The sequence below is a fragment of the Achromobacter sp. ISS7 genome (assembly GCF_056523125.1).
In genome coordinates this window covers 4,722,208-4,835,011 of the sequence record NZ_JAWRZD010000001.1, presented here as the reverse complement: position 1 = coordinate 4,835,011, position 112,804 = coordinate 4,722,208, and the positions used below count along the sequence as shown (strand labels likewise).

Below are 112,804 nucleotides of genomic sequence, written 5' to 3'. Positions count from 1 at the left end.
TAAGCAATCCGTCAGCCTCGCGGGGAGACATTTATTACAAAATGAATCCGGCCGCCACAAAGCTGCTGACCCCGCCCGCAACTTCCCGCTATTGGCAGGGAAACTGCCGGTTCAGGCCCGCTACCGCCGCGTCCATGCGCCGCGCCAGGGCCGCGCTGGCCGCCGGCATGGGCTCGCGCAGCTCGTCGCTGAGCAGGCCCTGGCGCCCCAGTTGCGCCTTCACCGGGCCCGGATTGGGTTCGGCGAAGGCCAGCTGGATCACCGGCGCCAGCGCCTGGAACAGCTTGCGCGCCAGGTCCAGCTGCTGCGCCCGCACCGCCTGGTACATGGCCACGAACAGGTCGGGGCGGATATGCGCGGCCGCCGCGATCAGGCCGCTGCCGCCCAGGCACAGCAGCGACAGCGATTGCAGGTCCTCACCCGCCAGCACGTTCATATTGCCGTCGGCGATCAGCGCCAGGGTCTTGTCGAGCGAGCCGCCGCAATCCTTGATCGCGGCGATGTTCGGATGCGCGGCCAGCGATAACAGGGTCGAGGTTTCCAGCGTCGTTCCTGTGCGGTACGGAATGTCGTACAGCACCAGGGGAAAGCGCGAGGCATCGGCCAGGCTGCGGAAATAGGCGGCGGCGCCGTCCTGGCCGGGCCGCACGTAGTACGGCGCCGGCGCCAGGATGCCGGCCAGCGGGCGGGTGCCGAACGCGGCCAGGCGCTGCAGCACGTGGCCCTGGTGATTGCCCGCCAGGCCCATCACCACCGGCATGGCGCCGGCCTCGTTCAGCACGGCATCCAGCACCGCCAGCTGCTCGGCGTCATCGAGCGCCGCGGCTTCGCCGGTGCTGCCGCACACGACCAGCCCGTCGACGCCCGCCGCCGCGAAATGGCGCACCAGGCGGCGCAGGGCCCCGCCATCGACGGCGCCGCCGGAAAACGGCGTCACCAGGGGAATCCAGACGCCTTGGAACAGGGATTGTTGAGTTTGCATGAACACTCCTTCGGTGTAAGCGGACCGTGGTTGGACCGTACAGAAGTGCTCGGGATACTGGGGGTGCGCGCGAAGGCGCCGTGGCGCCGCCGTGAGGCCGCTGTTCCGTCGCCCATCTGACGGAACAGCATGCTCCGGTCAGATGAGCGGCTGTTTTTTGGATTTCAGGCCGGCGCGAACCGTCGCCACGCCAAGGGCGCGGAACAGGAAAGCGGACGAGATGGCCTGGGGAATCATGAATGGAATAAAGGGTTGAAACCGGCCGCGGGCGACCGATGCGCAAATCTACCGGGCCGCCGCCACGCTGTCAACGCAGGCTGGCCAGGAAGATCGCGCACAGCGCTTCCATGCCCTGGCGGTCGTCTTCGTCGAAGCGGTCCGGCACCGGGCTGTCCACGTCCCACACGCCGATCAACTCGCCCTGGTGCACCAGCGGCACCACGATCTCGGAGCGCGAGGCCGCGTCGCAGGCGATGTGGCCGGGGAACGCATGCACGTCCGGCACCAGTTGCGTCTGGCGCTGGCTGGCGGCCGCGCCGCACACGCCGCGATTGAGCGGAATGCGCACGCAGGCCGGCTTGCCCTGGAACGGCCCCAGCACCAGCTCGATGCCGTCGAACAGGTAGAACCCCACCCAGTTCAGGTCGGGCAGCGCCTGGTAGGCCAGCGCGCTCAGGTTGGCGGCATTGGCGATGCGGTCGTGCTCGCCGTCGAGCAGGGCGCGGGCCTGCTTGGCCAGTTCGGCGTACAGCGCGGCCTTGGAGTCGGCGGCGATCGGGGCGGCTTCAAACATATGTATAAATGTAACTGTACAGGCGATTATCGGTGCAAGTGATTTTAGGGGTTGCCCGCGATAAAGGGGCCGCCTTGCTACGCTGTGGGACAATAGTTTACGCAGTAACGTCTTTACCGCCCCGTTGTCATCACCCCGTCACCCCCCTTCTTGATTAAGAAGCAAGCCATGGACAAGCCTCTCGAACCGACGTTCGCATTTTCCGAACGCGCCCTGCAACTCACCAGCTCCGCCATCCGCGAGATCCTCAAGGTCACCGAGCGCCCCGAAGTCATTTCGTTCGCAGGCGGCCTGCCGGCGCCCGGCGGCTTCCCGGTAGAAGTGGTGCGTGCGGCATTCGACAAGGTACTGTCCACCAACGGCCGCGCCGCCCTGCAATACGGTCCCACCGAAGGCTACGCGCCGCTGCGCCAATGGGTCGCCGAAGACCTGAACCGCGCCGGCGCCAATGTCGCCGCCGATCAGGTCCTGATCGTCTCCGGCTCGCAGCAGGCGCTGGACCTGCTGGGCAAGGTGCTGGTCGACAAGGACAGCAAGGTGCTGGTCGAAGACCCCAGCTACCTGGGTGCGCTGCAATCGTTCAGCCTGTACCAGCCCAAGTACGTGCCGGTGCCCACCGATGACGGCGGCCTGATCCCCGAAGCCATCACCCCCGAACTGGCCGCCGGCGCCCGCTTCCTGTACGCGCTGCCCAACTTCCAGAACCCCACCGGCCGCACCCTCAGCCTGGAACGCCGCATCGCGCTGGTCAAGCGCGCCGCCGAGCTGGGCCTGACCATCATCGAGGACGATCCCTACGGTGAACTGCGCTACGCCGGCGAACCGCAACCGGGCCTGATCGCCCTGGCCGCCGAATACGGCGCCAACGTCGTGCGCCTGGGCACGTTCTCCAAGGTGCTGGCCCCCGGCCTGCGCCTGGGCTACATCGCCGCCGCCCGTCCGCTGATCAACAAGCTGGTGCAGGCCAAGCAAGCCACCGATCTGCACACGCCCACGCTGACCCAGATGGCCGTGTACGAAATCGTCAAGGACGGCTTCCTCGAAGAGCACCTGCCCAACGTGCGCGAAATCTACCGCGCCCAGGGCAGCTGCATGCTGGAAGCCATCGCCCGCGAATTCCCCGCCACCATCAGCTGGACCAAGCCCGAAGGCGGCATGTTCATCTGGGTGACGCTGCCCGAGCACATCGACAGCACCAAGCTGCTGGAAAAGGCCATCGCCCAGAACGTCGCGTTCGTGCCGGGCGCGCCGTTCTACAGCGGCGCCGGCCGCGCCAACACGCTGCGCCTGAGCTTCGCCACCGTGCCGGAAGACAAGATCCGCACCGGCATCGCCATCCTGGGCAAGCTGCTCAAGGAATACACGGCCTGAAAACCGGGTCCTGACCACGCTTGACGGTCCACGGCCGGGCGCGATGCCCGGCCGTTGTTTTATGCTGTCGGCTTTCCTCCCTTTTCTTTCGCCGTGACAGTGAGCGCTCCGCAATCCTCTCCCGTCGACCTCAGCGACATTGTTTTCACCGACTGGGTCGAACGTTGGCTGCCCAAATCGTGGCGCCCCTACGCCCGGCTGTGCCGGCTCGACCGCCCCATCGGCACCTGGCTGACGCTACTGCCCTGTATCGCCGCGCTGATCCAGGCCGCCGGCGGCCTGCCCGACCTGCAACGCCTGGTGGTGTTCTCGCTGGGCGCGCTGCTGATGCGCGGCATCGGCTGCACCGTCAACGACATGTGCGACCGCGACTTCGACAAGCACGTCGAACGCACCCGCTTCCGTCCGCTGACCAGCGGGCAGCTCAGCATGCGTAATGCGGTCTGGTTTTTATTTGGCCAATTGGTGGTCTGCGGCTCGCTTCTTTTCTTCTTGAACGGCATGAGCCGCTGGCTCGCGCTGGCCGTGCTGCCGTTCGTTTTCATCTATCCGCTGTGCAAGCGCGTCACCTACTGGCCGCAGGTCGTCCTGGGCATCTGCTTCAACTGGGGCATGCTGATGGCCTGGTCGGATACGCAGAACCACGTGCCCCTGGCCGCCATCGCGATGTGGTTCGGCGCGGTGCTGTGGCAGGTGGGTTACGACAGCATCTACGCCTACGTCGATGTACGCGATGACCGCAGCCTGGGCCTGCATTCCACGGCCATGCGCTTCGGCGACCAGGGCAAGCTGTGGATCGGCGGCTTCTACCTGGCCACCGTGATTCTGTGGACCTGGGGCGGCTATGCCATCGGCATGTCGTGGGCTTATTACGTCGGCATGGCGGCGATCGCCCTGCACCTGGCGTGGCAGCTGAAAGTGTTCGACATCCAGCGTCCGGACCGCAATTTCAAGCTGTTCCGCGCCAACCTCTGGCTGGGTGCGATCCTGGTCGCGGCGGCGCTCGCGGGCACCCTGATCGGCTGATCCGGCGCATTGCGGACGCGCCATGCTTGGGAGATGATGGCCGTTCCGACACGCTTTACGGAGACTCCGCATGTCCGCACTGACCAAAACCCTGCTGGCGCTGGCCTCGGCCGGCGCCCTGTTGGGCGCCCTGCCCGCCCACGCCCAGGCCACCACCGATTGCTCCGCGCAACGCGGTTGCGCCGCCAAGTTCTGCCAGCTCGAGAACGAAATCGCCTACGCGCGCGCCAACAACAACACGCACCGCGTGGCAGGCCTGCAGAAGGCGCTGGCCGAGGCCAAGGCGAACTGCACCGACAGCCGCCTGCAATCGCAGCGTGAAGCCGACGTGCGCGACAAGCAGAACAAGGTGTCCGAGCGCGAAGACGAGCTCAAGGCCGCCCGCGCCAAGGGCAAGCAGGAAAAGATCGACAAGGCCCAGCGCAAGCTGGACGAAGCCCGCGCCGAATACGACGCCGCACTGGCCGACCTGAACCGCTGATCCCTCCTCCCTTGCCGTACCCGCCCCCGGAGCCACGGCTCCGCGGGGCACGTTCCTCGGCACGACTCCCCGCACCGCCCGCTGTCATCGCCCCGCCGCTCGCCTGCCGAGGCGCGGTTTGCTCGCGAACACCCGCTCTGCCTGCCCCGCCGGCCGGAGCCAACCCGCCCCTTTTCGTCCGCAGCCAACGCCACCGACCACTACCTATTGCGTCATCAAATGGAAATATCGCCACCTATGGTGCCATTCGGTAAGTTCCCAGGCGATTAGTATTCATTTTGGAAAGATGTTTTCAGGTAATAAGGGTTTATCCCAAGGTTATTTGAGCCGAGAATGCATCTCATCGGGACACAGCAAGCGACCCCCGGCAATCAGGCCAGAGGATCGGATCCCAAGCTCAAGACATATGGAGGTCTGCTATGAAAACCCTTGCTACCGCTTTGATGCTGTCCATGTCCGTTCTGGCCGCCGCTGGCGCCCAAGCCGCTGAAGCCGACCAAGGCCCGACGCGCGCCCAGGTTCAAGCCGAACTGCAACAAGCCAAGGTTTCCGGCCAATACACCTTCGGCGAAGAAGGCTACCCCGCCGCCATCGCCTCGAAGTCGAGCCTGACCGCGCAGCAAGTGCAGGAACAACTGGCCCAGGCCAAGAACGCCGGTGAAGTCACCTTCGGCAACATGGACTACCCGCCCGTCGCCCACGCCGCCAGCCCCACCGCGCTGAGCCGCAGCCAGGTCCAGACCGAACTGGCCCAAGCCAAGGCGGAAGGCCTGGTCACCTTCGGCAACATGGACTACCCCCCCATGGGCAGCTGATTGCACGGCCTGGCTACCAGGCCCCGGCAATCGCCCCCAAAGCCCTCCGGCCTCACCCGGGGGGCTTTTCTTTTTGACGTTTCGATCGTCAATTAAGTCATAACGACGTTACCTGTAGCCGTTACGACGCTTTGGTATCTACAAATCGACAGCGCTCGCGCATAGGATGGGGCCAACCCATCCCCCTCTATGCAGGAGCCGCACCATGTCCCCCTCCCCCAAGCCCATCCTCCTCCTGGGCGCCGGCAAAATCGGTTTCGCCATCGCCCTGATGCTCGAGCGCAGCGGCGACTACTCGGTCCTGGTGGCCGACCAGGATCCGGCGCGGCTGCGCGTGGTCGCGGAACTGGGTTGCGAGACGCGCCAGATCAGCGACGACGCGTCGCTGGCCCGCTGCATCGAGGGCCGCTACGCGGTCGTCAACGCCCTGCCGTTCCACCGCGCCATCGCGGTCGCGCAGCTGTGCACGCAGGCGGGGGTGCATTATTTCGACCTGACCGAAGACGTCGCCAGCACCCACGCCATCCAGGCACTGGCCGGCGACGCCCGCGCGGTGCTGATGCCCCAATGCGGCCTGGCGCCGGGCTTCATCGGCATCGTCGGCAACGCGCTGGCGCGACGCTTCGACACCTTGCTGGACCTGCGCATGCGCGTCGGCGCGCTGCCGCGCTACCCGTCCAACAGCCTGCGCTACAACCTGACCTGGAGCACGGAAGGGTTGATCAATGAATACTGCAATCCGTGCGAGGCCATCGTCGACGGCCAACTGACCAGCGTGCCGGCGCTCGAAGGCTACGAGACCTTCGCGCTCGATGGGGTCGAGTACGAGGCCTTCAACACCTCGGGCGGCCTGGGCACGTTGCCCGCGACCCTGCTGGGACGCGCCCGCAACGTGGACTACAAGTCGGTGCGCTACCCCGGACACTGCAACCTGATGAAGCTGCTGCTGAACGATCTGCGCCTGCGCGATCGCCGCGACCTGCTCAAGGACATCTTCGAGACCGCGATTCCCACCACCGAGCAGGACGTCATCGTCATCCAGGCGCAGGCCTCGGGCCACCGCCACGGCCGGCTGGAAGAAGAGTCCTATCCCATCCGCGTGTTCGGCGCCGACGTCGACGGCCACCGGCTCAGCGCCATCCAGCTGTCGACCGCGGCCGGCATCTGCGCGGCGCTGGATCTCGTGGCCCAGGGGGGCCTGCCGCAGCGCGGTTTCGTCGGCCAGGAACAGATCTCGCTGGAAGCCTTGCTGGCCAACCGCTTTGGCCGCGTCTATGCCGGCAAGCCGCTGGCCCTGGCCGGCGCCGTGACCGAAGACCGCTGAGCCTGGCGACGCGCGGCGGCGGCGCGGCCTCATCGCGCAGCGGGCTGGTCGTCGACCCGCCCGCTGCCCTGGTCCGCGCGGTGGCGCTCAGGTCCACCCTTCCAGGCGCAGCGTCGCCCGCACCAGGCGCTGCTCTTCCTGTTCGATCTCGGCCAGGTTTTGCCGCACGCTGTCGACGTGGTCGGCCGCGGCGCGGCGCGCCTGCTCCGGCTGGCGGCCGATCACGGCATTGAAGAGCCGCGCGTGCTGCTTGTCGATCTGGCGCTTTTCGGGCTCGCGGTGGTACAGGTTGTTCACACAGGCGAACACCGAACCGAGCATCAGGTCGTTGAGCGACTGCAGCGTGTGCACCAGCACCGGGTTGTGCGAAGCCTCGCAGATCGCCAGGTGAAAGGCATGGTCCAGGTGCGCATGCGTGGCGGTGTCCGCGGCCTGGGTGTTCACCATCTCGTCGTAACGGCGGCGGATCATGATGAAGTCGGCCTCGGTGCCGCGCAACGCCGCCAGCCGCGCCGAATCCGCCTCCAGCAGCGAGCGCACTTCCAGCAGGTCATACAGGGTGCGCGGCTGCGAATTGAACAGATGCATCAGCGGCCCGGCGTCCACCTTGGAAATGCGGGCTACGAACGAGCCCTTGCCCTGCGAGGTATGGATGATCTCGCGCGCGCGCAGCAGCTTGAGCCCTTCGCGCAGCGCGGTGCGCGACACGCCCAGCTTTTCCGTCAGCCGCCGTTCGGATGGCAAGGCCTGGCCCGCCTTCAGGACGCCGTCCAGGATCAGGCGCTCGATGCGCTCCGCCACCTCGTCCGCCACCTGGCGGGGTTTCGCTTCAGTTTCCGCGTGCATTGCGTTCTCCGGACCAGTGGTATGACCATGTCGCCGCCATCCTTGGCCCGTCGCTCCCTGCCTTTGTAAGTTACTGATATAGAACCATAAAAAAACGATGTTTGCCGAACCGCGGCCAAATAAACTGGTATGACCAGCGGTTTTTGATATGGACTTTGGGTCGGGTGCGAACGATGATGTCAGGACCGATTCGCCCGGCGCCCGCGCCGCCCAGACCTACTACCGTCAGAGATCCGCATGACTCAACGCACCCAGCACCACGGCCTGCAAGTGGCGGCCAATCTCAGCCAGTTCATCGAAAAGGAAGCGTTGCCCGGCTCCGGGCTGGACGCCGACGCGTTCTGGAAGGGATTCGCGGCCCTGGTGCATGACCTGGCGCCCAAGAATCGCGCCCTGCTGGCCGAACGCGACCGCCTGCAGGCCGAACTCGACGCCTGGCATCGCGCCCATCCGGGCCCCATCGCCGATCCGGCGGCCTACCGCCAGTTCCTCGAAGGCATCGGCTACCTGCTGCCGCAACCCGCCTCGGTGCGCGCGACCACCGACCACGTCGATACCGAAATCTCGCAACAGGCCGGCCCGCAACTGGTCGTGCCGATGTCCAACTCGCGCTATGCGCTGAACGCGGCCAACGCGCGCTGGGGCAGCCTGTACGACGCGCTCTACGGCACCGACGCCATTCCCGCCACGCCGGGCGACAGCGGCGCCGGCTACAACCCCGAACGCGGCCGCGCCGTGATCGCCCGCGCCCGTCAGTTCCTCGACACCGCGGCGCCGCTGGCGCAGGGCTCGCACGCCGACGCGCGTGGCTATACGGTCGAGAACGGCCAGTTGAAGGTCGCGCTGGCGACCGGCGCCACCACGCTCAAGACGCCGGCCCAGTTCACCGGCTACCAGGGCGAGGCCGGCGCGCCCACGGCCATCCTGCTCAAGAACAACGGCCTGCATTTCGAGATCCAGGTCGACCGCGCTCACAGCATCGGCGCCACCGATGCCGCCGGCGTCAAGGACGTGCTGGTCGAAGCCGCGCTGACCACCATCATGGACTGCGAGGACTCGGTCGCCGCGGTCGACGCGGAAGACAAGGTCCACATCTACCGCAACTGGCTCGGCCTGATGAAGGGCGACCTGACCGAGGCTGTCACCAAGGGCGGCAAGACCTTCACCCGCAAGCTCAACGCGGACCGCCAGTACACGCGCCCGGACGGCTCGTCGCTGACGCTGCATGGCCGCTCGCTGATGTTCGTGCGCAACGTCGGCCACCTCATGACCAACCCGGCCGTGCTGGACCGCGACGGCCAGGAGATCCCCGAGGGCATACTGGACGCCGTGGTGACCAGCCTGGCAGCGCTGCAGGATCGCGAACGCAAGCTCAACTCGCGCACCGGCTCGGTCTACATCGTCAAGCCCAAGATGCACGGCCCGGTCGAGGCCGCGTTCGCCAGCGAGCTGTTCGATCGCGTCGAAGACCTGCTGGGCCTGCCGCGCAACACCCTGAAAATGGGCATCATGGATGAAGAGCGCCGCACCAGCATCAACCTGAAGGCCTGCATCCAGGCCGCGGCGTCGCGCGTGGCGTTCATCAACACGGGCTTCCTCGATCGCACCGGCGACGAGATGCATTCCAGCATGGAAGCCGGCCCCATGCTGCGCAAGGGCGACATGAAGTCCACCGCCTGGATCACCGCCTACGAGCGCAACAACGTGCTGGTCGGCCTGGACGCCAGCCTGCGCGGCCGCGCGCAGATCGGCAAGGGCATGTGGGCCATGCCCGACCTGATGGCCGCCATGCTCGAACAGAAGATCGCGCACCCCAAGGCCGGCGCCAATACCGCCTGGGTGCCGTCGCCCACCGCCGCCACGCTGCACGCGCTGCACTACCACCAGGTGGACGTGCAGGCGGTCCAGCAGGAACTCGAACGCACCAAGCTCGACAGCGTGCGCGACGAACTGCTGGCCGGCCTGCTGACGGTGCCGGTGGGCGACCGCTCCAAGTGGTCCGCCGCCGACATCCAGCAGGAACTGGACAACAACGTGCAGGGCATCCTGGGCTACGTGGTCCGCTGGATCGACCAGGGCGTGGGTTGCTCCAAGGTGCCGGACATCCACAACGTCGGCCTCATGGAAGACCGCGCCACGCTGCGCATCTCCAGCCAGCACATCGCCAACTGGCTGCGCCACGGCGTCACCCATCGCGACCAGGTCATGGAGACCTTCAAGCGCATGGCCAAGGTGGTGGACGGCCAGAACGCCGGCGATCCCCACTACCTGCCGATGGCGGGCAACTTCGACGGCTCGCTGGCGTTCAAGGCCGCCTGCGCGCTGGTGTTCGAAGGCCTGACCCAGCCCAACGGCTACACCGAGCCGCTGCTGCACAAGTTCCGCCTGGAGTTCAAGGCCGCCCAGGCCTGATTCCCCGCCGGCAACGGCGACGCATGCCGTACCGGACAGCCCTGGCTGTCCGGTATTTTTTTGCCGACGTCCTTTCGCAGGAAAATCACACATTTTTCGCACAGTCGTGCTAAATTCTGGCGCATGACTGCCAAGACCGAAAAAAGCGAGCTGACTTTCGCGGCCATCGTGGACGCGGCCCTGGACATGGCCGCCGCCCAGGGGCTCGAGAGCCTGTCGCTCGGCCAGGTGGCCAAGCGGCTGGACATCAGCAAGAGCGGCGTGTTTTCACGGGTAGGCTCGCGCGAGGCCTTGCAGCAGGCCGTGCTGGATGAGTACGAGCGCCGCTTCGTGGAGGCCGTCTTCACGCCCGCCATGGCGCAACCGCGCGGACTGCCGCGCTTGAACGCGCTCATGAGCCTGTGGATCGAGCGCGCCTGCAACGTCGAACTGCTGACCGGCTGCATCTATATCGCCGGCGCCTTCGAATTCGACGATGTCGAATCCCCCCTGCGCGAAATCCTGGAAAACAACCTGCGGCGGTGGCGCGGCGTCATGGTGCGCACGGTGCGGCAAGCGCTGGACGAAGGCCACCTGCGCCCGGACACCGATCCCGAACAACTGGTGTTCGAGGTCTACAGCCTGATGATCGGCCTGATGCACGACGCCCGTTTCCTGCGCGATCCCAAGGCCCGCGAACGGGTGCGCGCCGCCTACGAGCGCCTGATTTCCACGTATCGCAGTTTCAAGTACATCGAGTAATCCTTACCCTGGAAGCCGGCGCGAGCCGGCATGGTTTTCGGCTAATTTCGCACGACCGTGCGATTCAAGTGGCATGGAGTGGATCATGGTTTTCTATATCGGCGCGACCGCGGTGGTGGTGGCGGGATTGGCCCGCGTGTGGCTCTCGTGGCGCGCGTTGCTGCGCCAGTTGCCCGACCTGCCCCGTCACCTGGTGCTGTTCTGAAACGGGCCGCCGTGCGTGGCCAGGCCGGATCCGGGCAAGATGCTCGCGCGCAGCGCGTCTCCCGGTCTATATTTCGTATTCACTTCCTGCCTGTGCCCCCATGTCGCGCTCCGTTCATCTACTGATCATCGATCCGCAGAATGATTTCTGCGACCTTCCCGCGGAATACCTGCCCGTCGATCCGCTGACGGGCCAGGCCGTCGCGCCCGCGCTGCCGGTGCCGGGCGCGCACGCCGACATGCAGCGTCTGGCGCGCTTCGTCGATGCCACCGCGCCCGCGCTGTCGGCCGTCACCGTCACGCTGGATTCGCACCATCGGCTCGACATCGCCCATCCCACCTTCTGGCGCGGCGGCGACGGCCGGCCGGTGGCGCCCTTCACGCCCATCACCGCCAGCCAGGTGCGCTCGGGCGCCTTCCAGCCCCGCCACGTCGACGACCTGCCGCGCACGCTGTCGTATCTGGACGAGCTGGAGGCGCGCGGCCGCTACACCCTGATGGTCTGGCCGGTGCATTGCGAGATCGGCACCTGGGGCCACAACGTCCATCCGGACGTGCGCGCCGCCTATGGCCGCTGGGAAGACGAACGCCAATACATCGTGCGCAAGGTGCCCAAGGGCGCCAACCCATGGACCGAGCACTACAGCGCGCTGATGGCCGAGGTGCCGGATGCCGACGACCCGCGCAGCCAGCTCAACCGCAAGCTGCTCGACGCGCTGGACCGTTCCGACCTCATCATCGTCGCGGGCGTGGCTGGCAGCCATTGCGTCAAGGCCACGGTCGAGCACATCGCCGAACACCTGCCGGGCGGCAACCTGTCGCGCGTGGTGCTGCTGACCGACTGCATCAGCCCGGTCACGGGCTTCGCGGACGCCCAGTCGGTGTTCCTGGAGCGCATGCGCGACCTCGGCATGCAGGCGCGCAGCAGCGCGGACATGGCCCGCGCATTGGCTTGAGGCAGGCGACGCCGCGATCCGCCGCGATCCAATGACAACGGCCGCACGCTTGCGCGTTGCGGCCGTGGCGATGGAAAAGCGGAGTGGATCAGGCGGCGGGCTTGTCCTGGCACTCGACGTACAGGGCGCTGATCGCCTCGCACAGGGCCGGCGGCGCCTGGAACAGGCGTGACACCAGCATGCAGCCCTGCACCGTGGCGAACACCGCCCGGCCGGCCGCTTCGGCGGTGCCCGAGAATTTCAGAGTGCCCTCTTCGGCGCCTTGCGCCAATACACGGGTCAACCAGGCTTCGTGCGCACGGAAGAATCCCTGCAGCGCGCCGCGCACGCGGTCGGGCAGGCTCATCATTTCCGCGGCCAGCATGCCGCCCAGGCACAGTTCGCCGTGGCCGCAGGCCTTCGATTCCATCATCGTCAGATAGGCGTCGAGCTGGGCATGCGCCGGCTGCGCGGTGTCGATGCTGCGCACCGACGCCAGGGCGCGGGCGCTGTAGGCTTCAACGGCCTCGTAGAGCAGGTCGTCCTTGCCGGGAAAGTAGTAGTGGATGCTGGACGTCTTCACGCCCACGTGCTCGGCCAGGTCGCGATAGCTGAAGCCGTTGCAACCGCGGGTACGGATCAGCTTTTCGGCATGGGCCAGCAGCTGGTCGCGGGTGGTGTTGGGGGTCGGAGTGTCCATGGCTGAATATTACCTACTAATAGGTCGGTTCGTCATCGGCGGTATCCCTAGGCGGGGATCCGATGCAACCGTGCGAACCCCGGCCGGGAATGATCCCGCCCCCCGGGGTTCGCAGTGGCCGTCATCGGACTCAGCCTTGCACGGGCGGGTAGTCCAGTTCACCGCTTTCGGTCAGGCCCTGGGCGCGGGCAGCGGCCAGTTCTTGCTGCACCTGGGCGCGACTCTTGTCGCCGGCGCTGGCGAAGGCGGTGGCGGCGTAGCCTTCTTCGGTCGTGGCCAGTTCACCGTTGGCGCGGGCGGCGGCCAGCTCTTGCTGCACCTGAGCGCGGGTCACCGTGCTTTGGGTGTTCGCGGCGGGCGGATAGTCCAGCTCACCGGCGTGGGCGGCGCCCAGGAACGAGGCGGTCAGGATCAGGGCGGATACGAGGGTCTTCATGGTGGATCTCCGGAAAAGGATCGGGTACTGCGATTCGGATGAAAGCTATCTATCTATAGATAGAGGTCAGGTCGAAAAAATCAGCCTTGAACGGGCGGGTAGTCCAGTTCGCCGCTTTCGGTCAGGCCTTGGGCGCGGGCGGCGGCCAGTTCCTGCTTCACTTGGGCGCGGCTCTTGTCACCAGCGCTGGCGAACGCGGTGGCGGCGTAGCCTTCTTCGGTCGTGGTCAGTTCACCGTTGGCGCGGGCGGCAGCCAGTTCTTGCTGCACCTGGACGCGGGTCACCGTGCTTTGGGTGTTCAGGGCGGGCGGGTAGTCCAGTTCGCCGGCTTGAGCGGCGCCGATGAAGGAAGCGGACAGGATCAGGGCGGATACGAGGGTCTTCATGATGATCTCCAGATAACGATGGCTAGGATGTTTCGTTTAAACTATCTACTTATAGGTAGACAACAAGGCAAATAAAAAGGGGTGCTACTGTATTTCTGGTTTGGGGCGGCGCTGCGGTGTTGCTGGGTGCTGCGTCGATGGATGAATCTTACCTACTACTAGATAGATAACGCAAGAGGCTTTTATGAAACCAAATATTTCATGACGACAATGCAGCGAATTTCACCCTCGCTCCTCGTCCGTTCCCTCCATTGACCATTCGCTTCCCTGGCCCCCTTCAGCTGTTCCCTCAACGATTGGCCGCCACCCAGCAACATCATGGGCCGATCCTGCTCCCAGGCCAGCCGGTGCGGCGGCGGACGGTTTGCGAAAGGCCGACGCCGTGGCGGATAACGGCAATCCTGGCGCGAACCGGGCGCGCCCTTTTCGACCCTGTTGAAAAGCTGTGGAAAAGCCCCGAATTACGGTGCACAAGCTGTGCAAAGGCTGTGCGCAGCCTGTGGATAGTTCGTGCCTGCACTATGCATGGAGCCAAGTTGCATGCGGTTTTCCGGCGGATGGCCAGACCCGGGTTCGAAATCCGGCGGGTTGCCGTGCCGCTTGGCGACCCTGGAGGCGCCAGGGCCCCCTTGCGAGGCCCTGTGAACAACCGGTGGAAAAGGCCCAAAAACCAGTGGGAAAGCTGTTGAAATGCTGTGCACAGCCTGTGGATAGCTGGCGGGATTTCCCCGAAAAAACAGCAGCTTCGAGCAGCCACTGCGTCTTGGCGGCGTCCCAACGGCACAAAGCCCGGCAAGCGCAAGGCTTGCCGGGCTTTGTTCGTGAACGGCCGCGGAAGACGCGATCAGAACGGAATATCGTCGTCCATGTCGGCCAGGTTGGCGCCGCCGCCGGCGGGCGCGGCCTGGGGCGCGGGACGCTGCTGCGGCGCCGGGCGCTGGGCCGGGGCGCGCTGCTGCGGCTGGCGCGCCGGCGCGTCGTCGTAGCCACCACCGCCACCGTAGCTGCCGCCACCGCCGCCGCCGTCTTCGCGGCCGCCCAGCATCTGCATCTGATCGGCGACGATTTCGGTGCTGTAGCGGTCAGCGCCGGTGTCCTTGTCCTGCCACTTGCGGGTCTTCAGGCGGCCCTCGATGTAGACCGAGCGGCCCTTCTTCAGGTATTCGCCGGCGATTTCGGCCAGGCGGTTGTACATGACCACGCGGTGCCATTCGGTTTCTTCGCGGCGTTCGCCCGATGCCTTGTCCTTCCAGGTGGAGGTCGTGGCGATGGACATGTTGCAGATTGCGGCCCCCTCGGGGCTATAGCGGACTTCCGGGTCGCGACCCAGGTTGCCCACGAGAATGACTTTGTTAACCGATGCCATGCCGTTGTCCCTCTGTTGTTGACAGCCTGTGCCACACGTTGCCGCGAGCGCGCCGGCAACAACATAAAAAGCGATGTTGAAGACCGGCTTCATGAAACTCGCCGGTCACCGCAATGATGACCGGCGACGCCGGAGAAGCCCTAGTTTGTCTTCTATTATCGACGAAAAGCGCCTGCCGCGCCAAACCGGAATCGTGACAAAGCTGTCCTGCCCGGGAAACGATTTCACCGCTGTTGGGCACCGTTGGCGGCGCGATCCGCGACTTTCCGCCGCTCGCCCCGCGGGCGCCTCAGGCCAGCGGCTTGAGCGCCCAGGTCACGGCCAGCCAGACGGCCGCCAGCACGGCCGCGCAGATGAAGACCGTGCCGGCGCCGGAGTGCGATGCCACCCAGCCGCCCAGCGCGCCGCCCGTGAACAGGCCCGCGGCCTGGGCCGTGTTGTAGAACCCAAGCGCCAGGCCCTTGTAGGCCTGCGGCGCCACGCGCGACACCAGGGAAGGCTGCAGCGCCTCCAGCACGTTGAACGCCACGAAGAAGCCGGTCAGGGCCATCGCCAGGGTGTAAAAGCCGTGACTGGCCGCCGGCAGCAGCGCGCACACCAGCACCAGCCCGGCCACGGCGGCGCGCAGGGCGCCCCGGTGGGCGCGGCGCTTTTCGGCCACGAACACCACCGGCACCATCAGCACGAACGACACCAGGATCACCGGCAGGTAGACCTTCCAGAGCTCGCGCGCATCCAGGCCGCCGACCTTGGCCAGCAGCGCCGGCACCACCACGAACAGCGACACCTGGATCATGTGCAGCACGAACACGCCGAAATTGAGCCGCAGCAGGTCGGTGTGGGTCAGCACCTGGCGCGGACTGGCGGCCTGCATGCTGCGGGCCTGGGTGCGCGGCACCACCGGCACCACCCAGCGCGCCACCGCCAGGCAGACTACGCCCAGACAGGCGATGGTCCAGAACAGGCCGGACAACCCCCACCAGCCCACCAGCACCGGCGACAGCACCAGCGACGCGGCGAACGACAGGCCGATCGAACCGCCCACCATGGCCATGGCGCGGGTGCGCACCTCGTCGCGGGTGGCGTCGGCCAGCCAGGCGGTCACGGCGGCCGAAATGGCCCCGGCGCCCTGGATGGCGCGGCCGATGGTGATCCAGAACACGTCGTCGGCCTGCGCACAGACCACGCTACCCGCCACGAACAGCAGCAGGCCGAACAGCACCACGGGCCGGCGGCCCCAGCGGTCGGAGGCCAGCCCGAAGGGAATCTGCATGAACGCCTGGGTCAGGCCGTACATGCCCAGCGCCAGGCCGACCCGGGCGGGGTCGTCGCCTCCAGGCAGGCCGCGGGCGGCGACGGCGAACACCGGCAGCAACAGGAACAGCCCCAGCATCCGCGCGGCGAACAAACCGGCCAGCGCCACGCTGGCGCGGCGCTCGGAAGGGGTCAATTTCAGTTTCGTGTCTGCCGGCATGCGGAATTTTCAACGATGACGAGGGCCGTTCGCGCGCGAATGTCATGCGCTTGCGGTCTGATCTATGGCCTGAGGACTCGGCGCGCTATAGTACCAAGTTGGCCTTTGCAACCGCTTAAAAGAGCCCGATAGACGTGACCATACGCATTCGGGGTGCCCGCACCCACAATCTCAAGAACGTCTCGCTGGATCTGCCGCGCCACAAGCTGGTGGTGGTTACCGGCCTGTCCGGCTCGGGCAAGTCCTCGCTGGCATTCGATACGCTTTACGCGGAGGGGCAGCGGCGCTACGTCGAAAGCCTGTCCGCCTACGCCCGCCAGTTCCTGCAGCTGATGGACAAGCCCGACGTCGACCTGATCGAGGGGCTGTCGCCGGCCATCTCGATCGAGCAGAAGGCGGCGGGCCACAACCCGCGTTCCACCGTCGGCACCATCACCGAGATCCACGATTACCTGCGCCTTCTGTACGCGCGGGTCGGCACGCCCTATTGCCCGGACCACGGCCTGCCGTTGCAGGCGCAGAGCGTCAGCCAGATGGTGGACGCGGTGCTGTCCTGGCCGGCCGACACCCGCCTGGCGGTGCTGGCCCCGATCGCGCGCGGCAAGAAAGGCAGCTTCGAGGACGAGTGCGCCAGCCTGCAGGCGCAGGGCTACGTGCGCCTGCGCGTGGACGGCCAGATGGTGGAAATCGACGGCATGGCGCCGCTGAAGAAAACCGAGAAGCACGACATCGACGTGGTCATCGACCGCCTGCGCATCAAGCCCGAGAGCAAGCAGCGCCTGGCCGAGAGCTTCGAGACCGCGCTGCAGCTGGCCGACGGCCGCGCGCTGGCGCTGGACATGGACGGCAGCCGCGAGCAGGTCTTTTCCAGCCGCTACGCCTGCCCGGTCTGCAGCCACAGCCTGCCGGAACTGGAACCGCGCCTGTTCAGCTTCAATAACCCGATGGGCGCCTGCCCCAGCTGCGACGGCATCGGCCAGGTGGGCTTCTTCGACCCCAAGCGCGTGGTCGCCTTTCCCGAGCTGAGCCTGGCGGCCGGCGCCATCCGCGGCTGGGACCGCCGCAACGCCTTTACCCATTCGCTGCTGACCAGCCTGGCGGCGCACTACGAATTCGACATCGAGGCGCCCTTCGAGGACCTGCCCGAGGCGCTGCGCGACAAGGTGCTGTATGGCTCGGGCGAAGAGGAAATCTCGTTCCTGTACCTGAACGAAAAGGGCCGTAGCACCGTCAAGCGCCACACCTTCGAGGGCGTGATCCCGAACCTGGAGCGCCGCTGGCGCGAAACCGATTCGGCCACCGTGCGCGAAGAGCTGGGCAAGTACCGCAACATCAAGACCTGCCCGGACTGCGGCGGCTCGCGCCTGCGGCCGGAAGCGCGCCACGTGCTGATCGGCCAGGACCCGCGCGGCGGCGAACGCCACGGCCAGGCCATCTACGAAGTCGAGGCGATGCCGCTGTCGACCTGCCTGGCGTGGTTCCGCGACCTGGCGCTGACCGGCGCCAAGCAGGAGATCGCGCAACGCATCGTGCGCGAGATCGAAGCGCGCCTGAGCTTCCTGAACAACGTCGGCCTGAACTATCTGTCGCTGGACCGCAGCGCCGACACCATCTCCGGCGGCGAGGCCCAGCGCATCCGCCTGGCCAGCCAGATCGGCTCGGGCCTGACCGGCGTGATGTACGTGCTGGACGAACCCTCGATCGGCCTGCACCAGCGCGACAACGACCGCCTGATCGGCACGCTGCAGCACCTGCGCGACCTGGGCAACAGCGTCATCGTGGTCGAGCACGACGAAGACATGATCCGCATGGCCGACTGGGTCGTGGACATGGGTCCGGGCGCGGGCGAGCACGGCGGCGAAGTGGTGGCGCAGGGCGATCCCGAGACCGTGCAGCGCGACCCGAATTCGCTCACCGGCCAGTACCTGAGCGGCCAGCGCGCCATCGCCATCCCGCAGCGCCGCCCGGTCACGGACGAGCTGCCCTGGCTGACCCTCACCGGCGCCACCGGCAACAACCTCAAGAACGTCGACCTGCGCCTGCCGGCCGGCCGCCTGATCTGCGTCACCGGCGTGTCCGGCTCGGGCAAGTCGACCCTGGTCAACGACACGCTGGCGGTGGCGGTGTCGCGCCAGCTGCATCACGCCCAGAGCGAACCCGCCCCCTACGCCGCGATGCAGGGCCTGGAGAACTTCGACAAGATCATCAGCGTCGACCAGAGCCCGATCGGCCGCACCCCGCGCAGCAACCCGGCCACCTACACCGGCCTGTTCACGCCGATCCGCGAACTGTTCGCGGGCGTGCCCGAGGCCCGCACCCGCGGCTACGATCCCGGCCGCTTCAGCTTCAACGTCAAAGGCGGCCGCTGCGAGGCCTGCCAGGGCGACGGCGTGGTCAAGGTCGAGATGCACTTCCTGCCCGACATGTACGTGCCCTGCGACGTCTGCCACGGCAAGCGCTACAACCGCGAGACGCTGGAGATCCGCTACCGCGGCCGCAACATCAGCGAAGTGCTGGACCTGACGGTCGAGCAGGCGCTGGAGTATTTCGAATCGGTGCCGGCGATCGCGCGCAAGCTGCACACGCTGATCGACGTCGGCCTGTCGTACATCCGGCTGGGCCAGAGCGCCACCACCCTGTCGGGCGGCGAGGCGCAGCGCGTGAAGCTGTCGCAGGAACTGTCGCGGCGCAGCACCGGCCGCACCCTGTACATCCTGGACGAACCCACCACCGGCCTGCATTTCCGCGACATCGAACTGCTGCTGCAAGTGCTCAACCAGCTGGTGGACAGCGGCAACACCGTGCTCATCATCGAACACAACCTGGACGTCATCAAGACCGCGGACTGGCTCGTCGACATGGGCCCGGAAGGCGGCGACGGCGGCGGTCGCGTGGTGGCACAAGGCACGCCGGAAGACGTGGCGGCCGCGCCGGAAAGCCACACCGGACACTATCTCGGCAAACTGCTGCGCCGCATGCCAGCCGGCTGAACGGCGCGGCGCAATCAGGGCCTGTCACTAAGGGGAATCGGCATGTACACCTTGATCATCGGCAACAAGAACTACTCGTCGTGGTCGCTGCGGCCATGGCTCGCGCTGCGCGCCAGCGGCGTCGCCTTCACCGAACAGAAGCTGGGCCTGTTCACCGAGGCGTTCGCCCGCCACCTGGAAACGCTGACGCCGGCCGGACTGGTGCCGGTGCTGCTGGATGGCGACCTGGCGGTCTGGGACTCGCTGGCGATCTGCGAATACGTGGCCGAACAGCATCCCGAGGCCCGCCTGTGGCCGCAGGACGCACGCGCCCGGGCCCGCGCCCGTTCGCTGGCGGCGCAGATGCACAGCGGCTTCGGCGCGCTGCGCCAGGCGCTGCCGATGAACATCGAGGCGCACCTGCCGGGCATCGACATTCCCGAGGCCGCGCGCCAGGAGATTTCGCGCATGCATGCCATCTGGCAGGACACCCGCGCGGAATTCGGCCAGGGCGGCCCGTTCCTGTTTGGCGCCTTCTCGATCGCCGATGCGTTCTTCGCGCCGGTCGTGTCGCGCTTCGTCACCTACGGCATCGCCGCGGCCGGCCCGGTGCGCGACTACATGGACGCGGTGCTGGCGCTGCCGGCAATGCAGGAATGGATGCGCGACGCGCGCGCCGAAGCCACTTTCGTCGAGGCCGACGAACCGTACCGCAAGCATCGTTGATACCGGCGGGCCGCGCCGCCTGACCCCGGCACGGGTGGCGCCCAGGACACATCAGCCCTGAACGCCGCCCGGCGCCGGCCCTAGCTCATGTCGAACAGGCGCCGGTGCTCGCGGATGGCGTAGCGGTCGGTCATGCCGGCGATGTAGTCGGCGATGGCACGGGCCTGGTCATTGAAGGCCGCGCGCCGATAGTCCGGCGGCAACAGGCGCGGATCATCCAGGAACGCCGCGAACAATTCGCGCACGATGCGGCGCGCCTTGGTGGTCATGCGCAGCACGCGGTAGTGCCGGTACAGGTTGTCGAACAGGAACTTCTTCAGCTCATCCGCCTCGCGCCGGATGCCGTCCGAGAACCCCGCCAGCGGCGGCGCGCGCCGCACGTCGTCGGCGCTGGCCGGCGCCGCGTCGCGGATGCGCGCCAGCGAGGTCTGCGTCAGGTCGCCGATCAGCGTGTTGATCATGCGCCGGATGGTCTCGGCCACCGCGCGGCGCGACGCCAGGTCGGGATAGCGCGCCAGCACCTCGGCGTGGTGGCGTTGGAAGATCGACACGCCCTGCAGCTGTTCCAGCGTGATGAGCCCCGAACGCAGGCCGTCGTCGATGTCGTGGTTGTTGTAGGCCACTTCGTCGGCCAGGTTGGCGATCTGCGCTTCCAGCGACGGCTGGGTACGCGCCAGGAAGCGTTCCCCCACCGCGCCCAGCTGCCGCGCATGGGCCGCCGAGCAGTGCTTGAGGATGCCCTCGCGGGTCTCGAAGCACAGGTTCAGGCCGTTGAAGTCGGCATAGCGTTCTTCAAGCTCGTCGACCACCCGCAGGCTCTGCAGGTTGTGCTCGAAGCCGCCGGCCTCGGGCGCCAGTTCGCGCATGCAGGCGTTGAGCTCATCCTGGCCGGCATGGCCGAACGGCGTGTGGCCCAGGTCATGCGCCAGCGAAATGGCTTCGGTCAGGTCTTCCGACAGCCCCAGGCTGCGCGCCAGGGTGCGCGCGATCTGCGCCACTTCCAGGCTGTGCGTGAGCCGGGTGCGGAACAGGTCGCCTTCGTGGTTCACGAAGACCTGGGTCTTGTACTCCAGCCGCCGGAACGCGCCGGAATGGATGATGCGATCGCGGTCGCGCTGGAATTCCGTGCGGTTTTCCGGCGCGGGTTCGGCATAGGCCCGGCCGCGCGATCGGGACGGGTCGGATGCATAGGAAGCCAGTTCTTTCATCTGCGACACCGTCTCTCCAGCGGTCTTTATTGAGTGGTCCGGGCCAATACGGCGCGCACGGCATCGGCCGGCGCCGCCCGCATCATCGCTTCGCCGATGCGGGTCATGAGCACGTAGCGGATCTCGCCGCCCTCGGTCTTCTTGTCGACCTGCATCAGGTCGAGCCAGCGATCGGCTCCCAGGTCGGGCGCGATCACGGGACAGCCGATGGCCTCGACCAGGGCGCGCACGCGGGCCACGTCGGCGCGCGGGAAACCCGCCACGTCCGCCGACAGCTCCGCCGCCTGCACCATGCCGCAGCCGACCGCCTCGCCGTGCAGCCAGGCGCCGTAGCCCAGCCCCGCCTCGATGGCGTGGCCGAAGGTGTGGCCCAGGTTCAGGATGGCGCGCAGGCCGGACTCGCGTTCGTCCTTGCCCACCACCTGCGCCTTCAGTTCGCACGAGCGGCGGATGGCGTAGGCGACGGCCTGCGGATCCAGGCTGCGCAGTTTTTGCGCATTCTGTTCGCACCAGGTCCAGAATTCCGGATCCAGGATCAGGCCGTACTTGATGACTTCGGCCAGGCCGGCCGACACTTCGCGCGCCGGCAGCGTGGCCAGCACGGCGGTGTCGATCTCGACCGCCAGCGGCTGGTAGAACGCGCCGATCATGTTCTTGCCCAGCGGGTGGTTCACGGCCGTCTTGCCGCCGACCGACGAATCGACCTGCGCCAGCAGGGTCGTGGGCACCTGCACGAAACGCACGCCGCGCATGTACACCGCGGCGGCGAAGCCGGTCATGTCGCCGATCACGCCGCCGCCCAGCGCCACCAGCACGCAGCGGCGGTCCAGGCGATTGCCCAGCAGGGCGTCGAAGATCAGGTTCAGCGACTGCCAGTCCTTGTACGACTCGCCGTCCGGCAGCTCGATGCGCAGCACCCGCTTGCCGGTGCGCGCCAGGGCAGCTTCGGCGCGTTCGCCGTACAGGGCCGCCACGGTCGGGTTGGTCACCACCGCGATGGCGGTGGCGTCGGCGGGAATGCTCTCGTCCAGGGCATCCAGGCGCCCCGGCGCGATGCGGATGGGGTACTGTCCGCCCGGGGTGTCGACCTCAACAACGTTCATATCTGCTTCTCGAAGGCTTGTAATTGCGGCAGGAGCGCCTTGACCAGGGTGTGGATGGGCATGGAGCCGGTTTCCACCACCAGGTCGGCGACTTCCTTGTAGAGGGGCTCGCGCAGGGTCATCAGGTCGCGCAGCGTGCCGCGCGGATCGGCGGTGGCCAGCAGGGGCCGGTTGCGATCGCGGCAGGTGCGGCGGAACAATTCGTCCACACTGGCCCTCAAATAGACCACGATGCCCCGCTCGCGCAGGCGCAACCGGTTTTCGGCGGCCAGGATGGCGCCGCCACCGGTGGCGAGAATTATGTTGCGGCGTTGGGTACACTCTTCCAGGGCGGCGGATTCCCGACGACGGAAACCGGCCTCACCCTCGATTTCGAAGATTACCGGCACCCGCACGCCGCAACGCGCCTCGAGCTCATGGTCCAGATCGATAAAATCGCGCCCCAGGGCACGCGCCAGGCCACGGCCGATGGTCGTCTTGCCCGCCCCCATCATTCCCACCAGGAAGATGGGCAGGTCGTGCGGCAACGACACGGTCTTGCCCAGGCACTCCGAGGCGCAAGGCGGGTTTTCGGGCGCCTCGCCGGAGGGCGCCAGGTCCGGGTCAGCCTCCGGACATGAGTGAGCGGAAAAGTTCATGACGGCATTATCACATCTGCCGCCAAGTTGCCCGCGCACCACACTGAACTATCTTGTTACAGAAACCGATCCGCCACACTGAGGTGGGACCGGAGATACCCGTAAAATCGCCGCGATGAGCAAGCCGCAGAATTCCTCCAAAAAAGACAAGCCCGCCAATAACGGTTCCCCGATATTGCGTTTTTTCGTCAAGACCGGCATTTTCTTTGCCGGCCTGTTCCTGTGCGGCGTGCTGCTGGCGGGCATGGCGCTGGCGCTGGCCTGGCCCAACCTGCCGGACCTGAACGCCATGACGGACTACCGCCCGCGGGTGCCGCTGCGCGTCTACACGGCGGACAAGGTGCTGATCGGCGAATTCGGCGAAGAGCGCCGCAACGTGCTGCGCTTCAATGAAATCCCGGACGTGATGAAGTCCGCGGTGCTGGCGGCCGAAGACGACCGCTTCTACCAGCACGGCGGGATCGACTGGACCGGCGTGGTGCGCGCCGGCCTGACCAACCTGATCAACATGTCCAAGACGCAGGGCGCCAGCACGATCACCATGCAGGTGGCGCGCAACTTCTACCTGTCGTCGGAAAAGACCTACTCGCGCAAGTTCTACGAACTGCTGCTGACGTTCAAGATCGAATCCGAGCTCACCAAGGACCAGATCCTCGAGCTCTACATGAACCAGATCTACCTGGGTCACCGCGCCTACGGCTTCGCGGCCGCCTCGCGCACCTATTTCGGCAAGCCGCTGTCCGAAGTGACGCCGGCCGAGGCCGCGATGCTGGCCGGCATTCCCAAGGCCCCGTCGCGCTTCAACCCGATCTCCAACCGCCCCCGCGCCGAGTTGCGCCAGCGCTACGTGCTGGGCCGCATGCAGTCGCTGGGCTACCTGACCGAGCCTGAATACAAGCAGGCGATGGCGCAGCAGATCGTCATGAAGTCGGCCGAAGGCACGCCGGCCGGCGGCTACAGCATCCATGGCGAATACGTGGCCGAACTGGCGCGCCAGCTGCTGTTCAACGTGTACCAGGACAACGTCTACTCGCGCGGCATCAACATCTACACCACGGTCCAGTCCAAGGACCAGGAAGCGGCCTACCGCGCCGTGCGTGAAGGCGTGCTGGAATACACCCGCCGCGCGCCCTACCCCGGCCCCGAGGAACAGCTCGACCTGCCGCCGGGCACCGAGAACAACCCGCAGGCCCTGGATGAATTCCTGGACGGGGTGTTCGACAAGTTCGGCGACAGCGGCGACCTGCTGACCGCGCTGGTGCTGTCGGCCAGCCCCACCGAAGTGAAGCTGGCGCGCAGCTCGCGCGAGATCATCACCGTCACCGACAAGAAGGTGCTGGGCGTGGTGGCGCGCGCGCTCAACGACAAGGCCAAGCCCGAGCAGCGCATCAAGCGCGGCTCGGTGGTCTACATCCGCAAGCTCGGCGACAACTGGGAAATCATCAACCTGCCGTCGGTGCAGGCCGCGTTCGTGGCGCTCTCGCCGCAGGACGGCGCGATCCGCGCCATGGTCGGCGGCTTCGATTTCTACCGCGGCAACTTCAACCGCGTGACGCAGGCCTGGCGCCAGCCCGGCTCGAACATCAAGCCGTTCATCTACGCCGCCTCGCTCGAGCGCGGCCTGACGCCGGCCACGCAGATCTCCGACCAGCCGTTCGAACTGACCGCGGCCCAGACCGGCTCCAAGGCCTGGAACCCGAAGAACTACGGCAACCAGTACGAGCCCATGCTGACGCTGCGCCAGGGCCTGTACAAGTCCAAGAACATGGTCTCGATCCGCATCCTGCAGGCCATCGGCCCGCAGTACGCGCAGGACTACCTGACCCGCTTCGGCTTCGACAAGGCGCGCCAGCCCGCGGTGCTGCCGCTGGCGCTGGGCGCCGGCTCGGTGACCCCGCTGCAGCTGGCCGGCGCGTTCTCGGTGTTCGCCAACGGCGGCTACCGCGTCACGCCCTACCTGATCGACCGCGTCACCGACAGCAACGGCAAGATCGTGATGCAGGCCAAGCCGACCGTGGCCGGCGACGCCGCCGCCCGCGCCATCGACCCGCGCACCGCCTGGATCATGGACGACGTGCTGCGCGGCGTGGCCACCTACGGCACCGCCGCCCGCGCCCGCGTGCTGCTCAAGCGCAACGACATCGCCGGCAAGACCGGCACCACCAACGAATCCGTGGACGCCTGGTTCTCGGGCTACACGCCGTCGCTGGTGGCCACCGCCTGGCTCGGCTTCGACCAGCCCAAGTCGCTGGGTTCGCGCGAAACCGGTGGCGGCGTGGCCATGCCGATCTGGGTCGACTACATGCAGGACGTGCTCAAGGGCGTGCCGGAAGAAAAGCCGCGCCCCCGTCCCGACGGCATCATCGTCGAGAACGGCGAGTACTACTTCTCGGAATTCCCGCCCGGACAGGCGGTGGCGCGCCTGGGCCTGCCGCAGGCCGATACGCTGGGCGAGTTCCTGAACGGCCTGAACAACGAAAGCGGCGAAGACAACCGCATCAAGGTCGGACCGGGCGTGGGCGCGCAGAACGCCCAACCCTGGTCGCAGAAGATCCCGTTCTGAACGGAATGAAAAAAGGCCGGCGTCAGCCGGCCTTTTTCTTGGGCGTTACAGGCGGATCGTGACGGGCACGCCGGCCGCCGCCGAACAGATCTGGGACAAGGCGTCCGGCAATTTCGGGCCGCCTCGGGTATCGTTCCAGTTCTGGCCGTCGTAACGGTAGTGAAAGCCGCCGCTGCGCGCGGCCACCCACAGTTCCTGCATGGCGGCCTGGCTGTTCACCACCACGTGGGTATTGTCTTCGAACACCATCGTCAGCACATTGCCGCTGCGGCTGGTTTCGACGTCGACATCGAGCGAAGCCGCCCAGTCATCGGCCTGGCTTTCGATGCTGTTCAGCACCTGGTCGATCAACGCAAGAAATTCGGATTCGGTCATAATCGAGCCTGCAAGAATTACGGAGTTCCCAGTGTTCCAATTGGCATTCAGCCGCATGTCTCTTCGCATTGTAGCCACGCTGTTGGCGACCGGCATGGTTGCGGCCTGCGGCTACAAGGGTCCGTTGTACATGCCCACGCCTGATGGCAAGCCGCCCCGACCTGGGCAAGGCCAGAGGACGCCCCAGGTACCGCAGATACCGGCCGCGCCCTCCCTGCCATGACCGCCGCGTTCCCGGTTCCGCCCGAACTGGCCGGGCACCCCTTCTTCCAGTACCGCAACAACGTGCTGTACGCCGAAGACGTGCCGCTGGACCATCTGGCCGAAAAACTGGGAACGCCGCTCTACGTCTACTCCCGCGCGGCGCTCAAGGCCGCCTGGGAAACCTACCGCAGCGCCGTCGGGCAGCGCCCCGTGCAGGTCTGCTACGGCATGAAGGCCAATTCCAACTTGGCCGTCCTCAAGGAATTCGCCCGCCTCGGCGCCGGTTTCGACATCGTCTCCGGCGGTGAACTCGAACGCGCCCTGGCCGTGGGCGCCGATCCCGCCCGCATCGTCTTTTCCGGCGTCGGCAAGCAGGCCTGGGAAATGCGCGCGGCGCTGGCCGCCGGCGTCATGTGCTTCAACGTCGAGTCCGAGGCCGAATTGCAGCGGCTGTCCGACGTGGCCCAGGAAACCGGACAACGCGCCCGGGTGGCGCTGCGCGTCAACCCGGACGTCGACGCGCAGACCCATCCGTACATCTCCACCGGCCTGAAGGAAAACAAGTTCGGCATCCCCATCGGGGCGGCGCTGGACGCCTACCGCAGCGCCCGCCTGCTGCCAGGCCTGGAAATCACCGGCCTGGACTGCCACATCGGCTCGCAGCTGACCGACATCAGTCCCTATTTCGACGCGCTGGAAAAGCTGCTCGACCTGGTCGCCGACCTGGACGACATCGGCATCCGCCTGTCGCACCTGGACCTGGGCGGCGGCCTGGGCATCCGCTACAGCGACGAAGTGCCGCCCTCGCCCAAGGCGCTGCTGGATCACGTGTTCCAGCACCTGCAGGCGCGCGGCCAGGGCCATTTGCGGCTGGTGCTCGAACCCGGGCGGTCGCTGGTCGGCAACGCCGGCGTGCTGCTGACCGCCGTCCAGTACCTGAAGCACGGCGAGGCGCGCAATTTCGCCATCGTCGACGCCGCCATGAACGACCTGCTGCGGCCGGCGCTGTACGACGCCTGGCACGGCCTGCGGCCGCTGCGGCCGCGCGCCGGCGACACGCTCGAATACGACGTCGTCGGCCCGGTCTGCGAAAGCGCCGACTGGCTGGCCCGCCAGCGCGCGCTGGTGCTGGAACAGGGCGACGTGCTGGCGCTGGAATCGGCCGGCGCCTATGGCATGACCATGGCCGGCAACTACAACACCCGCCCGCGCGCGGCCGAGGTCATGGTCGACGGCGACCACTATCACGTGGTGCGCCAGCGCGAGACCCTGCGGGACCTGCTGCGCGGCGAATCGACCCTGCCCTGAACGCGCTCCGGCTTCCGGATGCAAAAAGGCCCCGTCGAAACGGGGCCTTTTGCCGTGCGCGCCAGGCTCAGAGCTGGCCGTAGGAATGCAGGCCCGACAGGAACATGTTCACGCCCAGGAAGGCGAAGCCGGTGATCAGCAGGCCCGTCAGCGCCCAGTAGGCCGCCATGGTGCCGCGCAGGCCCTTGATCAGGCGCATGTGCAGCCAGGCCGCGTAGTTCAGCCAGACGATCAGCGCCCAGGTTTCCTTGGGATCCCACTGCCAGTAGGCGCCCCAGGCGTCCGCGGCCCACAGCGCGCCCAGGATGGTCGCCACGGTGAAGAAGGCGAAGCCGATGGCGATGGCGCGGTACATGATGTCGTCCAGCACCTCCAGCGGCGGCAGCGCGGCGGCGATGCGGCGCCGGCCCAGCAGGATGGCGCCGACGATCACCGCGCCGATGCCGAAGTACAGCATCCAGGTGGCCGACAGGCCGTCGGTGCGGAACACCATGGGCTCGGCGCACAGCAGCACGCCCAGCACGAACAGCGGCGCCAGCTTGAGCCACGACGAGGTCTGGCCGTGCTGCTTGACCAGGTAGGCGAAGCCGACCATCGCCGCCAGCGAGAAGGTGCCATAGCCGATGAAGTTGGCGGGCACGTGCAGCTTCATCCACCAGCTCTTGAGCGCCGGCACCAGCGGCTGGATCTGCCCGGCGTCGCGCGTGAACGAATACCACAGCAGGAACACCACCGCCGACGTCACCACCAGCAGCACGAAGCCGCCCAGCGCGCGCGTGGCGTACTTGCGTTCGTAGTACAGGTAGAACAGCGCCGTGATCAGCGCGAACAGCACGAACACTTCGTACAGGTTGCTGACCGGGATGTGGCCCAGGTCCGGGCCCATCAGATGGCCTTCGCGCCAGCGCACCAGGAGGCCGGTGACGCCGGCGAACACCGCGCCCCAGGTCAGGGCCGTGCCCAGCCAGGCCGCGGTCGGGCTGAAGAAACCGATCCAGTAGCAGACCATGGCCAACGCGAACAGCGCGCTCATCCACAGGATGGCCGACTGCGACGAGAACAGGTATTTCAGGAAGAACACCTGCTCGGCCCGCGCCAGGTCGTTGCCGTAGAGCATCAGCGCCAGGCCGGCCGCGATCGCACAGGCCACCATCAGGCGGCGCAGCGGACGCCACAGCCAGCCCATCCAGGCCAGCACCGGCACGGTGCCGCACAGGATGATCTTCTCGTAGTAGTCCATGGCGCCGCTGAAACGCGTCAGCGCGAACCCGGCGCCCGCCGCCAGCAGCAGGAAGAACACGATGTCCGTCCAGTCCGGCCGGCCGCGCTGCGCGCGGCTGTCACCGGTCTCGGACAGGCTGTCCTGCCAGAGGTTGTCGGGCGTGGGGGAATGCGTGGTGGTCGTCGTGGACATAGGAAACCTTAAGACCCTTTCTGGCGCAGCAGCGCCTGCTTGAAGCGATCGAACTCCTGGTTGAAGTCGAGTGTACGCTTCTGCGACGTCATCGCCGCCAGGATGCCGCTGCCGCCTTCCTGCGGCTTGATCCAGATCCAGACGCGGCGATCCCGAATATAGAACATCGAGAACACCCCCAGCACCAGCAGCAGGCTGCCGAGGTAGACCGTATTCTTGCCCGGCGTGCGGCTGACCTGGAAGACGCTGGCCTGCACGTGGTTGAAATCAGCCAGGGAGAAGAACACCGGGGCCGGATAGACCGTCAGGTCGGACAGCGCCGCCACCGCCAGGCGCGACCACAGCGCGGCGCGCTCGGCCTCGGGGCCTTCGGTCGGGACCGGCGGCAAGCCGGCGCGTTCGCGCTCGACCGCCCGCAGTTCGTTCATGCTGGCGCCGATCAGGCGGATCACCACGTCCGCGGCGCGCTCCAGGTCGGCGGCCGGCGTGTTGGCCTGCAGGAACGCCGCCACGGCCTGCAGGCCGCCCGAGGCGTAGGTTTCCAGGGCACGCTCGGCGGCCGTCTGCAACGGCTGGCGGTCGGCGCCGCTGGGGCTGTTGCGCTCGGCGAAGCGGCGGGCCGCTTCCTGGCGCGCGGCGGGATCGGCCAGCGTCGCGCGCAACCGCATGAACTCGGCCACCGAGCTGTCATCATCGGCCGGGATGCGCAAATAGCGGAACGGCTCGGCGGCATTGTTGCGCACGCCGGCCAGGAACACGCTGGCGCCGTCCAGCTGCACCGGCAGCATGTAATTCTGGAATTCGTGCGCCTGGCCCGCGTCGTCGATCAGCTTGTATTCGACGCTGGGGCCCACGTTGCGCAGGTTCTCGTTCTTCTTGCCGGCGGCGCTGCCGGACACCGAGGCCACGTGCTCGGCGAAGCTCTGGTTGCCGCCCTTGGGATCGCCGCGGGTCAGGTCCTCGACGTTGATCGGGCGCAGCGCCGTGATTTCCACGCCCATGCTGCGCGGACCACGCGCAGTGTGAGCGGTTACTTCGGCGGTCTTGCCCACGGTGCCGTCAACATTGAAGGTGGCGCTGTCGGCGCCCACCAGCGGATAGCCCTTGAGCACCACCGTGCTGCCGCCGTCATCGAAGCTGGACTGGTAGACCGTCATGCCCTTGAAGCGCAGCGGCTCGTTGACCTCGATGGTCGAATCGAAGCTCTTGCCGGTATCCGGATCGGTCACTTCGACTTCGCTGGCGAAACGGCTGGGCATGCCGGTCGAGTAGTAATCGACGACGAATTTCTTGAGCTTCAGGGTGAACGGCATCGGCTGCACCAGCGCGCCGTCGCCCACCATCACCACCGCGGTGCTGGCCTGGCCATTCTCCGGCACCAGCACGCTGGCGCGGAAGCTCGGGTTGTTGACCGACAGGCGGCCGCTTTCCGGCACCTCGGAGATCAGCATGTTCTCGACGATCGGCTTCTTGCCGCCGAACATGACTTGCAGCCGCACCGGCAGCTCGCTGTCGAGCAGGCCGCCGACACAGATGATGACCATGGCCGCGTGGGCGAACACGTAGCCCAGCCGGTTGGCGCTGCCCTTCTTGGCGGCCAGCAGCACGCCGGTGCTGTCCTGGCGCTCGCGCACCGCGTAGCCCATGCGCTTGAGCAGCGCGGTCAGGCCGGCCGCGGTTTGCGGCACGTCGGTGGGCGCCTCGGTCTCGACGCGGTGCGGAAAGGCCCGCAGGCTGCCCCCGCGCACGTGCTCGCGGAACGAGCGCGCGTCGCGCAGCATCTTGGGCGCGTTGCGGATCAGGCAGACCGTCGTCGAAATGACCAGGAACGCCATGATCAGCAGGAACCACCAGCTGTTGTAGACGTGCCAGATCGAGAACTTGTCGAACACCTCGAACCAGAACGGGCCGAACTGGTCGATGTAGTTGTTGGACGACCGGTTCTGCTGCAGGACCGTTCCCACCAGGCTCGCCACGCAGATGAACATCAGCAGGCTGACGGCAAAGCGCATCGAACCCAGCAATTCAAACAGATCGCGGGGCAGGCTGCGCAGAGAGGGACGGGAGTGTGTCTGAGTCGAATTCATGAAAAAAGGGGGGCCGCACGATCGGCTACCCCCCTCGTAGACAGCGCAAGACGGAAACAGGTTCCGTCATGCCCAGGTTGCGTGAACGCGGACCAGCCGCGCGCGTTGCCGGCGGGTGCCTACCGCAGGCCGGCCGCGTAGTCCGCCACGGCCTTGATGTCGGCATCCGACATCCGGTCGGCCACGGCGTGCATCACGTCGTTGGCGCGATCGCCGCTGCGGAACAGCTTGAGCTGCTCTTCGATATACAGGGGGAACTGGCCCGAGAGGCGGGGATACTGGCCCGGAATGCCCGCGCCATTGGCAGAATGGCATGCCGCACAGGCGGGAACATTGCGCTCGGGCAACCCGCCGCGCCAGATCTTTTGACCCAGATCAACCAACTTCTCATAACCGGCGGTGGCCGGCTCTTTCAGCGGTTGCTGCGCCAGGTACAGGGCGATGTTCTGCATGTCGGCCGGCGTCAGGTTCTGCGCCATGGCGGTCATGGGGGTGGGATTGCCACCGGGGCCATTGCGCACCGGCAGCTTGGCGCCCTGCTTGACCTGGAAATCGGTCAATTGCTTGACCAGGTACTCGTGGGGTTGCGCAGCCAGGTTGGGATTCACCGGGATGGTGCTGTTACCCGCCGCGCCATGACAGGACGCACAGGCGATGATGCCGCGCGAGGCATCGCCCTGGTCAAACAGCTGCCCGCCCTTGGCGGCATCTGGCTTGGCCGGGCCCGCGGCGCCATCGGCGGCGAAACTCGAAGTAGATAAGGCGGAGGCGCCGAGCAACAGCCCGCTCGCAACCAACATCCGGGACAGCACACGCTTCATGAAGACCTCGACGATCACATCGATCAAGGCGCAAAAAGGCGCCCACGCCTGCCCGCACATCTGGAAAACCGTATCGAACCTGATTTGCCGTTTGCCTGCTCGTCAAAGGCCGGGGTACCTGGGAAACCGGCTGGCCGGCTGGTACGAAATGCCCTCAACAGTAAGCAAAAGAGACGGCTCCGCGCACGGGGACCACTGTTGCAAACGCCGGATTATACAATAGGGCTCGAAACCAACTGTAGCCAAAGCCATCCGTGTCCCTCCTACATCGCGCCTCTTTCCTCACGTCAGCCGCTCGCCTCGACCAGTTGCCGCCCCCTGATGCGCCCGAGGTTTGCTTCGTCGGCCGCTCCAACGCCGGCAAGTCCACGGCCATCAACGTGCTGTGCAACCAGCGCCGTCTCGCCTTCTCGAGCAAGACGCCGGGCCGCACGCGCCTGATCAACATGTTCGGCCTGCCCGACCCGCTCGATCCGGAAGGCCACATCGGCTATCTGGTCGACCTGCCCGGCTACGGCTATGCGTCCGTGGCCCGCGATGAAAAGGAAAAGTGGGCCGACATCCTCGGCGGCTACCTGCGCGATCGCGAATCGCTGGCCGGCATCGTGCTGCTCATCGACATCCGCCGCGGCGTCACCGAACTGGACCGCCGCCTGGCCAACTTCATCGCCCCCACCGGCCGGCCGGTGCTGGCGCTGCTCACCAAAGCCGACAAGCTGCCTTACGGCCAGCGCGTGCGCACCGTGTTCTCGGTGCGCAAGGACCTGGCGGACATCGGCGCCCTGCACACCATTCCCTTCTCGGCGCCGGAGCGCATCGGCCTGGAAGAAGCTGGCGCGCACATAGAAAACTGGATTTCTCCCAAGGTCGTACCATGAACCCGCAGATCATCACCCCCGACTTCCCGGTTTCCCGCCCCCGCCGCCTGCGCCGCGACGACTACACCCGCCGCCTGGTGCGCGAGAACGCCCTCACCGTCAACGACCTGATCTATCCGGTCTTCGTGGCCGAGGGCAATGGTCTGAAGCAGGCCGTGCCGTCGCTGCCGGGCGTGGTGCGCTATTCGCTGGACACGCTGCTGCCGGTGGCCGAGGAATGCGTGGCGCTGGGCATCCCGGTGCTGTCGCTGTTTCCCGCCATCGACCCGGCGCTCAAGACGCCCGACGGCATCGAGGCCACCAATCCCGACGGCCTGATCCCGCGCGTGGTGCGCGAACTGAAGAAGCGCTTCCCCGACCTGGGCGTGCTGTGCGACGTGGCGCTGGACCCGTACACCAGCCATGGCCAGGACGGCGTCATCGACGAGAACGGCTACGTCATCAACGAGCCGACCGTCGAGATCCTCGTCAAGCAGGCGCTGACGCAGGCCGCGGCCGGCGTCGACATGGTCGCCCCCAGCGACATGATGGACGGCCGCATCGGCGCCGTGCGCCGCGCGCTCGAGGCCAACGGCTACATCCACACCCAGATCATGGCCTACTCGGCCAAGTACGCCAGCGCCTTCTACGGCCCGTTCCGCGACGCCGTGGGCTCGGCCACCAACCTGGGCAAGTCCAACAAGATGGCTTACCAGATGGACCCGGGCAACCTGGACGAAGCGCTGCGCGAAGTGGCCGCCGACCTGCAGGAAGGCGCCGACATGGTCATGGTCAAGCCCGGCATGCCGTACCTGGACGTGCTGCGCCGCGTCAAGGACACCTTCCGCGTGCCGACCTTTGCCTACCAGGTGAGCGGCGAATACGCGATGATCAAGGCGGCCTCGGCCAATGGCTGGCTGGACCACGACAAGGTCATGATGGAAGCGCTGCTGGCGTTCAAGCGCGCCGGCGCCGACGGCATCCTGACGTACTTCGCGATCGAAGCGGCGCGGCTGCTCAAGCAGCAACGCTGATTGCGGCTGGCGGGGCCGCACTGGCCTCGCTTGTCATCCGCGCGCATCGACATGATGCGCGGCACGGCGCCGGCGGACCCTTGCGGTCCGCCGCGCTTTTCAACGCGACGCCGGCGCGCCGCGGCGCAGGCCGAGCCAGGTGCCGCTGAGAATACAGGCCAGCCCCGCCACGTGCACCAGCGTGACGTGCTCGTCCAGGAACAGCGCGGCGAACAGCAGGCCGAAGATCGGCAGCCAGTTCACGAACAGCGCCGCGCGGCTGATGCCCAGCCTGGCGATGCCCGCGTTCCACAGGATGTTGCTGACGCCCGAGGCGATCACCGCCGAGAACAGCAGCACCAGCCACGGCCACCACGTCATGCTCCAGTTGTCCGCGTCATAAGACGATGGCGTCATGGCCGCGTGCACCATCAGCATCAGGCCGCCGGCCAGGTACATGTACCAGAGCATCGCCAGCGGATCGAGCGTGCGCGAGATGCGCTGGATCACCAGCCCGCCGAACACGAACACCGCCACCGCCAGGAACACGATGGCGTCGCCCCAGCCGGTCAGCCCCAGTTGCGCGCCGCTGCCCACCACCACCATCGCCACGCCGGCCAGGCCCAGCAAGGCGCCGGCGATCCGCAGCCACGTGAGTTTTTCGCGATAGAACAAGGCCGCCAGCAGCGCCGACAGCAAGGGACTGGTGGCCATCAGCAGCGTGCCATTGGCGGCCGACGAGAATTGCAATCCATACACGAGCGCGGTCTGGTGCGCGTACACCACCAGGAAGCCGGCCAGCGCTACCCAGCCCAGTTCCACCCGCCCCAGTTTCGGAATGCGGCCGCGGCGCGCCTTGACGATGAGCGTGACGGCGACGAACGCCACGGCGATCCGCAAGGCCGCCAGGGCGCGGATATCCATGTGCTGCGTCAGGTATTTGATGGAGACGATGTTCAGGCCCCAGGTGGCCATGACGAACATCAGTTGCAGATAGATCAGACCGGTGCGGTCCTGGCTTGCATCGACTGTCGGAGACGTCACGGGCGCCGGCCTGAGGGGTTGGAGGCGCCGCCCACGCGGCGCGAGCCCTCATGGTAGCGGCCGGCCGCCGCTCAGCGCAATAGCACGCGGTCCAGCGATTCGGTGAAACGCTTGGCGTCCTGGAAGCCCACCACGCGCGCGTCCGGCAACTCCTTGCCGCCGGGTTCGAAGAACATGATGCCCGGCGGGCCGAACAGGCGGAAGCGCTTGAGCAGCGCGCGGTCGTCGGCATTGTTGGCGGTCACGTCGGCCTGCACCAGCAGCATGCCGGCCATGCGTTGCGCCACGCCCGGATCGGTGAAGGTGAAGCGCTCCATCTCGCGGCACGACACGCACCAGTCGGCATAGAAATCCAGCATCACCGGCTGCTGGCTCTGGGCCAGCAGCGCATCCAGCTCGGCGTTGTTGCGCACGCGCTTGAACTGCACCTCGCCGGCATGCGCCGCGGTGCCGGCCGCGGCCGGGCCGCCGGAGGCAAAGTGCGACAGCGGCTGCAGCACGTCGCGGCCGCCGCTGGCCGCGCCGATCAGCCACGCGGCGGCGGCCAGGGCCAGCAACAGGCCGATGCCCTTGCCGAACATGCGCGCCGAGCCGGCACCGGCCGGCAGCGCGTCGAACGCGCGCAGCATCACCGCGCCGACGATGGCCAGGAAGGCCCAGCCGGTCATCTGCACCCAGGTCGGCACCACCGGAATCAGCATCCACCACGCGGTCGCCAGCAGCAGCATGCCGAACAGCCGCTTGACGCCGTCCATCCACGGACCGGCCTTGGGCAGCAGCGCGCCCGACGAGGCGCCGACGATCAGCAGCGGCACGCCCATGCCCCACGCCATCGCGAACAGGGCCGAACCGCCCAGCACCACGTCGCCGGTCTGCGAGATGTACAGCAGCGCACCGGCCAGCGGCGCGGCCACGCACGGCCCGACGATCAGCGCCGACAGCGCGCCCATCAGCAACGCGCCGGTGTAGCGGCCGCCCGGAATGCGCGACGACCGCTCGGCCAGCCGCGCCTGGATGCCGGACGGCATCTGGAAGGTGAAGGCATCGAACATCGCCAGCGCCAGCACCGCCAGCAGGATCGCGAACAGCGTCAGGATCCACGGCGTCTGCAGCCAGGCGGCCAGGCCCGCGCCGCTCAGGCCGGCGGCCACGCCCAGCGCGGTGTAGACCACCGACATGCCCAGCACATAGGTCGCCGCCAGCGCCAGGCCGCGGCCGCGCGTCGGGCGTTCCTGGCTGGCGCCGCCCAGCACGATCGACGACAGGATAGGGATCATGGGCAACACGCAGGGCGTGAACGCCAGCAGCAGGCCCAGCACCAGGAACACGCCGGCCGTCTTGATCCAGCTCAGCCCGCCCAGGGCATCGGCCAGGCCGGTATCGCCCGCGTTCACCAGCGCGCTCAGGCCGCCGCCCGCAGCCGCGGCCGGCGCGGCGGATGCGCCGCCGCTGCCCGCCAGGGCGTAGCCGCCCGCCACCGGCGTCAGCTTCACGCTGCTGTCCATCGGCGGATAGCACAGGCCGGCGTCGGCGCAGCCCTGGCCGGTCAGCGTCAGCGTGAACGGCTGGCCGCCGGGCGTCACCGGCACGCGGATCAGCACGTCCTGGTGATAGACCTCCATGTCCTTCTCGAAGGTCGGGTCGTACTTGACGTCGCCCTTGGGATAGACCGGCTCGCCCAGCGTGGCCGCGCCCAGCGGGCTGATGCTGATGCCGAAGCGCTCGCGGTACATGTAGTAGCCGGGCGCCACGCGGAAACGCAGCTCGACGGTATCGGGCGTGGCCATCGCCGCGCTGAAGACAAATGCCTTTTCGGGCTCGAGGAACTCGGCCTCGGCGCGCGCCGGCGCGTTCCAGGCCAGCCACAGCATGGCCATGGCCAGCAGCGCCAGCAACTTGGGGAAAAAGGCACGCATCGGGGCGTGGAGCCGGACCGCGGGTTGCAACATCAGTCTCTCTTGTTCTGCACGACGGCCGTCTGCTGGCGCACCCAGTCGAGATAGGGCGCGGCGCCGCCGATGACCGGCAGCACGATGATTTCGGGCACGTCGTAGGGATGCATCTGCGCCAGGGCCTGGACCACGGCCGGGTGGCGCGCGTAGGTGGTCTTGATGTGGATGGGGATTTCCTCGGCCCCTTCCACCTCGCCTTGCCACTGGTAGATGGACAGGCCCGGCGCGCCAAGGTTCACGCAGGCGGCCAGCCCGTCTTCGACCAGCACGTGGGCGATGCGCTTGGCCAGCAGCAGGTCCGGCGCATTGCTGATGACCAGCACGACGTCGTCATCGCGCAACATGGAGCCTCCTGGGAATACCCGTGTGGGATGTAACTCGGGGTATTTTATCGGTATCGCCGACCCTGTCCGCCCACAATCAGACCCACGGCCACCGCATACCCCTTCCCACCGAGGCAAGCATGTCCGATAACTGCCTGTTCTGCCGCATCGCCCGCCACGAGATCCCGGCCCACATCATCCACGAAGACGAGCGCCTGATGGCCTTCCTGGACATCCAGCCGGTGCGCCCCGGGCACACGCTCATCATCCCCAAGCAGCACTATCCGTACTACGAGGACATGCCCGCCGACCTGGCCGGCCACATCGTCAACCTGGGGCAGAAGCTGGGCCGCCACATGAAGCGGCTGTATGGCGTGGACCGCGTCGGCTTCGCCTTCACCGGCATCCACGTGGCGCACACCCATGCGCACGTGATCCCCATGCACCATCCGCAGGACGTAACCTCGACCCAGTACATCGAGCAGCAGGACCTGACCTTCCGCATGCCGCCCCAGGCGCCCCAGGAGGCGCTGGCGGCCACCGCCGCGCAATTGCGGGGGGAACTGCACGCCTCGTAGCGATCGGCGCGCCTGCGCCGCCTGGGCGGCCCGCAGGCGTCGCGCAAAAAAACAAGGGCGGGTCCGAAGACCCGCCCTTGTCGCTTATCTAGACACCGAAGCTTATTCGGCGCTGTCCTCAGCGGCCTCATCGACTTCCGGACGGTCGACCAGCTCCATGAAAGCCATGGGAGCGTTGTCGCCTTGACGGAAACCCATCTTCAGCACGCGGGTGTAGCCGCCGTTGCGGGCCGCGTAGCGCGGGCCGATTTCGGCGAACAGCTTCACCACGGCGTCGCGATCGCGCAGACGGGCAAAAGCCAGACGCTTGTTCGCGAGGGTGGGTTCTTTACCCAGCGTGATCAGGGGTTCGATGACGCGGCGCAGTTCTTTCGCCTTGGGCAGCGTGGTCTTGATGGCTTCGTGGGTGATCAACGAAACGGCCATGTTGCGGAACATGGCAAGACGGTGACTGCTGGTGCGGTTGAGCTTACGCAAGCCATTACCGTGACGCATGATAAGTATCCTTTGAATCTAATGAAGGCGTTTCCGCCATCGGGTTATCCGGCTCTTCTATCAACCTGCAACCAGGCCGCGGTCCGGTGGAAAACGGTGCATTTTACGACGGTTTCGCAAACCGCCCGGCGGCAAGGCCGGGCGCCGCGGGAAACGCCCCTGCGAGAGGGGCGCCACCCTTGCAAGACTTACGGACGCTCCAGGCCCAGCGGGGGCCAGTTTTCGAGCTTCATGCCCAGCGTCAGGCCGCGTGCGGCCAGGACTTCCTTGATCTCGTTGAGCGACTTGCGACCCAGGTTCGGGGTCTTGAGCAGTTCGTTCTCGGTACGCTGGATCAGGTCGCCGATGTAGTAGATGTTTTCGGCCTTCAGGCAGTTGGCCGAACGCACGGTCAGTTCCAGGTCGTCGACCGGACGCAGCAGCACCGGGTCGATCTGCGGCGTGCCGCGGACCGGGGCTTCGTACGAATCGCCGGCGCCTTCCAGGGCGGCGAAGACCGAGATCTGGTCCATGAGGATGCGAGCCGACTGGCGCACCGCTTCCTCGGGCGAGATGACGCCGTTGGTTTCGATGTCCAGGACCAGCTTGTCCAGGTCGGTGCGCTGTTCCACGCGGGCGCTTTCAACCGCGTAGCTGACGCGGCGGACCGGGCTGAACGAGGCGTCCAGGACGATGCGGCCGATGGTGTGGGTGCGGTCTTCCGACAGCGCGCGCACGTTGCCCGGCACGTAGCCGCGGCCCTTTTCGACCTTGATCTGCATTTCCAGCTTGCCCGCGTCCGTCAGGTTGCAGATGGCGTGGCCGGGGTTGATGATCTCGACGTCGTGCGGCAGCTCGATGTCGCTGGCCAGCACGGTGCCGGCGCCGGTCTTGCGCAGGACCAGGGTGACTTCGTCACGGTTGTGCAGCTTGAAGACCACGCCCTTCAGGTTCAGCAGGATGTCGACGACATCTTCGCGAACGCCCGGGATGGTCGAGTATTCGTGCACCACGCCCGTCATCTGGACTTCGGTCGGCGCGTAGCCGGTCATCGAAGACAGCAGGATGCGGCGCAGGGCGTTGCCCAGCGTATGGCCGTAGCCGCGCTCGAACGGCTCCATCACGATCTTGGCATGGTGGGTGCCGACCGGTTCGACTTCAATGGAGCGCGGCTTCAGGAAACCTTGAGTGGACATGTACTGTGTTCCTTTTCAATACCCTCGGCTCGTTACACCGATAAGGCTGATGGACAGGTTGAAACGTGAAACGCGGGCGATGAAAAACCGCCCGATACTTACCGCAAAGCCCGCCCCGCCAAAAGGCGGAAAGCGGGCTGCTGCGAGACTTGCAAACCGGTCGCGAAACCAGCGTGCCAGCACCTTGCGAAGGAGGCGCCGGCAGGCGTGATTAACGCGAGTACAGTTCGACGACCATCGATTCGTTGATGTCGCGAGCGACGTCAGCGCGATCGGGGGCCGACTTGAACGTGCCGGTCAGCTTGGTCGTGTCGACTTCCACCCACTGGGGGATGCCGATGCTGGTGGCCAGGTCGAGCGATTCCTTGATACGGCCTTGCTTCTTGGCCTTTTCGCGGATCGAGATGACGTCGCCAGCCTTGACCAGCATCGAAGCGATGTCGGCGGTGTGGCCGTTCAGTTCGATGGCGCGGTGGCTCACCAGCTGGCGAGCTTCGGCGCGGGTCGAGCCGAAGCCCATGCGGTAGACGACGTTGTCCAGGCGCGATTCCAGCAGCTGGATCAGCGTTTCGCCGGTGTTGCCACGGCGGCGCTCGGCTTCAGCGAAGTACTTGCGGAATTGCTTTTCCAGCACGCCGTACATGCGCTTGAGCTTTTGCTTTTCGCGCAGCTGCAGGCCGTAGTCGGAAGTGCGGGCACCCGAAGTGCGGCCGTGTTGGCCAGGCTTGGAATCCAGCTTGCACTTGGAATCCAGCGAGCGACGGGCGCTCTTCAGGAACAGGTCAGTACCCTCGCGGCGCGAGAGCTTGCATTTGGGTCCAATATAACGTGCCATGTGGATTCCCTTTAGATACGACGACGCTTCGGCGGACGGCAGCCGTTGTGCGGAACGGGCGTGATGTCGGCGATGGACGAGATCTTGATGCCCAGCGCGTTCAGCGCGCGGACCGACGACTCACGGCCGGGGCCGGGGCCCTTGATACGCACTTCCAGCGTCTTGATGCCGTATTCCAGCGCGACACGGCCGGCCGTTTCAGCGGCGACCTGCGCGGCGAACGGGGTCGACTTGCGCGAACCCTTGAAGCCAGCACCGCCCGACGTGGCCCACGACAAAGCGTTGCCCTGACGGTCGGTGATGGTGATGATGGTGTTGTTGAACGAAGCGTGAACGTGCGCGATGCCGTCCGAGACGTTCTTCTTGACCTTTTTGCGCACGCGCGAAGCGCCGCTGGTGGAAGCTTTCGCCATAATCCAGTTCCTCGATTATTTCTTCAGGGACGCAGCAGCACGACGCGGGCCCTTGCGGGTCCGGGCGTTGGTGCGAGTGCGCTGGCCGCGCACGGGCAGGCCGCGCTTGTGGCGCATGCCGCGGTAGGTTCCCAGGTCGATCAAACGCTTGATCGAGAGCTGCACTTCACGACGCAGGTCACCTTCGACCGTGAACACACCAACGTGTTCACGGACGCGTTCCAGCTCAGCGTCGCTCAGATCCTTGACCTTTTTGTCAAACGGGACGTTAGCCGCTTCGCAGATCTTGCGAGCGCGCGTACGACCGATGCCAAAAATGGCGGTCAGGCCGATCTCGGCGTGCTGATGCGGCGGAATGTTAATGCCAGCAATACGGGCCATGACTGTTCCTTGAATAAATCCGTTGCGTAGTCGCTAACCCGAGTTAGCCTTGACGCTGCTTGTGACGCGGGTCGGTGCAGATAACGCGCACCACGCCGTGACGTTTGATAACTTTGCAGTTGCGGCAGATCCGCTTAACCGATGCCATTACTTTCATGGTTGACTCCTAATTTTCCGTAATCCGGTTTCGCTCACTTGGAGCGGAAAACAATCCTGGCTCGCGTCAGATCATAGGGCGTGAGCTCCACTGTGACCTTGTCACCCGGCAGGATCCGGATGTAATGCATACGCATCTTGCCGGAAATATGGCCCAACACCACGTGGCCGTTTTCGAGCTTGACGCGAAATGTCGCGTTCGGGAGGTTCTCAAGAACCTCGCCTTGCATCTGAATGACGTCGTCCTTGGACATTCTTTTGCTTACCGCATCGGCAAACCCGCGCCCTTGAAGTTAGCCTTCTTGAGCAACGAGTCGTACTGGTGAGACATCATGTAGGCCTGAACCTGTGCCATGAAATCCATCGTCACCACCACAATAATCAACAGAGACGTACCACCGAAGTAGAAGGGGACGTTCCACCGCATTACCAAGAATTCCGGCAACAGGCACACCAACGTGATGTAGATGGCACCTGCGAGCGTCAGACGCATCAGGATCTTGTCAATGTAGCGGGCCGTCTGTTCGCCCGGACGGATGCCCGGAACAAACGCACCACTCTTCTTCAGGTTGTCCGCCGTTTCGCGGCTGTTGAACACCAGAGCCGTGTAGAAGAAGCAGAAGAAAATAATCGCGACCGAATACAGCGTGATGTAGAGCGGTTGACGAGGCGACAGGGCCGCAGCCAGGTCGCTAAGCCAGCGCATGTTCTCACTGCTGGAGAACCAGCTCGTGATCGTGGCCGGGAACAGGATGATCGACGACGCGAAGATCGGCGGAATCACCCCGGCCATGTTCAGCTTCAGCGGCAGGTGCGAGCTTTGACCACCGTAGACCTTGTTGCCGACCTGACGCTTGGCGTAGTTCACCGTGATCTTGCGCTGTCCGCGTTCCACGAACACCACAAAAGCGGTAACCAGCACCACCAGGGCCACGATGAACAGTGCCGACAGCACGGACATCGCGTTGGTGCGAACCAGGTCCAACAGTGCAGCCAGCGCCGCGGGCAGACCCGCAACGATACCTGCGAAGATCAGGATGGAAATCCCGTTACCGAGACCGCGTTCCGTGATCTGCTCACCCAGCCACATGACGAACATGGTGCCGGTGACCAAAGTCACGACGGTCGTGAAGCGAAACAGCATGCCCGGATCGATCACAAGTCCCTGCTGGGACTCAAGCGCAACCGAAATGCCCACAGCCTGCACCAGCGCCAGCACGACCGTGCCGTAGCGGGTGTATTGGGTAATCTTCCGACGACCGGCTTCGCCCTCTTTCTTGAGCGCTTCCAGCGACGGCACCACCACCGACATCAACTGCATGATGATGGATGCCGAAATGTACGGCATGATCCCCAGGGCAAAAATCGAGAAGCGCGAGAGCGCCCCGCCCGAGAACATGTTGAACAGGCCCAGGATCCCGCCCTGGTTCTGACGGAACAAGTCCGCCAGCGCGTCCGGGTTGATGCCCGGAACGGGGATGTGTGTACCCAAACGGTAAACCACCAGGGCGAGCACCAGGAACACGAGGCGGCGCTTGAGGTCGCCGTACCGCGTTCCGGTTTTACCCAATGCCTGCGCGTTAGCCACTCGTCACCTCGTGATCAAGCAAGCGAGCCGCCCGCGCCTTCGATGGCGGCGCGAGCGCCGGCCGTCGCGGTAATGCCCTTGAGCACGACCTTGCGCGAGAGTTCACCCGACTTGATGACCTTGGCGTAACGAACCGCCTGGCCAATCACGCCAGCCGCCTTCAGCACTTGCACGTCGATTTCGTCGACGGGCACGGCTTGCAGGTCCGACAGACGGACTTCGGCGTACAGGTGCTGACCGAGCGGGGTGAAACCACGCTTGGGCAGGCGACGCTGCAGCGGCATTTGACCGCCTTCGAAGCCAACCTTATGGAAACCGCCCGAGCGCGACTTCTGACCCTTGTGACCACGGCCGGCGGTCTTACCCAGACCCGAACCGATGCCACGGCCGACGCGGCGCTTGGCGTGCTTGCTGCCCTCAGCGGGCTTCAGCGAATTAAGTTGCATATCCGACATGGTGATTCCTTAGGCTTCCGAGACGGAAACGAGATAATCCACCTTACGGATCATCCCACGCACCTCGGGCGTATCGACCAGCACGCGGCTGCTGTTGATACGGCCCAAGCCCAGACCGCGAACCGTGTCACGGTGCGATTGCTTGGTACCGATCACGGAGCGCACGAGGGTCACTTTGATCTGCTTCTGAGCCATGATTTACCCCAGGATCTCTTCGACGGTCTTGCCGCGCTTAGCAGCAACATCCGCCGGGGTCAGGGAGGCGCGCAGGCCGTTCAACGTGGCGCGAACCATGTTGTAGGGGTTGCTCGAGCCCAGGCTCTTGGCAACCACGTTACGCACACCCATCACTTCGAAAATAGCGCGCATCGGGCCGCCGGCGATGACGCCGGTACCTTCAGCAGCGGGCGAAATCAGCACGGTGGCGGCGCCATGCTTGCCGACCACGGTGTGGTGCAGCGTGCCGTTCTTCAGGGCCACCTTGAACATGCCGCGACGGGCCTGTTCCATAGCCTTCTGAACCGACACCGGCACTTCACGCGCCTTGCCCTTGCCCATGCCGACGCGGCCATCGCCATCGCCAACCACGGTCAGCGCGGCAAAGCTCATGGTGCGACCACCCTTGACCACTTTGCTCACGCGGTTGACCGCGATCATCTTTTCGCGGAGGCCGTCATCGTTCTCTTTTTCCGCGGCGTTCTTGCCTTGTACTTTAGCCATTTGACAGATCCTCGCTTAGAACTTCAGGCCGGCTTCACGCGCGGCGTCGGCCAGCGCTTTCACGCGGCCATGGTAACGAAAGCCTGAGCGATCGAAAGCGACCAGTTCGATACCGGCAGCCTTGGCCTTTTCGGCCACGCGCTTGCCAACCAGCGAAGCAGCGGCCTTGTTGCCACCTTGGCCGGTCTGGCCAGCCAGCTGGGCGCGCACTTCGGCTTCCACCGTCGAGGCGCTGACCAGAACGCGATCGCCTTCCGGCGAAATGATATTGGCGTAGATGTGCTGGTTCGAGCGGAAAACCGAGAGGCGGTGAACGCGCAGCTCGTTGATCTTCCGGCGGGTAGGAACCGCACGACGCAAACGGGAAACTTTTTTGTCCATGATTCGTCCTTGCGTGCGCCGTTATTTCTTCTTGGTTTCTTTGATGACGACGCGTTCGTCCGAGTAACGCACGCCCTTGCCCTTGTAGGGTTCGGGTTCGCGGTACGCGCGGATTTCAGCGGCCACCTGGCCGACGACTTGCTTGTTGGAGCCCTTGATGACGATTTCCGTCTGGGTGGGGCATTCGGCCTTGATACCGGCCGGCAACTTGTGCAAAACGTCGTGCGAGAAACCGAGCTGCAGCTTAACGGCGTCGCCTTGAATCGAGGCGCGGTAACCCACGCCAACCAGATTCAGCTTGCGCTCGAATCCCTTGCTCACGCCGTTGACCATGTTGGCCACCAGCGCGCGCACGGTACCCGACATGGCGTTGGCGTGGCGGGTTTCGTTGGCGGCGACAAACGTCAGCTTGCCGTTGTCCAACGCGACCGTGACGTCGCCAGTCAGGGCTTGGGTCAAGGAACCCAGCGGGCCCTTGACGGTGATCTGATCCTGCTTGATGTCGGCTTCGACACCCTTGGGCAGGTCGACCGGATACTTAGCGATACGTGACATTCGAATTTCTCCTTAGGCCACGTAGCACAGCACTTCGCCGCCGACGCCGTTGGCGCGAGCCTTACGGTCGGTCATGACGCCGCGCGAGGTCGACACGATAGCCACGCCCAGGCCGTTCATGACCTGAGGAATGCTGGTACGGCCCTTGTAGATACGCAGACCGGGGCGCGAAACACGTTCGATGCGCTCGATGACCGGACGGCCAGCGTAGTACTTCAGGGTGATCTCGAGCTCAGGCTTGGCCTGGGTGCCCTTGATTTCAAAGCTGTCGATGTAGCCTTCGTCCTTCAGCACGGCGGCAATGGCCGCCTTCAGCTTCGAGGAGGGCATGTTCACCGTAACTTTGTCCACTTGCTGCGCATTGCGAATGCGGGTCAGCATATCGGCGATGGGATCGCTCATGCTCATATTCGTTCTCCTACCAGCTGGCCTTGGTGATGCCGGGGATTTCACCCTTCATCGCCATTTCACGCAGTTTGTGGCGCGTCAGGCCGAACTTGCGGAACACACCGCGCGGACGACCGGTGACCACGCAACGGTTACGTTGACGCGTCGGGTTGGCATTGCGCGGCAGCTGTTGCAGCTTCAGCCGAGCTTGGTAACGTTCTTCGTCGGTCTTCGACTGGTCGTCGATGATCGACTTCAACTCAGCGCGCTTGGCAGCGAACTTGTCAGCCAGCTTGGCGCGCTTGATGTCGCGATTGATGAGGGAAAGTTTAGCCACGTCATCAGCCCCTTAGTTACGGAACGGGAAGCTGAAGGCCGTCAACAGCGCCTTGGCTTCTTCGTCGGTCTTCGCGGTGGTGGTGATGCTGATGTTCAGCCCACGCAGCGCGTCGATCTTGTCGTACTCGATTTCGGGGAAAATGATCTGCTCTTTCACCCCGATGTTGTAGTTGCCACGGCCGTCGAAAGCACGACCCGAGATACCGCGGAAGTCGCGCACGCGAGGCAGCGCAACCGCCACCAGGCGATCCAGGAATTCGTACATGCGTTGACCACGCAGCGTGACCATGCAACCGATCGGGTAGTTTTCGCGGATCTTGAAACCGGCGATAGCCTTCTTGGTCTTGGTCACGACAGGCTTTTGGCCAGCGATCTTGGTCAGGTCCGAGACAGCGTGCTCGATGACCTTCTTGTCGGCGACGGCTTCCGAGACACCCATGTTCAGGGTGATCTTGGTGATGCGCGGCACTTCCATGGCGCTCTTGTAGCCGAACTTGGCCTGCAGGTCGCCAGCGACCTTGCTCTTGTAGAAATCTTGCAAACGAGACATGTCTATCGCCCCTTACGCCTTGGCGCCGACAACGGCACCATTGGAACGGAACACGCGAACCTTGCGGCCTTCGACTTCTTGCACGCCGACGCGGTCGCCACGACCGGTAGCGGGGTTGAAGAGCGCCACATTCGAGATGTGGATCGGCATGGTCTTTTCGACGATGCCACCCGGGTTGTTGGCCATCGGGTTGGCTTTCACGTGCTTCTTGACGACGTTGACGCCTTCGACCAGGACGTGGTCGGCATCGACGCGCGCCAGCACGGTACCGCGACGCTTCTTGTCGCGGCCGGTCAGGACGATGACTTCGTCGCCTTTACGAATGTTGTTCATCGTAGGGCTCCTTACAGCACTTCCGGGGCCAGCGACACGATCTTCATGAACTTCTCGGTACGCAGTTCACGCGTAACGGGTCCGAAGATGCGGGTGCCGATGGGCTCCAGCTTGGCATTGAGCAACACGGCGGCATTGCCACCGAAACGAATCAGCGAACCGTCCTTACGGCGCACGCCCTTGGCGGTACGAACCACCACGGCATTGTAAATTTCGCCTTTCTTGACGCGTCCGCGCGGAGCCGCATCTTTGACGCTCACCTTGATGATGTCGCCGATACCGGCATAACGGCGCTTGGAGCCACCGAGCACCTTAATGCACATGACATGACGCGCACCAGTGTTATCGGCCACGTCCAGCGTGGTCTGCATTTGGATCATGATTTTTCCTGTTCCAACTTAACTGGAAATACGGTTTTCCCCAAAAAAGGGAACACTGCAATTCCTGCCAGTTTTGGTCCCGTCAGGTCAGCCGCCCTGCTTTATTGTTGGCTGGCGCATCGAGCTTTCGCTTCGAAGGCCATCAACTGGTGGCAACGCAACGACCCTGGGTTGAAATCCTGCGGGTATTCCCCCAACACGTTGGCCCGGCTAGTTCCTGGCCAATCGACAATCTGGGAAAGCTGACCATTCTATCCTGGTTAGATTTTGAGCGCAAGGCCTTTGTTGAGAGAGTGAGCAAATACGCGACAGTGCCTGTGGACAACTGTCTCTTTTCCACCCTGCCGGGGCCGATTTAGTCTGACCCCGTTTTATTTCGGTAGTAGTCGCGCTCCCAGGCGTCGTGGTTGGCCTTGCCACGCCGGATCTCGTCGGTGAACGGCGCCGCCATCAGCACCAGCCGGTTCAGCCAGCGGATCGGCGCCCGACAGGGGCGCTCGAAGTCGATGAACAGCACCGCCCGGGTGCCATCCGTGTCGTTGTGCACCTGGTGCGGGTAGAGATCGTCGAACACCACGGCCTCGCCTTCCTTCCAGTGGTAGCGCTCGCCGCCCACCTCGATCCAGCAGCGCTCGGCCGGCTCGGGCACCAGCAGCCCCAGGTGCAGGCGTAGCACCCCGTTGTAAGGACCAGTGTGCAGGGGAATGCGTTTGCCCGGTTCGAGGATGGAATAGAACGCGGTGCGCAGGCCCGGGATGTCGCGCAGCGCCTGCGCCGTGGCCGGGCAGCGCGCCAGGTTGCGGTCCGAGCGCAGGCCGTAGCCCATGAAGACGAAGGTCTTCCACTGGTCGTCGGAGGTGATCATGCCGACATCCGGGGACAGTTCATGGAAGGACGGCAGCTGCTCGCGCTCGGCCAGCAGGGCCATCAGTTCGGCGCGGATGGCGGGCGCCTGCGCCTCGAGGCGGGCGATCCAGGGGAACTGGCTGTTCTGGAAGATCGGGTGGTCACCCACCAGGGAGGCCAGCGCGATACGGTGGCGCAACCAGTCGATGAAACGGAAAAAGACGCGGGAATAGACACTGGGCTGGCTGGACGGACGCGTATCGACGGGTTGCACAGTAGGTATCTATATAGACAGCCAAAGATGCATCATTTTGTCCATGGCGCCACCCGGGCGCAAGGGGCGGCCATTGGCTCCTAGCCGGCGGCGGGGATTGGACCTCCCCGCGGCGGACAAGCTGGTTTAGACTGGCACGGGCGATTGCGATCGCTACCCACTCCTATTTCGCAAGGAAAGACAGGCATGTATGAACAGTTGGCGCTGTATATCGACGGCGAATTCGTCGCCGGCGAGGGCAGGCGCACCCAGGACGTCATCAACCCGGCCACGCTGGAAGTGCTCGGCCAGCTGCCTCACGCCACCGAAGCGGATCTGGACCGTGCGCTAGCCGCCGCCCAGCGCGCGTTCGAATCCTGGAAGAAATCTTCTCCCATGGATCGTTCGGCCATCCTGCGCAAGGTCGCCACCCTGTCGCGCGAGCGCGCCAAGGAAATCGGCCGCAACATGACGCTGGACCAGGGCAAGCCGCTGGCCGAAGCCATCGGCGAAGTCACCTCCTGCGCCGAGCACGCCGACTGGCACGCCGAGGAATGCCGCCGCATCTACGGCCGCGTGATCCCGCCGCGCAACCCCGACGTGCGCCAGATCGTGGTGCGCGAGCCGATCGGCGTCTGCGCCGCCTTCACGCCCTGGAACTTCCCCTACAACCAGGCCATCCGCAAGATCGCCGCCGCGCTCGGCGCCGGCTGCACGGTGGTGCTGAAGGGTCCGGAAGACTCGCCCAGCGCCGTCATGGCGATCGCCCGCATGTTCCACGACGCCGGCCTGCCCAAGGGCTGCCTGAACATCGTCTGGGGCGAACCGGCCAAGATCTCCGACTACCTGATCCGTTCGCCGATCGTGCGCAAGGTCTCGTTCACCGGCTCCGTGCCGGTGGGCAAGCAGCTGGCCGCGCTGGCCGGCGCGCACATGAAGCGCGTCACGATGGAACTGGGCGGCCACTCGCCGGTGCTGGTGTTCGACGACGCCGACATCGACCGCGCCGCCACCATGCTGGCCAAGTTCAAGGTCCGCAATGCTGGCCAGGTGTGCGTGTCGCCGACCCGCTTCTACGTGCAGAACGGCGCCTACGAGCAGTTCCTGGCGCGCTTCTCCGAAGTGCTCAAGAACATCAAGGTCGGCGACGGCCTGGAAGCCGGCACCGACATGGGCCCGCTCGCGCACGAACGCCGCGTCCCCGCCATGAGCGCCTTCATCGACGACGCCAAGAAGCACGGCGGCAAGGTGGTGGTGGGCGGCGGCCCGCTGGACCGCAAGGGCTTCTTCTTCGCCCCCACGGTCGTGACCGACCTGCCCGACAACTCCATGCTGATGACCGAAGAGCCCTTCGGCCCGGTGGCGCCGGTGGTCCGCTTCACCGACACCGATGAAGTGCTGGCGCGCGCCAACAGCCTGCCGTTCGGCCTGTCTTCCTACGTCTTCACCAATTCGCTGCAGACCGCCACCAAGGTCTCCAACGGCCTGGAAGCCGGCATGGTCAACATCAACCATTTCGGCAGCGCGCTGGCCGAGACGCCGTTTGGCGGCATCAAGGACAGCGGTATCGGCAGCGAAGGCGGCCTCGAAACGTTCGATGGCTACCTGGTCACCAAGTTCATCACGCACATCTGATCGCCGTCGCATCAGCCCCGAAAAAGCCCCGCAAGGGGCTTTTTTTTTGCCCTCGCCGCGCGCTTGTTTCTCACTTTGGCGCCATTCTTTCATGTTGCTGTAATCCTGGGCAGCGAGGATTGCGCCTCACTCGCGGGCGGCACCTCCCAGGAACAGGGAAACCACGCCTGAAGAAAAATTTGTTCCAACCAGAGAAGCACAATGCATCGATATCAGCAAAGCGCGCGCGCGCTGGGCGCGGCCGCGCTCATGGGTCTGTTGGCCGCCTGTGGCGGCGACAAGGATGACGACGACAAGTCGCCGACCGCCGAAACGCCGGTGACGCAACCGGCCGCAGTCCAGGTCGCGTTCATGCCCGACATCCATTTCCACGACATCTACGCGGACTTCAAGGACGGCTCGTTCCCGGGCATCCCGAACCCCAAGCGCGGCGACAACGCCACCATCCGCACGATGTATGCGCAGCTGACGTCGACGCGCCTGTTCAACGAGAACTACTTCGCCTTCCTGGCCGCGCTGGACGACGCGGTGGCGCGCGGCGTGAAGTACATCGCCCTGCCCGGCGACTTCTCCGACGACGGCCAGCCGGTGCACATGCGCGGCCTGGTCAAGATCATGGACGAGTACACGCGCAAGCACGGCATCCAGTTCTTCGCCGCCCCCGGCAACCACGACCCCGTGCGGCCCTTCAACCAGGCCAACGGCAAGAGCGACTACCTGGGCCTGGACCCGGTGACGGGCGACATCGGCTTCTCGCAGCCGATCTACAGCCGCGGCGGCAACGCCGCCTGCAGCACCCCCTATGCCGGCGACTGGGCGCGCGTGGGCGACACCTACTGCACCGAGGAAGTGCTGCACATGGGCTACGGGGGCATCACCGAAGCCCTGACCCAGCACGGCTTCATGCCCAAGCCCGAATACCTGTATTACGAGACCCCGTACAGCAGCTACAAGTACGAGGACTACCGCTACGACACCGCGCTGTCGCAGGCCAGCTGGATCAACCGCCAGTACGAGATCTGCGCGCAGGGCACCGGCGGCCCGAACAAGCCGGCCAACTACACCTTCTGCAAGATGGTGCCGGACACCTCGTACGTGGTCGAACCGGTCAAGGGCGTGTGGCTGGTCGGCATCGACGCCAACGTCTACGTGCCGACGGGCAACGGCCCCAACGACTTCACCGGCTCGGGCGACCAGGGCTACAACAAGATGCTCACGCACAAGGCGCACGTCATCAAGTGGCTGGCCGACGTGGTGGCGCGCGGCAAGGCGCAGGGCAAGCAGGTGGTGGCGTTCAGCCACTTCCCGATGACCGAGTTCTTCAACGGCGCGTCCGATGACATCGAGGCGCTGCTGGGCGCCAACAAGATGCAGATGGTGCGCCGCCCGGCCGAGAACACCACGCGCGCGCTGGCCGACACCGGCCTGAAGGTGCACGTGGGCGGCCACATGCACTTCAACGACACCGCGTCGCGCAACTACGGCGGCGACAAGGCGCTGTTCAACATCCAGGCGCCGTCGATGGCGGCCTACGTGCCGGCCTACAAGCTGATGACGATGCAGGGCGCCGACCAGATCGAGCTGCAGACCATCCGCCTGGACAAGGTGCCGCGCTTTGACGAACTGTTCGACCTGTACCGCGCCGAGCACGCCTACAACGTGCCGCCGCGCTGGGACGTGTCGATCCTGGATGCCAAGGACTACGGCGACTTCAACTATCGCTACATGAGCGAACTGGTGCGCCTGCGCCTGTTGAACGACGACTGGCGCTGCGAAATGCGCGAGCTGGTCAAGAGCCCGCTGACCGGCGCCGACCTGCTGGTGCTGTCGCAGCTGCGCACGTCGGTGACGCTGGGCGAACTGCAGAACACCGGTGACCGCGCCCAGCTGACGCCGGCGTTCTTCGGCTGCCTGTACGTCGCGGGCGGCCCGACCGCCAGCAACCCGGCCTTCGCCGGCGACATGGCCGATGCCACCGCCCGCGCCCAGGCGCTGGCGCAGGCCAACGGCATGCAGCTGGCCGACTTCGCCAAGTGGAAGGCGCTGGACATGGCGGGCGACTTCGTGCGCCTGGCCAACGCCGGCGACCTGGCCTACGCCGACATCCCGGCGCAGCGCGCCAACCAGTACAAGCTGCTGGCCCAGGCGCTGAGCCAGACCAACGCCAGCATGCAGATGAATGGCGACCGCGTCAGCGACGCCAACACGCCGGCCGACATGTTCAAGGCGCGCTTCAAGCCGCTGATGGCGATCATGCTGAAGCTGGCCGATGGCCTGCCGTCCGAGCACATCCGCCTGGACCTGAAGACCAACAGCCTGGTCAACCTGTCGACCACGCCGTCGCCGTTCTGATCGAACCACGGGCCGCGGGCCCGATGCGACAAGGCCCGCGCGAGCGGGCCTTTTTCATTGCCGGCCGGCGCGCCACTCGCGTGGCGACAGGCCGAAGCGGCGCTTGAACAGCCGGCTGAAATGCGAGGGATGGGCAAAGCCGGCCTGGTACGCCAGCTCGGCGATGCCGCGGTGCCGCTGGGCCGGGTTCAACAGCAGTTCGCGGCAGCGCTCCAGGCGCTGGTCGAAGACGAAGCTTTCCACCGACAGGTCGCCGGCCTGGAAGATGCGGTGCAGGTAGGCCACCGACAGGCCGCAGCCCTGCGCCACCCGCTGCGGCGACAGCGCCGGGTCGGCCAGGTGCTGGCGGATGTAGGCCATGGCCCGCTGGCGATGCGCCATCGTCACGCTGCTGTCCGCCTCCGACGCATGGCCCTGCCCAGGCTGCACCAGGAACAGCACGATCAGGTCGATCAGCCGCTCGCCCAGCTCGGCCGCCTCGGCCGGCGACCAGCCGTCCAAGCCCTTGAACAGGTGGTCCATGTAGCTGGCCAGCATCGCGCCGCGCGGCGAACCGTCGCCGAAGCGCAGCGTGTAGAAGGGACCGATACGTGAATCGCGCTGCAACAGCGCGCTGCGCGGGAACGACACGCTCAGGCTGCGGTAGCCGTCGGTGCCGAGCGCGGTGGCCTGGTACGGCAGGCTCTGGTTCATCAGATAGACGCAGCCGGGCTCGACCTGGAACTCGCGCCCCTGTTGCACCACGGCCAGCGGCCCCGCCAGCGGGACACCGAAGGTGTAGAACTCCTGGTCCAGCCGCGAGACATTGGCGGCGGTGCGTTCGAGCTTCTGTCCCTGATAGTGCAGGTCGTTGAATTGCAGGCTGGCGCGCCGCACGTAGCGCAGGTGGCCGGCAAACTGGCCCGGCTGGCCATGGTGCACCTCGAACGGGCCGAAGGCGTCCGACAAGGCCGCGCACCATTGCTCATACCGCTCGGCGCCAGCAATGGCCGAAATGGCAAATTCCGTGTCGGACATGGCGCGGTCTCCTGGTTCGCGGGGTTGGCGGGGACTCATGACCCTGCGTCTACATATTCTTGACTCACCCTGCCACGGGCGGTCCGGCGCATTGTGGCCACGCCTGGCGCAAGTCTATAGTCAGCGCCACAAGCACACAACCTGGACAACCCGGGAGGAGACGCATGGCCAACGCGCCCGCACAGGCCGCTCGCCACACACCGGCTTCGCGCTATCTGCGCTGCGAAGGCCGCGAGCTGCATTACACCGAGTGGGGCCGTCCGGACGCCCCCGCGCTCATCATGTGGCACGGCCTGGCCCGTACCGGCCGCGACTTCGACGAGCTGGCGCAGGCGCTGGCCGGCGACTACCGCATCATCTGCCCCGACACGATCGGCCGCGGCCTGTCGCAATGGAGCCCCGATCCGGTGGCCGAATACCGGCTGGATTTCTACGCCCGGCTGGCGCGCGCCCTTCTCGACGGCCTGGCGCTGGACCGCGTGCGCTGGGTCGGCACCTCGATGGGCGGCGCCACCGGCATGTACGCCGCGGCCACCACGCTCAGGGACCGGATCTCGCACCTGGTGGTCAACGACATCGGCCCGTCGCTGCCGCGGCCAGCCGTCGACCGCATCCTGGCCTATGCCGGCAACCCGCCAGCCTTCGACACCGTGACCGAACTGGAAACCTGGCTGCGCGCCGCCTACAGGCCGTATGGCTGGCAGAGCGACGAGCAATGGCGCCGCATGGCCGAGACCTCGGTGCGCCGCCTGCCCGACGGCCGCGTCACGGCGCACTACGACCCGGCCATCGTCGGCCAGCTCCATCATCACCCGGCGGACTACGAGCGCTGGGACGAATACGACACGCTGCGCATGCCGCTGCTGCTGCTGCGCGGCGCCGACTCGGACCTGCTGCTGCCCGAGATCGCCGAGGCCATGACGCGGCGCGGCCCGCGCGCCCAGCGCGTCGACTTTCCGGATTGCGGCCACGCGCCGGCGCTGAACGTCGCGCCGCAGATCGAGGCCGTCCGCCAATTTCTCGCCACGCCGGCCGCCGACGCAGCCGCCGGCGCCCTCTAGGAACAAGGAGACTCCCATGAAACGCATCCTGCTCGCCGCGCTGGCCGGCCTGTGCCTGAGTTCCGCCGCCGCGGCCAAGGACTTCGTCGTGGCGCACGTCTACGACAAGACCGGGCCGCTGGAGGCCTACGCCAAGCAGACCCACAATGGCCTGATGCTGGGCCTGGAATACGCCACGCAGGGCACCATGACGGTGGCCGGCCGCAAGATCCGCGTGATCGAGAAGGACAACCAGGGCAAGCCCGACGTCGCCCGCGCCCAGCTCGCCTCGGCCTACGCCGACGACAACGCCGACATCGCGGTGGGCCCGACCTCGTCGGGCGTGGCGCTGGCCATGCTGCCGATCGCCGAGGAATACGAGAAGATCCTGCTGGTGGAACCGGCGGTCGCCGATTCGATCACCGGCGACAAGTGGAACAAGTACATCTTCCGCACCGGCCGCAACTCGTCGCAGGACGCCATCGCCAACGCCGTCGCCTTCGACCAGCCGGACACCTCCATCGCCATGCTGGCGCAGGACTACGCGTTCGGCCGCGACGGCGTCAAGGCCTTCAAGAGCGCGCTCAAGCAGGCCAGGATCGTGCACGAGGAATACCTGCCGGCCAACGCCACCGATTTCACCGCCGGCGCCCAGCGCCTGTTCGACGCGCTCAAGGACAAGCCAGGCCGCAAGATCATCTTCATCCTGTGGGCCGGCGCCGGCAATCCGTTCAAGATCGCCGACCTGGATCCGAAGCGCTTCGGCATCGAGATCGCCACCGGCGGCAACACGCTGGCCGCGATGACGCCGCTCAAGTCGCTGGCCGGCATGGAAGGCGCGACCTATTACTACTACGGCATTCCCAAGAATCCGATCAACGACTGGCTGGTGGCCGAGCACCAGAAGCGCTACGGCCAGCCGCCGGACTTCTTCACCGCGGGCGGCATGTCCGCCGCCATCGCCATCGTCACCGCGCTGAACAAGAGCGCCGGCAAGAGCGACACCGACACGCTCATCAAGACGATGGAAGGCATGAGCTTCGACACGCCCAAGGGCAAGATGACCTTCCGCCCGCAAGACCACCAGGCCATGCAGTCGATGTACCACTTCCGCATCAAGAACGACCCCTCGGTGCCGTGGCCGGTGCAGGACCTGGTCAAGGAAATCACGCCCGACCAGATGGCGGTGCCGATCCAGAACAAACGCTGAGCCGCGCCCTTCATGCTGGAAACCCAATCGCTCACGATCCGCTTCGGCGGCCACGTGGCCGTCAACGCGGTGAGCTGCCGCTTCGCGCCGGGCAGCCTGACGGCCATCGTCGGGCCCAACGGCGCGGGCAAGACCACCTACTTCAACCTGATCTCGGGGCAGCTGCGCGCCAGCGCCGGATCGGTGCATCTGAACGGCCGCGACCTGACGGGGCTGTCGGCGCCGGCGCGCATGCATGCCGGCCTGGGGCGCGCCTTCCAGCTGACGCAGCTGTTCCCGCGCCTGTCGGTGCGCGAGAACGTGCGGCTGGCGCTGCAATCGCGCCAGCAGGGCCTGGGCTGGCGCCAGATCCGCTTCTGGCGCACCTGGGACGATGACCGCGCGCTGCTGGCGCGCGCCGACGCGCTGCTCGACCGCACCCGGCTGACGGCCCGCCGCGACCAGGCGGCGGCCGACCTGCCGCACGGCGACCAGCGCAAGCTCGAGATCGCCATGCTGATCGCCCTGGAACCGCAGGTGTTCATGTTCGACGAGCCCACCGCCGGCATGAGCGTGGACGACGTGCCCGTGGTGCTGGACCTGATCCGCGAGATCAAGGCCGACGCGTCCAAGACGATCCTGCTGGTGGAACACAAGATGGACGTGGTGCGCGAACTGGCGGACCGCATCGTGGTGCTGCACAACGGCGAACTGATGGCCGACGGCGAACCGGCCGAGGTGATCGCCTCGCCGATCGTGCAGCAGGCCTACCTGGGCGCCGCCCTGCCGGAGAAGACGACATGAGCGCGGCCGCCTTGCTGGAACTGAAGGACGTGCACACGCACATCGGCGCGTACCACATCCTGCACGGCGTGGACCTGTCGGTGCCAGCCGCGGGCGTCACCATGCTGCTGGGCCGCAATGGCGCCGGCAAGACCACCACGCTGCGCACCATCATGGGCCTGTGGAAGGCGACGCAGGGCCACATCGGTTTTGACGGCACCGCGGTCGGCGGCCCGGGCGTGCGCACCTCGCCGCCAGACATGGCGCGCCAGGGCATCGCCTACGTGCCGGAGGACATGGGCATCTTCGCCGACCTGTCGGTGAAGGAGAACATCCTGCTGGCCGCGCGCCAGGCGCGCAGCGCCGCGCAGCTGGACAGCGCGCGGCTGGAGTGGATCTTCGGCTTCTTTCCCGCGCTCAGGAAATTCTGGCTGTACCCCGCCGGCAAGCTGTCGGGCGGCCAGAAGCAGATGCTCGCGGTCGCGCGCGCCATCATCGAGCCGCGCCGCCTGCTGCTGGTCGACGAGCCCAGCAAGGGCCTGGCGCCCGCCATCATCCAGAACATGATCGACGCCTTCATCGAACTCAAGCAGGCCTCCACCACCATCCTGCTGGTGGAGCAGAACTTCAATTTCGCGCGCCAGGTGGGCGACCACGTCGCGGTCATGGACAACGGCCGCGTGGTGCACGCCGGCGGCATGGCCGAACTGGCGCACGACGACGCGCTGCAGACCCGCCTGCTGGGCCTGTCGCTGGGAGCGCACCAATGAGCGCCGCCGATATCGATACGCCGCTGCCGCAGACCCGCGCCGACCTGCGCCCGGTGCTGCTGGTGCTGGGGCTGGCCGCCATCGCGCTGCCGCTGGTCGGTTCCTTCTCGACCTGGGTGACGCTGACCTTCGCCGGGCTGGCGATGGGCATGATCATCTTCATCGTCGCGTCCGGCATGACGCTGGTGTTCGGCCTGATGGACGTGCTGAACTTCGGCCACGGCCTGTTCATCGCCATCGGCGCCTACATGGCGGCCACGGTGCTCGGCGCGATGTCCGACTGGACCCAGTCCGGCAGCCTGTGGCTGAACCTGGCGGCGGTGCTGCCCGCCATGATCGTCGGCATGCTGGTGGCCGGCGCGGTGGGCGTGGCGTTCGAGCGCGTGATCGTGCGGCCGGTCTATGGCCAGCATCTCAAGCAGATCCTCATCACCATGGGCGGCATGATCATCGGCGAAGAGATCATCAAGATGCTGTGGGGGCCACAGACGCTGTCGCTGCCGTTGCCGGAAGCGCTGCGCGGCGCGTTGCTGATCGGCGACGCCGCCATCGAGAAATTCCGCATCGTCGCGCTGGTGGTGGGCCTGGCGGTGCTGGGCGGCATGCTGTGGCTGCTCAACCGCACCAAGCTCGGCCTGCTGATCCGCGCCGGGGTCGAGGACCGCGAGATGGTCGAGAGTCTGGGCTACCGCATCCGCCACCTGTTCGTCGGCGTGTTCGTGGCCGGCTCGATGCTGGCCGGCCTGGGCGGCGTGCTGTGGGGGCTGTACCAGCAGTCCATCGTGCCGCAGCTGGGCGCGCAGGTGAACGTGCTGATCTTCATCGTCATCATGATCGGCGGGCTGGGCTCGACCGTGGGCTGCCTGATCGGTGCGCTGCTGGTCGGGCTGATGGCCAACTACACCGGCTTCCTGATGCCCAAGGCCGCGCTGTTCTCGAACATCGCGCTGATGGTCGCCATCCTGCTGTGGCGCCCGCAGGGCGTGTACCCGGTCACGAATCGCTAGGAATCGCCCCCATGTCCTTCCGCCTGCTTTCCGGCGATCCTCCGCGCAGCACGCTGCTGGCGGTCATGCTGGTCGCCATCGTCCTCGCGCTGGCCGCGGCGCCCTTCCTGTTTCCCGGCCCCAAGTCGCTGGCCGTGGCGGCCAAGATCCTGGTGTTCGTGATCCTGGTCGCCAGCTATGACCTGCTGCTGGGCTACACCGGCATCGTCAGCTTCGCCCACACCATGTTCTTCGGCATCGGCGCCTACGGCGTGGCCATCGCCAGCATGCGCATGGACGCCAGCTGGCTGTCGGTGCTGGCGGGCACGGCGGCCGGCCTGGCCGTTTCGCTGGTGTTCGCGCTGGTGATCGGACTGGCCAGCCTGCGGGTGCGCGCCATCTTCTACGCCATGATCACGCTGGCGGTCGCGGCGGCGTTCCAGACGCTGGTGTCGCAGCTGTCCGACCTGACCGGCGGCGAGGACGGGCTGAACTTCAAGGTGCCGCAGATGCTGCGCCCGGCCTACCGGCCGTTCTCCGAGCCGCTGTTCGGCGTGACCATCGATGGCCGCATCATCACCTACTACCTGATCGCCGCGGTCTGCGTGGTGCTGTTCCTGATGCTGCTGCGCATCGTCAATTCGCCGTTCGGCCGCGTGCTGCAGGCGATCCGCGAGAACCCCTTCCGCGCCGAGGCCATCGGCTACCGCACGGTGCTGTACCGCAGCCTGTCGAACCTGCTGGCGGCGGCCTTCGCCACGCTGGCCGGCGCGCTGTACGCGCTCTGGCTGCGCTACAACGGGCCGGACACGTCGCTGTCGTTCGAGATCATGCTCAATATCCTGCTGATGGTGGTGATCGGCGGCATGGGCACGATGTACGGCGCGGTGATCGGCGCCAGCCTGTTCGTTTTCGCGCAGAGCTATCTGCAGGACGGGCTGCACGTGATCCACGACGCCGTCGCCGGCGTGGCGCCGCTGGCGTTGCTGTTCGAGCCGGACCGCTGGCTGCTGTGGCTGGGCATCCTGTTCGTGCTGTCGGTGTATTACTTCCCGACCGGGATCGCCGGACGGCTGCGGGAGCGGGCGCGGCCCTAGCGTCCGCCCTGGCGCATCGTGTCGGCGTCGCGTCGCAGGTCGTTGACGCGCCGCTGCATCTGGTCGACGCTACGCTGCGCCGCGCCGCCCAGCTGCGATCCGGAAGGCGTCGGGGCGAGCGGCGCCATGTTCATCGGCGCGCCACTGTTCAGGGGAATCATCGCCGGCGGGTACGGGTCCGCCGCGGCCGGCTTCTGCGTCAGGAGACGTTCCAGCACCTGCAACTGATCGCGCTGCACCTGCAACGCGCGTTCGTTGTCGAGCACGGCCTGCTCGCCTTCGTCGTCGGTGCCGAAGATGGCGGCGTGGTCGAGCGACAAGCCATCCAGGCGCACGCGCGGGTCGGGGCCGGCGTTCAGGATGTTGCGGCCGAGCGCGGCGGGGTCGGTGGCGGGCGCGATGCTGCCCGCCGGCTTTGCCGGGGTCGCGGCGGCGGAACCCTCGGCCACGGCCGGAGGTGGGGTTCGACGCGCGTCCTGCCCTTGCGCCCACGCGGGCATTGCTGCCAGCAATCCGAGCGCGAGCGCCTTGCTGAAACCTCGCATGATGTCCTTCGCTTCTGAGGAACACGAGACGGGGCGCGCTGAGCGGCGCCGGCCTGATCGTGCATCCGCACATATTACTTCCCGCCGCCAGGCCGGCCTGTGGCGGGCCCTGGCGCCGTGGCGCTCAGAAGCCCACGCGGTCCTCGGCGGCCAGGGGTGCGCCCAGGTCGCGCTCGTCCATCTCCCAGATCAGCAGGCGCGGCGGGCTCTGCTTCCAGGCCGGGCTCTTGAAGTACGCCTGCGCCGCGCCGCCGAACTTGCCGCCATCGCGGGCGAAGTTGCCGACGGCCACGCCGAGGTCCTGCGACAGCTGCGGCAGGAACTCCGAAGTACGCGAGAACGAGGTGCCGACTAGCGCCAGCGACGGCAAGGCGCTGTCGCCGAACAGGTCGTCGGCATCGCCGGCCGAGGCGGCGGCCTCCGGCGCATAGGTATGCAGCGCAACCACTTCGGCGCGCGGCTGCCAGGCCAGCGGCAGCCAATCGACCCCGGCCAGCCGCACCAGGTCGCCGGGCCGCGGCGCGGGCGGCTGGGCGGTGACGCGCCAGCGCTGCGGCGCCTGCAGCGCGACGCCGCTGGCGCGCACCTGGGCGGCGACCGCGCGGGCGGCCGCGCCGGCGCCGGCCTCGGTCCAGTGCGAATCGTTGCGGTAGTAGGCGTCCTGTTGCACGCCGCGCAGCGCGGCGCTCAGGTCGACCGTCGCCACGCCCTGCGCGCGCAGCACGCCGACCCAGCTCGACAGCCGGTCCTCGAACCCCGCCGACCGGTGCAGGCCGCACAGGCGCTCGGACTCGATGCGGCTCTTGTCCGGCACCACGGCCACCAGCAGCTGGATGCCGCGCGCGGCCAGCGCGTCGCGCAGCGACACCACGATGCGGGCACGCTCGGCCTGGTTCTCGCGGGCGGCCGGATGCGGCTGCAGTTCATCGCCCAGGAACAGCCAGCCGTCGCAGCCCCGCCGCACCCGCGGACCCAGGTCGGCCAGCGTCAGCCAGCCCAGGCCGCGTTGCAGGCGCGCGGCCTCGCTGCTGAATGTCATGTCGGCCAGCCGCAACGACAGGTCGTGCGTGACGCCGCCATCGAGTACCCGCGGCAGCGAGGTGTCGTCTGGCAGCACGTCGTGGTCCAGGCTCCACCAGATGTTGCTGAGCATGGCGCCGGCCATGAAGAGCACCAGCGCCACGCCGGCGAGCTGGCTGGCGCGGCGGTTGGCCACGGAGGCATGGGCTATGGGCGGCGGGGCCGGGGTGTCGTGATGGACGCTCATCGTCTCCGGCCTCAGAACTGGAAGTAGAGGAAAGGCACGGCGCCGCGCGCCGCGATCAGCGCGTAGGCCAGCAGGAAGCCGGCGACCGGCCACACCGCGCTCCAGGCCGTGCGCAGCATGCCCGCCGGCCGCGCCGACCACCACGGCTGCCATGCGGGCAGGATGACGCACACAATGCCCAGCGCGGCGGCCAGCCAGTGGGTCGGCCGCAGCACGTACGACATCGAATCGCCCAGGCCGATGCCATTCAGGCCGAACTGGCCGCGATACATGGCCAGCGCGGCATGGAAGTCGACCGCGCGGAAGATGGTCCAGGCCAGCATGACGAACAGCAGCGTCGCGATGCGCGACAGCCAGCCCGGCAGCGCCGGCAGGCCATTGCCGCCCCAGGCGCGGGCCACGGCCAGGGCGGCCCCATGCGCCAGGCCCCACAGCAGGAAGTTCCAGCTTTCGCCGCCGTGCCAGAGACCGGCGATGCCCATGGTCAGCAGCAGGTTGCGGTAGGTCTTCCACACGCCCAGGCGATTGCCGCCCATGGGGATGTACAGGTAGTCGCGGATCCAGCTCGACAGCGACAGGTGCCAGCGCCGCCAGAAGTCCTGGATGCTGCGCGCCAGGTAGGGGTTGTTGAAGTTCTCCGGCAGGTGAAAGCCCATCATCAGGCCCAGGCCGATGGCCATCGCGCTATAGCCGGCGAAGTCGAAGAACAGCTGCAGGGTGTAGGCGCCGCAGCCGATCCAGGCGTCGGCCAGCGACGGTGAACGCAGGGCGAAGGCGGCATCGACCACCGGCGCCAGCGTATCGGCCACCAGCACCTTCATGCTCATGCCAACCATGAAGCGCCTCGCGCCCAGGCAGAAATTGCGCCAATCCATGGTGCGATGGGCGATCTCTTTCTCGACCCAGGCCCAGCGGATGATGGGGCCGGCGATCAGCTGGCCGAACATGGCCTTGTAGGCGGCGAAGTCGATGAAGTTGCGTTCGGCCCGCACGTCCTGGCGATAGACGTCCACCAGATAGGAGATGGCCTGCAGCACGAAGAACGACAGGCCCGCCGGCAGCGCCACCCGTTCCCAGGCCAGCGGCACGGCGCCCGCCATGGCGGCGATGTCGTTGAACGTGGTCACCAGGATGTTGGCGTACTTGTACCAGCACAGCGCCGCCACATTGGCCGCCAGCAGCAGGGTCAGCAGCACCTTGCGGCGATGGCCGGCGCGCAGCTGCTCCAGCATCAGGCCGCCGGCCCACGCCACCACGGTCACCGCGACCAGCAGCAACAGGTAGATGGGCTTGAGCCAGCTGTAGAAGGTCCAGCTGCCGACCAGCAACACGAAGTTGCGCGCGCGCTGTGGCGTCAGGGCGTAGACGACGAGGAACAGCGGCAGGAACAGCGTCAGGAATTCGAGGGACGCGAAAACCATGGCGGGAGGTGGCCGGAGATATTGTTATCGAAGCGGGGGCCGCGCCCCCGCCGGTCATGGGCCGGATCAGCGGGCCGTCTGGTCCGCCGCGTGCAGCAGGCGCGGACCCTGCGCCGACGGCAGCAGGAACACGGTGTGGCGGTCGCCGGCCTGCAGCGCGCCCAGGTCCAGTTCCTGCCCCGCGGGCTGGCCGCCGCAGCTGGCGCGCACCTTCAGGGACACGGGATTGACCAGGCGCCGGGCGACCGCGCCCTCGGCCACGTGCTCGAACATCGCCAGATTGCGCGGCACGGCCAGCAGGCCGGCGTCGGCGCACGCGGGGTCGAGGTTGTAGAAACCCACCGAGACCTTGAGCGCGTTGAAGTCCTCGGGCTGCTCGCGCACGATGCGCGCCTGCAGGCCGTCCTTGCCGGGCAGGCCGACCACCGAGGCGAATTCACCCGGTTGCACCGAGATGTCCACCTCCTGCTTGCGGCCGGCGCTTTCGAGCAGGCCCTGCATCTTCGCGCCTGCCTTGACCGGCATGAAATCCGACGCGGGATGGGCGGCATCGAGCTGGATGCGCGCCTGCGATCCCTTGGCGCTCACCGCCATCGGCTCGGCGCCGGCGTTGACGAAGCGCACGAACGACGCGTCCTCGGCCGGGCCGGTTTCATAGAGCTGGATCTGCGCCGCGCCGGCAACGCCGGCGGCCAGGGCGAACGACAGGGCGGCCATGCCGCGCGACAGGAGGATGCTCATCCGTGGTCCTTTGGTAGCGGGGATCGCGCGCGTCATTTCTTCTGCAGCGCCTTGACCTGCGGCAGGTCGCCCAATTGCTTGGCAATGGCGTCGCCCCAGGCCTTGTAGCCGGTGTTGGTGTAGTGCTGGCCGTCGGTGGTGGGCCACTGGCCGGGCGTCGAGAACTGGGTCGAATCGATGTACGCGCAAGGCGCCACGTTGCTGCCCAGGAAGGCCGACACCTGTTTGACCCGCGCGAAATTCTTGTTGTACTTGCCGCCCTCGGTGCCCCAGCTGGGACCGATCCAGACGCAGGCCGTGCCGGTGCCCGAGATGGCCTTGGTCAGCGCGGTCGTCTGCTGCCAGGCCCAGGTCTTGGGAAAGGATGGATTGGTGTAGCCGGCCATGGTGTCGCCGAGCACGATCACCACCAGGTTGGGCTTCTTGGCGGCGATCAGGTCGGTCACCGGCGTGGTGCTGGCGTCCTTGCCCTTGAGCACGATCTGGCCGCCGTTCAGGCGCTCGGCGCCGCCGCAGGTGCTGGGCGTGGCCTTGAGCCAGTCGCCGGCATTACTGCCGCACACGCCGATGGTCTGCACCACCGCGCCCTGCTTGACCAGGTCGTCCTGCAGGGTCGTGATCAGGTAGCCCGGCGCGGCCAGATGGCTGTCGCCGATCAGCAGGATGCTCATTCCGGCAAAAAGAGAGGTCAGCATGGCAATACTCCTTGATGAATCGTCCCTAGCGGGCGTATGGCGACTGATAGGGATTGACCGGCAGGTCCAGCGGGCGCGTCTGCGGGTAGAACGCGTAGCGCAGGTAGAGCCCCCCGACGTACTGGCGGTAGTCGGTGGCGTTGTCCATCGCCAGCGAACCGCCCAGGAACAGCTTGGGCGACAGCTGGTACTCGCCCGCGGCCGCCAGGTTGTAGCCCACGCCGGTGCGCGACTGCCCCTCGTAGGTCGCCGAGGCGCCGTAGACGGCGCGATTGGCCGTGTTGGCCGCCGCCTGCATGCCGCCGTTGGTCGGGAAATAGTCGGCGCCGTCTTCCTTGAAATGACGCAGGCCGACCGAGCCTTGCAGCTTGTAGGTAAAGCGGCCATCGCGCTGCGCCCACGTCACCGGCACGCTCAGCGCGTAGAACTGCTGCGGACTGAAATAGCCGCCGTGGCCGTAGGTGAAAAAGCGCTGGTTGTTGTCGTAGAAGATGGCGCCCAGGTTCAGGCCGGCCGTCAGCATGCGGTCGGTTTCGCGCGTCAGGTTCCAGTAGATGCCGGTGCCGACCTCGGTGCGGCTGTTGGACTCGACATTGTGGCCGTCCAGGCTGCGCCACGAACCGTAGGCGTAGACGCCGTAGTCCTTGTTGTCCATACCGATCTGGCCGCCCACGCCGGTGGCCGTGACCGCGCCCCAGCGCTGGCCGGTGCGGTCGTCGCGCGCGCCGGCGAACGACAACAGGCTGTCGGTCACCGCGCGGCGCGACAGGTCCACGCTGTACCAGGTGCCCGCGCCGCGGTCGATGGGGCCGTTCAGGCGCACGCCGCCGACCACGTTCGAATACTCGAAGCCCAGCGGCGTGGTGCCGATGTCGGCGCTCAGGCCCTGCATGGTGTAGCCGACCGACAGGCCCACGCCTGTATCGCGCTGCTTGCCGGCATCGCCCACCAGCCCCAGTTGCTGCGCCTGGGCGGCCACCGGCCCGCCACCGAAGCGGCTGTTGCTGGCGTAGCCATCGCCGAGGCGACCGGCGTCCAACATCACAGCAGTCGCGCGCAGCGAGATCTTGCCATCGCCGGCCGGAATCAGGGCCTCGACCGCAGAGTCGATCTCGGTCAGCTTGCTCATGCCGGCCTCGCCATTGTTGGAACGGACGAAGTCGCCCACTCGGACCTCGGCGCTGCGTTCCTGCCTGACCTCGTCGAGCTCCTGCTGCAAGGAGGGCGCCACCGCGCCGCGCCCGCCGCCATAGGCCGCGCCACCCGCGGGCGCGTTGGCGGCGGCGCGCGAATCCTGCGCGCCGGCGATGACGTAGGGTTCCTGGCGCGACGTCGTGGGCGCGCCGTCATAGCTGGCGCCGTAGCCCGCGCCATAGCCGGCGCCATAGGTGGCGGCCTGCGGGTCGTTCAGGGCCTCGCCCATGACCTGCGCCGCGCGGGTGGAGCGCGACCGCTGGCCCGGCAGGCCGACGAACGGATTGCCGTCGGCATTGCCGCCGGGCGCCGCGGCGCTGGCCATCATGGTGCCGCCGCCGCGCGCCTGCTGGGCCGCGATGGCCTGCTGGTACAGCTCGGCGGCGCGCGACGTCTTGCCGCGCGAGCGGTAGATGCGCGCCGCGCCGGCCAGCACGTCGGGATCGTTCGGCGCCAGCGCCAGCGCCTTGTCCATCGCCGCCGAGGCCGAACGCCAGTCGTCGGCCTCGGCGGCGATGCCGGCCACGGCGATCTGCAGCTGCGCGTTGTCGGGATCGCGCGCCTGCAGGCCGCGATAGATGGCCAGGGCCTTGTCGCGGTCGCCGGCGGCGACGTACATGCGCGCCAGCGCGCCCTGGGCCAGGGGATCGTCGGGCCGGCGCTTGAGCACCGGCTGCAGGATGTCGTAGGCCGCCACCAGGTCGCCGCGCTGGCGCATGGCCTCGGCCTGGCGCACGGTGTACAGGCTGACCAGGTCCTGGAAACTGCGATGCTGGTCGGCGTCCATGGGCAGCTTCTGCACCTGGCGCAACACCGCTGCCGTGCCCGCGTCATCGCCGCTCTTGAGCAGCACGCTGGCGTACGGGATCAGCACATCCGGGCCCGCCGGACGGCTTCCATTCACCAGCGGCCGCATCACGGCCAGCGCCTGCGGCGTGTCGCCCGCATCGATATAGGCCTGGGCGATGGCGCCCAGCAATTCGGGATCGCCGGCGGCCGTGGCCTGCAGGCCGGCCAGGCGCTGGCGCGCCTGCGCCGTGTCACCGGACTGCGCCAGGCGCGCGGCCTGGGCCGCCTGCTCGTGCACCCACACGTTGCGCTGGAAGCGCGTGATTTCGGGGGTGCGGCGGTTCTCGGGAATGCGCGCCAGCGTGTCATAGGCGCGGCCCCATTCGCCGCGTTCGGACGCGAACAGTGCGCTGGCGTGCAGCGCATCGGCCGAGTCCGGCTGCGCGCGCAGCGTTTCATCCATGATCTGTTGCGCGCGGACCGATTCGCCGCCGCGCAGCAGCAGCCGCGCCAGCTCGTAGGTGGTCCAGGGATTGCGCGGGTCGGTCCTGCGCGCGTCTTCCAGCATGCGGCGCGCGCCGGCCGTGTCGCCGCGCTTTTCCGCCTCGCGCGCCTGGCCCGCCATGACGGCGGCGCGCAGCCGGCTGACATAGCCCGCCTGCCCCGCCGGCAGCGCATCGACCAGCCGCAGGGCCTCTTCGGCGCGGCCGGTCTGGGCCAGCACGTCGGCCAGGCCGCGGACCGCCTCGGGATCATTCTTGTGGCGGGCGAGCACGTAGCGATAGGTCTTCTCGGCATTGGCCATGTCGCCGGCGCTGGCATAGGCCCGGCCGATGGCGTTGTAGGCGCCGGTGGCGTTGCCGTCCAGGCGGATGGCCTGTTCCAGCAGCTTGCGCGCGCCGTCGCTGTCGCCGCGCTGGCGCGCCGCCTCGGCCTGGTCCAGCAGGTTCCAGTAGCGCACCCCGGCGAGGGCGCGGGTCCAGTTGCGCCCGGCGCCGGGACGGGCCGCCGCGCGCGACAGCAGTTCCTGGGCCTCGGCGTTGCGGTCCTGCTGCATGCGCACCAGCCCCAGGCCGCCCAGGGCGTCGGGGTCGTTGGGGGTGGCGCTCAGCTTTTCCTGGAACGCGGCCTCGGCCGCGGCCAGGTCGCCATTCTTCAGGGCCGCGAAACCACGCGCCAGGCGCGCATCCTGGCGCCAGACCGGCGCCGGCGCGCCGCGTTTGGCCGACGGATTCTCGTAGACCGCGCGCACTTCCTTGTCGTCCGGGTGCGCCGCCAGATAGGCCTCGAACAGGGGCTTCTCGCTGGCGTTGGGCGCGCCCAGCCAGATCAGGCCGGCGCGCCAGCTTTCGGCGGCGTCGGCGCCGACGTCCTTGCGCTGCGCCAGCTGCGCCAGCATGCGCACGCCTTCGGCGCGCCGGTCTTCGTCGCGGATCAGGTGCTTGGCCAGGGCCAGCTGGACATTCGGATTGCCGGGCATTTCGCGCGAAAGCCGCTGCAGGCCGGTGATGGCGCGCGACAGGCCCTTGTCCGTATAGCCGAGGAAGCTGTAGTACTCGAGCGCGATCTCGCCCTGCGGCTCGCGGCCTTGCAGGGCCTGGTCGTAGGCTTGCATCGCCTTGTCGATCTCGCCCGAGGCCGCCAGCATGCGGGCGCGGTCCAGGTCGGCCGCGGCGGTGCCGCCAGCCAGGCCGATATCCTGCTGCAGGCGCTTGGTGAAGGTGCCGTTGGCGTTGAGCTGCTTGAGCCGGGTCAGGTAGCCCTGGGCGTCGTCCAGGCGCTTCTCGCGCACCGCCGCCAGCCCCAGGCCGTACATCGCCTCCTGCTGCGACGGATCGGACAGCAGCAGCTTTTCCCAGGCCTGCGCGGCGCGCTTGGCATCGCCCTGGTTCTGCCAGTAGCGTCCCTGCTCCAGCAGCGAAGCGGTGGCGGCCGGTTGCGCCCAGCCACTCTGGTGCATCAGGGCGGCCAGAACGCCGATGGCCAGCTTGTGGCGGTTCAAGGACATTTCTTCTCCCACTCCAATGACACACGGCCGGTGGCACCGAACCGGTAACGCTGCTCGAACCAGCCCATCCCGAACAGGCTGAGTACGTAATCGTAATAAGGTGGCTGCTGAACCGCCAGCCGCGCCGGGCTCTGGCTGGCGGCCCAGGCATCGCGCACGCGCCGCAACTGGCCCTGCAGCAGGTCATTCTGCCCGCGCGCCTGGAAGTACGGCAACAGGGCCGCCGAAAAACCGAACGGCCCCTGGCCCTGGGCCTGGCCGCTGTCCACATCGACCGACTCGGGCGGCACGCCCGTGGCGGCGACGGCGGTGGCCATGCCGGATAGCGCCGCCAGCAGCGGCCGGGCGGCCGGGTCGCCGGCCGGCGTCATGCCGGCCCACAGGTACGTGCGGATCGCATCGTAGCTGCCCTTGGCGCCATGCACCGGATCATTTTCGTATTGGCCCAGCGCCCCGCCCTGGCCCGACACGCGGCGGTAGGCGACCCAATCGGCCACGTACCCCTGGGGCGTGGTCGCCTGGATCACCCGCACCGTATTGTTGGCCACCTGGTTCCATGGTCCCTTCGCCGAGGCCTGCGCCAGCCGGCGCAGCACCGGCACCGGCAGGTAGCTCGGATTCAGGCGCCACAGGTCGGGCTGCGCGAAGCCCTCGGGCGCCGGCAGCAACATGCTGCCCAGGCCGGGCAACGGGACCACTTCGCGCCCCTCGATCAAGGCCAGCAACGCCTGCGCGTCGCGGGTGTAGGCCGGCTGGCGCCAGAGCCGGCCGGCTTCGAGCAAGGCATAGGTGAACCACAGGTCGGCATCCGACGCCGCGTTGCTGTCGAGCACGCCCCAGGCGCCGTCGTCGCGCTGGCCCCAGGACCACGCCGGCAGGCGCTGCGCGGTGTCGCCGCCCGCCAGATTGGCCACGCTCCAGCGCCACAGCCGCTCGAAGGTCTCGCGGTCATTGGCGACCAGGGCGAAGAACATGGCGTACGACTGGCCTTCCGAGGTGCTCATCTTGCGCGGCGTGCTGGCATCCACCACGCGCCCGTCGGGCTGCACGAAGTGCTTGACGAAGGCCGACCACTCCGGCCAGGCCACCGCCGTGCAGGCCGGCGCGGCCCGCGCCGCGCCCGACGCCGCCACGGCCAGGCCGAGCGCCAGCAACGCCCGCCGGGCACGCTGGCGCCAGGCGGAACGGCGGCGGGCGGGCCGGGCCGGATGCATCAGGCGTCCTTCTTGCGCAGGCGGCGCAGCAGCGCGCGCAGCACGGCCAGCGCCACGGCGATGCCGACCAGCCAGACCAGCGCCATCACCACCAGGCGCAGCAGGGTGTAGCCCGGCAGCCGCGACGAGACCCACCAGTCGATGCGCTTGAGTAGCGGCAATTCTCCCAGCGTGTAGGTCTGGTCGCCGACCAGCGCGTCGATCTGCTTGCCGCGGATCACGGACAGGCTGCCCTGCACGCTCTTGTCATAGCCTTCGCCGCCACGCAGCGCGGCCACGGCCGCGTCCAGCCCGTCGGGCTTGCTGCTGGCCAGCAGCACCACGCTGCGCTTGGCGGCCAGCGGCGATTCGAAACCGGCCACGATCGCGCTGACGCCTTCGCCGGTGTAGCTCATGGCCACGCGCGGCTCGCGCCGATCCAGGCGCGGATCGGCATGGAACCAGTCCGTCACGCGGTAGATCAGGTCCGACAGGCCGAAGTGCGCGCCCGATTCATAGCTGCCGGGAATGTGCGGAGCCCAGGTCTTGAGCAGCGGATTGGCGGTGTCGCCCGCGATCACCAGCAGATCCTTGCCGGCCTGCCCGCTGGCCTGCTGCGCCCGCGTCACGGTCACGCCGGTGGCCGGATAGCCCGTGGCATCGCCCAGGCGACCCAGCACGTTCAGGTAGGCCGAATAGGCCGCCGCGTTGGCGCGGTCATCCAGCACCACGGCCGTTTCCGACAGGTCGGCCATGCGGGTGAAGGGGAAGCCCGCCTGCGCGAACGCGCGCAGATCCGGCATTTCGATGAAATGCGGATATCCCGACAGGTCGATGGTCGACTCGGGCTCGATCATGCCGCGCACGTTGTCGATGATGATGTCGCGGCACTCGCCCTGCTTGATGTAGTCGTACATGTAGCGGAACTGCAACTGGCCATTGGCCTTCAGCAGGTCCAGCGGCACGTCCAGCTGGGCGCGCATCGGCAGGCTCTCGTCGGGCAGCACTTCGGCGCGCAGCTTGTCGCCGCCCTCGATGCGTTCCAGCGCGAACAGCGGCATCGACTTGACGAACTCGCCGTTGACGCCGAACAGCAGCGAGGAATTGAGCGACGTCGGCTGCGGCGTGTAGCGGTAGCGCAGGTCGATCGGCACCTTCTTTTCCTGCCAGCCGAACAGGTCCGGCGGCACGCGCACGTCGATGCGGATGGTGTCGGGGCTGAAGCCCGACACGTTCAGTCGCTTGGGGTCGATCAGGTCGCCAAAGCGCACCGGGCGGTCGGTGCGCAGCCAGCGCGGCGCGTCGTACGGCTGGCGCGGCTTGACGTCGGCCAGGCGCGTGATGGCGGCCGACTGGCCGGCCAGCGTCTGGCTGCCAAGCGCCAGGGCGGCGGCGGCCTGCTTGAGGTCCTTGCCGTCGCGGCCCAGCACCAGCAGCAGCTTGCCTTCCGGATCGTTGGGATTGGTGACGATGGCCAGCGTCGGGCCATTCACGGTGGCCTGGGTCAACCCGGCGGTGGCCGCGCCCATCGCGAACACCACGGCATTGCCGCGGCTGGGCACCTGCGCCACCGCGGCCGGGAAGTCCGAGCCGCGATAACCCGCCAGCCCGCCGAACCACGAGGACAGCGCGCCGGCGGCTTCCAGCGTGGCGTTGTCCGGCTCGGCCTGGAACACGAACGGCAGCACCAGCTTGCGCATGTCGCGACGATCGAAGAACGGCAGCGGCAGATTGGCCAGCTCGTTGGGCAGCGGCAGCGCCGCGGTCGCCAGGTCCAGCGTGCTCAGGTTGCTGATGTTGGCCCACAGGCTCGAATGCAGCGGGTCTTCGCAGTTCAGCGTGTAGTGCCCGATCAGCTGCAGGCGCAGGTCGTTGTACGGCGTGATCAGGTAGGGCGGGATCTCGATGGTCTGCCGCAGGTTGCTGCCGGCGGTCTCGCGCGGCACCGGAATGGTGGCGGCCACCTCATCGTTGACCAGCACGTTGATGTGCGACAGGTCGGACAGCAGCGCGGGCGAATAGGCATAGCGCAGGTCGACCCGCGCGCCGGTCACCACGCGGTCGTTGCGCACGCTGAAGTTCAGCGTATTGCTGCCATCCACGCCGCGCAGGTTGAGCGGATACTGCGCGCCGAGCTGCTTGAAGGTGTAGGTCTGGTCGGCCACGAACGGCGCCGGCGCCGCTGCGGCGGCCGGCACGGTGCCCGGCGCCTCGGCCGCGCTGGCCAGCAGCGAGCAGCCGGCCAGCAGCGCCAGCGATGCGCGGCCGAGCGCATGGCCACGACGGCGCGGCGAACGGGACGGCGTCGCCTGCGCGGCCGGCGGTTGGGTCGAACGGATTTTCTTATGCATGATCACGATCCCAGGCGGCGCTGAGCGCGGGCGCGCAGCGACAGGTAGAGCAACACGGCGATGACTAGCGCGCTCAGGAGCAACGCCCCCACGAGCGTGAGCGGATGGCGTGCGAAGAACCACTGCAGGCCCAGCCAGGTCGGCAACGAGCCCACGTAGTAGTTCTGCTCATCCTGCAGGGTATAGGCCTCCTTGCCGCTGATCACCGTCAGGCTGCCGCCGATGCGGTCCTGCGGGTTGTCGGCCTTGCTCTCGGTGTCGCGGCTGGTCAGCAGCGCCTGCACGGCGCTGGCCAGGCCATCGGCGCTGGTGCCGGACACCACCACGGCGCTGCGGCCGGACTGCAGCGGCGATTGCAGGCCGGCCAGCGTGGCCGAGACGCCACCGCTGGAGAACGCCAGCTGGATATCGGCCTGGCGCTTGCGGTCGCGCGGATCGTTGCCGAGCCAGGACGCGACGCCATCGACCCAGCCCGACAGGCTGAAGCGGCGCTCCTTGCCGTTGAAGCCGCTCGGCAGCGCATCGCCCCACTGCGCCAGCAGCGGCTGGTTGTCGCCGGAGGCCAGCACCAGCAGGTCCTTGTCGCGTTGCGCCGCGACCTGCCCGCTCTGGGTAACGGTGACGCCGGTGGCGGGATAGCCCGTCGCCTGCCCCATCACGCCCAGCAAGGTCAGGTAGGACGAGAAGTCCGACACGCCCGCGCCCTCGGGCATGACGACCGCGGTTTCCGACAGGTCGGCCATGCGCGTGAACGGGAAGCCGGCATCGGCGAACAGCGACAGGTCCGGCATGGCGGCGTACTTGGGCAGGCCGGAGATGTCGATGGTCGAGCCCGGATCGATCGCGCTGCGCACGTTGTCCAGGATGCTGTTCTGGCACTCGCCCAGTTTGGCGTACTCGTACACGTAGTTGAATTGCAGCGCCGTCTGCGGCGGCAGCAGATAGGTCGGCACCATCACCCGCGCTTTGCCTTCCGAGACCGGCACGCCGGTCAGGCGGTTGTAGACGCCCGGGCCTTCGTGCAGCGCGAAACTGCGGATCAGCTGGTTGCCGGCCATCATCTCCATGACCGACTGCTTGGCGCCGGGACGCGGCGAATAGCGGTAGACCAGGTCCACCGGCACGCCATCGCTGTGCCAGCCGAACAGGCCCGGCGGCACGCGCAGGTTGACCTGCACCGGCGGCGGCCGATGGCCCGAGACGTTGAGTTCGCGAGTCGGCACCAGCTCGCCGAACGCCACCGGCCGGTCGCTGCGCAGCCAGTTGGGCGCGTCGAACGGCTTGCGCGGCCGCGGCGTCTCCAGGCGCGTGATGCGCGCCTGCGGGCCGGACAGCGCCTCGCTGCCGAGCGCCAGCGCGGCGGCGGCCTGCTTCAGTTCCTTGGCGTCGCGCCCCATCACCAGCAGCAGCTTGCCGTGCGGGTCGCGCGGGTTGGTCTGCATCGCCACCGACGGACCGTCGATCGTCGGCGTCGTCAGCCCGGCAACGGTATCGCCCGGCTGCAACAGCACGACCGCGTTGCCGGTGGCCGGCAGGTCCTGCAGGTGGGCGTCGAACTTGGCGCCGCGGTATCCCGCCAGCGCGCCGAACCACGAGGCCAGGACGCCCGCGCTCTCCAGTCGCGCCGTATCTGGAGTGCGGCCCAGCACGATCGGCAGCACCAATTGGCGGATGTCGCGGCTGTCGAAGAACGGCACGGGCAACAGCGCCAGGTCATTGGGCAGGTCGACCGGCATCACGGTCAGTTCCAGCGTGCTGCGGCCGGCGACGTCGGCCCACAGGCTGGAATGCACCGGGTCCTCGCAACCGAGCGTGTAATGGCCGATCAGCTGCACGTCGAGCCGGTTGTAGTCGGCCAGCGCCGGCACCGGCAACTCGACCGTCTGGCGGGTCGGCGTGGCCGCGGCTTCCTTCGGCAGCGCCACGCTGCCCGCCACCTCGCCGTTCAGCAGCACCTTCAGGTGCGACAGGTCGGGCAGCAGCGCGGGCGAGTAGCTGTAATCCAGATTGACGCGCGCGGAAGCCCAGTCCGTTGATGCCGTCCACGCCGCGCAATGGCAGCGCGCTCTGGCCGCTCAGGCGCGACAGGGGCACGGAATAGGTTCGCGCGCCGGGCGGCAGCGCGGGCGCTGGCGCGGCGGCCGCGGCAGTCGTGGCCGTGGCCGCCGGATCGGCCGCCACGGTCTGGGCCAGGGCCGGCATGGCGGCCCCCAGGGCCAGCAACGCCGATAGCAGCCGCCACCGCAGGACGGGCCGCGCGGGAGACGGGCAAGGCCTGGGCGGCCAAGCATCAAGCCTGGGAATCATCGCTCTGTCGTCCTCTAGTTTTTGGTGGACACGGACGTGGGACGGCGCACGGCCGCAAGGCTGCGATCGCGCAACTGGCGCAGCAGCAACGAAAAACCGCGTACGCCGATGCTCGAGATCTGTCTCAACGCGACCCACGGCGAGTCGGGCGCATTGTTGCCCCAGGTGCTGGCCCAGGTATCGGCACGGCCAAAAGTCATCTGCGCCAGGTCGCGTTCCTGCTCCAGCGTCAGCGACTGGAAGCTGATCCCCAGGCGGTCGCCGCGGCTGAACGTGACCAGCGCCGGGAACATCGCTTCCTCGTCATTGCGGAACAGCGACACGCTCAGCGGCATGCCGTTGGGCACCAGCACCCCGGGCGGCAGCACCAGGCCCAGGCCGCCCTGCGAGTAGTCGCTGGTGCGGCAGGCGACGGTGCGTCCATCGGGCAGCAACAGCATGGCCGCCAGCGAAATCGCCACGCGCGGCGTGTTGCGCAGTTGCCGGACCTCGCCGGCCACGGCCACGCTGGCGCTGGTCATGACGATGTTGTAGATGGTCCAGATCAGGTTCAGCACGATGGTCAGGCGCGCGTCCACGCCCCCGTACCCCGCCACCAGGCTGACCACGCCGACGATGAAGCCGGCCAGGTTCAGCCCCAGCAGCACCACGTAGGGCCGCGCCAGCGTCCAGTCGAAATACGATTCGCGGATGATGCCGCCCTTGGCCGTCACGTTGAACAGCGCGGTCTTGGGGCTGATCAGCGTCACCAGCGCCGGGCGCATGATGTACCAGGCCAGCACCGATTCGTAGACCTCGTTCCAGAACGAATGGCGGAAGCGCCCCTGGATGCGTGAACCGGTCAGGTTGGACAGCACGATGTGCGGCAGGGCGTAGGCCGCCACCATGATGGCCGATGCCTGGAACACGTTGGCATGGAAGAACAGATAGGCCAGCGGCGCCGTCAGGAACACCACCCGCGGCAGGCCGAAGAAGAAGTGCAGCATCGCGCTCAGGTAGCACAGCCGCTGCCCGATCTTCAGGCCCTTGCCCAGCAGGGGATTGTTGGTGCGGATGATCTGCGCCATGCCGCGCGCCCAGCGCGTGCGCTGGCCGATGTGGCGCGACAGGTTCTCGGTCGCCAGGCCCGCGGCCTGGGGCACCGCCAGGTAGGCCGTATTGAAGCCCAGGCGGTTCATCTTCAGGGCGGTCAGCGCGTCCTCGGTCACGCTCTCGACCGCCACGCCGCCGACGGCGTCCAGCGCCGAGCGGCGCATCACCGCGCAGGAACCACAGAAGAACGTGGCGTTCCACAGGTCGTTGCCGTCCTGGATCACGCCGTAGAACAGTTCGCCTTCGTTGGGCACGTTGCGGAAGGTGCCCAGATTGCGCTCGAACGGATCGGGCGAGAAGAACACGTGCGGCGTCTGCAGCAGCGCCAACTGCTTGTCCTTGAGGAACCAGCCCATGCAGATCTGCAGGAACGAGCGCACCGTGACGTGGTCGCAATCGAACACCGCGATGAATTCGCCGTCGGTCTTGGCCAGCGCGGCGTTGATGTTGCCGGCCTTGGCGTGCTTGTTGTCCGGGCGCGTCAGGTAGCCCACGCCCGCCTGCTCGCTGAACTCGCGGAACTCCTGCCGGCGGCCGTCATCGAGCACGTAGACGCGCAGCTTGTCCGCCGGCCAGTCCAGCGACTGCGCCGCCAGCACCGACTGGCGCACCACGTCCAGCGGCTCGTTGTAGGTGGGAATGTAGACGTCCACGGTCGGCCAGGCCGATCGATCGACCGGCAACGGCGTGGGCTTGCGCCGCAGCGGCCAGGCCGTCTGGAAATAGCTCAGCAGCATGACCGTCAGGGCGTAGATTTCCGCCAGCAGCAGCCCATAGCCAAAGAACGCGTCCACGACATTGTGAAAGCCGATGGTGTCCGTGATGCGCCAATACATGTAGCGCAACGACGTGATGACCGACAGCATCACCAGCGTCAGCGTCGCCAGCCGTCCGCCCACGCGGTGCAGCAGCAGCGCCACGATCACACAGAACGCCGCGAACATCATCTGTTGCGGCAGGCCCATCTCGACAGCCACGGCCAGCACCGACAGCACGCCGGCCAGCACCAGCGACAACACCCGGACCCAGCCCATCTTCCAGATGCGCCAGGACAACAGGCTGTTGCTCAGGCGCGAGAGACGCGGACTGTGCGCCGCGGTCTCGTTGGTCACCGACTTCATGGCTGGTCCTCCCGGGGCTCGCGCAATTGCCGCAGCAGCCATTGCGCGCTGATGCCGATGTCATTGCTGGCCTGGCTGTGCGGGGCGTGGTCGATCACGGTGGCGCCGAAGGCCAGCGCCTCGCTGACGGTGGCGTCGCGGTGGATCACGCCGGCCAGGCGGTCGGCCAGGATGCCGCGCATCACCTGCAGCGTGTCCTTGGCCAGCGGGGCCGCGCTGTCGGCCTGGTTGACCACGAAGGCATGGCCCATGAATTCCGGGCGCCCTTCGCAGTACTGCGCGATCAGGTTCTCCACCTGCGGCAGCGTCGCGTAGGAAGCGGCATCCGGCAGCGTCACGACCAGCACCAGGTCGGCGCAGCGCAGCGCCTGGCTGAGATAGCTCGACGGCCCCGGCGGCGTGTCCACCAGCACCACGGTATCGGGATCGAGATCGAGCGCCCGCAAGTGGTTCGCCAGCCAGGCGTCGTCCTGCCGCATCTGCTGTTCCAGCGCCAGCCGGTCCGCCTCATTGATCTGGCCGAACGGCAACAGGTAGGGGCCGGCGTCGCCCCGCACCACCGTTTCGCGCCAGGGGATGCTCGCCAGGCTGGCGCGCGCCAGTCCGGCCTCGGCGGCCTGCGATTCGACGCCCAGGTGAAAACGCAGCGCGTTCTGCGGATCCAGGTCCACCAGCAGGGCGGAATGGCCGGCCCGGCTCAGGGCCAGGCCCAGCGTGGCGGCTATCGTGGTCTTTCCTACCCCGCCCTTGGCGGAAACAATCGCGATGGTTTTCATTTTTTCGCCGCTTTAGAAGATGGCGGATCCTGGGTCGCGTCCGCGGGCGCCGTCCGCGCCAGGCGCGCGAAGACGCCTTGCAACGGCGTCGCGGCGCTGGCGGGCGCGGGCTCGGGGGCAACCGCCGCAGGCCGCTCGGGCGCGAGGGTGGGTTCGATAAGGACTTTCGGCGCGGGCCGCGCGGGAGGCTCGGCCGCGACCGGGGCGCGGGGCGCGGCAGCGGGCGGCGCCGGCGCAACGACCGGCGCGCTGACCCGCGGCTCGGCGACGACAGCGGCAATGGCCGCGGCCGAGGCGACGGCCGCGGCAGGCGCGGCGACCACCGGCTCGGCGGCAGGCGCCAACGGGGTTTCCCGCGAGGGCGCCCGCGGAATCTCCAGCGCATCCAGCGCCGGGCGCTGCACGCGCGCGCCCCGGATCAACGCGGCCACCTTGGCCGCATCCACCGCGGCGCCACGGCGCACGGGCGCGAATCGCGACAACGGCAGCGCCGACACGGCCGCGCCGGGCGCCAGCGGCCAGGCCGCGGCCTGCGCGGGGCGGTCGGCGGGCGAATCACCGGCGGCGGGCGGCACGCCGGCCTGCCCCGGCCGGATGCGGCTCAGCAGCGGCCAGCGGCCGCGCGCGGCGTGGGCCCGGTCCTCGCGGCCGATCTCGCGATAGTTGCGGGGATCGCCCCCGAACTCGCGATACAGGCTGGTGATGTCGTTGTCGTCTCTCATCCGTGGTCCCGCGTCCTAGCGGCCGAACCGGTAGAGAATGACACCGTGTTCATCGGACGCGCGCTGCTGCGTCACCTTCAACTGCGCATCGGCGCCCAGCAGGCGCATCCACGATTCGTAGGCGCCTTCCAGGAATCCCGCGCTCCAGTCCAGGTGCGCGGCGCCGAACGCCGCGCGCAGCGGCGCGCAGTAGTGCGCCAGCGCCAGGTGGTCCTCGGCTTCTTCGATCTCCACCCACCCCCAGTCCAGCGGACGCCAGACCTGGTTGATGGCGGACTGCATCTCGGCGATCGACGCGGCGCTCGACAACGCATGCCTGTCGGCGAACTGCTCGCCGGCGCGCCGCATCAGCGTGTGCAAGCGCTGCACGGTCAGATCCTGCGACAGCTCCTGGGCGAAGGCCGCCAGCACATCGCGCCACTGGCTGGCACAGAGTCGATCATCGAGGTGGGAGAGGATGGCGCTTTGCACGTTGTTCCTTCGTCATGGACAGGCGACAGGACTTGGCCCGCAAGCGTCAGCGCGACGCGCCGCGGGACCAGGGCAAGTGTTGAAAGGCAAGGCTAGCAGGCATGCGGCGGCCCGGGTAAAGGCCGCCATGCCGAGTTGTTTCATACAGGCGTCGACGCGAATCGAGGCCGCGCGCGGGAAACCGCGCGTCAAGGGAGGCGCGGACGACACGGGGGACATCCTGGCTTTCAGGCTTTGCATAGCCTGCATCCGCGAGTTGGCAAGGCGGAGCTGCGGTACTTTAGGCCGCATTCTTGGAGCATGACCTTGCGTCTTAGACGGCAGCGCGCGGTGTCATCGGTTTGAAGTCTTTTCACGGATGCTCGTAAACGTTTTGTTTCGGGCAGTATTAACGCGTGCTGACTTATATTGCCGATAATAGCAAAATGCATCGATATATATGCATCAAGCCTGCGCTGCGGCACAGTCTTTTAGTATAGTGAAGACAACAATCAATTTAAAGACATACACATCTTAAAGATCTTAAAGATTTGCAAACACTTTGCCACAGCCGATTCCGCAACCTTTATAGTTGAGGCCGCTGGCAGGACGCAGAACGTGTGCCGCGACCGATGAGTATCCCGCCCCACGGCGCCACGCGCCGCCGGCGACAGATTGCAAGGGACTTCCGATGTCGAGTACCACGCCGCAACTGCGTTCCGTACTGCTGGTAGGCGGTACCGGCAGCCGCCTGTGGCCGCTGTCCCGCGGCAGCTACCCCAAACAGTTCCTTCCCCTGCTCGGCGACCTCTCCCCGCTGCAAGCCACCTGTGAGCGTGTGGCCGGACTTAGCGGCCTGGCGCCGATCTTCGTGGCCAACGAGGAGCATCGCTTCATCGTCGCCGAACAGCTGCGCCAGATCGGCCAGCAGCAACCCACCGTCCTGCTCGAACCCGTCGGCCGCAACACCGCGCCGGCCATCGCCCTGGCCGCCCTGCTGGCGCAGGCCGAGGGCGACGACCCGGTGCTGCTGGTGCTGCCTTCCGACCACGCGGTGCCCGACGTCGAGCGCTTCCACGACGCCGTGCGCCAGGCGCTGCCGGCCGCCGAGGCCGGCCGCCTGGTCACCTTCGGCATCCAGCCCACCTACGCCGAAACCGGCTACGGCTACATCCGCGCCGGCGCGCCCCGTGACGGCGTGGCCGACGTCGAGGCTTTCGTCGAGAAACCCGACGCGGCCACGGCGGCGCAATACCTGGCGAGCGGCCAGTACTTCTGGAACAGCGGCATGTTCCTGTTCCGCGCCTCGCGCTACCTGCAGGCCCTGCAGACGCACCGCCCGGACATCCTGGCGGCCTGCCGCCAGGCCATGGCCGCGCCGCGCCATGACGGCGATTTCCTGCGGATCGACGAGGCCGCCTTCGCCGCCTGCCCGTCCGACTCGATCGACTACGCCGTCATGGAACGCGATCCGGGCGTGGCCATGGTGCCGCTGGACGCCGGCTGGAGCGACATCGGCTCGTTCGCCTCGCTGTGGCAGCTGGCGCCGCAGGACGCCGACGGCAACGCCCTGCGCGGCGACGTGGTGGCCGAGGACTGCCATGGCGTCTACGCCTATTCCAGCCACCGCCTGGTCACGCTGCTGGGGCTGGAGGACACCGTGGTGGTCGAGACCGCCGACGCCCTCCTGGTCGCCGCGCGCGACAAGGTGCAGGACGTGCGCCGCATCGTCGCCCGCCTGAACCAGGCCAAGCGTCCGCAGGCCACGGCCCACCGCCTGACCTACCGGCCGTGGGGCAGCTACGACGCCATCGACGACGGCGACCGCTTCCAGGTCAAGCGCATCCGCGTGGCGCCCGGCGGCCGGCTGTCGCTGCAGATGCACCACCACCGCGCCGAACACTGGATCGTCGTCACCGGCACGGCGCGCGTCACGCGCGGCGACGAGGTCTTCCTGCTGACGGAAAACCAGTCCACCTACATTCCTCTGGGTGTAAAACACCGCCTGGAGAATCCGGGTTCCATCGACCTGGAGCTGATAGAAGTGCAGTCCGGCCCGTATCTGGGCGAGGACGATATTGTGCGGTTTGATGATGTCTACGGTCGCTGATCCCCCCACCACCTTTTCCATGCTCACCTACGCGACGCCCAGCCACCCTCAACGCTCTTTCATGGCCCTGACGGGCCTGATCTGCGCGCTGATCAACGCCGGCACCTTTCTCGGCCTGACGCTGGCCGAGGACATGGCGTCGCCCATCTTCCGCGGCTGGATTCCGGTCATCCTGGCCGCGGGCGCCTCCATCGCGTTCGCCCGCTTCACCCTGCTGATCAGCGCCCGCAGCGTCTGGTGGATGCTGAGCCGCGGCGTGATGCGCTGGTTCAGCGTGCTGTTCCTGGCGCTGGTCGCGCTGTTCTTCCTGCCGGGCAGCGCCACCGACACCGAGTCGCTGCGCGTGCTGCTGCTGAAGTGGGCGGCCATCACCCTGCCGCTGCAGGTGCTTGCTCTCTACGGCCTGCGCCGCACCGCCTATCGGCTGAACAACGCGTCCGCCAGCCGCCGCTCGGCCGTGTTCTTCGGCATGGGCCCCGAGGCGCGCAAGCTCGCCATGCGCCTGCAGCGCTCTCCCATCCTGGGCATCCACACGGCGGGCTACTACGCCGAGGAACAGGTGCGCACGCGCAAGGGCGAACCGACGCCGCCGCCCTATCTGGGCCGCTACCCCGACGCGCTGACCCGCATCGAGGCCGGCGAATACGGCATGGCGTTCGTCACGCTGGACGACACGAAGGACAACCCCGTCGTGCTCAACCTGATGAACCGGCTGTATGACTCGACGGCCGCGATCTACCTGATGCCGGAGTCGCCGTTCCTGGGCGAACTGACGGCCAGCAGCGCCGAAATCGCCGGCGTGCCGCTGCTGGCGCTGCATGAGACCCACATGCAGGGCCTGTCGCGCAGCCTCAAGCGCGCCATGGACCTGACGCTGGGCGGCCTGATGCTGCTGCTGGCGTCGCCAGCCATGCTGCTGATCGCGCTGGCCATCAAGCTCGACTCGCCCGGGCCCGTCATCTTCCGCCAGATGCGCTATGGCGAACGCGGGCTGCCGATCACGGTGTTCAAGTTCCGCTCCATGCGCGCCAACGCCGGCACCGAGGCCGACGGCACGCTGCGCCAGGCGCAACAAGGCGATTCGCGCGTGACGCGCATCGGCCGCTTCCTGCGCAAGAGTTCGCTGGATGAGCTGCCGCAGCTGCTGAACGTGATGGCCGGCACCATGAGCCTGGTCGGCCCGCGCCCGCACGCGGCCGAGCACAACGAGATCTACCGGCGCATGATCCAGGGCTACATGCTGCGCCACAGCGTCAAGCCCGGCATCACCGGCTGGGCCCAGATCCACGGCCTGCGCGGCGAGACCGACACCACCGACAAGATGCTGCAGCGCGTGCGCTACGACCGCTACTACATCGCCAACTGGTCGCTGATGCTGGACCTGAAGATCCTGTTCCGCACCGTGCTGGTGATCTTCTGGGACCGCAACGCCTACTGAGCGCTCAGGGCTCCTCGCCCATCGGATCGCACATCGCCAGTTCCGGCCGACGCCATTGGCAGTCGGTCGGCTGCATCATCAGCCGCAGGTTTTCCTTGCCGCGGCTGCCGAAGGTGTATTCCAGCCCGACGCGCACGAAATTCTGGTTGTAGCTGTCGCCGGCGGATTCGCCCATCTGCCGGTCGCGGTAGACGTCCACGATCCAGCGCAGGTTGTCTTCCTGCTGCCACTGCACGCGCGCGCCGAAGCGGCGGATCTGCAGGGTCTGGTCGTTGCCGCCGGTGAAGGCGGTGTTGCGCTGGCGGGTGAGTTCCGCGCCCAGCTGGAACGCGGTCTTGACCGTCGGCCGCCACGTCACCGAGGCCAGGCCGCCGGTCTGGATCGAATACAGCACCGTGGGATCGTCGTCATAGGCGTAGGGCCGGCGCCACAGCTGCAGGTCCAGGCGCGTCTTGGGCGAATAGTCCCAGGTGGCGCGGCCGGCAAAGGTGAACAGGTTGGTGTCGCGGTCGCCCAGGTGCACGTAGCTGCGCTTGAGCAGGCCGACGCGCGCCTGCAGCAGGGTCTTGGGGCTGTAGTCCCAGCGCGCCGCGACGAAGGCCTCGTTGTCCGTGAAGCGGTCGTCGATGGTCGCCACCAAGTCCGGCGTGCGGCTGTAGTAGTCGGCCTCGGTGTGGCGCAAGCCGGCCTGGGCGAAAGAGCGGCCGAAACCGGCGTAGCGCGCCGACAGTTGCCAGCCCTGGTCCTTGCGGTTGTACAGGGTGCGGTTGATGTCCTGGTCGTAGCGCGTGCCGTTGGTGAAGACGCCGAACACCGGCAGCGTCAGCCGCTCGGAAACCCGCAGGCCCAGCTCGGCCGATTTGTTGTCGCGGGTCTGCAGGTCGCGCTCGGGCCAGGTGCGCGCCATGTTGGGATTGAGCTGGCTCTGGTAGCCGTAGTCGAAGCGCCCGGCGAACAGCCGGCCGGCGCGCCAATGCAGCGTCGACAGCATGTTGCCGGGCTGGTGGTCGAGCTGCCGGTTGTTGCTGTAGCGGGCATCGGCCAGCGTGCCGCCGACGTCCAGCCGGGTGTCGTCGGACAGCAGCGGCATGCGCAGCCCCAGGCCGACCGAATTGACCCACACGCCGGCGCCGCGGATGTCGGAGGACGACTGCGGCAGGCGCGCGGGATTGCTCTGGTATTGGTAGGAACTGCCCAGCTGCACCGCGTAGTCGGCCGGCCCCGGCGCGCCCAGGGCCTGGGCGCCGCACATCATCAGGCTGGCCACGGCCAGCTGCCGTCCGATCGTGAACGTGCCTCGCTTGGCCCCGCCATCCATGGCGAGGCTGGCGCTGGGGCGCAAGATCACGGCGCCGAGCCGCGCCGCTTGCGCCACTGCCGCCAGCAAAGCCCCAGGAAGCGTGGATCGTCGACCAGGTAACGGCGCCACAGGCGGCGCGGATTGCTGGCCAGGCGCCACAGCCATTCCAGGCCGATGCGCTGCATCCACATGGGCGCCCGGCGCTGCAGGCCGATGGCGAATTCCATGGCCGCGCCCACGCACAGCAGGATGCCGCCGGGCAATTCGCCGGCGTGATGCAGCACCCAGTGTTCCTGCTTGGGCATGCCCACGCACAGGAAGACGACATCGGGCTGGCGCTCGCGCACCCGGTCGGCATAGGCCTGCCCCTCGGGTCCGAGCGGGTCGAAGCGCATCGAGGGGCTGACGATATCGATGTTCAAGCCCGGGTAATACTGCGCGAAACGCGCCAGCAGGTCGGGCTCGGAGCCGGGCATGCCACCCAGCAGCATCACTTGCCAGCCTTCGCGCTGGGCGCGCTGGCACAGCGCGACGAACAGGTCGGAACCGGTGATGCGCTCGGGCAGCGGCTGACCCAGGAAACGGCTGGCCCACACCACCGGCATGCCGTCGGCGAAGATGAAATCGGCCTTGGCGTAGCGCTCGCGGAATTCCGGCGAAGCATCCAGGCGCACCACATGATCGACATTGGGCGTGACCACGATGCGGGCGCGGCCATCGCGGCGCACGGCCGCCTGCGCCAGGCCTTCGACGGCCTCATCGAAGGAAACTGCCGCGATATCGAGGTCGAACAGCCGCACGACGGGCATGACGGGGATATCGTCGTTCGCAGTTCCGCGGGGGTCCGATACGTGCTCTGAACTGTGCAAGGAGAATCTCGCTCAAAGGGCGGTAGGCTCGAGAACAATGGTCTCACGTTTGCGTTTGAGAAAACCACATTCATCGAGCCGGCACGCGCGTATTGTATTTAAAATACCCGCAGTGTGGCGTTTTGCTTCGGCTACTATTGGACGCGCGCAACCTTTAACCAAAGGATCGGAGAATAACGTGGCGTGTCTGACGACGATGTGGCGAAGAGCGATGTTGGCGGCGCTGCTGGCCTGTGCACAACCGGCAGGCGCGCAGGACTTGCCGATTCCCGACCCCGTGTCTCCGTCCCGTCCGGCCGCGACCTCGCCCGACAACGACTTCAAGCGCTACAACGCGCCCTACGAGTCCCCCGCCTACACCCCGCCCGCCCCCGTTGGCGCGCCCGTGCGCCCGCAGCCGACCACGCCGGTCGCCGCGCCGCCTGCGCCGCCCGCCGCCTACACGCCGCCGGCCGTGCCGCCCGCGGTCAAGAGCGGCAGCGGTGACCGTGGCACCGACCGCAACATGGCCGGCAACCGGTTGCCGGAAAACGGCGTCGTGCCCACCCCGCGCCAGGCCGCCGCGACGCCGGTCGACCCGGCCGTGGAGCAGGCCATCGGCAGCGCCATCGGCGCGGTCGGGCCGGGCGACACGCTCAACATCAACATCCTCGGCACCGGCGGCACCCAGGCCCGCGCCACCGTCGACGCCGACGGCCAGATCGTGGTGCCGATGCTGGGCAACGTCCGCGCTTCGGGCCTGACGCCCGCGGCCATCGGCAAGCGCATCGAACAGGACCTGCGCAGCAAGGGCTTCATGACCGATCCGCAGGTCGCCGTCGAAGTCGTCACGCTACGCAGCCGCATCGTGTCGGTGCTGGGGCAGGTCGCGCGGCCGGGCCGCTACCCGATCGAAGGCAAGCTGTCGGTGCTGGAACTGCTGGCCATGGCCGGCGGCGCCACCGGCGGCGCCGGCGACGTCGCCACCCTGGTGCGCCGCGCCGGCGGCGGCAACGACCGCATCAATCTCTACGTCGGCAATCGCCAGTCGCCCTCGCAGAGCCTGCAGGACACCGAACTGCAACCGGGCGACGTCGTGTTCGTGCCGGAAGCGCCGCGCTTCTATGTCTACGGCGAAGTCGGCAAGCCCGGCGCCTATCCGCTCGAACAGGGCCTGAACGTCATGCGCGCCCTGGCGGTCGCCGGCGGCCTGACGCCGCGCGCCTCGGACAGCCGCATCGACCTGAACCGCACCGACGCACTCACCGGCGAGATCACCGACCGGCGCGCCAAGCTGACCGACGCGGTGCAGCCCGGCGACGTCATCCACGTCAACGAGCGCTTCTTCTGATGAACCGCCGCACCCTGCTCTCGGCCCTGCTGCTGGCTCCGGGATGCGCCGCGCTGCCCGCCTGGGCGCGCAACGAACGCATCTACGCCGTGGTGGTCGGCGACTCCATCGCCGAAGGCGAGATCCAGCGCAAGGGCCGCCTGAACGTGCAGGGCCAGTTCGTGCCGGACTATCCGTCCAACCCGGGCCAGCTCTCCTACGAACTGGCGCGCTATTCCGGCGTGTTTCATTTCAACCATGGCATCGGCGGCCAGATGTCTGCGCAGGTCCGCGCGCGCTGGCGCCGCGACGTGCTGGCCGAGGAATACGATCCCGGCGATGGCCGCGGCGCGCGCACCCTGCCCGCCGGCACGCGGCCGAGCCTGGCGTACCTGCACGTCGGCATCAACGACGTGGCCGTGGGCATGGTGCCGCTGCAGACCCTGCAGGACAACTTCACCTACTTCGCCCAGACCACGGCGAAGCTGGGCATTCCGCTGGTCGTGGACAACATCGGCGCCTATCTCGGCATGACGCCGCCGATGATCGAGGTGACGCGCGCCTTCAACGATTGGCTGCTGCACGAACTGCCGCGCCAATACCCGCACGTGCGGGTCGTCGACTACCTGTACTGGTCCAGCGGGGGCACCAACGATTTCCTCAAGCTGGCGCCGGGCCTGTTCGCCGACGGCGTGCATCCGAACATCGCCGGCTATACCGCCTTCGCGGGCTACATCCACGAAACGCTGAAGCTGCCGGCGGGCGCCGCCGTGCGATACTGATGTCCCTGGTCCGCGCACGCGCGGCACCCGGCTTGCGGCGCCTGCCCGGAGCGACACGATGATCCTGGACGCCAACACCATTCCGAACGGCTCGACCCTCACCGCCGACCTGTGCATCGTCGGCGGTGGCGCCGCCGGCATCACGCTGGCCCTGGCCTTGCTGGACAGCGGCCTGGACGTCGTGCTGCTCGAAAGCGGCGGCACGGCCGAAGACAAGGCCACCCAGGCGCTCTACGCGGGCAGCGTCGCCGATGCGCGCATGCACCCCGAGCCCGAACGCTACCGCCAGCGCCGCATGGGCGGCTCCACCACCATCTGGGGCGGACGCTGCATGCCGTTCGATCCCATCGACTTCGAGCCGCGCGATTACATCGCGCACAGCGGCTGGCCCATCGGCCTGGACGACCTGCGGCCCTACTACCCGCGCGCCAACCACCTGTGCGAAGCCGGCGATTTCGCCTACACCGTCGAAACCGCCTTCCACCGCCCCGTGCGGCCGATGATCGAAGGCTTCGACAGCCCCGAGTTTTCCACCGATACCCTGGAACGCTTCAGCGTGCCCACCGATTTCGGCTGGCGCTATGCCGAGCGGCTGCGCCAGGGACCCGTGCGCGTGCTGCAGAACGCCAACCTGTGCCAGCTCGACAGCGGCGCGGCCGGCGACCCCGTCGGCCCGGCCCGGGTCCGCACGCTGGCCGGCAACAATGTCTTCACGGTCCGGGCGCGCGCCTACGTGCTTGCCACCGGCGGCCTGGAAACTGCGCGGCTGCTGCTCGCCAACCCCGGCGCCAGCGGCCGCGGACTGGGCAACGCGCACGACGTGGTGGGCCGCTACTACATGTGCCACATCGCCGGCACCATCGGCAACGTGGACCTGGCCGGCGCCCGTTCCGTCTGGCATGGCTATGAGGTCTCCGACGAGGGCATCTATTGCCGCCGGCGCCTGGCGCTGCAACCCGAGGCGCAGCGCCGCCTGCACGCGGGCAACTTCATCGCGCGGCTGCACCATCCGCGCATTCCGGATCCCGGCCACGGCAGCGGCGTCCTGTCGGCGCTGTACCTGGCCCGTCCCGTCGTTCCCTACGAATACGCCAAGCGGCTGTATGGCGACACGCCGGGTTCGCTCGGCCTGTGGCTCAGCCACCTGCGCAACGTGCTGCTGGGCGCGCCGGCCACCGCGCGCTTCATGTGGCACATGCTGACCGAGCGCAAGCTGGCCGCGCGCAAGTTTCCGTCCATCATCGTCCACCCGCGCAACCGCCGCTACAGCCTCGACTTCCACGCGGAGCAGGAGCCCAATCCCGACAGCCGCGTCACGCTGGGCAACGAGGTCGACGCGCTCGGGATGCGCCGCCTGCACATCGACTGGCGCTACACGCCGCGCGACGTGGCCACCGTGCAGACCGCGCTGGCGGCGCTGGCCGAGGCGCTGGCCGCCAGCGGCGTGGGCCGCTTCGACTACGACCCGGCCCAGGTCGAGGCCGAGATGACGCGCTACGGCGCCTATGGCGGCCACCATATCGGCACGGCGCGCATGGGGCACGATCCGCGCGACAGCGTGGTCGATGCCGACTGCCGCGTGCACGAAACCCGCAATCTCTACGTCGCCGGCTCGGCGGTCTTCCCGACCTCCGGCCAGGCCAACCCGACCCTGACCATCGTCGCGCTGGCCCTGCGCCTGGCCGATCACCTGCGCCGCGTCCATGCGCCCAGCGACGTAGCCACGGAGACCCGCACATGAAACAACGCATCCTGGTCCTGGGCGCCAATGGCTATGTCGGCCGGCGCGTGGTGTCGGCGCTGGCCGACAGCGACTGGGCCGATCCGGTGGCCGGCGTGCGCCGCGCCCGCCAGCAAGGCCGCGAGATCGTGCTCGACGCCACCGATCCGGCCGCCGTCACGCGCGCCCTGGGCGAAGTCGACGCCGTGGTCAATTGCGTGGCCGGCTCCGCCGACGCCATGACGGCCGGCGCCCGTGCCCTGGCGACCGCGCTCGACGCACGGGCCGCGCGCCTGGTGCATTTCAGTTCCATGGCGGTCTACGGCGCGGCGCGTGGCGACATCAACGAGGACCACCCCATGGCCGCGAACCTGCAAGGCTATGCCGGCGCCAAGGTCGAAACCGAACGGCTGCTGGCCGCGCGCGACACCGTCATCACCTTGCGGCCGGGCTGCATCTACGGCCCCAACAGTCCGCAATGGAGCCTGCGCATCGCCGACCTGCTGCGCGCGCACCGCATCGGCGATCTGGGCGCGGCCGGCGACGGCTGCAGCAACCTGGTCTACATAGACGATGTCGTGGCGGCCGTGCTGGCCGGCCTGCGCGCGCCGACCGGAGCCGCGGCCTACAACCTCGCCATGGCCGGCGCGCCCGACTGGAACGGCTACTTCCTGGCCTACGCCCGCGCGCTCGACGCCGTGCCGCTCAAGCGCATCGGCGCGCGCCGCCTGAAGATCGAGACGCACCTGCTGGCGCCGGCGCTGAAGATCGCCGAGATCGGCCTGCGGCGCGTCGGCGTGCGCCTGCCGCCGCCGATTCCGCCGTCGCTGGCGCGCCTCTGGCGCCAGCCCATCCGGCTGGTCTCGACGCGCGCCGAGCAGCAGCTCGGCCTGCATTGGACTTCCCTGCAACAGGGACTCGCGGCGACCGTCGCCGCGGCCCGGACATGATGCCGCCACCACCAGGAGAACCGGCCGTGGCCTATCCCTATCGCGTCGCCGCCCAGATCAGCATGTACCCCATGGACTATCCCCATGCGGCGCTGCTGCTGCCGCACCAGATCCGTGTCTGGGCGCCCATGGTCGACCGCATCCTCGTCACCATCGACACGCACCGCAGCCGCTCGGGGCGCTATCGTGGCACGCACTTCGACGAATACCGCGCCAAGCTGCTGGCGCTGGCGCAGGACCTGCGCCGCGACATGCCCAAGCTCGACGTCATCGAAGTCGACTACGCGCCGGCGGCCCGCCGCGAGGTGGCGCAATCGTTCTTCGGCGTCGACGACATTCCCGTCAAGGCCTGGGACGGCGGCCCGTTCTACGCCTATTTCTACGGCATGCACCACAGCCAGGCGCGCCATATCGTGCACTTCGACGGCGACATGCTGTTCGGCGGCGGCAGCCACACCTGGGTGGAAGAGGCCATCGCCTATACCGACCAGGATCCCGCCGTGCTGCTGACCGGCCCCTTCCCCGGCCCGCCGCGCGCTGACGCGGCAGTCCATGGCCACGGCCTGCCGGAGCCCGAGCGCGTCGAGATCGCCGGCGCCCCCGCCTATCGTTTCCAGAACGCCAGCACGCGCATCTTCATGCTCGACATGGAACGGCTGCGCGCCACCCTCGGCCACCTGCCGCTGATGCGGCCAGGCGCCGTGCAGCGAACCAAATCACATCTGCTCGGCAATCCGCCGGACGTGCGCGAGGCCGAGGTCATCCTGAGCGAGGTGCTGCGCGCCAACGGCCTGCGCCGCGTCGACCTGCTGGGCTCGGCGCCCGGCCTGTGGTCGCTGCACCCGCCCTATCGCGGCGCGGAGTTCTACCGCAGGCTGCCGGAGCTGATCGCGGCGGTCGAATCGGGCCAGGTGCCGGACGCCCAGCGCGGCCACTACGACATCCACGACAGCATGATCGACTGGACGCCGCAGCGCGCCGCGGCGCGTCGCCACAAGCGCTGGCTGCGCCTGCTCAAAGACCGGCTACGGATCGGCGGGTAGCGGCCTTGGAGGCCTCCTGCTCGCGCGGCTTCTTGAAGATATTGATCAGCGGCCGTTCCATCAGCTGGTAGACCAGCAGGCCCGCCACGGTGCAGGCCGCGATGCCAACCACGCAGAACGCCACCTGGCCGCCCGGCAGGCTGTCCAGGTGCAGCTTGCGCCAGCCCTGGCTCACGGCCGACAGCACGAAGGCGTGCGACAGGTAGAGCGAGTACGAGGCGTCGCCCAGCTTGTGCAGGAAATTCATGCGCGGCAGCGCCTGGAAGCGTTCCAGCAGGATCGCGCCCACCACGATCGCCGCCGCCGGCACGCCCTGCGCCAGCGGCCGCGAGGCGTTCGGCGCCAGCACCGACATCAGCCCGATCACCACGAAGCCGCCCAGCACCAGCGTCCAGCCCAGCGTCGCCGAACCGCCCTTGTGCGGCCGCGAGAACCACCAGCCCACGCTCATGCCCAGCACGAATTCGAGCACGATGTCCGATGTGTAGACCTTGAGAATGGGCGTATCGTCGCCCACCACGAACCAGCCCAGCATGCTCAGGCCGAGCAGCACCAGGGTCGTGGTCGCGAAGCGCCACGCCGTCGGCAGCACCAGCGTCAGGCCGAAGATGACGTAGTAGAGCATCTCGTAATTGAGCGTCCATCCCACCGTCAGCACCGGTTCGATCAGCCCCGCCGGGTTCGGCACCATGACGAACAGGTACGAGGCGATCACGTGGAACAGGCCGAAGCGGGTGGTCTGCAGCAGCTGCGGCGCGATCAGCATCACCGCCACCGCCACCGAGGTCAGCAGCCAGTACAGCGGAACGATGCGCACCGCGCGGCGCCGGTAGAACTCCAGCACGCCGACCTTCTTGCCGCGCGTCGTGATCCACATCAGGAAGCCGCTCAGGACGAAGAAGATGTCCACGCCGGCGGCCAGCCAGTGCGGCCAGTAGCCCTGGTAGCCCATGCGCTCGAGCTGCGGATACAGGTGGACCAGCACCACCATCATGGCCGCGATGCCGCGCAGGTACTGAATCGAAAGAATGTCCATGAACGGTTACCTGGTACGGTAAGAATGGAAAGCGGGCACGCGCGCCGCTCGATGGCAGGGGGTCACGACCGCGCCTCCCGGATGGCGTAGTCGTCATCGCGCCGCACTTCGCGCCATGCCATGACGATCACCGCCAGCCCGTAGCAGGCTTCGCCGGTCAGGATGCCGATCACCGCGCCAACGGGGCCCAACTGCAGCATGCCGACATAGCTTATCGCCAACGCGATCAGCGCGCAGACCAGGGTGGCGGCGCTCAGCGCCCGGAAGCGCTGGCGCAGCAGCGGCACCATCATGATCGGCTCGCGGATGACCATCAGCACGAACAGGCCGATCCACAGCACCAGCAGCAGGTCGCGCTGCGGGAAATCCTTGCGCATCAGGTCCAGGAAGATCCAGTCGCGCAGCAGCCAGATCACCGCCCCATACAGCAGCGTGAACAGCGCCAGCGCCAGCGAGAACAGCATCAGGCGGCGCAGCGTGCGGCGCGCGCCCATGCCGTGCATCCAGTCGGACGCCAGCGGCGTCAGCTGCTTCTGCATGCCGGCCAGCAGCAGGTTGATCGGCATCAGCGTCAGGCGCGAGGCCGCCAGCGCCGCCACCGCCGCCAGGTCCAGCGTGGCGGCGGTCAGGAAGTTGTAGCCCTGGTTGAACAGCCAGTAGATGACGCCGCCCGAGGCCGCCCAGAACCCCATGCGGGCGATCTCGCGCAGGCGGCCGGGCGCCGCGCCGCGCTCGATATCGTTGGCCAGCACCCGGCGCAGCACGCTGGCGCAGGCCAGCGCCGCCATCGTGCCCGCCAGCAGGGCGCCCGCCGCCGCCACCGGCGTCCTGACTGCGAGCGCGCAGCCGGCCAGCAGCACCGCCACGTAGATTGCGTCCGCGCCCAGCACCTGCTGCGGACGGTGGTACATCAACAGGATGCCGCGCAGGTATTCGCGGTACAGCGCCGCCAGCACCAGGCCGATGGCCGCCACCACCACCAGCGTCGATTCGCCGTCGAACAGTCCCATCGCCCAGCCGGCCAGCGCCACGACCAGCGCCAGCGCGCCGCCCGCCGCTCCCAGCCATTTCTGGTCCCGCAGCAGGCTGCCCATCCACTGGCGCCGCGCCGCCTCGTCCAGGCCGGGCAGGCGGATCACCATCGGCGTGCCGATGAAGGTGCCCTGCAGCGTCGTCAGCAACATCATGGTGTTGAAGGCCAGGATGTAATAACCGTACTGCGCCTCCGCCGCGTAGCGGATCAGGATCAGGCCGACGCCGAAGTTGGCGGCCGACAGCATGGCCTGGTCGGCGATCGAACTGCCGAACAGGCGCGCCAGGCCCGAGGCGGAGAAGCGTGTCCACGTCACTTGGAATCCCGATCGGTCTTGATCCAGTGCTTGTTGCGCCGGTTGCGCAACAGCACATACAGCTTCCACAGCACGAAGAACGGCACGCGCAGCAGGTCCAGCAGCGCCCTCGGTCCCAGCGGCGACAACTGCCAGCCGCGCAGCGCGTGCAGCGCCAGCACGCCCAGCAGGACCAGCGCCAGCAGCGGCCATGCGGCCAGCCCCGCGCCGGGCAGCAGCCACGCGGCCAGCCCGCCCAGCACCAGCAACGCGCCGATCTGCAGCGCGATGTAGCCCAGCGGCATGGTCAGCAGGTCGATGGCCAGTTCCAGGCAGATCCAGCTCGGGCGCGCCACGGCCTGGCGCAGCAGGCGGCCGACGTAGGTCCGCATCACCGCCAGGCGGCCGCCTTCCCAGCGCTGGCGTTGCGTGCGCGAACCGCGCTCGGACGCCACCAGTTCCGCGTCGGCGCTGGCCTCGTCGATATAGACCACGCGGTGGCCGTGCAGGCCCAGCACCACGCCGTACTCCAGGTCTTCCGCCATCGAATGGATATTGAACGGCACCTCGCGCAGCAGCGCGTGCGTCATGCACATGCCGTTGCCGCGCAGGCCGTTCGAAGCGCGCAGCCGTTCACGCGCGCGGCCGCGCACCGCATGGAAGGCGCCGTAGGCGATGGTGATGATGCGGGTGCGCCACGACTCGTCCGGATTGAGCACCCCGTAATGCACCTGCATCACCGCCGCCCCCTGCTCGATGCGCGCGGCGTAGGCGGCCAGCAGGTTGGGCGTGACCTCGGTGTCGGCGTCGATCACCGCGACCGCGTGCGCGAAGCCGTCGGCCGCGCTGCGCGCGATGCCGTACTCCAGCGCGTAGCCCTTGCCCCGATGCTGGTCGTCGTGGCGTTCGATCACCTCGGCGCCCGCGGCGCGCGCCAGCGCCGCCGTGTCGTCGGTGCAGTTGTCGGCGATGACGATGATGCGGTAGTGCTCGCGCGGCCAGTCGATGGCCGCCAGGCTGCGCACCGTGCGCTCGATCACCGCGGTCTCGTTGTGCGCCGGCACCAGGATGTCGAAGCGCATGTCGCGCCGCTGCGGCTGCGGCCGCGGCAGGCGCGCCGACAGCAGCGTCAGCAGGCCCAGGTAGGCGGTCGCCGCCGTGACGGGCAGGGCAATGACGAACAGGATCAGGTGCAGGAATCCGGCCATGGGCTCAAGCGTACTCTTGGTAATGCCCGCCCCACAGGACGGACAGTTTTCCGTAGTTGGCGTAGGCCCGGCCCAGCCAGTGCACCGCGCGATGCCGGCCCAGCGGCCACGATACCAGCGCCAGGAGGCCCGCCACCACCATCTGCGCCAGCGCCCGCGCGTAGAACACCACGCGGCGCATGATCGCGGGACGGCGGTTGGCCAGCCGGCCCGCCTCGAAATGGATGGCGAAATCCTGGCCGCCGCGCAGGGCGCGCTTCAGGATCCAGCCGGTCCGCATGCGGCTCTCGGGCACGGGTTCGGTCACATAGGCCTCGTCGCACCAGACCATGCGCGCGCCCTGGCCCATCAGCCGCATCAACAGGTCGCCGTCCTCGCCCCCGGTCAGGCCGTAGGCGGGGTTGAAAACCTGCTCCTGGCGCCGCAGCCAGGTGGCGGCAATGAAGCAATTGCCGGTGCGCACCGCATTGCGCGGCACCGCGTCGCCGGTGCGAAAGCGCGGCCAATCGTAGAAACGGCCGCGCCGTATCCAGTCCGGCGCGGTCGGCGGGATCTCCGGCACGACCGGCGCCTGCACCGCGTCGGCGCCGTATTCGCGGGCCGCCGCGGCCAGCAACGCCAGCCACTGGGCCGGCGCGCGCTCGTCATCGTCGATCATCGCCAACCAGTCGCCGCGCGCCAACGAGACCGTCATGTTGCGGGTCAATGAAATATTCTTCTCAGGCTGGATGGCGTAGTCCAGCGCCACGCCTTGCGCCGCGAAGGCGTCACGCCGGGCGTCGACCACGGCGCGCGCGCTGCCCGTGGCATCGTTGTCCACCACCACGATCTGCGACGGCGCCAAGGTCTGCGCCGCCAGATCGCCCAGCAGCAGGTCCAGCATGACCGGGCGGCGGTAGGTGGCGATGCACACGCTGATGGGGCCGGCGCTCATGGCGTTTCCTCGAAAACCAGTTCATACCAGGGGCTGGCGCCGTCATCGCGGGTCTGCACCCGCACGCGCACGCCATCGGCGCCCGAGACCGCGTCGGCGGCCGGCAGCGCCGCCCGGCGGCGGCCTTCGCCATCCAGCGGATAGACCGACAGCCGGCCGGTGCGCGGCGCCAGGCCCAGCATGGCCGGCGTGCGGCGCAGCCAGGCCGGCGCACGGGTGGCGTAGCTGCCGGACGGGCCCGCGGAACCGGCGTCCGGCTCCAGCGTGGACCAGGCGCCCTGGCCGCGATAGGGCACCCGCATCTTGGGACGCGCCGGCATCGAACCCGGTTGCGTACCGGTGGTGTCGTTGCCCAGGCTCAGGAGCATATGCCGCGACTGCGCCAGCGGCTGGCCGTCCAGCGCCGTCAGCATGGCGCTGGCCGTGCCTGCCGCGTCGAACTGCATCCACGCCGACTGGCCGCCGATACGTCCGGTTCCCGTGGCGCCGAATACGGCCCACAGGGCCGGCGCGTCGATCACGATGCGGCCGGCCGATGCATCATGGGTCAGGAGCGGCGTCGCGTTCGGCAGGCCCGGCAGCGCCGCGCCGGGCGCCGCGCCCAGGTCCAGCCCCAACCGGCCCCGCAGGGCCCATTGCGGCTTCACGCCCAGGCCATCGGCCAGGCCGGTGGTGATGGCATCGAAGCGCCGGTCGGCGCCCAGCAGCAGGCGCTGCTGCGGGCCCACCGGCAGGGTCACCGCGTCGGGCAGCGCGGCCAGCAGCGGCTGGCGGAACAGCCGGGCGCTCTGGCCCGCCAGCGCCAGGCGCCCCCAATCGCCGCTCAGCGCGAAGCGCGACGGCGATTGCGGCAGGCGCTGGGCGTCGCTGTAATCGAAATAGAACAGGCCATCCCAGTCCTGCAGCGCGCCAACCGCGCTCATCAGCGGCAGGATCTCCGCGCCACGCGGGTTGGGGAAAGGCTGGTTGAATTCGCTGACCACGAAGGGCCGTTTGGCATCGCGCCGCAGCGACAGGGCCAGCACGCGGTCGAACTCGTTGCCGCTGGCGCTCAGGTCCGGGATGCGCCAGTCGTTGTCGGCCCGGATGTCCGGATGCCCGACGTAGAAGTGCTCGTCGATATAGTCCATGGCGACCTGCGAATCGAAATTCAGCAGGCCGCCATAGCCCATCTGCGTGCCGGTCACCGGCACCCTCGGGTCGGCGCTCTCGTGCACCACGCGGCGCAGGCGCTCGAAATAGGCCTGGTCGGTCGCCGCCAGGAACAACAGGAAATCGCGCTCGCGCAGGTCCGGCTTGGCGTCGCTGCCGAACAACGCGTTGACCCGCCGCGCGATCCCCGAGCGCAACTGCGCCAGGCCGCTCTCGTAAAGCGGCTGCTGCTGGCCCGGCACCGGGAACTCCACCGCGTTGTCGTTGCCGCCCGCGCACCCGCCCCAGGCCGCGCAGGCCTGCGCCAGCGACCCATGACGCTGCATCAGCCAGGCCCGCCACTGCTTGCGCAGTTCGGGCGCGTAGGCCGACGGAATCGCCGCCAGCCAGTCCGGCCCCAGCCAGGCAGCCAGCAGCGACGACTCGTTGTTGAGCTCGACCATCGCGAGCGCCGGATTGCCCTTCAGGCCCAGCGCCTCGATCAGCCGCCGCGCATAGTCTTCCTGCATCGCGATCAGGCGCGGATCGTACACATGGATCGGCGCCGTCAGCGGCGGCATCTCGGCGCCGCCATCCAGCGCCGGCAGGCCATCCACCCGCGGGCGGAAGCGATAGCCCACGTGCAGGTTCAGGTTGACGTAGATGCCCTCGCGCGCCAGCGCCTCGATCAGGCCGCGCAGCCGCGCCACCGCCGTCGGACTGAATGTCGGAAACGGTCCCGTCGTCAGGATGCTGATCGGCGCGTCCGGATAATCCGACGGCAGCGAATCCAGATGATGCAGGCGCACCGCGTTGAAGCCCAGCTTGCGCAACTGCCGCGCCAGCACGGTGGCCTCGACCGGATCCGGGAAGTTGGCGCCGAACGTCAGGTTCACGCCGAAGAAACGCACCCGCGCATCATCGCCCGTGCCCGGCTGGCCGTCAGCGCCGACGCGATAGAAATGCCCGTCGCGCACGACGATGCGCGAGGCCGCGTCCAGCGGCCGGTTCAGCGCCGACACGTCCGGCGCGCCGGACAGCGCCGCCGGATCCATCTCGAAGCCGAACCAGCCCGCGGGCGCGGCCGTCGCGGCGCCCATCACCCACATCAGCGCCAGAACCAGCACGGCGCGCCAGCGCATCATGCCTGGCGCTCCCGGCGGACGGCATATGGCCGCTGGGCCGCGGCCCGGACGGGCGGCGGCGTCGGCGTGGGCTGGGCCGCCGCGCGCCGCCGCCAGCGTTCCATCGCCAGCCGGCCACTTATCGCCAGCGACGAATAGATGAACATGATGTTCTGGAAGTTGGTGTCGCGCAGGATCTGGCTTTCCGAGAAATTACTGACCATGATCGTCACGCAGATACCCAGGTGCATCGCCGCATCCTCGCGGTCGATCTTGAACAGGCGCATGATGCTGACCACGTGCCACAGCAGGCAGGCCAGGAACAGCCCCATGCCGACCTGGCCCAGGTCCAGCAGGATATCGATGTAGCCGTTGTGCGCCTGTCCCGGCAGCCAGCCCAGCTTGTCGGCGATGAACTGCGCCGGACCGCCTTCGCCCACCCAGAAGGCGCTGTAGCCGATGCCCCAGACGGGATGCCGCTGGATGGCCATGTCCACCAGTGCCCAGATCTCGCCGCGGCCCGTCAGGTCATTGCTCTTGTTGAACAGCGACGTGACCACCAGCACCACGTCGTCGACCTGCGGCATGCGGCCCACCGCCACGTAGAACATCAGCAGGAAGTACAGCGCCACCAGCAGCGCGCCCAGCATCAGGATCTGGCCGGTATGGCGCCCGCCGAAGAACCGCTTGCGCGTCAGCAGGTAGACCCCGGCGCCCAATCCCGTCACCAGCATGGCGGTGGCGCTCTTGGCCATCACCAGCATGAACACGCTGAACAGCAGCCCCACCGCGCTCATGCGCCGGATCGATGGCGTCATCAGCCATTCGCGCAGCCACAGCAGCACGGCAAAGCCGGCGATCGAGCCCAGCATGTTCTTCTGCCAGGTGATGCCGCGCCACGCGTTGCCCAGCAAGGTGTCCACCCCCATGCTCGGAATGAACACCGCCACCAGGCACGACAGCACCAGCACGATCGTGTAGGTGCCCAGGATGACGCGCAGGAACTGGCGCGGACTGCTGAACGGCGGCGCCACGGTCAGCCCGATCAGCACCAGGCCCGCGAAAATGATGGTGCGCTTGATGGTGATGTCCGGATACGGCGACCAGGTCGCGCTGACCAGGCAATACAGCACCAGCAGCATCAGGAACAGATTGGACGCGCGCAGGTTCATCAGCGCCGGGCGCACGTGGTGCCAGAGCACGAACAACGCGCCCAGGAACAGCGACCCGTACTGCACCTGGCGCAGCATCGAACCCTGCTCGATGGTGTGGTTGGCTTCCGGGCCCACCGCGTTGACCGACAGCGTGTCCGGCACGATGGCGAACAGCAGGCTCAGCCCCACCAGCAGCCAGACGGCCCAGCGGTCGCCCCGGCTCTGTCCGCCAACCGCCACGACCGCGGGCGCGCCCATGGCCGTGCCCCTCAACGCCGCAGCCGCGCCGGCAGGAGCGCGCGCAGCCGGTCCTTCCAGCCCTGCGGGGCATCCGGCTCGTATTCGTTGTAGACCGTGCCCAGCACGCGCACGCCGGCCGTCTCCAGCACCTCCGCGGTGCGCGTCAGGGCGCTCAGCGACGTCACGTCCTTGCGCGCCACCAGCACACAGGCATCCACCTGGCGCGCGATGCTCTGCGCGTCCGAGGAATGGGCCGCCGCCGGCGTGTTCACGATGAAGATCTCGTACTGGTCGGCATAGGCCGCCAGCAGGCGGTCCAGCGCCGGCTCGCGCAGCAGTTCGGCCGGGTTGGGCGGTTGCGGTCCGGCGTCCAGCACGCCCAGCGTCGGAAAGCCCGGCACGGCGCGGCTGTCGCCGGCCGGCGCGCGTCCGGCCAGGATCGAGGACAGGCCCGCGCCGCTGGCGCCGCCGAGGATGTCGTCCTGGCCGCTGGCGCGCAGATTGGCGTTGACCAGCAGCGTGCGGCGGCCGGTCTGCGCGAACGCCAGCGCCAGACTGGCCGACAGGTAGGCGCGGCCCTCGTTGTCGTCCGGGCTCACCACCGCCACCGCGATGCGCGGCAGGTCTTCCAGGCGGATCGAGATTTCGGCGCGCACCTGGCGGATCGCCTCGGCCTCGCGGCTGAACGGCGCGGCCGCGATCGCCAGCTGGATGTCGCCATGCTGGGCCGAGGCGTAGTCATAGCGGTATTGCTCGGCCAGCACCGACTGTACGCGCGCTTCCGACACGAAACCGAGCTTCACGGCCGCCTGGCCGAAGCGCAGGCGCTCGGCCTGCTGCAACTGCACCACGTGCTGGACCTGGTCCTCGGTCAGAAGGCCCAGGCGCACGAAGCGCTCGCCCATCTTCTCGCCGGGCACGGTATCGGGCGCCTGGCTCGAAGCGGGTTCGTCAGCCTGTTGCTGGTTGAGGCGGTCAAACAGAGGACGCAGCGTGGAATCGCTCATGACGTCACCGTCGCGGGAGTCGGGTTGCGGCCGATGCGGCCCAGCACGGGCTGGCGCGTATTGCGCTCCAGGTCTTCGGCGCAGCGGATGCGGCGCCGGCTCAGTTCCAGCAGCATCGCCAGCGCCAGGCCCGCCAGCAGGCCCACCACCAGGCCCAGCGCCAGGCTGCTGCGCACCTTCGGACGCGACGGCGAGGTCGGCATGTCGGCCGCGCGCAGCACCGCCAGGTTGGGCAGGGAAATATTGCTGGCCATCAGGATGCTGTCGTACTTCTGCAGCGCGGTCTGGTAGACCTGCTCGACGCCGGCGAACTGGCGCCGGTAGGCGGCGATGCGATCGCGCTTGGCCATCTGCTCCAGCACCTTGGCGCGCTGCGCATCGATATCGCGCTGCAGCGCCGCCTTCTGGGTCTGCAGGCGCTCGAGCTCGCCGCGTTGCGCCTCGATCGTCGCCTTGGCCTGGCGCGTGATGTCGGCCTGCATCTGCGCCCGCTGGGCCAGCAGGCCGGCCACGGTCGGATGCCGCGGGCCCAGCGAGCCGCGCAGCTGGCCGAGCTGGTGTTCCACCACCGTCAGGCCGTTGCGCAGGTCATTGATGGGCGCGACCTGCCCCACCTCGGGCAGGTCCTCGGGACGGATGCCGCTCTTGAGCAGGCGCTCGGTGGTCTCGTTGCGCGCCTTCGCCGCTTCCAGCTGCGAATCCAGCGCCAGCATCGAGGTCGTCATGTCATTGAGGCTGCGCACGTCGATATCGCCGCCGGTCTGTTCCGTGTCGACGATGCCGGTTTCCTGCTGGTAGCGCGTCAGCTTGTCCTGGATGGCGTCGACCTCGCCGCGCAACTGCTCCAGCTGCGCCGTGTACTGTTCGCTGCGCGCGCGCGCGGCCGCCGACGAGATGTTCTGGCTGACCGCGAGATAGGAATTGACCACCGCGTTGGTGAACTCGCGCGCCTTCTGCGGCGTATCGGCCGAGAACGACACCGTCAGCACGCGGCTGTTCTGCTGCTTGACGACTTCCAGGTTGCGGCGGATGTAGGCGACCAGTTCGTTGTGCGCCTTGGTGCCCTGCGACGCGTCCGGTCCCGACAGCAGCTCCAGGGTGGAGATCACGTGGTCGGCGACCGCCTGGCTGCGGATCATGTCGATCTGCGTCTGCATATAGCTTTCGTCGAGCAGCGCCGAAAACGAGCGTCCGTTGATCGGGTCGTTTTCGCGGTAGTCGATGAAGACGTCCGACGATGCCGTCCACACGCGTGGCAGCACCAGCAGCAACAGGCAGGTCAGCGCCAGCGTCGCCAGGGTCACCCGGGCGACCAACCGCGCGCGGGCGGCCAGCATTGCCCACACCTGATTCAACGAGAGCAGACTGTATTCGGGAGTCACGGCGGGATCTGGAGTCAGCGTGGCGTAATAGCTGATTCTACCGGAGAGTCCGATCTGGGGGCCAGATGGGAAAAATACCGGAAATAAAACGCCTGATGACGATATTTATCGCAAAAAAAAGGCAAGGGCCTGAGCCCTTGCCTTTCTAGCCCGGAACGGCGAACCGCTCCGAAAGCTGGCACTTAGATGATACGTGCGGCTTCAACCAGACGCACCACGCGCCACGACTTCGAGCGCGAGATGGGACGGCCTTCAGCGATTTCAACCGTATCGCCTTCGTTGTACTGGTTCGACTCATCGTGCGCCTTGTACTTCGCGGAACGCATGATGATCTTGCCGAAGATGGGGTGCTTGACGCGGCGTTCAACCAGAACGACGACAGTCTTGTCCATCTTGTTGCTGACGACCTTGCCGACCAGCGTACGCTGGCGCTTGGCCACTTGGGTGTTTTGAGTTTCGCTCATCTTTATTTCCCTGCCTTCTCGGTCAGCAAGGTACGCACGCGCGCGATGTCGCGGCGCACGTTACGCAGCTGGCTGGTGTTGGCAAGCTGCTGCGTGGCCTTCTGCATACGCAGACCGAATTGTGCCTTCAGCAGGCTTTCGAGCTCTTTGCCGAGCTCGGCGGCGTCTTTCGAACGGAGTTCGCTGGCTTTCATGTCTTAGTACTCCTTAAGCACCGATATGACGCGCGACGAACGTGGTCGAAATCGGCAGCTTGGCAGCGGCCAGGCGGAAAGCTTCACGCGCGAGCTCTTCGCTAACCCCTTCCATTTCGTAGAGCACCTTGCCGGGCTGAATCTCGGCGACCCAGTACTCCGGGTTGCCCTTACCGTTACCCATACGGACTTCGGCAGGCTTCTGCGAGATGGGCTTATCCGGGAAAATGCGAATCCAGATGCGGCCGCCGCGCTTGATGTGACGGTTGATGGCACGACGAGCGGCTTCGATCTGGCGAGCGGTCAGACGGCCACGGCCGGTGGCCTTCAGACCGTATTCGCCGAACGACACGTGGGTACCACGGGTCGCCAGACCGGTGTTGCGGCCCTTCTGCTCTTTGCGATACTTTCTGCGAGAGGGTTGCAGCATGGTTATTCTCCTTCAGGCGCCGGAGCAGCGTCCGCCTTGCGGGGACCACGGCCACGACCACCCGGACGACCGGTGCGAGCACCGTCCGGACGATCACCACGCGGAGCGCGGCGCGGACGACGTTCTTCTTCACGCGGGGCGGCGGTTTCCGGCGGCAATTCGCCGTTGGCCAGCATGTCGCCCTTGTAGACCCAGACCTTGATGCCGATCACGCCGTACGTGGTGTGGGCTTCGGAGGTGCCGTAGTCGATGTTGGCCTTGAGGGTGTGCAGCGGCACACGGCCTTCGCGATACCACTCGGTGCGAGCAATTTCGATACCGTTCAGACGGCCCGAGCTCATGATCTTGATGCCTTGGGCACCCAGACGCATGGCGTTCTGCATCGCGCGCTTCATGGCGCGACGGAACATGATGCGCTTCTCGAGCTGTTGCGAGATCGAGTCGGCGATCAGTTGAGCATCGGTTTCCGGCTTGCGGATTTCTTCGATGTTGACGTGCACGGGCACGCCCATCAGGCGCTGCAGATCAGCCTTCAGGCTTTCGATGTCTTCGCCGCGCTTGCCGATCACCACGCCCGGACGAGCCGAGTAGACGGTGATGCGGGCATTCTTGGCGGGACGCTCGATGATCACGCGACCGACGGAGGCGCTCTTGAGCTTCTTCTTCAGGTACTCGCGGACGCGAATGTCTTCGGCCAACATGCTGCCGAAGGCCTTGTCGTCGGCGAACCAACGCGAGGACCAATTACGGGTGACCGCGAGACGGAACCCAGTGGGGTGAATTTTCTGACCCATCGTGACTCCTTAAGCTCCGACCTTGACCGTGATGTGGCAGGTCTGCTTCTCGATACGGTTGCCGCGGCCCTTGGCGCGAGCGGAGAAGCGCTTCATCGACTGAGCCTTGTCCACGAAGATCGTGGTGACTTTCAGTTCGTCGATATCGGCACCGTCGTTGTGCTCGGCGTTGGCGATGGCGGACTCGACAGCCTTCTTCAGGATGACGGCGGCCTTCTTCGGCGAGAAGGTGAGGATCTCGAGCGCACGGCCGACCTTCTGACCGCGGATCAGATCCGCAACCAGACGCGTCTTTTGAGCGGAGATGTGAACCCCACGGATAATGGCAGTAGTTTCCATCGCTTACCTCTTCGCCTTCTTGTCCGCGGCGTGACCCTTGAACGTACGGGTCAGCGCGAACTCGCCCAGCTTGTGACCGACCATGTTCTCGTTGATGTAAACGGGAACATGCTGCTTGCCGTTGTGCACAGCGATCGTCAGACCGATGAACTCGGGCAGGATCGTCGAGCGACGCGACCAGGTCTTGATCGGCTTCTTGTCTTTGCCCGCGACGGCCGTGTCCACCTTTTTGATCAGGTGAGCATCGACAAACGGGCCTTTCTTGATCGAACGTGACATAGTGTTCGCCTCTTACTTGCGCTTGCGCCGTTGGACGATCATATTGTTCGTCCGCTTGTTGCGACGGGTCTTGAAACCCTTCGCCGGGGTGCCCCACGGGCTGACCGGTTCGCGTGCTTCACCGGTACGGCCTTCGCCGCCACCGTGCGGGTGGTCGACCGGGTTCATGGCGACGCCACGAACCGTCGGGCGAATACCGCGCCAACGCATTGCACCGGCCTTGCCGATTTGGCGCAGGCTGTGTTCTTCGTTACCGACTTCACCGATGGTGGCACGGCACTCGATGTGCACACGGCGGACTTCACCCGAGCGCAGACGCACTTGAGCGTAGGTACCTTCGCGGGCCAGCAGGACGGCGGAAGCGCCGGCCGAACGGACCATCTGGGCACCCTTGCCGGGCAGCATTTCGACGCAGTGAATCGTCGTACCCACCGGGATGTTGCGGATCGGCAGCGTGTTGCCGGCGCGGATCGGGGCTTCGATGCCCGAGATCAGCGTGGCGCCCACTTCCAGGCCGCGCGGAGCGATGATGTAACGACGCTCGCCGTCGGCGTAGCACAGCAGAGCGATGTGCGCCGTACGGTTGGGGTCATATTCCAGACGCTCGACCTTCGCGGGGATGCCGTCCTTGTCGCGACGGAAGTCGACGACACGGTAGTGCTGCTTGTGACCGCCGCCACGGTGGCGGATCGTGATGTGACCGTTGTTGTTACGGCCCGAACCACGGGTCTTCTTTTCCAGCAGCGGCGCGTAGGGCTCACCCTTGTGCAGGTTCGGGCTGACAACCTTCACCATGCCACGGCGGCCAGCCGAAGTCGGCTTAACTTTTACGAGGGCCATTTACTTCACCTCCGCAAAGTCGATTTCCTGGCCGTCCTTGAGCGACACGTAAGCCTTGCGCTCATTGCGACGGCGGCCAACGAATCGGCCAAAGCGCTTGACTTTGCCCTTACGGTTGAGGACCTGCACGGACTCGACCTGCACCTTGAAGAGCAGTTCGACGGCAGCCTTGATTTCCGGCTTGGTAGCGTCAGCCACGACACGGAAAGCGACTTGCTGATTCTTCTCAGCGACGAACGTGGCCTTTTCGGTCACGATCGGAGCCAGAATGACTTGCATCAAGCGTTCAGCGTTCATCCCAGCATCTCCTCGAGTTGAGCGATGGCCGGCTTGGTGATCAGCACTTTCTTGTAGTGGACCAGCGACAACGGATCGGCATAACGGGGCTCGACAACGGCAACGTGCGGCAGGTTGCGGGTGGCGAGGTAAACATTTTCATCAACGTTGTCGGTGATGATCAGGACCGAGTCCAGGCCCAGGCTCTTCAGCTTTGCAGCGGCAGCCTTGGTCTTGGGCGATTCCAGATCGAACGATTCGACGACGGCGATGCGGTCTTCGCGAGCCAGCTGCGACAGGATCGAGCGGATCCCGGCGCGGTACATCTTCTTGTTGACCTTCTGGCTGAAGTTCTCTTCCGGCGAGTTCGGGAAAATCCGACCACCGCCACGCCACAGCGGCGACGAGGTCATACCGGCGCGAGCGCGGCCGGTACCCTTCTGGCGCCAGGGCTTCTTGGTCGAGTGCTTGACTTCCGAGCGATCCTTCTGAGCGCGGTTGCCGGCACGGGCATTGGCTTGGAAAGCCACCACGATCTGATGAATCAGCGCTTCGTTGAAGTCACGGCCGAAGATCGTGTCGGGCGCGCTGAAAGTCGCGGCCTGACCTTGGTCGTTCAGGAGCTTGAGATCCATTTACTTACGCTCCCTTCTTGGCCGGGGCCTTGATGGCCGGACGCACGACGATGTCGGCGCCAGCGTGGCCGGGGACAGCGCCCTTGACCAGCAGCAGGCCGCGCTCAACGTCAACGCGAACGACGTCGAGGTTTTGAACGGTGCGGGTGACATCACCCAGGTGACCCGCCATGCGCTTACCCGGGAAAATACGGCCCGGATCTTGAGCTTGGCCGATCGAGCCGGGAACGCGGTGCGAACGGGAGTTACCGTGCGAGGCGCGTTGCGAGCCGAAGTTGTGGCGCTTGATGGTACCGGCAAAGCCCTTACCAATCGTGGTGCCCGTGACGTCGACCTGTTGGCCGGCTTCGAACACCGATTCCACGGCGATCACGGCACCAGCCGCAAATTCAGCGGCGCGGGCGGGATCAAGGCGGAATTCTTTGAGGATGCTACCGGCTTCAACGCCGGCCTTGGCGTAGTGGCCCGTTTGTGCTTGCGGCACGCGCGAGGCGCGACGAGCGCCATAAGCCACCTGGATCGCGGCGTAGCCGTCGGTTTCCAGCGACTTAACTTGGGTCACGCGGTTGTTCGACACGTCCAGCACGGTCACCGGGATGGATTCACCTTCCTCGGTAAAAATGCGGGTCATGCCGACCTTGCGACCCACCAGCCCCAGCCGATGAGCGGCGGGCGTGGGTGTCGAATTCGACATCGTTTTCTCCATTCCCGACTGCGATTGGTCGGGGCTAATCAGGCAAAAGGTAACGGCCTTTGCCCTACGACTATGTTCAACCTGGCTTGGGGTTGCCCACCCGGAACTGCGGGGTTTGCGCGCGCCTCACCATAGTTAGACCTGCCACAAAATGGCAAGCTTGGCATATTAGCACGTTTTTTTCAGGCAGCACAAGCACTTAGCGTAAATAGGCCCCTGCCCCGCCGCCCGCGCGCCAGGCTGTGGCGCAAAAACAAATGGCCGCAGTCCCGAAGGATTGCGGCCATTCTGCACAAGTCCACTGGCGAAGGTAGCGGACTCGCGATACGCCTTACTGCAGCGCGATTTCGACGTCGACGCCGGCCGGCAGGTCCAGACGCATCAGGGCGTCAACGGTCTTGTCGGTGGGATCAACGATGTCCATCAGGCGCTGATGGGTACGGATTTCGAACTGGTCACGCGACGTCTTGTTGACGTGCGGCGAACGCAGCACGTCGTAACGGCGAATACGCGTGGGCAGCGGCACCGGGCCGCGGACAACGGCGCCCGTGCGCTTGGCGGTGTCGACGATTTCAGCGGCCGATTGATCGATCAGCTTGTAATCGAAAGCCTTCAAGCGGATACGGATCTTTTGGTTTTTCATGGCGTTTCCTAAAGAACGAGGGGCGAGGGCGGCAGGCGCCCCCGCTGGTTGTGTGCTGCTTAAGTGATCCGAATTACTTCAGGATCTTGGCGACGACGCCGGCGCCGACGGTACGACCGCCTTCACGGATGGCGAAACGCAGGCCTTCTTCCATGGCGATCGGGGCCAGCAGCTTGACGGTCATCGTCACGTTGTCGCCCGGCAGGACCATTTCCTTGTCGGCCGGCAGGTCGATCGTGCCGGTCACGTCCGTCGTGCGGAAGTAGAACTGGGGACGATAGCCGTTGAAGAACGGGGTGTGGCGGCCGCCTTCTTCCTTGGACAGGATGTACACCTCGGAGGTGAAGTCCGTGTGCGGGGTGATCGAGCCCGGCTTGGCCAGAACCTGGCCGCGCTGGACGTCTTCACGCTTGGTGCCGCGCAGCAGGATGCCCACGTTGTCGCCGGCTTGACCTTGGTCCAGCAGCTTGCGGAACATTTCCACGCCGGTGCAGGTCGTCTTGACCGTCGGGGTGATACCGACGATTTCGATTTCTTCGCCGACCTTGATGATGCCGCGCTCGATACGGCCGGTCACCACGGTGCCGCGACCCGAGATCGAGAACACGTCTTCGACCGGCATCAGGAACGCGCCGTCAACGGCACGCTCGGGCGTCGGGATGTACGTGTCCAGGGCTTGGGCCAGCGACAGGATCGCTTGCTCGCCCAGTTCGCCCTTGTCGCCTTCCAGCGCCAGCTTGGCCGAACCCTTGACGATCGGGGTGTCGTCGCCCGGGAAGTCGTACTTGCTCAGAAGTTCGCGAACTTCCATTTCCACCAGCTCGAGCAGCTCGGCGTCGTCAACCATGTCGGCCTTGTTCAGGAAGACGATGATGTACGGCACGCCAACCTGGCGGCTCAGCAGGATGTGTTCGCGCGTCTGCGGCATCGGGCCGTCAGCGGCCGACACGACCAGGATCGCGCCGTCCATCTGGGCCGCGCCCGTGATCATGTTCTTGACGTAGTCAGCGTGGCCCGGGCAGTCAACGTGCGCGTAGTGGCGCGATTCCGTTTCGTACTCGACGTGAGCCGTGTTGATCGTGATGCCGCGTGCCTTTTCTTCAGGAGCCGCGTCGATCTGGTCGTAGCCCTTGGCTTCGCCGCCGAACTTGGTCGACAGAACGGTCGTGATGGCCGCCGTCAGGGTGGTCTTGCCGTGGTCAACGTGACCGATCGTGCCGACGTTCACGTGCGGCTTGGTGCGTTCGAACTTACCTTTTGCCATGATCTCTATCCTTTGACTTTCAAGGAAACTTTGGTTTCTGCCGGGACCGCCCGGATGGGGCGGACCCGGCAAAGGGTTATTTACTTGGCCCGAGCGGCGATGACTTCGTCAGCGACGTTCTTGGGGGCCTCGGAGTAATGCTTGAATTCCATCGTGTACGTGGCACGGCCTTGCGTCAGCGAACGCAGGTTCGTGGCGTAACCGAACATCTCGGCCAGCGGAACTTCGGCCTTGATGGTCTTGCCACCACCGACCATGTCGTCCATGCCCTGAACCATGCCGCGACGCGAGGACAGATCGCCCATCACGGTACCGGCGTAGTCTTCAGGCGTTTCGACTTCAACGGCCATCATCGGTTCCAGCAGCACGGGGCTAGCCTTGCGCATGCCTTCCTTGAACGCCATCGAGCCGGCCATCTTGAACGCGTTTTCGTTCGAGTCCACATCGTGGTACGAACCGAAGAACAGCGTGACCTTGACGTCCACGACCGGGTAACCGGCCAGGATGCCGGCAGGCAGCGTTTCCTGGATGCCCTTGTCCACCGCGGGGATGTATTCGCGAGGAACCACACCGCCCTTGATGGCGTCGACGAACTCGTAGCCGCCGCCCGGTTGGAGCGGTTCGACCTTCAGGACCACGTGACCGTACTGGCCGCGACCGCCCGACTGCTTGACGAACTTGCCTTCGACTTCTTCGCAGGTCTTGCGGATCGTTTCGCGGTAGGCCACCTGGGGCTTGCCGACGTTCGCTTCCACGCCGAATTCGCGCTTCATGCGGTCGACCAGAATTTCCAGGTGCAGCTCGCCCATGCCGGAAATGATGGTTTGGCCGGATTCTTCGTCGCTGCGCACGCGGAACGACGGATCTTCCTGAGCCAGACGCGACAGCGCCAGGCCCATCTTTTCCTGGTCAGCCTTCGACTTGGGTTCGACGGCCTGCGAGATCACGGGCTCCGGGAACACCATGCGTTCGAGCAGGATGTGGGAGTCGATGTCGCACAGCGTTTCGCCGGTCGTCACGTCCTTCAGGCCCACGACGGCGGCGATGTCGCCAGCCAGAACTTCCTTGATTTCCTCGCGGTTGTTCGCGTGCATCTGCAGGATGCGGCCGATACGTTCCTTCTTGCCCTTGATGGGGTTGTAGACCGTGTCGCCCGACTTCAGGACGCCCGAGTAAACGCGCACGAAGGTCAGCTGACCCACGAACGGATCGCTCATCAGCTTGAACGCCAGGGCCGAGAACTTCTCGCCGTCGTCGGCGTTACGCTGCACGGCATTGCCGTCGTCGTCCTGACCGTCGACCGGGGGAATGTCCACGGGCGAAGGCAGGTAGTCGATGACCGCGTCCAGCATGCGCTGCACGCCCTTGTTCTTGAAAGCGGTGCCACACAGCATCGGCTGGATTTCGCCAGCGATGGTGCGTTGACGGATGGCCAGGTTGATCTCGGCCTCGTCCAGCGAACCCGTTTCCAGGTACTTGTTCATCAGCTCTTCCGACGATTCGGCGGCGGCTTCAACCAGCTTTTCGCGCCATTCGTTGGCAGTGCCTTCCAGCTCGGCCGGAATGTCCTTGTAGTCGAACTTGGTGCCTTGGCTGGCTTCGTCCCAGATGATCGCCTTCATCTTGACCAGGTCGACCACGCCTTGGAACGTGTCTTCGGCGCCGATGGGGATCACGATGGGCACGGGGTTCGCGCGCAGACGCGTCTTCAGCTGGTCATAGACCTTGAAGAAGTTCGCGCCGGTACGGTCCATCTTGTTGACGAACGCCAGACGCGGCACGCCGTACTTGTTGGCTTGACGCCACACGGTTTCGGACTGGGGCTGAACACCACCCACCGCGCAGTAGACCATGCAGGCACCGTCCAGGACGCGCATGGAACGTTCCACCTCGATGGTGAAGTCCACGTGCCCCGGGGTGTCGATGATGTTGATGCGGTGCTCGGGGTAGTTGCCGGCCATGCCACGCCAAAACGCCGTCGTAGCAGCCGACGTAATGGTGATGCCACGCTCTTGCTCTTGTTCCATCCAGTCCATGGTGGCGGCGCCATCATGCACTTCGCCAATCTTGTGATTGACGCCGGTGTAGAACAGGATACGTTCGGTCGTGGTGGTTTTCCCTGCATCGATGTGCGCAGAGATGCCAATGTTGCGATAGCGCTCGATCGGGGTTTTGCGGGCCATGGTGGGTTAGTCCTTAAATTACCAGCGGAAATGGCTGAAGGCCTTGTTGGCCTCGGCCATCTTGTGCGTGTCTTCGCGCTTCTTCATCGCGGCGCCACGACCTTCGGAGGCGTCGATCAGTTCGCCAGCAAGACGCAGATCCATCGACTTCTCGCCACGCTTCTTGGCGGCTTCACGGAGCCAACGCATAGCCAGGGCCAGGCGGCGCACGGGGCGCACTTCAACCGGCACTTGGTAGTTGGCACCGCCAACGCGGCGGCTCTTCACTTCGACGATCGGCTTGATGTTGTTGATCGCCAGGCTGAAAACTTCGATCGGCTCCTTGCCGGTCTTGGTTTGCACTTGCTCGAGGGCACCGTAGACGATGCGCTCGGCGACGGCCTTCTTGCCGTCCAGCATGACGACGTTCATGAACTTGGCGAGCTCGACGCTGCCGAACTTGGGATCGGGCAGGATCTCGCGCTTGGGTACTTCGCGACGACGGGGCATTGTTGCTTCCTTGTGTCTGTTCAGTTGAACCGTGTTTCATTACACGGCCATGGCCGTCCACTGGGACGACCCCTTACGTGCCGCGCACCTTCCCATTTCCTGGTTGGCGCGGTTGCACTTCCCTAATGACGGATGGCCGCCACGCGGGGGTACTGCTGATTCGCGTTGCGAACCCTTAGGCCTTCTTCGGGCGCTTGGCGCCGTACTTCGAGCGGGCTTGCTTGCGATCCTTGACGCCTTGCAGGTCGAGGGAACCGCGCACGATGTGATAACGCACACCGGGCAAGTCCTTCACACGACCGCCACGCACCAGAACCACCGAGTGCTCTTGCAGGTTGTGGCCTTCACCGCCGATGTACGAAATGACTTCGTAACCGTTGGTCAGACGCACTTTGGCAACCTTACGCAGAGCGGAGTTCGGCTTCTTGGGGGTGGTGGTGTACACGCGAGTGCACACGCCGCGGCGTTGCGGGCAGTTTTCGAGCGCGGGGCTCTTGCTTTTGATGATGCTGACTTCGCGCGGCTTGCGCACGAGTTGGCTAATGGTAGGCATGACCTTTGAAATCCCTTTTACGTACCACTGGTAAGTACTTACGTACTCGTCTCTTCGAGTGATGACTCTCTGAGAAGGCGGCTCGCGCAAAACCGCCTCAAACGTTCAAATACGTAAAAGAGCGGGCTTGCCAACAAACCATGACAAACGCACAAACCGGATGCTTCGGAGATGGCGGCGTTGGTTGACGGGGGCTCGTGACGCACCCCTTTGGTCTTGGGCCGCCAAGCTGGGCGCGAAGGCTTCGCTTGGGTGATTGGCCGGACCTGTCTTCCTGGCGCCTCAAATGCCAGTCTTGGCATCGACTTTGCGCGCGATTAAAGCAGTAAGCCCTTTAGCATAGCTTAGATTCCGGCGCACTGTCAAAAACTTTTGTAAGCGTTGCGCGCGGGCACGTTGGCGGCAAAAGACGGCCTGTTAGGCGCAGGTCCGGCCCAGGTCGGCAAAATTGGGGCCAAATTGACGACGCGGGCATGCGGCCTTGGGCGCGGGGAGCGCCAGGCCGGGGGAAGCGCCAGGCCGGGGGAAAGGCCTCGCCCGGAGCAGGAACGCCACGCGGCGGCGGCGGACTGGCTGGCAGTGTAGCCGGTGGCCGGGACGTTGTGGGGAACCGTCCGGCGGCGGGCCGTTATTGGTCGGCGAACAGGTAGCCGCTGCCGTAGACGGTGCGGATCGGCAGCATCAGTCCCGCCATTTCGGCCTTGCGGCGCAGGCGGCTGACGATCACGTCGATGCTGCGCGTGCCGCTCGAGCGCGCGCCGCCGCCTTCCTGGCGCAATTCGTCGCCCAGTTCGTTGCGGCCGACCGCCCTGCCCGCCACCTCGAGCAGCGAGCGCACGATCAGGCGCTCATTGGCCGACAGGGAAATCGTGGTGCCGGACGGCGCCGCCAGGGTCCAGCCCTGGTCACGCAGTTCCCACTGGCCGAGGGTCGGCTCCTCGGTAGTCAGGTTGTCCTGCCCGGCCGGCAGGCGCCGCGCCAGCGCCAGCAGGATGCAGGCCAGTTCGCGAGGGTCGTGCGGCGGTGGCAGGCAGGCGTCCGCGCCGCTCTGCAGGCAACGCAGGCGGGTATCCAGGGACAGGTTGTTGCCCATCACCACGATCCCCATCGGCGACGAGCCGTGCAGGCGGGCCACCAGGGCATAGCCGATTTCACCGAGGGTGCCCACGTTCAGCACCACGGCGTCGTAGGGGCTGTTGCTGAGCAGGCCAAACAATTCCAGGGAAGTCGAGCAGCCGCGGGCCGAAATTCCAGCTTGAAGCAGTGCGGACACAGCGGTGTTACGTGCAGCCTCGTCCGGCGACATCATCAGTACGCGCAATTGATTCATAGGTTCTTTCCATCCCATCTGCCCCTGCCGCGCCCGGCAGACTGCGCCGGTTGACGGGAGGGGTCGGGACAGTGTGGCCTGTTGTTGTGCAACAACTCCAGTCAAGATTCGTTAAGTTTGCAATGTTTGACAGTTCTTGGCACAACGTAGCCAACAGTGACGCGACGCGAGTTATCATTCCATTACACAATCCTTTCTTCTTCTTGCAGTAGGGCGCCACAGGGCGCGCTTGCGCAGCCAACCTTCGCGAGACCACGTCTGATGAAAATCGCGTCGCTGGAAGACGACCTGGACCAGGCGAAACGTATCCAGCAAGTCCTGACTGCCGCCGGATATACCTGCACCAGCTATCAGCAAAGCCGCGACCTGCTTGCCGCTTTGCGCACTGAGACATTCGACCTGGTGCTGCTGGACTGGCACCTGCCCGATATCGATGGCGATGATGTGGTGCGCTGGCTGCGCGCCAACATCGGCCCGCGCGTGCCCGTCATCTTCCTGACCAACCGTTCCAGCGAGGACGACCTGGTCGAGGGCCTGCGCGCCGGCGCCGACGACTACATCGTCAAGCCGCTGCGGCCGCTGGAACTGCTGGCGCGTGTCGCGGCGCTGCTGCGCCGCAGCCAGATCGCCGAGCCCGCCGACGAATCGTTCGACGTGGCCGCCTACCGCATCGAGCCCGCGGCGCGCACGATCCTGCTCGATGGCGCGGCGGTCACGCTGGCGCCCAAGGAATTCGAGCTCGCCCTGCTCTTTTTCCGCAATCTCGGCCGTCTCATGTCGCGCGACGTGCTGGCCGAATGCGTCTGGAACCGCGAGATCCCCGCGACCTCGCGCACGCTCGACACGCACCTGTCGAACATCCGGCAAAAGCTGCAACTGCGCCCGGAACACGGCGTGCGCCTGAGCTCGTCCTATGCGCTCGGCTACCGGCTGGAATTGATATCCGCGTCCGAAGATAGCCCGCCCTCCGCGCCCTAGCGCCTGGCGGCATTACCTGGAGAATTGAACGACATGAGCCGCTGCCGCGCGCTTTCTTTGCTTGCCCTGCTTTCCGGCCTGCTGCTCGCAACCTCCTCCCACAGCCAACCCGCGGGCGCGCTGGGAGAGAACTTCATCTACCGCGTGCGCCAGGGCGACACGCTGATCAACATCGCCGCGACCTACACGCGCAACCAGGCCAACTGGAGCCCGTTGCAGTCGCTGAACCAGGTCGCCACGCCCGAACGCCTGCCCATCGGGCTGGAACTGCGCATTCCCCTGTCGATGATTCCGGAGCGCGCCGCCGATGCGCGCGTGGTCCACGTCAGCGGCCAGGCGAACCTCGACGGCCAGGCGCTCAAGCCGGGCGCCAACGTGGCCGAAGGCAGCAAGGTCGTGACCGCCCCCAACGGCTTCGTGACGCTCGAGCTGGCCGATGGCTCCAAGCTCACGCTGCCGGCCGACGGCGCCGTCGAACTGACCCGCCTGCGCCAATTCGAAGGCACCGACCTGACCGACTCGGTCATCCATGTCGAACGCGGCAGCGTCGAATCCAGCGTCGCGCCGGGCGGCCAGGGCGTGGGCCGCTTCGAGGTCCGCACGCCGGTGGCCGTGACGGGCGTGCGCGGCACGCGTTTCCGCGTGCAGAGCGGCAGCCAGGGCGTGCACAGCGAAGTGCTGGAAGGCAGCGTGCGGCTGCAACCGCACGCCCCCGGCGCCGCGCCGGCGCAACCGGTGGCGGTGGCCCGGGGCTACGGCGCCGCCATCGGCGCCGATGGCAGCGTCGCGGGCGTGCGCCCTCTGCTCGCCGCGCCGCAGCTCGGCGAGCCGGTGCGCGCCGGCGGTGGCAGCTGGACCAGCGCGTTTCCCCCCGTGCCCGGCGCACAGGCCTACGTCGTGCGCGTGGCGCGCGACGCCGACGGCACGCAGCCGGTGTCCTCCACCCGCTTTCCCGGCCCGGACATCCGCTTCAGCGCCCCCGGTCCCGGCACCTTCTACGTCTCGGTGCGCGCCATCGACGAACTGGGCCTGGGCGGCCAGGACGCCACGGCCACCTTCACCGGCGTGAACCAGCTGATGACCAACAGCGGCCTGG

Annotated in this window: 110 protein-coding genes (1 of these 110 cut by a window edge); 33 read left to right on the top strand and 77 right to left on the bottom strand. The window is 67.0% G+C overall.

Annotated features, from left to right (window positions below; all coding sequences use genetic code 11):
- Nucleotides 1–88 precede the first annotated feature (88 nt).
- Nucleotides 89–982, bottom strand: a complete 894-nt coding sequence (dapA, locus tag AC1HFW_RS21915) for a 4-hydroxy-tetrahydrodipicolinate synthase (protein WP_479285204.1) — start codon at nt 980–982, stop codon at nt 89–91.
- Nucleotides 983–1,289: 307 nt separating this feature from the next.
- Nucleotides 1,290–1,775, bottom strand: coding sequence for a GAF domain-containing protein (locus AC1HFW_RS21910; RefSeq protein ID WP_479285203.1), 486 nt, complete (start codon nt 1,773–1,775; stop codon nt 1,290–1,292).
- Between the two features lie 168 nt (nt 1,776–1,943).
- On the opposite strand from AC1HFW_RS21910, the gene AC1HFW_RS21905 reads away from it, so the two are divergent.
- The 5 genes from AC1HFW_RS21905 (at nt 1,944) to AC1HFW_RS21885 (ending at nt 6,792) form a co-directional block, all read left to right on the top strand.
- Nucleotides 1,944–3,146 carry an aminotransferase-like domain-containing protein gene (locus AC1HFW_RS21905; RefSeq protein WP_006391996.1) on the top strand — a complete coding sequence of 401 codons (1,203 nt, stop codon included), beginning with the start codon at nt 1,944–1,946 and terminating at the stop codon, nt 3,144–3,146.
- A 99-nt stretch (nt 3,147–3,245) separates the two neighbouring features.
- The gene (gene ubiA / locus AC1HFW_RS21900) at nt 3,246–4,172 is read left to right on the top strand and encodes a 4-hydroxybenzoate octaprenyltransferase (protein ID WP_006391997.1); all 927 of its coding nucleotides are present in this window, start codon (nt 3,246–3,248) and stop codon (nt 4,170–4,172) included.
- Between the two features lie 70 nt (nt 4,173–4,242).
- Entirely contained in the window at nt 4,243–4,653 is a 411-nt protein-coding gene (locus tag AC1HFW_RS21895; RefSeq protein WP_006391998.1) for a DUF1090 domain-containing protein, read from the top strand.
- Nucleotides 4,654–5,072: 419 nt separating this feature from the next.
- Nucleotides 5,073–5,468, top strand: a complete 396-nt coding sequence (locus AC1HFW_RS21890; RefSeq protein ID WP_081105113.1) for a DUF4148 domain-containing protein — start codon at nt 5,073–5,075, stop codon at nt 5,466–5,468.
- 205 nt (nt 5,469–5,673) lie between these two features.
- Nucleotides 5,674–6,792: a saccharopine dehydrogenase family protein gene (locus AC1HFW_RS21885; RefSeq protein ID WP_479285202.1), complete on the top strand. Its 1,119-nt coding sequence runs from the start codon at nt 5,674–5,676 to the stop codon at nt 6,790–6,792.
- Nucleotides 6,793–6,879: 87 nt separating this feature from the next.
- On the opposite strand, the gene glcC is transcribed toward AC1HFW_RS21885, so the two are convergent.
- Nucleotides 6,880–7,638 (bottom strand): transcriptional regulator GlcC, encoded by a 759-nt coding sequence (glcC, locus tag AC1HFW_RS21880; protein WP_479285201.1) that lies wholly within the window; start codon nt 7,636–7,638, stop codon nt 6,880–6,882.
- Nucleotides 7,639–7,875: 237 nt separating this feature from the next.
- On the opposite strand from glcC, the gene AC1HFW_RS21875 reads away from it, so the two are divergent.
- From AC1HFW_RS21875 to AC1HFW_RS21865, 3 genes are all read left to right on the top strand, one after another.
- The gene (locus tag AC1HFW_RS21875; RefSeq protein WP_479285200.1) at nt 7,876–10,050 is read left to right on the top strand and encodes a malate synthase G; all 2,175 of its coding nucleotides are present in this window, start codon (nt 7,876–7,878) and stop codon (nt 10,048–10,050) included.
- 123 nt (nt 10,051–10,173) lie between these two features.
- Entirely contained in the window at nt 10,174–10,791 is a 618-nt protein-coding gene (locus AC1HFW_RS21870; protein ID WP_006392003.1) for a TetR/AcrR family transcriptional regulator, read from the top strand.
- A gap of 305 nt (nt 10,792–11,096) precedes the next feature.
- Nucleotides 11,097–11,951, top strand: a complete 855-nt coding sequence (locus AC1HFW_RS21865; protein ID WP_479285199.1) for a cysteine hydrolase family protein — start codon at nt 11,097–11,099, stop codon at nt 11,949–11,951.
- A gap of 88 nt (nt 11,952–12,039) precedes the next feature.
- Here AC1HFW_RS21865 and AC1HFW_RS21860 read toward each other — a convergent pair whose 3' ends face one another.
- The 5 genes from AC1HFW_RS21860 to AC1HFW_RS21840 all read right to left on the bottom strand — a co-directional run bounded on the left by AC1HFW_RS21860 (nt 12,040) and on the right by AC1HFW_RS21840 (nt 16,292).
- Nucleotides 12,040–12,630, bottom strand: coding sequence for a TetR/AcrR family transcriptional regulator (locus AC1HFW_RS21860; RefSeq protein WP_006392006.1), 591 nt, complete (start codon nt 12,628–12,630; stop codon nt 12,040–12,042).
- A gap of 130 nt (nt 12,631–12,760) precedes the next feature.
- Nucleotides 12,761–13,066, bottom strand: a complete 306-nt coding sequence (locus tag AC1HFW_RS21855) for a DUF4148 domain-containing protein (RefSeq protein ID WP_006392007.1) — start codon at nt 13,064–13,066, stop codon at nt 12,761–12,763.
- An 80-nt stretch (nt 13,067–13,146) separates the two neighbouring features.
- Nucleotides 13,147–13,452, bottom strand: coding sequence for a DUF4148 domain-containing protein (locus AC1HFW_RS21850; protein ID WP_479285198.1), 306 nt, complete (start codon nt 13,450–13,452; stop codon nt 13,147–13,149).
- A gap of 844 nt (nt 13,453–14,296) precedes the next feature.
- On the bottom strand, nt 14,297–14,818 hold the full coding sequence (gene ssb, locus AC1HFW_RS21845; protein ID WP_035359744.1) for a single-stranded DNA-binding protein: 522 nt from the start codon (nt 14,816–14,818) through the stop codon (nt 14,297–14,299).
- Nucleotides 14,819–15,107: 289 nt separating this feature from the next.
- The gene (locus AC1HFW_RS21840) at nt 15,108–16,292 is read right to left on the bottom strand and encodes an MFS transporter (protein ID WP_479285197.1); all 1,185 of its coding nucleotides are present in this window, start codon (nt 16,290–16,292) and stop codon (nt 15,108–15,110) included.
- Between the two features lie 134 nt (nt 16,293–16,426).
- Between AC1HFW_RS21840 and uvrA the strand changes: the two genes are divergently transcribed.
- Both uvrA and AC1HFW_RS21830 read left to right on the top strand, forming a co-directional pair.
- Nucleotides 16,427–19,282 carry an excinuclease ABC subunit UvrA gene (gene uvrA, locus AC1HFW_RS21835; protein ID WP_420534850.1) on the top strand — a complete coding sequence of 952 codons (2,856 nt, stop codon included), beginning with the start codon at nt 16,427–16,429 and terminating at the stop codon, nt 19,280–19,282.
- Between the two features lie 42 nt (nt 19,283–19,324).
- On the top strand, nt 19,325–19,987 hold the full coding sequence (locus AC1HFW_RS21830) for a glutathione S-transferase family protein (RefSeq protein WP_479285196.1): 663 nt from the start codon (nt 19,325–19,327) through the stop codon (nt 19,985–19,987).
- Nucleotides 19,988–20,067: 80 nt separating this feature from the next.
- Here AC1HFW_RS21830 and AC1HFW_RS21825 read toward each other — a convergent pair whose 3' ends face one another.
- The 3 genes from AC1HFW_RS21825 to AC1HFW_RS21815 are packed head-to-tail and all read right to left on the bottom strand — an operon-like array spanning nt 20,068 to nt 22,936.
- Complete coding sequence (locus AC1HFW_RS21825; protein ID WP_479286538.1) at nt 20,068–21,195, bottom strand: deoxyguanosinetriphosphate triphosphohydrolase; 1,128 nt, start codon at nt 21,193–21,195, stop codon at nt 20,068–20,070.
- Nucleotides 21,196–21,221: 26 nt separating this feature from the next.
- On the bottom strand, nt 21,222–22,298 hold the full coding sequence (gene aroB, locus AC1HFW_RS21820; RefSeq protein WP_006392014.1) for a 3-dehydroquinate synthase: 1,077 nt from the start codon (nt 22,296–22,298) through the stop codon (nt 21,222–21,224).
- A complete protein-coding gene (locus AC1HFW_RS21815) occupies nt 22,295–22,936 on the bottom strand; it encodes a shikimate kinase (RefSeq protein WP_035359749.1) in 642 nt (213 codons plus the stop codon). Before AC1HFW_RS21815 ends, aroB begins: the two co-directional genes overlap by 4 nt.
- A 115-nt stretch (nt 22,937–23,051) precedes the next feature.
- Here AC1HFW_RS21815 and AC1HFW_RS21810 point away from each other — a divergent pair, with 115 nt between their 5' ends.
- Nucleotides 23,052–25,499 (top strand): penicillin-binding protein 1A, encoded by a 2,448-nt coding sequence (locus AC1HFW_RS21810; protein ID WP_479285195.1) that lies wholly within the window; start codon nt 23,052–23,054, stop codon nt 25,497–25,499.
- 45 nt (nt 25,500–25,544) lie between these two features.
- On the opposite strand, the gene cyaY is transcribed toward AC1HFW_RS21810, so the two are convergent.
- Nucleotides 25,545–25,874 carry an iron donor protein CyaY gene (cyaY, locus tag AC1HFW_RS21805; RefSeq protein WP_006392017.1) on the bottom strand — a complete coding sequence of 110 codons (330 nt, stop codon included), beginning with the start codon at nt 25,872–25,874 and terminating at the stop codon, nt 25,545–25,547.
- Here cyaY and lptM point away from each other — a divergent pair.
- A complete protein-coding gene (lptM, locus tag AC1HFW_RS21800; RefSeq protein WP_420534849.1) occupies nt 25,825–26,097 on the top strand; it encodes an LPS translocon maturation chaperone LptM in 273 nt (90 codons plus the stop codon). The two genes, cyaY and lptM, sit on opposite strands and share 50 nt — an antisense overlap.
- Nucleotides 26,094–27,386 (top strand): diaminopimelate decarboxylase, encoded by a 1,293-nt coding sequence (lysA, locus tag AC1HFW_RS21795; protein WP_479285194.1) that lies wholly within the window; start codon nt 26,094–26,096, stop codon nt 27,384–27,386. Before lptM ends, lysA begins: the two co-directional genes overlap by 4 nt.
- A 67-nt stretch (nt 27,387–27,453) precedes the next feature.
- On the opposite strand, the gene ccsB is transcribed toward lysA, so the two are convergent.
- The 3 genes from ccsB to AC1HFW_RS21780 form a co-directional block, all read right to left on the bottom strand.
- Nucleotides 27,454–28,800, bottom strand: a complete 1,347-nt coding sequence (gene ccsB / locus AC1HFW_RS21790) for a c-type cytochrome biogenesis protein CcsB (RefSeq protein WP_006392019.1) — start codon at nt 28,798–28,800, stop codon at nt 27,454–27,456.
- An 8-nt stretch (nt 28,801–28,808) separates the two neighbouring features.
- Entirely contained in the window at nt 28,809–30,887 is a 2,079-nt protein-coding gene (locus AC1HFW_RS21785; RefSeq protein ID WP_035359751.1) for a cytochrome c biogenesis protein ResB, read from the bottom strand.
- A gap of 119 nt (nt 30,888–31,006) precedes the next feature.
- Entirely contained in the window at nt 31,007–31,708 is a 702-nt protein-coding gene (locus tag AC1HFW_RS21780) for a c-type cytochrome (RefSeq protein ID WP_035361096.1), read from the bottom strand.
- 254 nt (nt 31,709–31,962) lie between these two features.
- Here AC1HFW_RS21780 and yihA point away from each other — a divergent pair, with 254 nt between their 5' ends.
- Together yihA and hemB are read left to right on the top strand one after the other, a co-directional pair.
- Entirely contained in the window at nt 31,963–32,586 is a 624-nt protein-coding gene (gene yihA, locus AC1HFW_RS21775; RefSeq protein WP_006389648.1) for a ribosome biogenesis GTP-binding protein YihA/YsxC, read from the top strand.
- Entirely contained in the window at nt 32,583–33,599 is a 1,017-nt protein-coding gene (gene hemB / locus AC1HFW_RS21770; protein WP_479285193.1) for a porphobilinogen synthase, read from the top strand. Before yihA ends, hemB begins: the two co-directional genes overlap by 4 nt.
- Before the next feature lie 99 nt (nt 33,600–33,698).
- Here the strand turns inward: hemB and AC1HFW_RS21765 are convergent, their stop codons facing one another.
- From AC1HFW_RS21765 to cutA, 3 genes are all read right to left on the bottom strand, one after another.
- A complete protein-coding gene (locus tag AC1HFW_RS21765; RefSeq protein WP_006392023.1) occupies nt 33,699–34,562 on the bottom strand; it encodes a DMT family transporter in 864 nt (287 codons plus the stop codon).
- A gap of 131 nt (nt 34,563–34,693) precedes the next feature.
- Nucleotides 34,694–36,538: a protein-disulfide reductase DsbD gene (dsbD, locus tag AC1HFW_RS21760; RefSeq protein ID WP_479285192.1), complete on the bottom strand. Its 1,845-nt coding sequence runs from the start codon at nt 36,536–36,538 to the stop codon at nt 34,694–34,696.
- 32 nt (nt 36,539–36,570) lie between these two features.
- Nucleotides 36,571–36,918, bottom strand: coding sequence for a divalent-cation tolerance protein CutA (gene cutA, locus AC1HFW_RS21755; protein ID WP_006392025.1), 348 nt, complete (start codon nt 36,916–36,918; stop codon nt 36,571–36,573).
- A gap of 119 nt (nt 36,919–37,037) precedes the next feature.
- Between cutA and AC1HFW_RS21750 the strand changes: the two genes are divergently transcribed.
- Nucleotides 37,038–37,475, top strand: coding sequence for an HIT family protein (locus AC1HFW_RS21750; protein WP_006392026.1), 438 nt, complete (start codon nt 37,038–37,040; stop codon nt 37,473–37,475).
- A gap of 102 nt (nt 37,476–37,577) precedes the next feature.
- Here the strand turns inward: AC1HFW_RS21750 and rplQ are convergent, their stop codons facing one another.
- The 19 genes from rplQ to AC1HFW_RS21655 all read right to left on the bottom strand — a co-directional run bounded on the left by rplQ (nt 37,578) and on the right by AC1HFW_RS21655 (nt 47,738).
- Entirely contained in the window at nt 37,578–37,970 is a 393-nt protein-coding gene (gene rplQ, locus AC1HFW_RS21745) for a 50S ribosomal protein L17 (protein ID WP_006389635.1), read from the bottom strand.
- Between the two features lie 188 nt (nt 37,971–38,158).
- A complete protein-coding gene (locus tag AC1HFW_RS21740; protein ID WP_006216514.1) occupies nt 38,159–39,145 on the bottom strand; it encodes a DNA-directed RNA polymerase subunit alpha in 987 nt (328 codons plus the stop codon).
- 211 nt (nt 39,146–39,356) lie between these two features.
- Entirely contained in the window at nt 39,357–39,980 is a 624-nt protein-coding gene (gene rpsD, locus AC1HFW_RS21735) for a 30S ribosomal protein S4 (protein ID WP_006389633.1), read from the bottom strand.
- Nucleotides 39,981–39,991: 11 nt separating this feature from the next.
- Nucleotides 39,992–40,393: a 30S ribosomal protein S11 gene (gene rpsK, locus AC1HFW_RS21730; protein ID WP_006216516.1), complete on the bottom strand. Its 402-nt coding sequence runs from the start codon at nt 40,391–40,393 to the stop codon at nt 39,992–39,994.
- Nucleotides 40,394–40,408: 15 nt separating this feature from the next.
- Nucleotides 40,409–40,774 (bottom strand): 30S ribosomal protein S13, encoded by a 366-nt coding sequence (gene rpsM, locus AC1HFW_RS21725; RefSeq protein WP_006389632.1) that lies wholly within the window; start codon nt 40,772–40,774, stop codon nt 40,409–40,411.
- 43 nt (nt 40,775–40,817) lie between these two features.
- Nucleotides 40,818–40,931 (bottom strand): 50S ribosomal protein L36, encoded by a 114-nt coding sequence (rpmJ, locus tag AC1HFW_RS21720; protein ID WP_003806928.1) that lies wholly within the window; start codon nt 40,929–40,931, stop codon nt 40,818–40,820.
- 34 nt (nt 40,932–40,965) lie between these two features.
- Nucleotides 40,966–41,184, bottom strand: coding sequence for a translation initiation factor IF-1 (gene infA, locus AC1HFW_RS21715; RefSeq protein WP_003806927.1), 219 nt, complete (start codon nt 41,182–41,184; stop codon nt 40,966–40,968).
- Nucleotides 41,185–41,192: 8 nt separating this feature from the next.
- Nucleotides 41,193–42,518, bottom strand: a complete 1,326-nt coding sequence (gene secY / locus AC1HFW_RS21710) for a preprotein translocase subunit SecY (protein WP_006389630.1) — start codon at nt 42,516–42,518, stop codon at nt 41,193–41,195.
- A 14-nt stretch (nt 42,519–42,532) separates the two neighbouring features.
- Nucleotides 42,533–42,973: a 50S ribosomal protein L15 gene (gene rplO, locus AC1HFW_RS21705; protein ID WP_006392027.1), complete on the bottom strand. Its 441-nt coding sequence runs from the start codon at nt 42,971–42,973 to the stop codon at nt 42,533–42,535.
- Nucleotides 42,974–42,982: 9 nt separating this feature from the next.
- Nucleotides 42,983–43,168, bottom strand: coding sequence for a 50S ribosomal protein L30 (rpmD, locus tag AC1HFW_RS21700; protein WP_006216520.1), 186 nt, complete (start codon nt 43,166–43,168; stop codon nt 42,983–42,985).
- A 3-nt stretch (nt 43,169–43,171) separates the two neighbouring features.
- Complete coding sequence (rpsE, locus tag AC1HFW_RS21695) at nt 43,172–43,693, bottom strand: 30S ribosomal protein S5 (protein ID WP_006389628.1); 522 nt, start codon at nt 43,691–43,693, stop codon at nt 43,172–43,174.
- A gap of 15 nt (nt 43,694–43,708) precedes the next feature.
- Nucleotides 43,709–44,074: a 50S ribosomal protein L18 gene (rplR, locus tag AC1HFW_RS21690; RefSeq protein ID WP_006389627.1), complete on the bottom strand. Its 366-nt coding sequence runs from the start codon at nt 44,072–44,074 to the stop codon at nt 43,709–43,711.
- A 21-nt stretch (nt 44,075–44,095) separates the two neighbouring features.
- On the bottom strand, nt 44,096–44,629 hold the full coding sequence (rplF, locus tag AC1HFW_RS21685; RefSeq protein ID WP_006392028.1) for a 50S ribosomal protein L6: 534 nt from the start codon (nt 44,627–44,629) through the stop codon (nt 44,096–44,098).
- A gap of 12 nt (nt 44,630–44,641) precedes the next feature.
- Nucleotides 44,642–45,037: a 30S ribosomal protein S8 gene (gene rpsH / locus AC1HFW_RS21680; RefSeq protein WP_006392029.1), complete on the bottom strand. Its 396-nt coding sequence runs from the start codon at nt 45,035–45,037 to the stop codon at nt 44,642–44,644.
- 10 nt (nt 45,038–45,047) lie between these two features.
- Entirely contained in the window at nt 45,048–45,353 is a 306-nt protein-coding gene (gene rpsN, locus AC1HFW_RS21675; RefSeq protein ID WP_006227037.1) for a 30S ribosomal protein S14, read from the bottom strand.
- A gap of 12 nt (nt 45,354–45,365) precedes the next feature.
- Nucleotides 45,366–45,905, bottom strand: coding sequence for a 50S ribosomal protein L5 (rplE, locus tag AC1HFW_RS21670; RefSeq protein ID WP_006389624.1), 540 nt, complete (start codon nt 45,903–45,905; stop codon nt 45,366–45,368).
- 12 nt (nt 45,906–45,917) lie between these two features.
- Nucleotides 45,918–46,238 carry a 50S ribosomal protein L24 gene (gene rplX, locus AC1HFW_RS21665; protein WP_006389623.1) on the bottom strand — a complete coding sequence of 107 codons (321 nt, stop codon included), beginning with the start codon at nt 46,236–46,238 and terminating at the stop codon, nt 45,918–45,920.
- Nucleotides 46,239–46,249: 11 nt separating this feature from the next.
- Nucleotides 46,250–46,618: a 50S ribosomal protein L14 gene (gene rplN, locus AC1HFW_RS21660; RefSeq protein WP_006216531.1), complete on the bottom strand. Its 369-nt coding sequence runs from the start codon at nt 46,616–46,618 to the stop codon at nt 46,250–46,252.
- A 355-nt stretch (nt 46,619–46,973) separates the two neighbouring features.
- Complete coding sequence (locus AC1HFW_RS21655; protein WP_061072927.1) at nt 46,974–47,738, bottom strand: aspartyl/asparaginyl beta-hydroxylase domain-containing protein; 765 nt, start codon at nt 47,736–47,738, stop codon at nt 46,974–46,976.
- A gap of 186 nt (nt 47,739–47,924) precedes the next feature.
- Here AC1HFW_RS21655 and AC1HFW_RS21650 point away from each other — a divergent pair, with 186 nt between their 5' ends.
- Both AC1HFW_RS21650 and AC1HFW_RS21645 read left to right on the top strand, forming a co-directional pair.
- Nucleotides 47,925–49,352, top strand: a complete 1,428-nt coding sequence (locus AC1HFW_RS21650; protein ID WP_006392031.1) for an NAD-dependent succinate-semialdehyde dehydrogenase — start codon at nt 47,925–47,927, stop codon at nt 49,350–49,352.
- A gap of 201 nt (nt 49,353–49,553) precedes the next feature.
- Nucleotides 49,554–51,704, top strand: a complete 2,151-nt coding sequence (locus AC1HFW_RS21645; RefSeq protein WP_479285191.1) for a metallophosphoesterase — start codon at nt 49,554–49,556, stop codon at nt 51,702–51,704.
- A 54-nt stretch (nt 51,705–51,758) separates the two neighbouring features.
- Here AC1HFW_RS21645 and AC1HFW_RS21640 read toward each other — a convergent pair whose 3' ends face one another.
- Entirely contained in the window at nt 51,759–52,721 is a 963-nt protein-coding gene (locus tag AC1HFW_RS21640; protein ID WP_479285190.1) for an AraC-like ligand-binding domain-containing protein, read from the bottom strand.
- Nucleotides 52,722–52,885: 164 nt separating this feature from the next.
- On the opposite strand from AC1HFW_RS21640, the gene AC1HFW_RS21635 reads away from it, so the two are divergent.
- Genes AC1HFW_RS21635 through AC1HFW_RS21610 form a run of 6 tightly spaced genes read left to right on the top strand, consistent with a single transcriptional unit; the run spans nt 52,886 to nt 58,586 of the window.
- On the top strand, nt 52,886–53,782 hold the full coding sequence (locus AC1HFW_RS21635; RefSeq protein ID WP_479285189.1) for an alpha/beta fold hydrolase: 897 nt from the start codon (nt 52,886–52,888) through the stop codon (nt 53,780–53,782).
- Between the two features lie 16 nt (nt 53,783–53,798).
- Entirely contained in the window at nt 53,799–54,971 is a 1,173-nt protein-coding gene (locus AC1HFW_RS21630) for a substrate-binding domain-containing protein (RefSeq protein WP_479285188.1), read from the top strand.
- A 12-nt stretch (nt 54,972–54,983) separates the two neighbouring features.
- Complete coding sequence (locus tag AC1HFW_RS21625; RefSeq protein WP_238891094.1) at nt 54,984–55,754, top strand: ABC transporter ATP-binding protein; 771 nt, start codon at nt 54,984–54,986, stop codon at nt 55,752–55,754.
- On the top strand, nt 55,751–56,503 hold the full coding sequence (locus tag AC1HFW_RS21620) for an ABC transporter ATP-binding protein (RefSeq protein WP_479285187.1): 753 nt from the start codon (nt 55,751–55,753) through the stop codon (nt 56,501–56,503). The genes AC1HFW_RS21625 and AC1HFW_RS21620 overlap by 4 nt, the downstream gene beginning before the upstream one ends.
- Nucleotides 56,500–57,510 (top strand): branched-chain amino acid ABC transporter permease, encoded by a 1,011-nt coding sequence (locus AC1HFW_RS21615; RefSeq protein WP_479285186.1) that lies wholly within the window; start codon nt 56,500–56,502, stop codon nt 57,508–57,510. The genes AC1HFW_RS21620 and AC1HFW_RS21615 overlap by 4 nt, the downstream gene beginning before the upstream one ends.
- Nucleotides 57,511–57,521: 11 nt before the next feature.
- Nucleotides 57,522–58,586, top strand: coding sequence for a branched-chain amino acid ABC transporter permease (locus AC1HFW_RS21610; protein ID WP_241073114.1), 1,065 nt, complete (start codon nt 57,522–57,524; stop codon nt 58,584–58,586).
- Here AC1HFW_RS21610 and AC1HFW_RS21605 read toward each other — a convergent pair.
- From AC1HFW_RS21605 to bcsD, 13 genes are all read right to left on the bottom strand, one after another.
- Nucleotides 58,583–59,131 carry a hypothetical protein gene (locus AC1HFW_RS21605; protein ID WP_479285185.1) on the bottom strand — a complete coding sequence of 183 codons (549 nt, stop codon included), beginning with the start codon at nt 59,129–59,131 and terminating at the stop codon, nt 58,583–58,585. The two genes, AC1HFW_RS21610 and AC1HFW_RS21605, sit on opposite strands and share 4 nt — an antisense overlap.
- Nucleotides 59,132–59,255: 124 nt before the next feature.
- On the bottom strand, nt 59,256–60,398 hold the full coding sequence (locus AC1HFW_RS21600) for an alginate O-acetyltransferase AlgX-related protein (RefSeq protein ID WP_479285184.1): 1,143 nt from the start codon (nt 60,396–60,398) through the stop codon (nt 59,256–59,258).
- An 11-nt stretch (nt 60,399–60,409) separates the two neighbouring features.
- Complete coding sequence (locus tag AC1HFW_RS21595; protein WP_006392043.1) at nt 60,410–61,819, bottom strand: MBOAT family O-acyltransferase; 1,410 nt, start codon at nt 61,817–61,819, stop codon at nt 60,410–60,412.
- Between the two features lie 66 nt (nt 61,820–61,885).
- Complete coding sequence (locus tag AC1HFW_RS21590) at nt 61,886–62,560, bottom strand: cell division protein FtsQ (protein ID WP_479285183.1); 675 nt, start codon at nt 62,558–62,560, stop codon at nt 61,886–61,888.
- 32 nt (nt 62,561–62,592) lie between these two features.
- Nucleotides 62,593–63,255 (bottom strand): SGNH/GDSL hydrolase family protein, encoded by a 663-nt coding sequence (locus AC1HFW_RS21585; RefSeq protein WP_006392045.1) that lies wholly within the window; start codon nt 63,253–63,255, stop codon nt 62,593–62,595.
- Nucleotides 63,256–63,280: 25 nt separating this feature from the next.
- Nucleotides 63,281–67,246 (bottom strand): cellulose biosynthesis protein BcsC, encoded by a 3,966-nt coding sequence (locus AC1HFW_RS21580; protein ID WP_479285182.1) that lies wholly within the window; start codon nt 67,244–67,246, stop codon nt 63,281–63,283.
- Nucleotides 67,237–68,460 (bottom strand): cellulose synthase complex periplasmic endoglucanase BcsZ, encoded by a 1,224-nt coding sequence (bcsZ, locus tag AC1HFW_RS21575; protein WP_479285181.1) that lies wholly within the window; start codon nt 68,458–68,460, stop codon nt 67,237–67,239. The genes AC1HFW_RS21580 and bcsZ overlap by 10 nt, the downstream gene beginning before the upstream one ends.
- A complete protein-coding gene (gene bcsB / locus AC1HFW_RS21570) occupies nt 68,460–70,790 on the bottom strand; it encodes a cellulose biosynthesis cyclic di-GMP-binding regulatory protein BcsB (protein ID WP_479285180.1) in 2,331 nt (776 codons plus the stop codon). The genes bcsZ and bcsB (AC1HFW_RS21570) overlap by 1 nt, the downstream gene beginning before the upstream one ends.
- Before the next feature lie 2 nt (nt 70,791–70,792).
- Complete coding sequence (gene bcsB / locus AC1HFW_RS21565; protein WP_479286535.1) at nt 70,793–72,760, bottom strand: cellulose biosynthesis cyclic di-GMP-binding regulatory protein BcsB; 1,968 nt, start codon at nt 72,758–72,760, stop codon at nt 70,793–70,795.
- Between the two features lie 351 nt (nt 72,761–73,111).
- Complete coding sequence (bcsA, locus tag AC1HFW_RS21560) at nt 73,112–75,310, bottom strand: UDP-forming cellulose synthase catalytic subunit (protein WP_006392050.1); 2,199 nt, start codon at nt 75,308–75,310, stop codon at nt 73,112–73,114.
- The gene (gene bcsQ / locus AC1HFW_RS21555) at nt 75,307–76,086 is read right to left on the bottom strand and encodes a cellulose biosynthesis protein BcsQ (protein ID WP_061072914.1); all 780 of its coding nucleotides are present in this window, start codon (nt 76,084–76,086) and stop codon (nt 75,307–75,309) included. Before bcsQ ends, bcsA begins: the two co-directional genes overlap by 4 nt.
- On the bottom strand, nt 76,083–76,808 hold the full coding sequence (gene bcsP, locus AC1HFW_RS21550; RefSeq protein WP_479285179.1) for a cellulose biosynthesis protein BcsP: 726 nt from the start codon (nt 76,806–76,808) through the stop codon (nt 76,083–76,085). Before bcsP ends, bcsQ begins: the two co-directional genes overlap by 4 nt.
- A gap of 15 nt (nt 76,809–76,823) precedes the next feature.
- Nucleotides 76,824–77,279, bottom strand: coding sequence for a cellulose biosynthesis protein BcsD (gene bcsD, locus AC1HFW_RS21545; RefSeq protein ID WP_035359764.1), 456 nt, complete (start codon nt 77,277–77,279; stop codon nt 76,824–76,826).
- 670 nt (nt 77,280–77,949) lie between these two features.
- On the opposite strand from bcsD, the gene AC1HFW_RS21540 reads away from it, so the two are divergent.
- A complete protein-coding gene (locus AC1HFW_RS21540; protein ID WP_479285178.1) occupies nt 77,950–79,368 on the top strand; it encodes a mannose-1-phosphate guanylyltransferase/mannose-6-phosphate isomerase in 1,419 nt (472 codons plus the stop codon).
- The gene (locus tag AC1HFW_RS21535) at nt 79,352–80,806 is read left to right on the top strand and encodes an undecaprenyl-phosphate glucose phosphotransferase (protein WP_225856523.1); all 1,455 of its coding nucleotides are present in this window, start codon (nt 79,352–79,354) and stop codon (nt 80,804–80,806) included. Before AC1HFW_RS21540 ends, AC1HFW_RS21535 begins: the two co-directional genes overlap by 17 nt.
- Nucleotides 80,807–80,810: 4 nt before the next feature.
- Here AC1HFW_RS21535 and AC1HFW_RS21530 read toward each other — a convergent pair whose 3' ends face one another.
- Nucleotides 80,811–82,154, bottom strand: coding sequence for a porin family protein (locus AC1HFW_RS21530; RefSeq protein ID WP_146075480.1), 1,344 nt, complete (start codon nt 82,152–82,154; stop codon nt 80,811–80,813).
- Nucleotides 82,151–82,915: a WecB/TagA/CpsF family glycosyltransferase gene (locus tag AC1HFW_RS21525; RefSeq protein WP_006392057.1), complete on the bottom strand. Its 765-nt coding sequence runs from the start codon at nt 82,913–82,915 to the stop codon at nt 82,151–82,153. Before AC1HFW_RS21525 ends, AC1HFW_RS21530 begins: the two co-directional genes overlap by 4 nt.
- Before the next feature lie 337 nt (nt 82,916–83,252).
- Here AC1HFW_RS21525 and AC1HFW_RS21520 point away from each other — a divergent pair, with 337 nt between their 5' ends.
- Genes AC1HFW_RS21520 through AC1HFW_RS21500 form a run of 5 tightly spaced genes read left to right on the top strand, consistent with a single transcriptional unit; the run spans nt 83,253 to nt 88,779 of the window.
- Entirely contained in the window at nt 83,253–84,305 is a 1,053-nt protein-coding gene (locus AC1HFW_RS21520) for an SLBB domain-containing protein (protein ID WP_479285177.1), read from the top strand.
- Complete coding sequence (locus tag AC1HFW_RS21515) at nt 84,305–85,066, top strand: SGNH/GDSL hydrolase family protein (protein WP_198486220.1); 762 nt, start codon at nt 84,305–84,307, stop codon at nt 85,064–85,066. The genes AC1HFW_RS21520 and AC1HFW_RS21515 overlap by 1 nt, the downstream gene beginning before the upstream one ends.
- Nucleotides 85,067–85,124: 58 nt before the next feature.
- Nucleotides 85,125–86,807 (top strand): FAD-dependent oxidoreductase, encoded by a 1,683-nt coding sequence (locus tag AC1HFW_RS21510; RefSeq protein ID WP_479285176.1) that lies wholly within the window; start codon nt 85,125–85,127, stop codon nt 86,805–86,807.
- Complete coding sequence (locus AC1HFW_RS21505; RefSeq protein ID WP_479285175.1) at nt 86,804–87,736, top strand: NAD-dependent epimerase/dehydratase family protein; 933 nt, start codon at nt 86,804–86,806, stop codon at nt 87,734–87,736. Before AC1HFW_RS21510 ends, AC1HFW_RS21505 begins: the two co-directional genes overlap by 4 nt.
- Nucleotides 87,737–87,762: 26 nt before the next feature.
- Nucleotides 87,763–88,779: a capsular biosynthesis protein gene (locus AC1HFW_RS21500; RefSeq protein WP_479285174.1), complete on the top strand. Its 1,017-nt coding sequence runs from the start codon at nt 87,763–87,765 to the stop codon at nt 88,777–88,779.
- On the opposite strand, the gene AC1HFW_RS21495 is transcribed toward AC1HFW_RS21500, so the two are convergent.
- The 24 genes from AC1HFW_RS21495 to AC1HFW_RS21380 form a co-directional block, all read right to left on the bottom strand.
- Nucleotides 88,751–89,815: an acyltransferase family protein gene (locus AC1HFW_RS21495; RefSeq protein WP_479285173.1), complete on the bottom strand. Its 1,065-nt coding sequence runs from the start codon at nt 89,813–89,815 to the stop codon at nt 88,751–88,753. The two genes, AC1HFW_RS21500 and AC1HFW_RS21495, sit on opposite strands and share 29 nt — an antisense overlap.
- Nucleotides 89,816–89,877: 62 nt before the next feature.
- On the bottom strand, nt 89,878–91,164 hold the full coding sequence (locus AC1HFW_RS21490; protein ID WP_479285172.1) for a lipopolysaccharide biosynthesis protein: 1,287 nt from the start codon (nt 91,162–91,164) through the stop codon (nt 89,878–89,880).
- The gene (locus AC1HFW_RS21485) at nt 91,161–92,351 is read right to left on the bottom strand and encodes a glycosyltransferase family 2 protein (RefSeq protein ID WP_479285171.1); all 1,191 of its coding nucleotides are present in this window, start codon (nt 92,349–92,351) and stop codon (nt 91,161–91,163) included. Before AC1HFW_RS21485 ends, AC1HFW_RS21490 begins: the two co-directional genes overlap by 4 nt.
- A 4-nt stretch (nt 92,352–92,355) precedes the next feature.
- The gene (locus AC1HFW_RS21480) at nt 92,356–93,285 is read right to left on the bottom strand and encodes a glycosyltransferase family 2 protein (RefSeq protein WP_479285170.1); all 930 of its coding nucleotides are present in this window, start codon (nt 93,283–93,285) and stop codon (nt 92,356–92,358) included.
- Nucleotides 93,282–95,561: a capsular biosynthesis protein gene (locus tag AC1HFW_RS21475; RefSeq protein WP_479285169.1), complete on the bottom strand. Its 2,280-nt coding sequence runs from the start codon at nt 95,559–95,561 to the stop codon at nt 93,282–93,284. Before AC1HFW_RS21475 ends, AC1HFW_RS21480 begins: the two co-directional genes overlap by 4 nt.
- The gene (locus tag AC1HFW_RS21470; RefSeq protein WP_479285168.1) at nt 95,558–96,952 is read right to left on the bottom strand and encodes an O-antigen ligase family protein; all 1,395 of its coding nucleotides are present in this window, start codon (nt 96,950–96,952) and stop codon (nt 95,558–95,560) included. The genes AC1HFW_RS21475 and AC1HFW_RS21470 overlap by 4 nt, the downstream gene beginning before the upstream one ends.
- 11 nt (nt 96,953–96,963) lie before the next feature.
- A complete protein-coding gene (locus AC1HFW_RS21465; RefSeq protein WP_479285167.1) occupies nt 96,964–97,941 on the bottom strand; it encodes a CpsD/CapB family tyrosine-protein kinase in 978 nt (325 codons plus the stop codon).
- Entirely contained in the window at nt 97,938–99,323 is a 1,386-nt protein-coding gene (locus tag AC1HFW_RS21460) for a GumC family protein (protein ID WP_035359772.1), read from the bottom strand. The genes AC1HFW_RS21465 and AC1HFW_RS21460 overlap by 4 nt, the downstream gene beginning before the upstream one ends.
- Nucleotides 99,324–99,505: 182 nt before the next feature.
- The gene (gene rpsQ / locus AC1HFW_RS21455) at nt 99,506–99,787 is read right to left on the bottom strand and encodes a 30S ribosomal protein S17 (protein ID WP_006216549.1); all 282 of its coding nucleotides are present in this window, start codon (nt 99,785–99,787) and stop codon (nt 99,506–99,508) included.
- Nucleotides 99,788–99,789: 2 nt separating this feature from the next.
- A complete protein-coding gene (rpmC, locus tag AC1HFW_RS21450; protein ID WP_003806912.1) occupies nt 99,790–99,981 on the bottom strand; it encodes a 50S ribosomal protein L29 in 192 nt (63 codons plus the stop codon).
- A gap of 13 nt (nt 99,982–99,994) precedes the next feature.
- Nucleotides 99,995–100,411: a 50S ribosomal protein L16 gene (rplP, locus tag AC1HFW_RS21445; protein ID WP_006392071.1), complete on the bottom strand. Its 417-nt coding sequence runs from the start codon at nt 100,409–100,411 to the stop codon at nt 99,995–99,997.
- Nucleotides 100,412–100,413: 2 nt separating this feature from the next.
- A complete protein-coding gene (rpsC, locus tag AC1HFW_RS21440; protein WP_006389609.1) occupies nt 100,414–101,205 on the bottom strand; it encodes a 30S ribosomal protein S3 in 792 nt (263 codons plus the stop codon).
- Between the two features lie 9 nt (nt 101,206–101,214).
- Nucleotides 101,215–101,544: a 50S ribosomal protein L22 gene (gene rplV / locus AC1HFW_RS21435; RefSeq protein ID WP_006227021.1), complete on the bottom strand. Its 330-nt coding sequence runs from the start codon at nt 101,542–101,544 to the stop codon at nt 101,215–101,217.
- A gap of 3 nt (nt 101,545–101,547) precedes the next feature.
- A complete protein-coding gene (gene rpsS / locus AC1HFW_RS21430) occupies nt 101,548–101,823 on the bottom strand; it encodes a 30S ribosomal protein S19 (RefSeq protein ID WP_006216555.1) in 276 nt (91 codons plus the stop codon).
- A 12-nt stretch (nt 101,824–101,835) separates the two neighbouring features.
- Complete coding sequence (gene rplB / locus AC1HFW_RS21425; protein ID WP_006392073.1) at nt 101,836–102,663, bottom strand: 50S ribosomal protein L2; 828 nt, start codon at nt 102,661–102,663, stop codon at nt 101,836–101,838.
- Nucleotides 102,664–102,960: a 50S ribosomal protein L23 gene (gene rplW / locus AC1HFW_RS21420; protein WP_006216557.1), complete on the bottom strand. Its 297-nt coding sequence runs from the start codon at nt 102,958–102,960 to the stop codon at nt 102,664–102,666.
- Nucleotides 102,957–103,574: a 50S ribosomal protein L4 gene (gene rplD / locus AC1HFW_RS21415; RefSeq protein ID WP_006389605.1), complete on the bottom strand. Its 618-nt coding sequence runs from the start codon at nt 103,572–103,574 to the stop codon at nt 102,957–102,959. Before rplD ends, rplW begins: the two co-directional genes overlap by 4 nt.
- A 4-nt stretch (nt 103,575–103,578) precedes the next feature.
- Complete coding sequence (gene rplC / locus AC1HFW_RS21410) at nt 103,579–104,268, bottom strand: 50S ribosomal protein L3 (protein WP_479285166.1); 690 nt, start codon at nt 104,266–104,268, stop codon at nt 103,579–103,581.
- Between the two features lie 331 nt (nt 104,269–104,599).
- The gene (rpsJ, locus tag AC1HFW_RS21405; protein WP_003806903.1) at nt 104,600–104,911 is read right to left on the bottom strand and encodes a 30S ribosomal protein S10; all 312 of its coding nucleotides are present in this window, start codon (nt 104,909–104,911) and stop codon (nt 104,600–104,602) included.
- A gap of 73 nt (nt 104,912–104,984) precedes the next feature.
- Nucleotides 104,985–106,175 carry an elongation factor Tu gene (gene tuf / locus AC1HFW_RS21400; protein WP_061072896.1) on the bottom strand — a complete coding sequence of 397 codons (1,191 nt, stop codon included), beginning with the start codon at nt 106,173–106,175 and terminating at the stop codon, nt 104,985–104,987.
- An 80-nt stretch (nt 106,176–106,255) separates the two neighbouring features.
- A complete protein-coding gene (fusA, locus tag AC1HFW_RS21395) occupies nt 106,256–108,358 on the bottom strand; it encodes an elongation factor G (RefSeq protein WP_006392077.1) in 2,103 nt (700 codons plus the stop codon).
- 18 nt (nt 108,359–108,376) lie between these two features.
- Entirely contained in the window at nt 108,377–108,847 is a 471-nt protein-coding gene (gene rpsG / locus AC1HFW_RS21390) for a 30S ribosomal protein S7 (protein WP_006216561.1), read from the bottom strand.
- A gap of 175 nt (nt 108,848–109,022) precedes the next feature.
- Nucleotides 109,023–109,400, bottom strand: a complete 378-nt coding sequence (gene rpsL, locus AC1HFW_RS21385; protein ID WP_005017264.1) for a 30S ribosomal protein S12 — start codon at nt 109,398–109,400, stop codon at nt 109,023–109,025.
- Nucleotides 109,401–110,028: 628 nt separating this feature from the next.
- Nucleotides 110,029–110,730, bottom strand: a complete 702-nt coding sequence (locus AC1HFW_RS21380; RefSeq protein ID WP_035359780.1) for a response regulator transcription factor — start codon at nt 110,728–110,730, stop codon at nt 110,029–110,031.
- 261 nt (nt 110,731–110,991) lie between these two features.
- Between AC1HFW_RS21380 and AC1HFW_RS21375 the strand changes: the two genes are divergently transcribed.
- Together AC1HFW_RS21375 and AC1HFW_RS21370 are read left to right on the top strand one after the other, a co-directional pair.
- Complete coding sequence (locus AC1HFW_RS21375; RefSeq protein WP_006392079.1) at nt 110,992–111,708, top strand: response regulator transcription factor; 717 nt, start codon at nt 110,992–110,994, stop codon at nt 111,706–111,708.
- A 33-nt stretch (nt 111,709–111,741) separates the two neighbouring features.
- A protein-coding gene (locus AC1HFW_RS21370) for a FecR family protein (protein ID WP_035359781.1) crosses the window boundary here: on the top strand, nt 111,742–112,804 show its 5' portion. Its footprint extends 47 nt past the window's final position; the window shows 1,063 of its 1,110 coding nt (coding positions 1–1,063); its start codon is at nt 111,742–111,744; its stop codon lies off the right edge, out of view.

Bases quoted from the DNA above. Each gene is read 5' to 3' on its own strand.
- dapA (WP_479285204.1), bottom strand. From the start codon at position 982: ATGCAAACTCAACAATCCCTGTTCCAAGGCGTCTGGATTCCCCTGGTG.
- AC1HFW_RS21910 (WP_479285203.1), bottom strand. From the start codon at position 1,775: ATGTTTGAAGCCGCCCCGATCGCCGCCGACTCCAAGGCCGCGCTGTAC.
- AC1HFW_RS21905 (WP_006391996.1), top strand. From the start codon at position 1,944: ATGGACAAGCCTCTCGAACCGACGTTCGCATTTTCCGAACGCGCCCTG.
- AC1HFW_RS21895 (WP_006391998.1), top strand. From the start codon at position 4,243: ATGTCCGCACTGACCAAAACCCTGCTGGCGCTGGCCTCGGCCGGCGCC.
- AC1HFW_RS21890 (WP_081105113.1), top strand. From the start codon at position 5,073: ATGAAAACCCTTGCTACCGCTTTGATGCTGTCCATGTCCGTTCTGGCC.
- AC1HFW_RS21885 (WP_479285202.1), top strand. From the start codon at position 5,674: ATGTCCCCCTCCCCCAAGCCCATCCTCCTCCTGGGCGCCGGCAAAATC.
- glcC (WP_479285201.1), bottom strand. From the start codon at position 7,638: ATGCACGCGGAAACTGAAGCGAAACCCCGCCAGGTGGCGGACGAGGTG.
- AC1HFW_RS21875 (WP_479285200.1), top strand. From the start codon at position 7,876: ATGACTCAACGCACCCAGCACCACGGCCTGCAAGTGGCGGCCAATCTC.
- AC1HFW_RS21870 (WP_006392003.1), top strand. From the start codon at position 10,174: ATGACTGCCAAGACCGAAAAAAGCGAGCTGACTTTCGCGGCCATCGTG.
- AC1HFW_RS21865 (WP_479285199.1), top strand. From the start codon at position 11,097: ATGTCGCGCTCCGTTCATCTACTGATCATCGATCCGCAGAATGATTTC.
- AC1HFW_RS21860 (WP_006392006.1), bottom strand. From the start codon at position 12,630: ATGGACACTCCGACCCCCAACACCACCCGCGACCAGCTGCTGGCCCAT.
- AC1HFW_RS21855 (WP_006392007.1), bottom strand. From the start codon at position 13,066: ATGAAGACCCTCGTATCCGCCCTGATCCTGACCGCCTCGTTCCTGGGC.
- AC1HFW_RS21850 (WP_479285198.1), bottom strand. From the start codon at position 13,452: ATGAAGACCCTCGTATCCGCCCTGATCCTGTCCGCTTCCTTCATCGGC.
- ssb (WP_035359744.1), bottom strand. From the start codon at position 14,818: ATGGCATCGGTTAACAAAGTCATTCTCGTGGGCAACCTGGGTCGCGAC.
- AC1HFW_RS21840 (WP_479285197.1), bottom strand. From the start codon at position 16,292: ATGCCGGCAGACACGAAACTGAAATTGACCCCTTCCGAGCGCCGCGCC.
- AC1HFW_RS21830 (WP_479285196.1), top strand. From the start codon at position 19,325: ATGTACACCTTGATCATCGGCAACAAGAACTACTCGTCGTGGTCGCTG.
- AC1HFW_RS21825 (WP_479286538.1), bottom strand. From the start codon at position 21,195: ATGAAAGAACTGGCTTCCTATGCATCCGACCCGTCCCGATCGCGCGGC.
- aroB (WP_006392014.1), bottom strand. From the start codon at position 22,298: ATGAACGTTGTTGAGGTCGACACCCCGGGCGGACAGTACCCCATCCGC.
- AC1HFW_RS21815 (WP_035359749.1), bottom strand. From the start codon at position 22,936: ATGAACTTTTCCGCTCACTCATGTCCGGAGGCTGACCCGGACCTGGCG.
- AC1HFW_RS21810 (WP_479285195.1), top strand. From the start codon at position 23,052: ATGAGCAAGCCGCAGAATTCCTCCAAAAAAGACAAGCCCGCCAATAAC.
- lptM (WP_420534849.1), top strand. From the start codon at position 25,825: ATGCTGTTCAGCACCTGGTCGATCAACGCAAGAAATTCGGATTCGGTC.
- cyaY (WP_006392017.1), bottom strand. From the start codon at position 25,874: ATGACCGAATCCGAATTTCTTGCGTTGATCGACCAGGTGCTGAACAGC.
- lysA (WP_479285194.1), top strand. From the start codon at position 26,094: ATGACCGCCGCGTTCCCGGTTCCGCCCGAACTGGCCGGGCACCCCTTC.
- ccsB (WP_006392019.1), bottom strand. From the start codon at position 28,800: ATGTCCACGACGACCACCACGCATTCCCCCACGCCCGACAACCTCTGG.
- AC1HFW_RS21785 (WP_035359751.1), bottom strand. From the start codon at position 30,887: ATGAATTCGACTCAGACACACTCCCGTCCCTCTCTGCGCAGCCTGCCC.
- AC1HFW_RS21780 (WP_035361096.1), bottom strand. From the start codon at position 31,708: ATGAAGCGTGTGCTGTCCCGGATGTTGGTTGCGAGCGGGCTGTTGCTC.
- hemB (WP_479285193.1), top strand. From the start codon at position 32,583: ATGAACCCGCAGATCATCACCCCCGACTTCCCGGTTTCCCGCCCCCGC.
- AC1HFW_RS21765 (WP_006392023.1), bottom strand. From the start codon at position 34,562: ATGTTCGTCATGGCCACCTGGGGCCTGAACATCGTCTCCATCAAATAC.
- dsbD (WP_479285192.1), bottom strand. From the start codon at position 36,538: ATGCGTGCCTTTTTCCCCAAGTTGCTGGCGCTGCTGGCCATGGCCATG.
- cutA (WP_006392025.1), bottom strand. From the start codon at position 36,918: ATGTTGCGCGATGACGACGTCGTGCTGGTCATCAGCAATGCGCCGGAC.
- AC1HFW_RS21750 (WP_006392026.1), top strand. From the start codon at position 37,038: ATGTCCGATAACTGCCTGTTCTGCCGCATCGCCCGCCACGAGATCCCG.
- rplQ (WP_006389635.1), bottom strand. From the start codon at position 37,970: ATGCGTCACGGTAATGGCTTGCGTAAGCTCAACCGCACCAGCAGTCAC.
- AC1HFW_RS21740 (WP_006216514.1), bottom strand. From the start codon at position 39,145: ATGTCCACTCAAGGTTTCCTGAAGCCGCGCTCCATTGAAGTCGAACCG.
- rpsD (WP_006389633.1), bottom strand. From the start codon at position 39,980: ATGGCACGTTATATTGGACCCAAATGCAAGCTCTCGCGCCGCGAGGGT.
- rpsK (WP_006216516.1), bottom strand. From the start codon at position 40,393: ATGGCGAAAGCTTCCACCAGCGGCGCTTCGCGCGTGCGCAAAAAGGTC.
- rpsM (WP_006389632.1), bottom strand. From the start codon at position 40,774: ATGGCCCGTATTGCTGGCATTAACATTCCGCCGCATCAGCACGCCGAG.
- rpmJ (WP_003806928.1), bottom strand. From the start codon at position 40,931: ATGAAAGTAATGGCATCGGTTAAGCGGATCTGCCGCAACTGCAAAGTT.
- infA (WP_003806927.1), bottom strand. From the start codon at position 41,184: ATGTCCAAGGACGACGTCATTCAGATGCAAGGCGAGGTTCTTGAGAAC.
- rplO (WP_006392027.1), bottom strand. From the start codon at position 42,973: ATGTCGGATATGCAACTTAATTCGCTGAAGCCCGCTGAGGGCAGCAAG.
- rpmD (WP_006216520.1), bottom strand. From the start codon at position 43,168: ATGGCTCAGAAGCAGATCAAAGTGACCCTCGTGCGCTCCGTGATCGGT.
- rpsE (WP_006389628.1), bottom strand. From the start codon at position 43,693: ATGGCTAAAGTACAAGGCAAGAACGCCGCGGAAAAAGAGAACGATGAC.
- rplR (WP_006389627.1), bottom strand. From the start codon at position 44,074: ATGGACAAAAAAGTTTCCCGTTTGCGTCGTGCGGTTCCTACCCGCCGG.
- rplF (WP_006392028.1), bottom strand. From the start codon at position 44,629: ATGTCACGTATCGCTAAGTATCCGGTCGACCTGCCCAAGGGTGTCGAA.
- rpsH (WP_006392029.1), bottom strand. From the start codon at position 45,037: ATGAGCATGAGCGATCCCATCGCCGATATGCTGACCCGCATTCGCAAT.
- rplE (WP_006389624.1), bottom strand. From the start codon at position 45,905: ATGTCTCGTTTGCAAGATTTCTACAAGAGCAAGGTCGCTGGCGACCTG.
- rplX (WP_006389623.1), bottom strand. From the start codon at position 46,238: ATGAACAACATTCGTAAAGGCGACGAAGTCATCGTCCTGACCGGCCGC.
- rplN (WP_006216531.1), bottom strand. From the start codon at position 46,618: ATGATCCAAATGCAGACCACGCTGGACGTGGCCGATAACACTGGTGCG.
- AC1HFW_RS21650 (WP_006392031.1), top strand. From the start codon at position 47,925: ATGTATGAACAGTTGGCGCTGTATATCGACGGCGAATTCGTCGCCGGC.
- AC1HFW_RS21645 (WP_479285191.1), top strand. From the start codon at position 49,554: ATGCATCGATATCAGCAAAGCGCGCGCGCGCTGGGCGCGGCCGCGCTC.
- AC1HFW_RS21640 (WP_479285190.1), bottom strand. From the start codon at position 52,721: ATGTCCGACACGGAATTTGCCATTTCGGCCATTGCTGGCGCCGAGCGG.
- AC1HFW_RS21635 (WP_479285189.1), top strand. From the start codon at position 52,886: ATGGCCAACGCGCCCGCACAGGCCGCTCGCCACACACCGGCTTCGCGC.
- AC1HFW_RS21630 (WP_479285188.1), top strand. From the start codon at position 53,799: ATGAAACGCATCCTGCTCGCCGCGCTGGCCGGCCTGTGCCTGAGTTCC.
- AC1HFW_RS21625 (WP_238891094.1), top strand. From the start codon at position 54,984: ATGCTGGAAACCCAATCGCTCACGATCCGCTTCGGCGGCCACGTGGCC.
- AC1HFW_RS21620 (WP_479285187.1), top strand. From the start codon at position 55,751: ATGAGCGCGGCCGCCTTGCTGGAACTGAAGGACGTGCACACGCACATC.
- AC1HFW_RS21615 (WP_479285186.1), top strand. From the start codon at position 56,500: ATGAGCGCCGCCGATATCGATACGCCGCTGCCGCAGACCCGCGCCGAC.
- AC1HFW_RS21610 (WP_241073114.1), top strand. From the start codon at position 57,522: ATGTCCTTCCGCCTGCTTTCCGGCGATCCTCCGCGCAGCACGCTGCTG.
- AC1HFW_RS21605 (WP_479285185.1), bottom strand. From the start codon at position 59,131: ATGCGAGGTTTCAGCAAGGCGCTCGCGCTCGGATTGCTGGCAGCAATG.
- AC1HFW_RS21600 (WP_479285184.1), bottom strand. From the start codon at position 60,398: ATGAGCGTCCATCACGACACCCCGGCCCCGCCGCCCATAGCCCATGCC.
- AC1HFW_RS21595 (WP_006392043.1), bottom strand. From the start codon at position 61,819: ATGGTTTTCGCGTCCCTCGAATTCCTGACGCTGTTCCTGCCGCTGTTC.
- AC1HFW_RS21590 (WP_479285183.1), bottom strand. From the start codon at position 62,560: ATGAGCATCCTCCTGTCGCGCGGCATGGCCGCCCTGTCGTTCGCCCTG.
- AC1HFW_RS21585 (WP_006392045.1), bottom strand. From the start codon at position 63,255: ATGCTGACCTCTCTTTTTGCCGGAATGAGCATCCTGCTGATCGGCGAC.
- AC1HFW_RS21580 (WP_479285182.1), bottom strand. From the start codon at position 67,246: ATGTCCTTGAACCGCCACAAGCTGGCCATCGGCGTTCTGGCCGCCCTG.
- bcsZ (WP_479285181.1), bottom strand. From the start codon at position 68,460: ATGCATCCGGCCCGGCCCGCCCGCCGCCGTTCCGCCTGGCGCCAGCGT.
- bcsB (WP_479285180.1), bottom strand. From the start codon at position 70,790: ATGCATAAGAAAATCCGTTCGACCCAACCGCCGGCCGCGCAGGCGACG.
- bcsA (WP_006392050.1), bottom strand. From the start codon at position 75,310: ATGAAGTCGGTGACCAACGAGACCGCGGCGCACAGTCCGCGTCTCTCG.
- bcsQ (WP_061072914.1), bottom strand. From the start codon at position 76,086: ATGAAAACCATCGCGATTGTTTCCGCCAAGGGCGGGGTAGGAAAGACC.
- bcsP (WP_479285179.1), bottom strand. From the start codon at position 76,808: ATGAGAGACGACAACGACATCACCAGCCTGTATCGCGAGTTCGGGGGC.
- AC1HFW_RS21540 (WP_479285178.1), top strand. From the start codon at position 77,950: ATGTCGAGTACCACGCCGCAACTGCGTTCCGTACTGCTGGTAGGCGGT.
- AC1HFW_RS21535 (WP_225856523.1), top strand. From the start codon at position 79,352: ATGTCTACGGTCGCTGATCCCCCCACCACCTTTTCCATGCTCACCTAC.
- AC1HFW_RS21525 (WP_006392057.1), bottom strand. From the start codon at position 82,915: ATGCCCGTCGTGCGGCTGTTCGACCTCGATATCGCGGCAGTTTCCTTC.
- AC1HFW_RS21515 (WP_198486220.1), top strand. From the start codon at position 84,305: ATGAACCGCCGCACCCTGCTCTCGGCCCTGCTGCTGGCTCCGGGATGC.
- AC1HFW_RS21510 (WP_479285176.1), top strand. From the start codon at position 85,125: ATGATCCTGGACGCCAACACCATTCCGAACGGCTCGACCCTCACCGCC.
- AC1HFW_RS21505 (WP_479285175.1), top strand. From the start codon at position 86,804: ATGAAACAACGCATCCTGGTCCTGGGCGCCAATGGCTATGTCGGCCGG.
- AC1HFW_RS21495 (WP_479285173.1), bottom strand. From the start codon at position 89,815: ATGGACATTCTTTCGATTCAGTACCTGCGCGGCATCGCGGCCATGATG.
- AC1HFW_RS21485 (WP_479285171.1), bottom strand. From the start codon at position 92,351: ATGGCCGGATTCCTGCACCTGATCCTGTTCGTCATTGCCCTGCCCGTC.
- AC1HFW_RS21480 (WP_479285170.1), bottom strand. From the start codon at position 93,285: ATGAGCGCCGGCCCCATCAGCGTGTGCATCGCCACCTACCGCCGCCCG.
- AC1HFW_RS21475 (WP_479285169.1), bottom strand. From the start codon at position 95,561: ATGATGCGCTGGCGCGCCGTGCTGGTTCTGGCGCTGATGTGGGTGATG.
- AC1HFW_RS21470 (WP_479285168.1), bottom strand. From the start codon at position 96,952: ATGGGCGCGCCCGCGGTCGTGGCGGTTGGCGGACAGAGCCGGGGCGAC.
- AC1HFW_RS21465 (WP_479285167.1), bottom strand. From the start codon at position 97,941: ATGAGCGATTCCACGCTGCGTCCTCTGTTTGACCGCCTCAACCAGCAA.
- rpsQ (WP_006216549.1), bottom strand. From the start codon at position 99,787: ATGAGCGAAACTCAAAACACCCAAGTGGCCAAGCGCCAGCGTACGCTG.
- rpmC (WP_003806912.1), bottom strand. From the start codon at position 99,981: ATGAAAGCCAGCGAACTCCGTTCGAAAGACGCCGCCGAGCTCGGCAAA.
- rplP (WP_006392071.1), bottom strand. From the start codon at position 100,411: ATGCTGCAACCCTCTCGCAGAAAGTATCGCAAAGAGCAGAAGGGCCGC.
- rpsC (WP_006389609.1), bottom strand. From the start codon at position 101,205: ATGGGTCAGAAAATTCACCCCACTGGGTTCCGTCTCGCGGTCACCCGT.
- rplV (WP_006227021.1), bottom strand. From the start codon at position 101,544: ATGGAAACTACTGCCATTATCCGTGGGGTTCACATCTCCGCTCAAAAG.
- rpsS (WP_006216555.1), bottom strand. From the start codon at position 101,823: ATGTCACGTTCGATCAAGAAAGGCCCGTTTGTCGATGCTCACCTGATC.
- rplB (WP_006392073.1), bottom strand. From the start codon at position 102,663: ATGGCCCTCGTAAAAGTTAAGCCGACTTCGGCTGGCCGCCGTGGCATG.
- rplW (WP_006216557.1), bottom strand. From the start codon at position 102,960: ATGAACGCTGAACGCTTGATGCAAGTCATTCTGGCTCCGATCGTGACC.
- rplD (WP_006389605.1), bottom strand. From the start codon at position 103,574: ATGGATCTCAAGCTCCTGAACGACCAAGGTCAGGCCGCGACTTTCAGC.
- rplC (WP_479285166.1), bottom strand. From the start codon at position 104,268: ATGTCGAATTCGACACCCACGCCCGCCGCTCATCGGCTGGGGCTGGTG.
- rpsJ (WP_003806903.1), bottom strand. From the start codon at position 104,911: ATGAAAAACCAAAAGATCCGTATCCGCTTGAAGGCTTTCGATTACAAG.
- tuf (WP_061072896.1), bottom strand. From the start codon at position 106,175: ATGGCAAAAGGTAAGTTCGAACGCACCAAGCCGCACGTGAACGTCGGC.
- fusA (WP_006392077.1), bottom strand. From the start codon at position 108,358: ATGGCCCGCAAAACCCCGATCGAGCGCTATCGCAACATTGGCATCTCT.
- rpsG (WP_006216561.1), bottom strand. From the start codon at position 108,847: ATGCCCCGTCGTCGCGAAGTACCCAAGCGCGAGATCCTGCCCGATCCC.
- rpsL (WP_005017264.1), bottom strand. From the start codon at position 109,400: ATGCCTACCATTAGCCAACTCGTGCGCAAGCCGCGCGAAGTCAGCATC.
- AC1HFW_RS21380 (WP_035359780.1), bottom strand. From the start codon at position 110,730: ATGAATCAATTGCGCGTACTGATGATGTCGCCGGACGAGGCTGCACGT.
- AC1HFW_RS21375 (WP_006392079.1), top strand. From the start codon at position 110,992: ATGAAAATCGCGTCGCTGGAAGACGACCTGGACCAGGCGAAACGTATC.